We start from the raw sequence: 104,007 nt of genomic DNA, 5'->3' as shown, positions 1-104,007 counted from the left end.
TGAGATTTGTTATGAGTTCATTTTTTCTCAGACAAGGCGGGGTTTGCAGCAGATACTTGGAGAGTATCAGCAAAAACTCCAACGAAGGATGAGATAAAATGAGACATAACAAAGCCGAAGGATAAAATTTGGACAGCTTCTTAATGATCTATTTCAGATACTGTATCCACGCATCAGGATATTCCTCCCTCGCTTTCAATACAATTTCAATTGCCTCTTCTTTTGTTTCGGGATGCGCAATGGTTACATACATAAATCCGTTGCGCCTGTTGAGCACGCGCTGCACGCGCGGGTAATTGGGTTTTCCGGTTACTTTGGTTTCAAGACGCTTGGCAAAATCGCGGTTTTTAAACGAACCAATTACCACATAATAACCCGGCGAAACCGTTGTGCCCTGATCCATGTTAGTGAAAAACTGACTCGAATCACTGATGGCGAAGAGATTCTTGGTTTTATCAATCATCTCCTTCTGCCTGATATTTTCCATCACCTTCATTGAATCAGCCGTTGTCATTTGTCCGAATTTCTCGGGATGCGCCAGCCTGTATTCGTCAGAATAGAACTCTACGTTAATTTCATTCGAGGTAAATGTACGTATGCGTGTGGCATCATACACCTGCTCGTATTCGTCCTGTCCGCTTACGGTGAAAATCAGTTTGTAGTTTTCGCCGGGAGGAAGTGTAATTAAATAACGACCGTTCTCGGTATTCGACTGATAGTCGCCCTGTACTTCGGTTTTATTGGTGTAAGTAACCGTTACAACCGAATTGATCGGATTACCATCAAGTGTAACCAGTCCTTTAATCATAACCAGATCGCCTTCTTTGGCAGGTACTCCGGGCTCGGTAAAGTAAATATCCATACCGCCGTTGCCGTCTTTCCGGTTCGAAGAGAAGGCCGCACGCTGACCATCTTTGGTTACCACGTAATAAATATCTTCGGCAGTGCTGTTAATGGGATAGCCCATGTTTTTAGGCGCTCCGAACAGCTGGCCATCGGCACTTTTTTCGGCAATAAAAATATCAAAGCCCCCCATGCTGTTGTGTCCGCGCGAACTGAAGATCAGATTGCCCGAAGGATCAAACGAAGGCGCATCATCATCGAGCGGACTGTTTACAGCAGGGCCAAGATTTTCGACAAACGACCAGATACCCTGATTGTCTTTGCGGGCCCGGTACAAATCTTTTCCGCCGTAACCACCCGGACGTGTGCTTGAGAAATAGAGATACTCCCCGTCGGGCGAAATGGCAAGGCTTCCTTCCCAGTAAGGCGAGTTGATTGCACCCGGCATACGCTGCGGCACCGACCAGTCGAAACCAACTTTGTCTGACACATAAATATCGCCACCATCGCCATTTGAGCCTTGGAACACAAACATCCGTTTGCCGTCAGGTGTAATGGCTGCTGTGGCATTATGTCCGCCGGTATTGAGGTTGTTGCTAAGACTCTGCGGTGTAAACCACGAGCCTTTTGATTTCATGGAAAGGTAAATATCCTCGAAAAACACACCCGCCGAATCTTTGCGGCCAAACGTATAGTTTTTGCCACCCGTGCTGAGTACGCCTTTGTATGTGAAGATGATTACCGAATCGTTCTGGGTAATGATCGGCGCGTATTCATCGCCCGGCGAGTTGATGGGGCGGCCGGGATTGATCACGATGGTATTTACCGGCTTGCCAATAAGCTCTTTGGCAGTAACCGTATTGGTTACATACTGCTGCAGGCGCTGCTTATCAGCCTCGTTGGTTTCTTTGGCCAGCTGAAGATTAAACTGAAGCAGTGCATCGTCAAACTGTTCATTGAGCAGATAAGCCCGGCCAAGAAAAAAGTTGATATTCTCAAGCGAGGGATCTTTATCGTAAGCGCCTTTGAGTAATTCAAGTGCTTCTTTCGGGTCGCCTCTGTAAATGGCACAGATACCGGTACGGTACTGGTAAAGTACCACTTCGGGATGCAGCTCACGCAGCTTGTTGTAGTAGCCGTAAGCCTGCTCATACTCACGTTGCTGAAACAGCGTTTCGCCGTGCGCAATCATGAGTTTTTCCGAAGATGCCTGCGCTCCGAGCGATGTGACGGAGAGCAATGCAGGAAGCATAAAAAACGTAAACAGTAGTTGCCTCACAAACATTTCGGGTTAATGGATGGTACGTTTTGTTTGCGATTTGAATCTAGTCGTACTTGCCACGCAGCGGACCGGTGGTGGTTGACGAGGTTGATGAGGTAATTTTACCGAAGGTATAACCCAGCATAAACTCATGGCTGATACCCGCAGAGGTGCGCAACGGTGTGATGATAAAATCGTAGGCATAGCCCGCACTCAAACTGCCGAACAGTTTTACACGCAGGTTGGCGCCCACCGCATAGTTGCTGCGGTACGAAGCACCAAGCCAGATCATATCGCGCCAGCTTCCCATCACATTCACATCATACTGCACCGGTGTGTTGGGCAGCCAGCGAACCATTGCCAGCGGCTCAAGAGCAATTTTCTGGTCTTCGTTGATTACGTACTTATAACCTACACTGCCCAAAAAATGACGGTTCAGCTGGTAATAGGTGCGTGAATCAACAGATGCAAACTCAACCTTCTGCCCCACTACCTGCGGCACCGAAATGCCCACACGCAGGTCTTTCCAGCTGTACATAACGGCAGCTGTGGCATCAAGCGCCGCACGACGCTGAATTTGCGAAAGCATAAGCGGATCAGCCACATCTTTTACCACTGCACGCGAAAAATCAATGCGGTTATCCAGAAAACCAACAGACAAGCCAAAACGCACCTGCTGGTCGTCGTTTATTTTTAACCGATAGGCATACGAGGTGTAAATGCCTAAACGCTCGTTGATATCCTGCACATCGTTAAAGATGGCCAGACCAAGTCCTACATTCTTATCGTCCATAAAACCATCTACCGTAATGGCATTGGTTGTAGGGCTGCCCGTCATCTGTGTCCACTGCTGGCGGTGGGTCAGAAACGCATTGGTTTCGCCCGAAATGCCTGTCATGGCCGGATTGTAGATAAACGGATTGAATGCATACTGGCTGTAAAGCGGAAGCTGTTGAGCGGTTGACTGCAGTGCGAACGCACCTGTAAAAGCAGCCGTGATGAAAATCTTCTTCATGGTTTTTGAGTTCAGGTGGTTCAACTTATTTGCCTTCATGGAGTATGGTAATTGCACCTTTTACTTCCCGGTCTGTATCGGGGAAAGTAATGACGTAATAATAGGTTCCATCGGGCAGCTCGGCACCGTTGTAGGTTCCGCCCCAGGTGTTGTTGTAATTTTCGGTTTCGTACACCAGCATACCGTTGCGGTTGTAGATCGTTACACGGTTGCCCGGATACTGTTCAATACCCATTACATTCCACACATCGTTAAAGCCATCGCCGTTGGGTGTCATCAGGTTGGCTACTACAAGGTTGAAATCGCTCAGCAGCGTAATGGTTACCGCGTCGGTATCTGAACAGCCGTTCAGATCAGTTACGGTAAGCGTGTAGGTAATTGTGAACGGAGCTGTAACCGTGGGCGATGCAATGGTTGTGTTGTTTAAACCGTTTGACGGGGCCCAGCTGTAAATTGCTCCGCCAGTGCCGTTGAGCTGAATGGTTTCGCCTGCGCTCACCGACTGGTCGGAACCGGCGTTTGCCAGCGGGCTGGGAATAACGCTAACTGAAACCGAATCACTGCTCTGACAGCCAGTATTGGTATCGGCTACCAAAACAGAATAGGTTCCGGCCGAATTTACCACAATGCTGCTGGTTGTGGCAGCCGTATTCCATACATAACTATTGCTGGCTGCCGCGGGCACGCTAAGTGTAATGCTGTCGCCGGCACAAAGTGTGGTGCTTCCCGAAGCGGTAATGGCAGCCGAAGGCAGGGCATTTACCACCACAGTGGCAGTAGCCGTATCCGAACAACCCGCATTGGAAATGCTGATCAGTGTAACGTTGTAATTTCCGCCAGCGGCATACATGTGTGTGGGGTTAGCCGCTACACTGGCATCATTGTCGCCGAAATCCCAGCTTTGGAAAATGATGAAGCCCGAAGCTACAGTAGTGGTATTTACAAAAGTGGTTACGTTGCCTTCGCATACCGGAGCAGCTGTAAACGCGGCCACAGGCTGGGGCAATACGGCAATCATGGCAGGCAGTGAGGTATCGGGGGCACATGCGCCGTTGGCCACAATGGCACGATACCAGATTGTATCAGCCGGAGCCGACCAGTTTTGTGATGCTGTTGTATTGGCAATGTTTGTCCAGGTAAGTCCGCCATCGGTAGAACTTTGCCAGCCTGTTACATTGCCTACATAGTTTTGCAGGTTAAGCACACCACTACCCGTTCCTACACAAACTGAAGCCGCACCACTGATAGTACCTGCACTGGCTGGTGTAGTGACCACAATGGTATCTATGGCCGAGTACTGTGCCGGAGCGCATACGCCGCTTTGTACAAGTGCGCGGTAGTAGGTTGTCTGGTTCAGGTTGCTGTAAATAATCGAGTCGCTGGTATTGGCAAAGGCAATCCAGTTATTGCCGTCGAGCGATGTTTCCCAGCGGATAATGTTACCCACAAAACCGGTAACGCGGATTACTCCGCCATTGGCACCGGCACACACCGTATCAGAAGGCGTAGCCACACCGCCAACTGTGGCGGGATCAACAGTAACAACACCAATGGAAGAAGTATCGCCACCGCACACACCGCTTTGCACAATGGCGCGGTACCAGGTTGTATCGGTAAGGTTGGTGTAGGTTTCTGAAATAGTGGTATTGCCGTTGGGTACCCAGGTTAAACCACCGTCGGTTGATGATTCCCATGTAGTAATGTTGCCCGATGAGCCGGTAAGCGTAAGTGTACCGTTGTTGCCACTGATGCACACCGAAGTGCTGCCCGAAACCGAACCGCCGATTGACGGCACATCAACTGTAATAGTAGCTTCAATGGAGGTAATGGGCGGACAAACACCATTTTTCACACGTGCGCGGTAGCTGGTGGTTTGCGTAAGGTTGCTGTAACCCTGTGTGGTGGTAGAATTGGAAATATAAATCCAGGTTACACCGCCATCAATAGAGTACTCCCAGCCATCAACAATACCTACGTGGCCGCTGAGCGAAACTGTACCGCTGTTTGCACCGCTGCATACCGTATCGCTTACCGATACCACACCACCTATTGAAGGACTATCTACAAAAATGGTAACCAGAGTGGAAGTATCAGCCGGACAAATACCGTTAGTCACAAGCGCACGGTAAATTGTGGTATCCGTAAGGTTGAGGTAGTTGTAGTTGGCTGTGGTGTTGGCGATGTTGCTCCAGGTCAAACCACCGTCGGTTGATGCTTCCCAGTTTGTGATAGAGCCTTGCGAACCTACCAGTGTGAGCAAGCCGCTGTTTGAACCACTGCACACGGTATTTGAACCATAAAGCGTTCCGGCCACCGATGGCGAATTGAGCGTAAGCAGTGTGGTTGATGAATAAGCCAGTGCACAAACACCGCTTTGAACCACCGCACGGTAAAGTGTAGGTACACTTACATTGGTATAAGCCTGTATGTTGCTGGTGTTGCTGATGGTAATCCAGGTAAGGCCGTTGTCGGTTGAATATTCCCAGCGAAGCACATTGCCTACCTGTCCGGTGAGTGTAATGGTACCGCTGTTAATACCACTGCAAACCACAGCCGTAGCCGGTGCAAGTGTACCACCCACAGTTACCGAATCCACAAACAGTGTATCCACAACAGAAGTATCGGCCGGACACACACCGTTGGCCACAATGGCGCGGTAGTAGGTAGTATCAGTAAGGTTTAAATAAGACTGTGAAGCAGTGGTGTTCGAAATACTGTTCCAGGTTACGCCGTCGTTTGAAAATTCCCAGCTGGTTACATTTCCAAGCTGACCCGTAAGATTGAGCGTACCGGAATTAGAACCACTGCAAACCACCATGCCGCCGGTTACCGTACCGCCTACTGCAAACTCGTTTACATTTATGGTGGTGGGAGCTGAGTATGCGCCGACACAGCCACCACTTTGCGAAAATGCACGATACATGGTGGTTGTGGTAAGGTTAGTGTAAGCCTGTACGTTGGTTGTATTGGCAATGTTTGTCCAGGTTACGCCGCCATCAACAGACTGTTCCCAGAAAAGCACTGAACCGTTGCTGCCGGTAAGATTCACCACACCACTGTTGGTACCGGTACATACAGCAACCGAGGCCGGAGACACCGTACCACCCACTGTAGTGGACGTAACGTTAACTGCCGCCACCGCTGAATAGGTTACTCCGCAGGCTCCGCTTTGTACACGCACCCGATACAGGCGCGACTGGGTAAGGTTTGAGAAGTTTTGTGTGGCCGAAAAATTCGAAATATTGATCCAGGTCACACCACCGTCAATAGAAAATTCCCAACGTGCCACCGAACTAATGTGGCCCGAAAGTGTGAGTGTACCACTATTTGATCCGGCGCAAACCGTAGTTGTTGCCGGATTAATGGTTCCGCCTACCGGCAAAGGATTTACGGTTACCGTAGCATTGGCCGAATATGCCCCGTTGCAGGTGCCGTTTTGCACAAATGCCCGGTACAGGCGTGTAGAAGGAATATTGGTAAAGGTTTGTGTGGCCGCAGTATTGGCAATAATGTTCCAGGTCACACCACCGTCGGTGGAAAACTCCCAGCGTACTACGTTACCGGTTCGTCCACCCAATGTTAAGGTTCCGGAGTTAGCCGATACACATACACTGCTTGTGGCAGGCGTAATGGTTCCGCCCACAGAAGCATTATCAATATTAATGGTATGGATGGAAGAAGTAGCCGGTGTGCATGAACCGTTTTGCACCACTGCCCTGTAAAGCGTTTGTGTATTCAAATCAGTAAACGACTGGGTGGTGGTGGTATTGGAAAGTGTAAACCAGGTTACACCACCATCTGTTGAATATTCCCAACGTATTACATTGCCCGTATTTCCCGAAAGTGTAACCGCACCCGAGTTACCCGTAATACATACGCTGGCCGGCCCTGACACAGTTCCGCCAACTGATGCGGCAGTAGAAGTAACATTGTAACCCGTAAAGGTATTGTTGGTGGGGTTAATATCGCCGGCAATAGACACCGAACCATTAAACGTATAAAGTCCGGGCGTAGTTAAGTTAGCCTGACTTGTAAACGTATAGTTTAATGTGGAGTTGGTGAGCAACACCGATGACAAGGTAACCAGTTCGGTAACCGGCGCACCTGCGTTAATGACATACGATACATTAAAAGTAGTACCTGCCGGCAGGTTGGGGCCGAAGTTGAAGATACGGATGGTTACGTTCTCGTTTGCCGTGAGCGCACATCCACTCACCGGGCTGATGATGTTAATTACAGAAAGATCCTGCGCTAAAGCAGAAACAGACAACATCAAAGCCGCAAATAGCGTAGCAATTTGCTTCATAGGAAGAGAGGGTTCTGAAAATCAGAAAGGTTTACGGGGAAAGCGGGTTGAACGTGCACGCACACGGAGCATTACCGGGCGGAAGATATGTTCACCATGTACGATTACGGTGAGTAGGCGCGTAAAAAGTTCCAGCATGTTAACAGGTTTTGGCAGTCAGTTCCATTCCGTTTTACGCAAAGGGGTGCGCAATGTTACGCACTTTTCAACAAACTAGCGTTAAAAATACTGGAAAATACTGAAAAACAGCGATTTAACCTGTTGAAATCACAGCTAATTTAGTAAGCATGCTTATCTCTTCACGAAACATTCGGCCTTTGATGAGCCGTTTTCAGAATGAATACGCACAAGGTAAACGCCCGAATTAAGTGTTGCTACATTGAGTTTTCGGCTCTGAGCGCCCTGAGCCAGCGTACCTGCGTTTTCGGTCCAAACTACCCGTCCGTATAAATCACAGATTTCAATACGCGTCTGCATCTGGGAGGTTTGTGTCCAGAACAGATTCAGTTCATCCTGCGCCGGGTTAGGATACAGTGCGGTTACCACACCAGCCGCACCAGGCTCCACAATACCAACCTGAAATACATTGGCACGCAGACTGTCGCGGTAAATTACATTGGTTACGGTTTCAATATTATTAAACACCTGCGCTTCTACTTCAAGCAGGGCTATTTTACCATTTTGCGAAAGCCACTTGTATTCAACTACTTGCGGACGGGGAAATGTAAATCCGGTGCCGGTGGTATCAAATGAAATTGTATCAACCGCATCAATTACCGAGCGAACGCGGAGTGTTTGAAAGGTGCCAAAAGGTGTGATCAGTGTTCCCCAGCCATCCACACGGTTCACGCGGTGGCGTTCCTGTCCGAAATAAGCCAGCCCGGGCAACTGAAAGGAATAAGCTGCGTCTGAACTGTCGATATTATTATAATTCATGGGAAAACGATAGACGTAATCCGAACTGGTGTAAATAATGGGAATAGAAAAATTACCAAGAGGCGCATAATCGAAACTCGACCCTACCTGACGGTAACCGCTTGAACCGTTTTTGTAGTAATCCACAAAATTGGTGGGAATGGCGCCAATAAACGGAATCGAATCAGGCGATGGGTTGAGTACACCATACGTTGCGGTGAAATTAAATGGCAATGCTGTGGGGGTAGCAAACTCAAGAACCTGCTGCGCATTGGGTGTGAGCGCCGAAAAATTCCAGGTAAAATTGGGGCCGGTTGCTGTGTGATTTACGTTGGCTGTATTGGAGGCATAACTCACCCTGATCGTATCGCCCTGCGAAGGCATATCAGACTGAGTGATGGTAATTTGTCCGAACGCAGCGGAAGCAAGGAACGATGCAAACAGGGTAAAAATGGGTCTCATTGGGAAAAAGTTTGCCACAAGATAGTCATTGCCCGCAAACAGAATACAACCGGAAATCTCAAAAACTCAGTTAGGCAGAAATAAAGCTTATTAACCTAAATAAACAAACTCATATCGAACAGCGACCTTTCTTTTTTCGTAATTTTGAAGCAATGCGGGTATTTCAACTCTTCATGTATTTACTGCTTGCCGGTGCGCTGTCTTCGCTGCATGCCCAGCAGGTGGGTGCCAAAGCTCAAACCAAAGCCGATTCGGTGCGCACAATTATCCAGCTCAGCGGCATGATGGTTGATGCCGACAGTTTGCAGCCCTTACCGTTTGTGGCGGTAGTAATAAAAAACTCAACCCGCGGTGTGTACAGTACGCCTAATGGCTATTATTCATTAGTGGTACAGGAACGCGACACCATCGAATATTTTGCACTTGGCTACAAACGCGGCGTTTTTATTGTGCCCGATACATTTTCGCGCCCCGGCACCGTTACACATGTACAGGCTTTGCGTGCCGATACCATGCTGATGAAAGAGCAGGTTATTTATCCATGGCCCACAAAAGACCAGTTTAAAACGGCTTTTTTATCGCTCGAAGTGCCCGATGATGACCTGGAGCGCGCACGGCAAAACCTTGATGCCCGCACAATGGCTGCAGCAGCCGAAATTGTACGAAACGATGCTACCATGTCGTATAAATATCAGATGCAGCAGCAGGTGAACAAAAATTATTATGCCGGACAGGCAGTGCCCAATAACCTGCTGAACCCGGTAGCCTGGGCCAAATTTATTCAGGCTGCCCGCAACGGTGCATTCAGAAATAACCAATAATCGGGCGTTTTTTGCGTTATTGCCGCGTGAATTTAGTACTCCGTCTTTTCGTTTTCTTCCTTTTTTTGCTGTCTGGCCTTAGTGCCGCCGCACAAACAGCTGTAATTTCCGGTCAGGTCACCGACTCGGCCGGCGTGCCGGCTGAAATGGTGCAGGTATATTGCAAAAACAGTCGTCAGGGCGCCACCACCAGCGTAAAAGGCTATTACATGCTGGCTGTTCCTGCAGGGGTGGCGGATACAATTATTGTACGCGGTGTGGGCTACCGGCCATATACGTTTGTGATCACACCGCAAGACGGCGAAAACATTACACGCAATGTTTCCCTCAGCACCATCAGCCTCGGCACATTTACCAAAACCGAACGCGGTTCAGGCACGGGTATTTTCCTGCCTCCTCGTGTGCCACAGCTTCCCACACCGAATCCCGACATCAGCCAGTTGCTCCGCTTTACCGCCATTGGCGTAAGCTCAAACAACGAACTCAGCAACCAGTATTCGGTGCGCGGCGGCAGTTTCGATGAAAACCTTGTGTATGTAAACGATATTGAAATTTACCGCCCGTTTCTTACCCGTGCAGGCCAGCAGGAAGGCCTTAGCTTCCCGAATGTGGACATGGTGGAGTCTATTTTCTTCTCGGCCGGCGGCTTTGAAGCAAAATACGGCGATAAAATGTCATCGGTGCTGGATGTGAAATATAAACGCCCTTCGAAATTCCGTGGCACGGCCACAGCCAGCCTTCTTGGCGCCAACCTCACACTCGAAGGTTCAACAGCCGATAACCGGTTTACATGGATGTTTGGAGCGCGGCAGAAATCAAACCGCTACCTGCTCAATGCCCTTGATGTGGCCGGCGATTATACCGCCAACTTTACCGACGTGCAGGCCTACCTGACCTGGCAGATGAATGAGCGCTGGTACGTGGATTATCTGGGCAACTACGCCGTAAACCGCTATACCCTTGCACCACAAACGCGCGAAACGGCTTTCGGTACATTGAACAATGCGTTGAAATTTACCGTGTTTTTTGCCGGACAGGAAAACAACCGCTTTCAAACTGTTTTTAATGCCGCCGCATTAAATTACCAGCGCACAATGGGTGAAGACGGAGACCGCATCTTACGCTGGAAATTCATTTTCTCCACCTTCAATACCTACGAAACTGAATTCTTTGATGTGCTTGGTGCATACCGCATCGACCAGCTGGAAGCGGATTTTGGCAAACCCGAATTCGGACAGGTAGCGTTTAATCGAGGGGTAGGCGCATTTCTCAATCATGCACGTAATACGCTGGATGCCTATGTTCACACCGGCGAAGTGAAAGGCTGGTACACCTCACCCCGGCATAGCTTCACCTGGGGCGCAAAAGCAGGCTATGAAATAATTCGCGACGAAATCAGCGAATGGCTTTATGTTGACTCTGTAGATTATTCACTGCCCTACCTCCCCACAAACAGCCTCGATATGCTGGATGTGATTAAAGGTGGGGCCGAAATGATTTCGTGGCGCTTTCAGGGATACGGACAATACCGTTTTTCCGACACACTGGCTGATTCTTCTCTGCTCTCACTCACCCTGGGAGTGCGTAGTAATTACTGGACACAAAACGGCCAGCTGGTGGTGAGTCCGCGTGCGCAACTTTCGTGGACACCGCACTGGAAAGCGGATGTGGTGTTTAAGGCTGCGGGCGGAATTTATAATCAGCCGCCTTTTTACCGCGAAATGCGCAACTACAACGGCGCACTGAACCGCAAACTTAAAGCACAGCAGTCGGTGCATGCCGTAGTAGGCAGCGACCTGGTTTTTAAAGGCTGGGGGCGGCCGTTCCGTTTCATTGCAGAGGCCTATTACAAATATCTCGACAACCTTGTGCCTTACGACATGGTGGACGTGCGTTTGCGTTATTACGGCGAAAACCTTGCCTATGGCTATGCCTACGGTATCGACCTGAAACTGAACGGCGAATTTGTGCGCGGCACCGAATCGTGGGTAAACCTCTCGCTGCTGCGCACACGCGAAAACCTCTACAACGATTTCTATTACATCCTGCTCAACAGCGATGGCGACACGATAATACCCGGCTACACATTAAACAACATTCCCACCGACACCATTACCATTAATCCCGGCTTTATTCCCCGTCCAACCGATCAGACACTTACGTTCTCTCTCTATTTTCAGGACTACCTGCCCAAGCTGCCCGACTGTAAAATGAATATAGGTCTGATTCTTGGTACCGGCCTGCCTTTTGGTCCGCCCACACGCGAACGATACAAATCAGTGTTCCGCTACCCGCCTTACCGTCGTGTGGATATTGGTTTCTCGTATCAGATTATCAAGGAAGATAAACCGTTGAAAAATTCAAATCCTTTCCATCATATAAAATCGCTCTGGGCAGGACTTGAAGTGTATAACCTGCTGCAGGTAAACAACACGGTTTCTTATTTCTGGGTGAAAGATGTAACCGGCCGCAGTTATGCCGTACCCAACTATTTAACCGCAAGGCAGATCAGTTTGCGCATGATTATGCACTTTTAATTCGCAGATAATAACCTGGTGTATTGCGTTGAAACAGCTTCGCATTGAATAACCGGTAAATATCATTTAATACGATCAAAACGAATTAAACAAAAGGTATCCGCTCTCATATTTGCATGATGTAACAATACCTCGTACTTTCGCAACACGCAAAAAAAATTTTGGGAACACGCGCCATACTTCCTCCCGAACCTGTGCTGGTTGATCTGCTGAAAAAGCGGGACGAAAGCGGGCTGCGTTTACTTTACGATTATTATTCTCAGGCATTGTACGGCGTAATCTTCCGCATTGTGGCCGAACAGGAAATGGCCGAAGACCTGTTGCAGGATGCTTTTGTAAAAATCTGGAAGAATATTGATAGTTACGATGCCTCAAAAGGGCGTTTATACACCTGGCTGCTCAACATTGCCCGTAACACAGCCATAGATGCCACTCGCTCCAAAGCATTCCGAGACGGTAGCCAAATCCAATCCATCAACGATAACGTATATAGTGTTGACCGCAAACACAACAGTGTAACTGGTGTAGATCATATTGGATTAAGTAAAGTACTGGATCAGCTTAAACCGGAGCAACGACAGTTGATTGATCTGCTTTACTTTGGTGGCTACACCCAGTCGGAAGTGGCAGAAGAGCTTTCGATACCGCTTGGCACCGTGAAAACCCGTGTAAAAGCGGCAATGACACGTTTGCGTCAATTATTACAAGGAGGTTAATGCCGTGGATGCTCAGGAACTCATAGAATCAGGACTGCTGCACGTATATGTGCTTGGCGCAGCCACCGCGGAAGAAAGCCGTGAGGTGGAGCGTATGGCTGCGCAGTTTGAGGAAGTGCGTGCCGAACTCGACCGACTTCAGCTTGAAACGGAAGCTTATGCGGGCATGCACGGCGTGAGCCCGCGCCCCGAACTGCGCGAACAAATTATCAGTCATGTGCTTGGCCACGAAGCAGCGCCTGCACAAAGCAGCAATGTAATTCCCCTTCACGCCGCTCAAGCTCCCGCACGTATCTGGAAAGCCGTGGCAGCTTTGGCCGGAGTGCTGCTGGCCGGAAGCATTACCCTCAACATTATTCACCACAACAACCTGCAGCAGGCCGGGCGTCGTATTGCCGATCTGGAAAACCAGAACGCAACCGTTGCCCAGCAGGCCGTGAATAACAAACAGCGTGTCGATTCGCTGCAAAATATGTACACGGCCTATCACAATCAGCATCAGGCCACCATTACCGAACTTTCTACACTTTACCGCCCCTCTGTAATTTCCCTCCGTTCAAAAGACAACAGCCAGCAAGCCGTACTTTTCTGGTGCAGCCGCTCCAAAACCGTGTGCGTGGATCCGGGCACGCTGGCAAACACGCCATCCGACAAACAATATCAGCTCTGGGCCATTGTAAACGGCAAGCCGGTTGATGCAGGTGTGTTTAATGCTTCGCTCAACAACCAGCTTCAATTGTTAAAAATTATTCCCGAAGCCGATGCCTTTGCCATTACCCTCGAAAAACAAGGCGGGGCGACGGCTCCGGAAGGCCCCATGGTGGCCATTACCAACTTGTAACCATCCCGGTTATCAGCCAGAAACAGCCACCTGTGAACTGACTTTTCCACTTGCCACATAATCAGACTCAGGACTGACGAAAAAACTGTAAGTTTGCCCGTCACATCCCAAACTGTGGCTTTTCTGCTGATATGAAAAAGCTGTTTCTATTTATCCTTACCGTTCCTGCACTGTTCTGGACCTGCAGCACAGAGGTTGACCTGCTTGCCGATTACAAGGAAATTCCGGTTGTTTATTGCCTGCTCGACCAGACTCAGCCCAAACAGTATGTGCGGATTCAGAAAGCGTTTCTCGGGCCCGACAATGCGCTTTCCATGGCACAGGAAATGGATTCTATTTTCTATGCCACTCAGCTTAATGTGGTGATTGAAGAATGGAACAACAACACGCTCACTAACTCGTGGACGTTGCAAACCGATACCATTCCCTCACGCGATCCCGGTCTTTTTTACTCCGGCGCTTACGTTATTTATTCGCTCAACACCACCACAGGCATGCTTAACTCAAACCGCACCTACAAGCTGCGCGTCCGTTTTGCATCCGACCCCAACAAAGAGGCTTTCAGCACAACCGTACTTGTAAAAACATTCAACTTTGCCCCTGTTACCGCCAATGCCAATTCGGTGCAGATTGTGAAGTCAACACCATCTACCCGCGTTTCCGTGAGCTGGAATCCCTCCGCTACCGGCAGTTTTTATCAGGCCGCGCTGCGCTTCCACTACCGCGAACAGGATATCAACGGTAATGTGTCTTTTAAATCCACACCTGAGTGGATATTCGGTTCGCTCGAACAGGCTCCCGGCGCCGTAAATGCGCTCGCACTCACCTATGGTCCTGACGACTTTTACCGCTTTCTTGTACAAAGCATCCCCAATGATCCGAACGTGGTTTGGCGCGATGGCGATTCTATCTCCTACACCATTTATGCTGCCGGAGAGGATCTTTACACCTACATGCGTGTAAACAGCCCCTCCTCCTCTCTGGTACAGGAACGCCCCAGCTATTCAAACATCTTGATTCCCGGCGATGAAGCCGGCACTACCCAAATGGCGGTAGGCGTTTTTGGCTCACGCACAAAAATTACCAAACGCAACATTCAGATTACACAGCTTACTCAGGATACGCTTTCTCGCGGCTATATTTCCTGCGGACTGAAATTCAGAGACCGCAATGACGCCGTGCTCGGCTGTCAGTAAGGTAACCATATAACCTGCCAATTACTGCCCGGACAAACCCTTGTCCGGGCAGTTTTGCATTGATGATACGTCATTTTGGCAGTAAATGAGCGGATGAAGACGGCATTTTGGCAAAAAAAACGCTTCAAAAGGGCATGGCATAGGAATTGACTTTAGGCAGGCACATACATCACTAAGCACTAAACATTAACTTATTCCGTCATGGGCAAAATTATTGGTATTGACCTGGGCACCACGAACTCCTGTGTGGCTGTAATGGAAGGCAATGAACCTGTTGTAATAGCAAACAACGAAGGTCGCCGTACTACCCCGTCAATCGTAGCTTTTATTGATAACGGCGAGCGCAAGGTTGGCGATCCGGCTAAACGCCAGGCCATCACCAATCCACGCAAAACCATTTATTCCATTAAGCGTTTCATGGGGCATCTTTTTAACGAAGTTGCTACTGAAACGGGTCGCGTACCTTACTCTGTTGTAAAAGGAGAAAACAACACGCCCCGCGTTGAAATAGACGACCGCAAATATACCCCGCAGGAAATTTCGGCCATGATTCTTCAGAAAATGAAGAAAACAGCCGAAGATTACCTCGGTACCGAAGTAACCGAAGCGGTAATTACCGTGCCGGCCTACTTCAATGATGCCCAGCGTCAGGCCACCAAAGAAGCCGGTGAAATTGCCGGACTCAAAGTGCGCCGTATCATTAACGAACCTACTGCGGCTGCCCTGGCCTACGGCCTCGACAAGAAGAACAACGACATGAAAATTGTGGTGTTCGACTGCGGCGGTGGTACACACGACGTTTCCGTGCTTGAACTTGGCGACGGCGTATTTGAAGTAAAAGCAACTGATGGCGATACACACCTCGGTGGCGACGACTTCGACCAGAAAATTATCGACTGGCTGGTGGCCGAATTCAAATCCGAAAACGGCGGCCTCGACCTTACTAAAGATCCGATGGCGCTGCAGCGTTTGAAAGAAGCGGCAGAAAAAGCCAAAATCGAACTCTCCAGCTCGAATACCACCGAAATCAACCTGCCTTACATTATGCCGGTTGATGGTATTCCCAAACACCTTGTGCGCAGCCTTACACGCGCCAAGTTTGAGCAGCTGGTTGATGATCTCATCCGCCGCACCATTGAGCCCTGCAAATCGGCCCTCAGCAATGCCGGCCTCAGTGTAAACGACATTAACGAAGTAATTCTTGTGGGTGGTTCCACACGTATTCCCGCTATTCAGGAAGCCGTTACCAAATTCTTCGGTAAATCACCCTCAAAAGGTGTAAACCCCGACGAAGTGGTTGCCGTGGGTGCAGCCATTCAGGGCGGTGTGCTTACCGGAGAAGTAAAAGATGTGCTGCTGCTCGACGTTACTCCGCTTTCATTAGGTATCGAAACCTATGGCGGTGTAATGACCAAACTCATCGAGGCTAACACCACCATTCCCACCAAGAAGTCAGAAACCTTCTCTACCGCGTCTGATAATCAGCCTTCGGTAGAAATCCATATCCTTCAGGGCGAGCGCCCCATGGCCGCACAAAACCGCACCATTGGCCGCTTTGTACTCGACGGAATTCCGGCCGCGCCGCGTGGCGTGCCGCAAATTGAAGTGGCGTTTGATATTGATGCAAACGGCATTCTCAACGTGTCGGCCAAAGACAAAAACACAGGCAAACAACAGAACATCCGCATCGAAGCCAGCTCTGGTCTTTCTAAAGACGAAATTGAGCGTATGAAGAAAGAAGCCGAGATGAACGCCGAAGCCGACAAGAAGGCCCGCGAAGAAGTGGAAAAACTCAATCAGGCTGACTCGCTCATCTTCCAGGTAGAAAAGCAGCTGAAAGAGTTTGGCGATAAAATCCCGGCCGATAAAAAACAGCCCATTGAGGATGCACTTGCTGCACTTCGCACGGCACACACCAATAAAGATTTCCCTGCCATCGACACGGCAATGGCCAATCTCCAGCAGGTGGCTCAGGGTATGTACGAAGCCATGCAGCAGCAAGGCGGCGATACCGGAAATCCCGAGGGCGGAAACCCGCAGGGCGGCGATGCCGAAGTAACGGATGTGGATTTTGAAGAAGTGAAAGACACCAAGTAATCGTCTTGTATCAATAGCAAGCGCGGCAGTCGGTAATGATTGCCGCGCTTTTGTTTTCCGGTGGCTTCGATAAACTCAGCCACCGGAAAACAATAGGGTTAAGCTATTCAATCTGTCGAAATTATTTGACTCAATGCTTCCATTGCTGGTGATTGATTCACCGCAGGCATGCGAGGATCAAAATCACCGGCGGCAGTGCTTACACTGCGTTGATTGATTCACCGCAGGCATACAGGATCAAAATCACCCGCCTCAATGCTTACACTGCCGGTGATTGATTCACCGCAGGCATGCAGGATCAAAATCACCCGCCTCAATGCTTCCATTGCCGGTGATTGATTCACCGCAGGCATGCAGGATCAAAATTACCCGCCTCAATGCTTCCATTGCCGGTGATTGATTCACCGCAGGCATGCAGGATCAAAATCACCCGCCTCAATGCTTACAATTCCGGTGATTGAGTTCCCAGAGGCATACGAGGATCAAAATCACCGTCGGCGGTGCGTGATGGCTACTCCTCACTATCATCCTCAAAATCAAAATCCTCATCTTCATCATCACCCTCTTCTGCCACAGGCAGCGGTAATTCCTGCGGCCATTCGTGTTGAAGAATATACACGCCGGGCTGCGGACTCACGGCCGGTTTTGTATCACTCACAAACACAAAAAAGCGAATATCGCCGTTGGGGCGCTCTGACTTTTTGGTGTCTTTTACATATTTACGCGAAAAGGCAAACTGTGTAACTGAATCATCGGCATGATGACAATCAACCACCATCATACCCGGGATTTCGATGCAAAATTCACTGGTGCCACGCCAGCCACGAAGTTCGTAAGGCACATTGTTGCGAACCTTAAAGGCTGACACATCGGCTTTTACAGCAAATTCGTCTTCCCAGTTGTAGTGCATGTTATCCGCACTTTCTTTTCCGTCGTTGTATTTATCCGCAATATCCTGACGAAAACGGGCGTTTACTTCTTTAACAATTACAGTTACTTTCATCGTAATGCGAAGGTAAGAAGCTATACGGTTTATTCATTTAGCGCCTGTGTATAATTTGTTTTCGAGATTTTGAGCACATTTTTCCTCAGACAAGGCGTGTTTTGCAGGCGATCCTTGGAGAGGATCGACAAAAAACAGAACGCAGGATGAGGGAAAATGAGCCGAAACAAAGCCAAAGGATGAATTTTAAACAGGCTCTTAAAAGTATGCGAATGAAAAAAATCTCCTCTCCTCCCCTCTTTTTCACACTCATTTCGGGTAAACGCAATTAACCCGTTCAGTCATTCCTCGAATTATTACTGAATTTTGGCTGCTGTTTCTGGCGAAACAGCTGGCTACTATTAATTACATGTTGTTACATTTTTGCTAATTTCGGTTATCATGGCAAATATCCCATTTACACAGATTCCGTTAAACGAATTTCATCCCGGTGAAGAAGACCTCCCAGCATTCCGCTACTTTGAACTGGGCGAATACAATCAGGACTACGTTACTTCCGAGCCACACCGGCACGGTTATTACGAGATATTTTTGTTTGAAGAGGCAGAAGGCACACACATGATTGATTTTGAGCCCTACCCGATCAATTCGCACAGCCTGCATTTTGTATCGCCGGGGCAGGTGCATCTGCTTAATCGTACGGGAAGCACGCGGGGGAAAGTGCTGCTGTTTACCGAAGCCTTTTTTTACTTCGACAGCATGAGCCGTGATTTTCTGCGGGGTATGTCGTTTCTTGATATCGACAGCCGCGACCGGATGCTGAAGTTAGATGCGGGAATGAAGGAATGGGTAAAAAATATATTCATCCACATTAAAACTGAATATCAGTCTGACGATCCCAACCGCGAAGGAATTATCCGAAGTTATATCAATATACTGCTGCTGCGCTGCAAATCAAAATTCCCGGAACGGCTGAAACCTGCGCGCGAAGCAGGCGTACATCTGGTGGTACAGTTCCGCAATCTTATTGATGCACACTTCACCACCACACACCGTGTAAGCGATTATGCCGAAAAACTATCCGTATCGGCCAACCATCTGAATGATGTGGTGAAAAAAAGCACCGGTCGCACAGCGGGCGATCTGATACAGGAACGGGTAATACTGGAAGCCCGGCGGCTGATGCTCTATTCCCTTGCATCGGCCAAAGAAATAGCCTACACCATAGGCTTTCACGACCCGGCCTATTTCAGCCGCTTTTTCAAACTCCACACCGGCCTCTCACCCGACGAGTACCGTGCAACAGAACGCCTCAGACACGGCCTTGTGGCGAAGAACTGATTTTTTGCGGTACATTTGCAACACATGCAGGAACTGTTTTATACCCTACTTGTAGGCTGGATTTTGTGGCGGATACTTAGTCCCTCACGCAGTGGCAATGCGCCTAGCAGCGGTCAGTATTACTACCAGCAAAATACACATCACCACCATCACAATCAGGATAAAACACAAAAGCCGCAAAACGCATCGAAAAAAAGCAACGATGACGATGGCGACTATGTGGATTACGAAGAGGTAAAATAAGCCGCCTTAACACTAATTAACAGTGTTTGCAAGGCTTTCGGAGGTATCAGAAGCTCACTTTTTACCACTTATCCGGAATTCATCCCCACCTGTTAATTAAACCTGCCGCTTGTAAAAGGGCACTTGATCAAGGTAGTTTGCAGGTGTAAGTTTGTATCATTCTGGTTAAGGTGTTTGACTGATTTACGCCGCACCCCGGTTACACGGGCTTCCACGCGGGTTTATCAGCAAAAAAAATCGAAACTGCCACGGCTTCCCAGGCTTAGTGGCAGTTTCTCTTTTATGCCCGCTTCGTGTGCTAACAACCTTTTTTCCAATTATCACGAAATAAACAGCATCATTTCAACCTTGAAAGGTTACTCATTAAATTGCAACGCATAAACCACACCGCCATGAAAAAAATCAAACTTGCCTACTGGATTATTACCTCACTCTTTGCAGCCTTTATGCTCTTCAGTGCAATACCAGACATAATGCTTGACCCGGAAGCCGTTACATTTATTACCGCACTGGGATATCCCGAGTACTTTATTGTATTTATTGGTATTGCCAAAGCGGCAGGAGCTATTGCCATTCTTATTCCACAATTTAAACGAATCAAGGAATGGGCCTATGCCGGATTGTTCTTCGATCTTCTGGCGGCTGCTGTTTCGATTATTGCCACGCAGGAATTGAATGCAGGTATTGTGGTTATTCTGCTGCCGGTGGCATTTTTGTTTGCATCCTATTTCCTCTGGCATAAACTCCAAAAATCATAAATAGGCTTTCAAAACAAAAAGCAACGGCCGGAACTGATTCCGGCCGTTGCTTTTAAAGAAAAGAATAATGTCTTAGAGCCTGTTAGGGAATTTTCTTTTTAATGATTTCGCGTCTTTTTTGATTGCTTTTCGTTGCTTTTTCTCAGAGACCTTCCATGTATCTGTTCAAAAAGCGCCTCAATCAATCCAAAAATCCATCAAAATCAAAGCAGAACAAAATTATCTGACAGGCTCTTAATAATCGCCTTCTGTGAAGCTGATATAGCGGAAGGGCACATCGAGAATGAGCGACATTTCTTCGCCTTTATCAATAAGATCTTCGTCCTCCTCGTTGTAGTACCATTCAATATTGACTTCGGTGCCCTTTTCGCGGATGCGAAGCAGTTTTGAAAATATGGTAAGCAGCGAACGGATAGTACCCGTGTTGAGGTGTTCGAGTCTTATTTTCAAATTCACCGGTTTGGATGTACCCACGGCCACCAGATTTTCCACCCATTTATCGAGCGGATGAAAGTACGAGGAGGCATCGGGTGGAATTGAACGACCACGGATCAGGTAAATTCCGTTTGCCTCATCGAAATGAATTTCGGGCGTACTGCGGGTTTCTGGTATGTGCAGTTTGGGAATCATGGCTCAGGCTAATGAGATTTCTATTTCTAAAGCAAAGAAAGTGTATTGCTGATTAAGCGTTACAAACTTGTATTTGAGCGGCGTATCAGACGAACGGGCCATTTCAATAAGCCCGAGACCTGCACTTGTACGACTTTGATCGTGAAGTGTGGCTTCCATCTGGTGGATGTACATTTCTTTGAGTTGCGCGCTGTTGCTTTCTGAAATGCGGGCAAGGCGGCTTTGCAGTTTCTCCACATTGCTGTTGAGCATCACATTGCCGCAACGCAGCAGCCAGTTGGTGGTAGTTAATCGCTGCATGAGGACAACCGCTTCCGGGTAACCTGTAAGGTTGTGCGGCGTGTAGTTGCGAATATTCTGAAGGGCTTCTATTAACGTTTGCATGAAACGACGCCTTGCAGGCCTGCTCAGGCTCTGGAAAAAAGGACGAGCATCAAGCAATGCAATAAAGGAATCGATAAAGCCATCGTTTACCTGCCCCAGATAAAACCAATCGGTCATCGGGTCAGTTAACAGGGCTTTTACATCAGCTTCATTCAGCATAGGCGCTTGCAAGGGGCCAAATGGGGATCATTCAGCTAAAGGCCAAATATAAGGCTTTTTATACGGCAACAGGAGTTTGCCACTAGTCCTTACTGCGCGCTGAGCAGATCCACGTCGAAAATTAACGTGCTGTTGGCCGGAATCGATCCCATTGCGCGGTTGCCGTATGCCAGGCCGGGCGGAATGATAAACTGGGCCTTTTCACCCACACGCATCAGAGCCAGACCTTCGTCCCAGCCTTTTATCACCTGCCCCTTTCCAAGCATTACCTGAATCGGTGCGCCGTTCTCGAACGAAGAATCAAACATTTTGCCATCTGTAAGGTAACCGCTGTAATTTACTTTTACGCGCTGACCGGGCTTGGCAAGGGGATTTTCGGGATGTTTTTCGAAAAACACAATCTTGAGCCCCGAAGCCGTGGTTACGGTGTCCATACCTTTCGCATCACGCTTTACGGGAGGAGGCTGTACATCGAGCACTTCTATTTCGAAAACGAGTGTGCTGTTGGCCGGAATATTTGGCATTTGCTGCGCGCCATAGCCCAGTTCGGGCGGAATACGCAGTGTTACTTTATCACCTGCACGCAGCAGCGCACCGGCTTCGTCCCAGCCTTTAATTACACGGCCTGCGCCTACTTTGTAGGTGAAAGGTGTATTGCCATGACGCGAAGAAGCATCAAAAACGGTATCGTTGGTGAGCTTGCCTGTGTATAATACGGTAAGGCGGTAACCAGAACCAGCCTGCGGGCCATTGCCTTTGGCGGTAATGGTATATTCGAGCCCCGATGCGGTTTTAATGGTTTTAGGCTTGCGTACTTTCTTGCTTTTGTATTTACGCTCGGGTTCTTTGGCGGGCTCGCCGCCGTTAAATGCAAATGCTGCACCGGTTGCAGCACCGGCCACTAAAAGAAGGCTCACAAAGCCAATCAGAAATCGTTTCATAGGTTATCAGGTTAAATAGATTCGTTATCAGTTTCGGGTGCCGGAGTCGGTAATTTTGAGTTCTACTTCATACACCAGCGGTTTCCAGGGAGGGATGTTTCCTGCTCCTTTTTCGCCGTAGGCCTGCTCGGGCGGAAGAATAAACAGCGATTTACCACCGTCTTTCATACGCAGGATACACTCGGTAAAACCGGGAATCATCCCCCTTCCGGCCACAAATACCAGTGGTTTTGCACCGGGCTTTCCGATGTTTGTATCAAACACACGGCCGTCGGTAAATGTTCCTTTGTACATCACCGAAACTTTCATGCCGGGCATTACGCGCAATCCTTTGCCGGGAATAAGTTCCTTGTAGTAAATACCGTTACGGTCAGGCTGCAGGTCAGAAAGATTATTGTCGGTGAGATAGGTCTGAATATCGGCAAGGGCTTTGGCACGTAGGGCCGCAGGATCGTTACGCTGCGCTTTTTCCCTGCGCATCTGTTCCATGCGGGCGGGAGTGTACACACTGTCGATGCGGATGTAAAAGCCAATGTAGGGCAACGTATCAAATTCCGCCGCCAGCGGTACCGGATCAATAAGATGCCGGTTCAGGCTGTATTTTTTGAGTGTATCTGTACAGATGAAAAAGCAGGCACTGTCGCCGCTGTGCAGCTGTTTCATTACGTCGGCATAATCACCGGCAAAACGGGCAAAGTTAAATTTCAGCGGCATCGGGGCATTGTGATTTGCGGCGGAATAATCCACAATGGTTTTACCGTTAGGAGCCGCCACGCGGAGTTTTGCAAACACCATGCTGCCAGCCGGAATGCTGTCGGCTGTTTCGCCGGGGCGAATTACACGCAGCCATGTGTTTGGGCTAAGCGGTGAATAACCTTCGAGAAAAGCAGGCACCGTTTTTTCTGCAGGCACGGCAAAACGTAATCCGGCATAACAAACCACCGCAGCAAACAACACGGTTTGAAGAGACTGTTTCATGCCGCGCAGATGCTGTTTATTTCCCCGAACTCACTATTTTGAGTTCCACTACAAACACCAGCGCACTGTAGGGCGGAATAGCGCCGTTTTGCTGATCGCCGTAGGCCAGTTCGGGTGGAATAATGAATACCGATTTGCCGCCGTCTTTCATACGCAGAATGCAATCGGTAAATCCGGGAATCATTTGCTGACCGGCAATAAATTCCATAGGCATACGGTTGGGGCCGGCCAGATTGGTATCAAAAATCAGCCCGTTAGTAAGCATGCCTTTATACCACACAGATACTTTTGTGCCGGGTGTAACCTGTGCGCCGGTGCCGGGAATAAGCTCTTTATAATAAATTCCTTTGGTATCGGGCTTCAGATCGCTCATTTCGTTAACCGCAAGATACCAGAGTACATCATTGCGGCTTTTTTCCTTCATGGCTTTTTGTTGCTCCGTTTGCTGGCGCTGCATCACTGCCATTTTCTGGTCCATTGCAGCTTTTGTGTACACACTGTCAACTCTTACCCGGAAGCCCACAAATTCAAGTGAATCATCTTTGGGCGAAAGCGGAAAATCGTTGCCGGCCGGAGTACGGAAGTATTTCTTGATCGAATCAAGCACCATGTAAAACGTGGCGCTGTCGCCCGTGTTGAGGTGCATGAGCACATCGAGAAAATCGCCTTTGAAACGAGGTTTTTCAAACTGCACAGCCACCTGCTGCCCGCCACGTTGCGCATTGTAGTCGGCCAGTACTGAATCGCGGTGGTCGATTAGTTTGAGTTTCATAAACGCCACACCGCCCACACCGGCCGAATCGACTTTAGGCCCGGCTTTGTGCATTTTCAGCCAGGTAGCGGGAGCTATCTGCTGGTAGCCTTTCAGAAACTTCCGGCTCTGTTTGCCCTTGTCTTTACCGGCAAACGACCAGTTCAAAGCCGCAAGCAGCGCAAGTGTAACAATTACAAACAGAGCCGGAATACGTTTCATGTGAAAGTGATTTACTTAATTATTTACCGGCAGCCGGTTTTGCATTTTCAATTTTGATTTCCACTTCAAACACCAGCGGCTCGTAAGGCGGAATTCCCTGCGAACCCATATCGCCGTAAGCTTGAGACGAAGGAAGAATGAACAGCACGCGGCTGCCGTCTTTCATACGCAGAATGCAATCGGTAAAGCCCGGAATCATTTGCTGACCGGCAGTAAAACGCATCGGTTCGGGTGCTTCAAAGTTGCCGTCAAACATACGGCCGTCGGTGAAAGTACCTTTGTAACGGGCTGCTACCTGCATGCCTTCGGCAACCTGCTTACCTGTACCGGGCTTGATTACTTTAAAATAAATGCCTTTTTCATCGGGCTTAAGGTCGGTGAGTTTGTTGTTTGTAAGGTAACTCTGAATTTTACCGGCTTCCGCATTCTTCGCATCATCAATCATTTTCTGCTGCTTATCCTGCATCTCCTTAATCTTCTTCTCAGTATAAGCTTTGGTGTAAATGCTGTCCACCTTCACGCGGAAACCAATGTATTTCAACGAATCGTATTTCGGTTCAAGCGGGAATTCATTCTGCTCGCCTTTACGGAAATACTTTTTAATTGTATCAAGGTTTACAAAAAACGTGGCACTGTCGCCTTTGTGCAGGTGTGCAATAATATCCAGAAAATCGCCTTTAAAACGAGAGGGCTCCAGACGCATCGGTACCGACTGCTCGCCGCGTGCCGCATTGAAGTCCTGAATCACCGAATCGAGCGGGGTAATCAGTTTCAACTGAAGGAAAGCCACACCACCCTGTCCGGCCGTGTCTTTTCCATCGCCTTTTTTATGAAACTTGATGTAGGTAGAGGGCGTTTGTTTTTCGAAGCCCGGGAAAGGACCACCTTCGGTGCACGAAACGGCGGCTACTGAAACTGCTGCAAGTGCAGCAAACAGGACATTTTTCATTGATTGAATTAGGAAATATTTATTCTGCAGATAAAAATTCGAGTTCATACACCACGGGCGTATGTGGCGGAATGAGTCCGGTGCTTGAGCCACCATTCCCAAAAGCCAGCGCCGAAGGTAGGACTATTTTTGCTTTTCCGCCCGTTTTCATACCACGCAATGCACGGGTTAATCCGGGAATTAACTGTCCTTCGCTCCCCCAGCTGAAAGCCACACCCTTTTCGCCGCTGGCATTATTATCAAACACACGTCCGTTTAAAAAGCTGCCGGTATAGCGCACGGTAACGGTTTTAGCGCCTGAAGCGGTGCGCCCGCTGCCTGCACTTACCGGAATAAATACCATGCCCGTACTGTCGGGTTTTGCGGCAATTTTCTGACGGCTGAGGTAACGGGCAATGAGAATTTGTTCGTCGGCGTCGGTGTCGGTTTGGGTAATGCGTTTGTTGTACTCGGCTTCGGAGAGGATGCGCACCAGGCGTATATTCATTTGCATCATGCCGGTATCGGGCATGCCGGGCAGACGTAAATCGCCGCCGGGGAGCAAAATGGCGGCGCTGTCGCCTTCGTGCAGCATAGCCAGATGTTTGTTCCCTGCAAACGGCATGAGCACGGTGCCACGGGCACTTTGCAGCTCCGAATCGAAAAATACCGTGCCGTTGAAGCTGTTGCGCATGCGTACTTCAATGAAATCGTTTTCGCCGGGTTGCTTTTCAGCCTCGCCGGGTTCAATGAGTTTCCAGTACACTTCTTCGCCGGCTTCGCTGTAGCCGGGATATTTCGACGATTCGTTGCCACAGGCAGCAAGCAGCGTAACTACACAGAAAAAAAGCGGGAGAGAATAAAATCGCATTACTCGGGCTGGGAGATTTTTAAAAGTTCAAGTTCACACACCAGCGAGGCCAGCAGCGGTATTTTGGCATTGTCGCCCGTAAGTCCGTGTGCAAGATGCGAGGGCAGCACAAACCGCATTTTATCGCCGGTGTGCATCAGCTGCACGCCTTCGTGTATGCCGGGCTCCACATCATCGCGCCCAATTACAAAACTCCGCGAGCCGTCTTTGTCAGACGTGTAGCACACCGTGCCGTCCATGAGTTTAATGGTGTAATACACTTTGGCAATCTGGCCGGGTTGGGCGGTTTGCGTGCCGCTGCCTTTTTTGAGCAGCATCCAGCGCAGGCCCGATGCCGTGGTTTCCATTGTCCAGCCCTGACGGCGGATGTACTGGTCTATTTCGTCGGCCTGCCGCTGCCTGTCCCACGTGTGCATTTTCACTGATCCGTCGCGCATCTGCTTTTCAGTAAGCGGCCGGCGGCGCTGCACAGGCTTATCTTCCGAGCAGGCAGCAACCAGTGCGGAGAGCGCAAGCAGTAACACACCAATGCGTTTCATGGTTGTTTAGGCTTTGTTTAATGCTGCAAGATACTTCGGAAGCAGCTTTCTGAACTTAGAAACGGTATCGTTTAACGAAAGTTGTGAAGCCCCGCCGGCCGCATTCACATGGCCGCCGCCGCTGAAGTTCTCGCGCGCAAACACATTCACATCAAACTTCCCTTTCGAGCGGAACGAACATTTTATAATTCCGTCGCGCTCGGCAAAAAAGGCCGAAAACACAATGCCGCGCATGGTAAGGCCATAATTCACCAGCCCTTCCGTATCGCCTTTCTGGAAATGAAAACGCTCATGCTCTTCGTGGCTCAGCGCAAAAAACGCCGTGCGGAATTCGGGCAGCACCACCAGCTTTTCGCTCAACGCATAACCCAACAGACGGATCCGGTTTTCGGTATTATCGTCGTAAATGCGGTTGTGATTCAGTGCATTTTCTGCGCCAGCCTCCATAAGCCGCTGCACTACGGCATGCGTACGCGCGGTTGTGGCCGGAAAACGAAACGAGCCCGTATCGGTCATTATACCTACGTAAAGGCAGTTGGCTATGTGTTTATCCACCAGCTTTTCATCGCCCATGAGCGACATAAACTCGTAAATGAGTTCGGCGGTGGAGCTGGCTTTTACCTCGTGCAGGCTGAAGCGGGCAAAAGCATCAGGTTGGGGGTGATGGTCGATAAGCACTTTGGGCGCCTGACTTTCGGCCACCAGCTTGCCCAGTACGTTTATGCGTTTGAGATCATTAAAATCGAGACAGAAAATGAGCGAGGCTTTGGCTATGAGCCTGGCCGCCTTGGCCGGATTGCGCTGGGCATCGGTAACCTGTTTGTGGCCGGGCATCCAGTGCAGAAATTCGGGATAATCGTTGGGCGTTACCACGTTTACACTGTGCCCCTTTTTGCGCAGGTAATGCCAAAGCCCCAGCGAGGAACCAATAGCATCGCCATCAGGCGACCAATGTGTAACAATTACAATTTGCTGCGGCTGGGCAAGCAGGCGTTTAAGCGCGGTTTTTTCGGCAGGCTTCACAAGGTGGAATTAAGCCGTAAAAATAACAGTAAATGTGCATAAACACTCAAAAACCACTATCTTTGCACGCCTTTTTGAAAAGGCATCAACAAAAACTACTATGGCAGGCAACAAAACTTTCACCATGATCAAGCCCGATGCTACGGGCAACAACCACATTGGCCCCATTCTGGCGCAGATTAACGAAGCCGGTTTCCGCATTGTGGCCATGAAATACACCCGCCTCACTCCCGAAGCGGCTGGCAAATTTTACGAAATCCACAAAGAACGCCCCTTCTACGGCGAACTGGTTAGCTATATGTCGTCTGGCCCCATCGTGGCTGCTATTCTTGAAAAAGACAATGCCGTAGCCGATTTCCGTACACTCATCGGCGCTACCGATCCTGCCAAAGCCGAACCCGGAACAATCCGCGCACGCTTTGCCACTTCAATTGCGGCCAATGCCATTCACGGCTCAGACAGCGATGAAAACGCCGCTATCGAAGGCAATTTCTTCTTCTCGCAACTCGAGCGATTCTAAGCGTTTGTAACGCATTTTTTTCTGCCTCCTCCGGCTTTGGCTGAAGGAGGCAGTTTTTTAACTCACCAGCAAATAACTTGTACTTCTCCCCCCGGCCCCGTCTTTCTTCAACACATTCTTCCCGATCAGATCATTAATATCACGTATCGCCGTATCCTTCGAACATTTCACAAGTTTTGCCCATTTCATCGAAGTAAGTTTCCCGTCAAACCCTTCAAGCAGCTTTACCAATACTTTTTTCTGCCGCTCATTAAAGTTAACCTTCGAATATTTCTTCCAGAACTCGGCTTTCTTCAACACACGTGTAAGCACTGTTTCCGAGGCATGCAACGCATTAATCAGACAATTCAAAAACCACCTTACCCACTCGGTAATGAACAGGTGCCCCTTCTGCGTTTTCTCCAGTATGTGGTAATAAGCCTTTCTGTCAATCCGTATCTGGGCCGACATACTGTAAAACCGCTGCATACTTTTATCCGAACGCGCCAGCAGCATATCCGTTAATGCTCTTGCAATACGCCCGTTTCCATCCTGAAACGGGTGAATGGTAATAAACCATAAGTGCGCTATAGCGGCTTTAATTACCGGATCAAGTTTGTACTTCCCGTTAAACCAGTACAAAAATGCTTCCATCTCATCCTCAAGCAATTCGGCATCCGGAGCTACAAAATGCACCTTTTCTTTCCCCGCCACTCCCGATACAACCTGCATTTTCCCCTTCGTGTCTTTTCTCCAGTCGCCCACAACAATCGGAAACATCCCGCTTCTGCCTGTAGGGAATAAAGCCGAATGCCAGCCAAAAAGCCGTTCTTTGGTTAATGGTTCAAAACAATTCCGGGTAGCATCAATAAGCATATCCACCATTCCATCCACGTTCCTGTCTGATGCAACTGCCCCGGCAAATTCAATTCCCAGCCGCTCCGCTATCGACGACCGCACCTGCAACGGATTAAGCATCTCACCTTCAATTTCCGACGACTTTAGTACATCCAGCGTAAGGGTTTCAAATAAAGCCTCATCCTGTAGTTCAAACCCGAACATCTGCATTTTTCCAAGTAACCGGCCCTGCAGATTCCTGGCTTCGCTAAGCTCATCAATTACTTCATCACTCTCCCAAAGGAAAACCGGCCAGTTATACTTCTGATGTATGTAATCACTCATTCGCCTTACCTTTCGCCACAAATATACATCCCCCCTCCCTCCCTTCCAAACATTCGCCGCACTTTTTGCAACGATTAATACCGTTATTCGTTGCAAAATTACCTCAGCCGTGCCTGTCGGCCTGCAATTGCTTACTTTTAGCCTTAGAGGCTGTTAGGCCCCAAAACACAAATTACCAATAATCGCATGTCTTTTCGCGCCTCCTTCGCCGATCCGTTTAATCCCGAATTTGTTGACCTGGGGCCGCTCAGTGCCACCCAAATCCTGCACACATTCTCCTCCACGCCGTGGAAGGAACTTTTGACGAAAATGGACGCCACTCCTGCACAGGAAGTGTTTCATTCACCCTCGCTTGAAGTTGAACGCACTGAACAGAAACACGGCCTTTGCATTTCTGCCATTGATGGGCAGGTGTGGCTACTTTTTTACAAACGGCCTAAATTGATTACCAAACGAAGTCTCTTTGGCAAAAAGGAAATTATGGAGCCTGACTACCTGAACGAAAAAACAGTTCAGGACAGCAATGAAGTGCTACATTATTTGCAGGCCCTGCTTGATGGAGAGCTGGAAAAGCTGGAGCAGATGTTTGGATGATCAAAGCCATCCTGAAACTAATGGTGATAAATGAAAATGGGACAATTCGGCTGGATGTATTTACTGGCTCGTAAGCATAACATTGTTTCTGATTTTATTGCCTTGATTTATTTTATTGCTGCGGCAATTACTCTTCTTGATTTCAGGTATGCAATATGGCTGTTTTATTTTCCATTAACAGTGGCAATACTTATCCACCTTTTACTGGCCGCTACAGGTATTGGTTTATGTATTTATTCATTAATCAGAAAGCGCAATGCACATCTTATCGTTTTTCTCAATCTGATTTATGCAGCCGCTGCATTGGGGCTATTTTTGCTTACGGTAACAAGTTTTAGAGATTATTCCGGATGAATAGTAGCAAGACAAGCTTTATTTCAACGATTCCAACGAATTAAAGCCAAGTTATTTTGATTACAACATTTTATACGAAACACAACATAGAAACGAACCCACCTTTCTGAACACCCCCCCGTTTATAAGATTTCGCCCGGCTCCGGCGTTGTGCACTTGACGAATGTACTTTTGATCGTTTGCATCCCGAATACTGCCCAAATGGCCGAAGAACCAAAACAAAAGAAAAACACAGTGCGCAATACACTCCGGCAACCTGAGCCGGAGCAGGAAACGCCCCCCCCGCCCCCCGAGCGCAAAAAACGCCCGCAGCGTCCCGCACCCGAACCCCAAAGCCAATCCGAACAGCCCGCCAATACATCGCGCCCTAAATTCAGACTGTTTGGCGGCCTGCGCGACCGTTTCAATAACGACGAACGCCTGCGCAAACTCATCGGGGCTTTCCTGCTTTTCATTGTTACGCCCTACCTCGCGGTGGCTTTCCTCTCCTACTTCTTTACCTGGAAAGCCGACCAGAATATGGTAATGGGCCCGCTCAGCGAACTTTTTGCAGCCTCCTCACGCATAACCAATGTGCTCGGCAAATTCGGGGCGCTGGTGTCGCACGCATTTATTCACAGCGGCTTTGGTATTATGGCCTTTGTCGTTCCGCTGCTTTCGTTTATTGGCGGCATACGCATGCTTACCGGCGCCGAAATACTGCCCTTTGGCAAAACCTTCCGCTTTGGCGTGTTTGCCCTGCTCTTTGGCTCGGTGCTGCTGGGCTATGTGTTCAGTACAGCCGTATTTTACCCGGGCGGCGTGTTTGGCTACGAAGTCAGCAGCTGGCTCAACAGCGTGTTTGGCAAAATAGGCACAGGGCTTTTCCTGCTCTTTATTGCATCGGCGTTTTTAATTGTGGTGTTCAATTTCTCGTTTGTATTTGCTCGTAAACCCGCTGCCACCGAAACAGAAGAAGAACCCGCCCGGGAAGAAACAACTGCCGCCGGCATGCGCAACCAAATACGCCAGCAACCCGACGAAAATGAGGCACTGGATATTGAAGACGAAACAGAAGATGACGAAGAAATTCCCGAGCCCGTGCTGATGACGGTGGAAACACCTGCAGAAGAAGAAACAGCTGACGAAACAGAAAATGAAGAAGAAACCGCTGAGCCGGAACCGGAGCCCGAACCACTGCCTGTGGCCGAAATCCCACCCCTGTTGCCCGTTACCACAGACCTTACGGCCGACGACAACATTCAATTCACTGTAGAGAAGAAAGAAGAAGCAGAACTCAGCGCCGATGAAATTGAAAACAAAGCCGATGAACTGGTGCGCGAGTTTGGCGAGTTTGATCCCACACTCGAACTGGGCAGCTACCAGTTTCCCACTATCGACCTGCTCGAAAATTACAGTACCGGAAAAGATGGGGGCGTAAATACCGAGGAGCTTAATGCCAATAAAAACCGCATTGTGGAAACGCTGGGCAACTACGGCATTGCAATCGAAAAAATTAAAGCCACCATTGGCCCTACGGTTACGCTTTACGAAATAAATCCGGCGGCTGGTGTGCGCATTTCCAAAATCAAAAACCTGGAAGACGATATTGCACTGAGTCTTTCGGCGCTGGGCATTCGTATCATCGCACCGATTCCCGGTAAAGGCACCATTGGCATTGAAGTCCCCAACCAGCACCCCGAAATGGTGCCCATGCGTGCGCTGCTGGCTTCAGAACGTTTTCAGCACAGTGCCATGGATTTGCCGGTGGCGCTGGGCAAAACCATCTCAAACGAAATTTACATTGCCGATCTGGCCAAAATGCCTCACCTGCTTATGGCGGGTGCTACCGGTCAGGGTAAATCAGTTGGGTTGAATGCAATTCTTGTTTCGCTGCTTTACAAAAAGCATCCGGCGCAAATCAAATTCGTGCTGGTGGACCCGAAAAAAGTGGAACTTACATTGTTCAACAAAATTGAGCGCCACTTCCTCGCCAAACTGCCCGACAGCGCCGAAGCCATTATTACCGATACCAAGAAGGTAGTACACACGCTCAACTCGCTGTGCATTGAAATGGATACGCGCTACGACTTGCTGAAAGATGCACAGGTGCGCAACATCAAAGAATACAATGCCAAAATTGTACAGCGCCGCCTGCCGCCCTCCGGCGAGCATAAATTCCTGCCTTACATCGTGCTGGTGGTGGATGAATTTGCCGACCTGATTATGACTGCCGGCAAAGAAGTAGAAACGCCTATTGCCCGCCTTGCCCAGCTTGCCCGCGCTGTAGGCATTCACCTCATTATTGCCACACAGCGCCCGTCGGTTAATATCATTACCGGTACCATCAAAGCCAACTTCCCGGCGCGCATCGCATTCCGCGTAACCTCAAAAATCGATTCGCGCACCATTCTTGATGCCGGCGGAGCCGAACAGCTGATTGGCCGCGGCGATATGCTTTACTCAACCGGCAACGACCTCACCCGACTTCAATGCGCGTTTGTTGACACGCCCGAAGTAGAACGCATCTGCCAGTTCATCGGCGACCAGCGCGGCTACCCGAGTGCATTCCTGCTGCCTGAGTATGTGGACGAAAACAGCGATGCCAAACTTGAAATTGACGAAGGCGACCGCGATTCGCTGTTTGAAGAAGCGGCTCGCATTGTGGTTAATCACCAGCAGGGCTCAGCCTCACTGCTTCAGCGTAAACTCAAACTCGGCTACAACCGCGCCGGCCGCATTGTTGATCAGCTGGAAGCGGCCGGAATTATTGGACCGTTTGAAGGCAGCAAAGCCCGAGAAGTACTCGTGAAAGACATACTCTCGCTCGAACAGATGCTGGGCGGAAACAAAGGCGGAAGTGATCCGTTTTAACCCGAAATTCAAACAATGACATAACTGATTCAGCCGGGCTGTTAAACCCGGCTGTTTTTTCGGCGTCTAATCACAAATTACAAATCGTGTTAAAATTATTGTTGATTATCAATCATTTAACAACCAACACAACCATTTTGTAACTTTGGAACGCTTTTTGAAACCTGACCAGCATAATCGGATTTCTAAAATGAAACCTACCCTTAAAAAGGCGCTTGCCGCCACCGCACTTCTGATCGCTGTGAATGCCACCGCACAACAGGATCCTAAAGCCAAAGCCATCCTCGATGAGGTGAGCAAAACCGCAAAGGCCTACACCAGCATTACAGCTTCATTCAGCATTACCATTGAGAAACCAAACGGTACAAAAGATGTGCAGGATGGCACAGTTGTGCTCAAAGGCAAAAAATATAAGGTAATCCTCAACAAAAAAATAAAAGAGAAAATTTACAAGGAGGAGTACCGCAGCAATACAAAAGTAATTTGCAACTACAGTGAAAAAGACGGGGAGGTTACGGTTGACAATGCTCCGGATCCGAACAAGCCCAATGCGAAAAATGCAATTGTGCCCTCTGATATTTTCACAATTCACGAGAAAGGTTTCAAATATAAGTTTGAGAAAGAAGTAACCGAAGGCGGCCGCGCTATTCAGTATATCAACCTCTATCCTGAAAAACCCGATGGCAAGAGCTATCATACCGTGAAGGTGAAAATCGACAAACTGAAAAAACAGATTATCGGCGCCACGATGCTGAATACCGACGGATCGAAAATGATTTACGTGGTAAAAACATTTACACCCAATCTGGCGGTGAATGACACCGAATTTGAATACAGCCTTAAAAACTACCCGGCCGGAACCGAGGAAGTTGATCTCCGATAATTGAGATTACGAACCAAAGCCACAACGGCTGCCCGAAAAGGCAGCCGTTGTGCATTTATCCACCTGTACTTCCGAACCGGATAGAACCGGTGTTTGTTACATTTGCGCTGCTTATGATGTACGTTGCCTGGTCGCCTGTGTATGCGCATCCGCTTCCTGCGGGGCATCGGTTTCCGATGGCCAAGTACGAATTGCTGCCCGAACAGCTTGTGTACGAAGGCACACTTAAACCGGCTAATTTCTTCGAGCCGCAGCCCTTGCACGATGCCGATATTCTGCTTACACATGATGCAGACTATCTTAAACGCCTGCATGCGCAGCAACTTACACCGGCCGAGATACGCAAAACAGGCTTCCCCCTCTCGCCGGAACTCGTGCAGCGCGAAGTCACCATTTTACATGGCTCCGTTGAAGGTGCATTGCGGGCCTTAAAGCATGGCGTGGCTTTTAACGTGGCCGGCGGCACACACCACGCCTACACCAACCGCGGCGAAGGCTTCTGCCTGCTCAACGACATTGCCACCGCCGCCAACGTACTGCTCCACCGCAAACTCGCACGCCGCATCCTCGTGGTCGATCTCGACGTGCATCAGGGCAACGGCACAGCTGCCATTTTTGCCGGAAACAAAAATGTATTCACCTTCAGCATGCACGGCGAAAAAAACTACCCCATGCACAAGGAACAGTCCGACCTCGACATAGAGCTCCCCGACGGCACCGGCGATGCGCAGTACCTTAAACAGCTTACGCAACACCTGCCACGTCTCATCGATACTGTGGAGCCTGACTTTATTTTCTATCAGGCCGGCGTTGACATACTGGAAACCGACAAACTGGGGCGCCTTGCTGTTAGCCGCAACGGCTGCGTACAACGCGATAAATTTGTATTTGAAACCTGCCGCAAACACAAAATCCCCGTGGCCGTGAGCATGGGCGGCGGCTATTCCCCGCAAATCAGCGATATTGTAGATGCCCATGCAAATACATACCGCACAGCAATGGAAATCTATTTTTAGCACTAAATTCACACTTTACACCTCGGGGAGAACGTTATCTTTGTGTATCTCCCTGTAAAAAACATAGTGTATCAGTCTGTGAAATATTTCCTTCCTCTGCTTGCCTTCCTGCTCTTTATCTCAGGCAATAGTCTCCGTGCACAGGTTACTGCCAATGCGGGTCCGTCTTATACCATGATTTGCCCGGGCAATACGTTCACCCTCGGCGGATCACCCACGGCTACCGGCGGCAATGCGCCCTACACCTACAGCTGGATACCCGCCACAGGCCTGAACAATGCCACCTTCGCAAATCCGGTGGCTACACCCGCTGCCCCCACGCAATATGTAGTCACGGTTACAGATGCCGATGGGAACAGTGCCACGGATACCATTTTTGTGGATATTAATCCTATTGCCAATGCCGGTGCAGGAAACGATACGTTTGTGTGTGTGGGCGGACAGGTGCAAATCGGCTTGCCTGCAAACGATGCGGCATTGGCCTACAACTGGGCGCCGGCTGCAAGCCTGAGCAGCAGCTCTGCGCCACGTCCCATCGCTTCTCCAACCGTAACCACTACTTACACGGTTTCAATCAATTCGGCAGGATGCACGCAGGTTACTAATACAATTCTTGTAACCGTGCAACCGCTTCCTACAATTACGGTTTCTCCTACGGTAATTACCATACTCGAAGGCCAGACTGTAGTCTTAACCGCCAGCGGAGGCGCTTATTACTTCTGGTCACCCGACACCGCACTCTCCAGTGTAAACACACCTTCCGTTACAGCCGAACCAACTGATACAATTACCTACAACCTGGCTGGTTATACCCAGTTTGGATGTGCTAATTATACATCAGTAACCGTGAATGTAATTCCCAACAAAGAAATTTACCTCTACAATTCGTTCTCGCCAAATAACGACGGCATTAACGATTTGTTTTACATCGGCAACATCTACAAATACCCCAACTCACGCCTCGAGGTATTTGACCGCACAGGACAATTAGTTTATTCGAAAGGGAATTATGACAATAGCTGGGACGGCACAAATTACGGCGACCGGTTGCCCGATGCCACTTACTATTATGTGCTTGATCTTGGCGACGGATCACCCAAAATTTATGATTCAGTAACCATTGTACGCTAAACCAATGAAACGAATTTCCATTTTCACTGTGGGCGTACTTGCCGTATTTACTGCTTCGGCCCAGCAACTTTCTGATTTTACACAATACCCGTCGCTCAACCCGATTTTCAATGCGGCTTACACCGGCACGAAGGGCACCGTTGATGCACGCGTAAATTATCGTGCACAATGGATGGGCTTTAATGATGCGCCCGTACAGCAAACCGCACTTGTACACAGCCGCCTGCTTAAAGGCATGCTGGGGTTGGGTGCGCTGGTAAGCAACGATGTAACCGGGCCTTCTTCACGCTTTACCTATGGCTTCATGGCCGCATTTCACCTGCGTTTTCCGGATGTGGAATTTTCGGCTGGCATCGGACTCAATTTTACAAAGTATAATTTCAACGCAGCAAATCTCACCCAGCACTGGACAAATGATCCGGCCTTTGCTCCCGGACTTAATACATTCGATAAAAAGAGAAACCCCAATGCGGGCTTACTGCTTTACAACGACCGGTTTCATTTCGGATTCAGTCTGATGAACATGATCCAGTCGAAATACAACCTGGGCGAAACGGTGGTGCGCAATGAAAATCATTATTACTTCACCTTCGGTTATAATTTTCACGGCCATCCTGATTTTGTGTGGGAGAATAATTTGTTTGCCACCATTGTAAAAGGACTTCCGATTACCATTAACTACAACCTGCGTTTACACATACGCGAAAAAATTATTGCCGGTGTGGCCTGGCGCCTGCGCGATGCGGTAGCCTTGCAGGCCGGAATGGTTTTTCTGAACGATTACCAGTTTGTGTATTCCTACGATCTGGGTATTTCGCGCCTGCGTGGCGGACACAGCGGCTCACATGAGCTTACGCTCGGCTACCGGTTTGATATGAATAAACGCGGCGGTAAGTACAAGAATTTCGACTCGTTTCAGAAGCAGAAGTACAATTTGTTCTGAGAGGATAAATTTTATTTAGTGTGTTACAATTGTAATAGTTCTTCGCTCTGATTTTATATCAATGCAAAATAAGAACCTATATATCATTGCCGGATGTAACGGTGCAGGGAAAACCACAGCTTCATTTACTATTCTCCCAGAAATTATTAAATGCAGGGAGTTTGTCAATGCCGACGAAATTGCAAGAGGATTATCACCCTTTCAGCCCGAAAAGGCATCATTCGAATCCGGGCGAATAATGTTGAACAGAATTAATGACTTGCTGAATAGCGGTGAGAGTTTTGCCTTTGAAACCACATTAGCGACAAGGATTTACCAAAAAAAAATTCGGATTGCTAGAGATAAGGGATATGCTATAACATTACTCTTTTTCTGGTTGTCGGATATAGAATTGGCAAAAGAGCGAGTAAAAATCAGAGTATCAGAGGGAGGTCATAATATTGAACCTCACGTAATTGAAAGGCGTTATATTCATGGAATTAATAATCTTTTTGAATTATATTTGCCTATTGTTGATAGCGCACTTATCTTAGATAACTCAAACTGGGAAAGTGAGTTAATTGCTTGTAAATTAACAAGTCAGAAAATAATTGTTGTCAATCATAAAAAATTCTCAAAATTTAAATCTTATCATGGCCACTATTGAAGAGCAGATTGCATTTAAAGATAAAATTATGGCAGGCTTTGATCTAGTCTATCAAAGATTGATCGAATATAAAAAGCAAAAGAAGTCTGTACTAGTAGTTTTGGAAGATGATAAAATTGTGTACCTCACTCCGGAAGAAGTAGAAAGAAGAGAAGCATTAAAACGTGAGCAATCCTAAGCCCCTTTACCACAATAAAACATACTTTTCCTGCGCCACTGCACGTGTGCACGAATTAAAGTGCCACCATTCCGATGTAATTCCAAAAAATCCGGCACTGCGCATTACACGGCGCAGAAGTTTACGGTTTTCAATTTGTGCTTCGGTGAGTTTGCCGGCGGCCAGCAGCTCGGCCTCATGTGCAGGATGCGACTCAATGCCGAAAAAATCATACGGACTGCCCATGTCGAGCGGAAGGCCGAGGCTGTCGGCGATGGTAAGATCTACCGCTGCGCCGTAGTTGTGCAATGAGCCGCCATTGGCCGGATTGGATACATATTTTGAGCGGTCGAGCGGGCGGTGGCGCAGGGTATCCCACATTTTTTGCTGTATGCCAAGCGGTCGTGCCGCATCGTACACCAGCAGCCTGTAGCCGGGATGCAATTGAGCAAGTGCTTTTTGCGCGGCGGCCAGCTTGGCGGCCACATCGGGCTGAAGAAAGGCCGTGTTCAAATCGCCATATACATCGAAGCCGAGGAAATTGTCGGTGGTAGAATACTTCAATTCAACCAGAACTTCGGGCGCAATTTGCTGAATGTTAACCAGCCCGGCACTAAGCAAAGGCAACGATGCAAGACTGTCGCGCTCTGCCGAAATGCGGGAAATTATCAGGCTGCTGTCAGATACAACCGGTGTATCAATTTGCACAAGCGTATCGGGTGTAATGATGCGCCCGGAATTGACAGGCTGTTGTGGCGGCGCATTTTCGCTGCATGCAGCAGCAAATAAAAGAAAGCACCACGGGGCAAGCCTGAACATACCGCGAAGTTAGAAAAGCGGCATGAGTTTGCACGGTTTTACAGCAAAACCATTTTCTGCAACACCGGCGGCGCATTATCAACTGCAATTCGCACAAGGTAAGTGCCTGTAGCCAGCTGCGAAGTGTCTAACACCACTTTGCCTGTTAGAGCTGATTCTGTAAAAGTGGCTACGGTTTGTCCCGCCAGCGAAATAATTTCAGCCTTCACTTCCTGCGCCGGTCCCGATGTAACAATGGTATAACCGCTTTGCGCAGTAGCCGGATTGGGATAGGTTGTAAATACAGGTGAAGGAGCTTCCTGCTGTCCGGTGGTAAGCGGTGTGCCGCAAAATCCGCAAGGGCCGTTAGGGCCCATTACCATAAGCGAGCACGGCTGTGAGCAAAGTGCAAGATACATGGTATCAGCTACCTGCCCGGAAAAAGAGGCACACAATGTGGGTGTAAAAATATACGTCTGTCCGCATAATACCTGATTGGCATCAATTGCCCAAACCCCGTCGCAGCCCGAAACCGGCGGAATAATATAATAAGTAGTAATTGTTTGACTATGCAGGAAGCTGCAAATCGACAAGGCGAAGAGGAGTAAAAATTTTTTCATGTGTTTGATTTTTTGAATGTGTGTATTTGCCTTCACACACCGGGTTAGTTATTTAAAAGTAATGAAAGAAAACACTCAATTCACACGTTGCATTGGTTTGCTTCCTACTTTTGCGGCGTGGAAAGGGGAATTCCAACTTTATTCATGGTCCGGCCGGCAAGTTTTGGATTCAACACCGAAACCGCTGCCAGCAACCATTACCAGCAGGCAGCAGCAGCCACGGCAAATGTACAGCAACAGGCACTGGCAGAGTTTGATGCTTTTGTGGCCTTGCTGCAACAGCACGATATTCCGGTAAAGGTGTGGCATGATGATACCTCCGCAATCCGTCCTGACGCTATTTTCCCCAACAACTGGTTCTCCACGCACCCAAACGGCTCGCTGGCGCTTTATCCGATGGAAGCCCCCAACCGCCGCGCCGAACGTAGGCATGATATCATTAGCTGGTTGCAGACTGATTTTAAGTACCACACCGTTTACAACTTAACCACACACGAACGCGCAGGCCGTTATCTGGAAGGAACCGGAAGTGTGCTGTTTGATTTTGCCAACGGCCTGGCCTGGGCCTCGTTTTCGAGCCGCACACATGCCGATGTGCTGATTGAACTATGCGAGAAACTGTGCCTGCTTCCTGTGGTGTTTAAAGCCGTTGATGCAAACAATCGTCCGGTATATCATACCAATGTAATTATGGCATTGCACCCTGCACTGGCCATTATCTGCACCGATGCCACTGCCGATGCGGCCGATAAAACAACTGTGGAACGTATGCTTCAAAAAACCGGCAGGCAGCTTCTTCGCATTACCCATGAACAGGTGACCGCATTTGCCGGCAATGCACTTTTTGTGAAAAACCGTGCAGGTAAAGACTTTGTGGTAATTTCTAAAACCGGCTGGATGGCGCTTTCTCCTGCACAACAGGAACAACTTGCAAAAGTGGCCACACCCCTTACTCCCGATATCCGCACCATTGAACAAACCGGCGGAGGCAGCGCACGCTGCATGCTGGCCGAAATTTATCCCTGCTGAAACTGATCTGAGGAAACCGTTTACACCAGCCCACAACCGTTTACCCCACTTATAATTATCATACGAAGCGGTTTTTGTAGCTTCGTGCTTCTATTTTTAACCACTATGAGCAAAATTCTTTCTCGCAGTTTGATGCCGCTGGCAGGTGCCGGTATTCTGGCGCTGGCCATGACTGTGTCTGTAAACAAAGCTATTGATCCGCAATTGCTTGATAAACGGGTACGTCCGCAAGACGACTTTTTCGAGTATGTAAACGGTTTATGGATTCGCAGCAACCCGATTCCGGCCACTGAAGTACGCTGGGGCAATTTCAACGTACTGAATGAGCGCAGCCAGAAGGCACTGCGTGATATCTGCGAAGGAGCCGCCGCCAGTCAGCCCAAGCCCGGAACAGACATGCAGCGCATCGGCGATTTTTATGCTTCGGGCATGGACTCTGTGCAGGTGGAAAAAATGGGCTTTTCGCCGCTCAAGCCTGAATTGGCAATGATTGATGCGCTGAAAGATAAAAAAGGCATTACCGATCTCATGGCCGAAATGCACCTGCTGCAGGTGGGCGCCGGCTTTGGCTATTTTGTAATGGCCGATCAGAAAAACAGCAACCAGAATGCACCTTACCTCTCACAGTCTGGTCTTGGGCTGCCCGACCGTGATTATTATTCGGCTCCTGAAATGAAGGAACTGGCTGATGCTTACAAAGCACACATAAATGCCATGTTCGCACTCATGGGCGATGATAAAAAAATGGCGCAGGAAAACGCCGAAATGGTTTTCGCCCTCGAATCAAAACTGGCTGAAAAGTCGATGACAGCCGTGGAGCAGCGCGATCCTGATAAACTGTACAACAAAATGACACAGGCCGAGCTGAATGACCTTTGTCCGAATTTCAATTTTGCGCAATATTTCGAGAAAATGGGCACACCCTCGCCCGGCGATATGATTGTGATGCAGCCTGATTTTATGAAAGGTTTCAATGCCCTGATGGACAGCGAACCGATTGAAGCCTGGCGCGCCTATTTCCGTTGGCAGCTTGTGCACTCTGTAGCCGGTAAACTGCACAGCGATGTGGTAAACGAGCACTTCAAATTTTATGGCACCATGATGAGCGGCCAGCGTCGTTTACAGCCCCGCTGGAAACGTGTGCTTGCCTCTACCGAAGGGGCGCTGGGCGAAGCAATGGGTAAAATTTATGTCGAGAAAAACTTCAGCTCACAAGCCCGCGACCGTGTAAACGAAATGGTTGACAACCTCACCGAAGCCTACAAGGAACGTATCAAAACACGCCCGTGGATGAGCGAACAAACCAAAGGCGAGGCACTGAAAAAACTCAGTACCATTATGCGCAAGCTCGGCTACCCCGACAAATGGCGCGATTACAGCGGACTTGATGTAACCCGTGAATCGTATGTGCGCAACTACCTGAACTCAAATAAATTTGATGCAAAGTATCTCCTCTCGCGCATTAACCAGCCGGTTGACAAAACCGAGTGGGGCATGACACCTGCGACCATTAATGCCTACTACAATCCGGCATTTAACGAAATCGTATTCCCTGCGGCCATTATGCAGGCCCCGTTCTTCGATCCGGATGCGGATGATGCCGTGAACTACGGTGCAATGGGCGCTGTAATTGGTCACGAGCTTACACATGGTTTTGATGACGAAGGTTCGAAATATGACTCGGAAGGCAACCTGCGCGACTGGTGGACAGCCGACGACCGCAAGGCGTTTGAAATCCGCGCTAAAGTGCTGATCGATCAGTTCAACAGTTTTGTAGCTATCGACTCATTGAAGCTTACTGTAAACGGACAGCTTACACTTGGCGAAAACATTGCTGATTTGGGCGGTCTTACCATTTCGTATGCGGCCTATCAGCGTTCGCTGAAAGGTAAAACGCCGGCCAAGATCGACGGTTTTACCGGTGCGCAGCGTTTCTTTATTTCATGGGCACAGGCCTGGCGCGGAAGCATGCGCCCGAAAGCGTTGATGAACATGGTAAAAACCGATCCGCATGCACCGCAGCGTTTCCGCGTAATCGGGCCGCTTTCAAACATGAAGGAGTTTTACGATGCATTTGGTGTAAAAGCCGCCGATAAAATGTATCGCAAACCTGAGGAACGCGCCGAAATCTGGTAATTTCAGGACTTCTTAACATAAGCCCCGGCAAAATGGTTTTGCCGGGGCTTTTTTTGTCGCCGCACTGCCGATTTTCTGTATTTTTGCGGGCTGCAATAAGCGGCATACTTAATTCTATTCAATGGATCGTAAATCACTTATCGGCTTTGGCATTATTGCGGTAATTCTTACTGCGTGGATGACCTGGACCAGCTCCCAAAATCAGAAGGAAGCCGAATTAAAGAAAAAGTTCAACGACTCGGTAGCCCGCGTGGAAGCAGCCAAAAAGGCCGAAGCCGATAAAAAGGCCGCACGCGTAAACGACAGCCTCAAAAAACTGGTGGTTGCCGATACCACGCTAAATGCCGACTCGCTCAGGCAGGTGCAGGAAATGCAGCGCTGGGGCATGTTCAGCGGAGCTGCCAAAGGCGACAACAAACCGGTGGTAATTGAAAACGAGAAAATGCGCGTGTTCATTTATCCCAAAGGCGGACGCATCGGCTCGGTTGAACTGAAAGGCTACCAGACTTACAAACAGAAGCAAAACAAATCAGCAGATCACCTGCGTTTGTTTACGAACGATTCCACACGTTTCGGCCTGAACTTTTTCGATAACAACCGCCGCCGTGTAACCACCGATTCGCTTTACTTCACCGCCAGCGGAAGCAATTTCAGCGTGAGCGGCAAAGACTCAAAATCAGTATCCTTCCGCCTCACCGCCGATGGCAGCCCCGATACCTATATTGAATACAAATACTCGCTTGCAGGCAACAGTGATCTGGTTAACTGCACGGTTAACGTAATGAATGCGGGTAAAATGATGGGCAAAGACCAGAAAGATGTAATGCTTACCTGGGCCATGCACACACCTTCGCAGGAAAAGAACATTGATAACCAGAAGCAGGTTTCTTCACTCTACTATCAGATTGATGGCGATAAGGATGTGGAGAACCTGAGCATGGCCGAAAGCGAAATACAAACACCCACCGGCGATTTGAAATGGGTGGCTTTCAAACAGCAGTACTTCACCTCTGTCCTCATTGCCGATTCGCGTTTTTCAAGCGGTTCTACATTCGGCATCAGCGTACCGGCCGAAAATGCCGAAGGCTATGTAAAAGGTATGGCGGTGGAAACCCCCATTCCCATTGCCGAAAACGGCAGCACTTCATTCCCCATGAAGTTCTACTTCGGCACCACCAATTACAAAGCACTCAAGTCGTACAACCTCGGCCTCGAAAAACAGGTTGATCTTGGCTTCAGCCTGTTTGGCTGGCTCAACAAATACGCCATTATGCCCATTTTCGGCTGGCTTTCGGGGCTGAGCAGCAACTACGGAATCATTATTCTGCTGCTTACCATTATTGTAAAGCTGGTGCTTTTCCCGATTGCTTACAAATCGTTCCTCTCCTCAGCCAAAATGCGTGTGCTGAAGCCTGAGATTGACGAAATCAACGAGAAATTCAAAGACGGCGACCCGATGAAAAAGCAGCAGGAAACCATGGCACTCTACCGCAAGGCCGGAGTAAATCCCATGGCAGGCTGCATTCCGCTGCTGCTGCAACTGCCCATTCTCTTTGCACTGCTCCGTTTCTTTCCCACCGTATTTGAACTCCGCCAGTCGGAATTCCTCTGGGCCGAAGACCTTTCAACTTATGATTCGATTTTTGATTTCGGATTCAAAGTTCCGTTCTATGGCGATCACGTGAGCCTGTTTGCCATTTTAATGACCGCTTCTACCCTGCTCTATACCTGGATGAACCAGCAGATGCTGTCAACCGGCAATCAGCTTCCGGGCATGAAATGGCTTATGTACCTCATGCCGGTTATGTTCCTCGGCTTCCTCAACTCGGCCTCAGCGGCGCTCAGCTATTACTACTTCCTGAGCAACATGATTACCTTCCTGCAAATGTTCCTGATGCGCAGGTTTGTGGATGAAGGAGCTATACGGGCAAAAATTGAGGAGAACAAGAAAAAACCGGTCAAGAAATCGGGCCTCATGCAACGCCTTGAAGCAGCCCAGCGCGAACGGGCCAAGCAGATTCAGCAAGGCAACAACAATAAAAAGAAATAATTCAGCATCACACCCAAAACCGGCCGGCACACAACCGGCCGGTTTTTCGTTTACAGCCGGTATATCTGAATTGTTTAGTGGCTTTGTTTAGATAAAACAATTTATTTAGTTTTGAGCTTCCCTCTGGCACACGCCAACTTTATAAAAAACCACTATGAAAACTGCAATCAGACTCGCTGTCTGCCTTGCTGTAGTGTGCCTGTTTACCGAGGGAAAAGCACAAACCTACAGCGGAGCCCGTTTAGATTTTCACCGTCGGCTCGACAATCCGGTACTTACATTTTACGACGCGGCTAACGGTTCTGAAACCGGCACGTTTATCCGTCCGAAAATGTTTTCGAAACAACTAAACGTTGGTGTGAGTGAATTTACCACACTAAGATTCAGCAATGGATTCACACTATCCTCTGAACTGGGCGTTGCGTACAACAAAACAGCTTTCCAGTTCAATAGCTATGACGCTGATTTTTCACAGCTGATGTTTGACTTCCGTTTAGTTCCCGGAATTGCCGACAAACGTAATATTATCAGTGTGCAGGCTGGTCCAACCATGTGCATTATTAACCACACCGGATTATCAGGTTACAGTGAAAAAGACGGAACGCGCTGGCTTTGGTTTGGCGGTGTGGCCGGAGTGCATTTACGGGTAAATAAAGCCATGTTTGTAGCCCGGTATAATATGTATTTTACAAAAGGGGATATTGATTTTGTAAGCACTTCAGCCAGTTACTTCCGCTTGCAGAACAGGCGCAGTTCTTTTTCTCTTGGTGTGAGTGTAATTCTGAGCGATGGCTATAATTAACGGGGCCCGGGCACAGAGTCTTTTCGGGTAGAATCAGGTGCCGGAGGCTGAACAGGAAGTTTCGGATCTTCACGGCGCTTCTTGTCTTCAACAAGATAGTTTTTGTATCGCTGCATGAGTTCTGAAAAGCTGTTGAAGTCCTCGCGGTAAAACACACCCACTCCCTGTGTAAACGGAGCCGATGCGTTGAGCAATGTATTATCGTTTGAACGGTTGAATGCACGCAAACGCACCTTGCCGTCGTCGGTTACTTTATACTCTACGTTCAAATCACCCACCCATTGCACGTTGCTAACCGACGACTGCGTTTGTTCCTGCCGCCCGAAGTTCCCGTCGATGGTAACGCGGTTGTTGAGAATAGCGGTTTGCATATACAGCTTAAGTTCACCCGGACTTACATCGTCATTGGGCCGGTATTTAAACTGAAAGGAGAAATCATCGCTTATTTGTGCCAGCCAGTTGTTCAGCGTACCTGACACGAAGTTGGAAAGTACAGTTGTGCCGGTGCTGCCTGCCAGGTTGCTGCTTGATGCACCATCGCGGAATTCCTGCGGTGTAATGAAACTATTGAGCACCAGCAACGAAAGTACCTGCTTGTTTCGCTCAAGTTCAACCTGAGTAAAACTCTTCACTGTTTCGCGTATGTTCTGATCGGCTGTGGGCAGTTCAATATCAAATCCGATGAGCGGGTTCATCAGGTTACTGTCAAGGTGCATGACCACTTCTACCGGGTATGTTTTTTTATAGGCGGGGTTAATGGAATCGAGCGGGAAAAATGGTTCCACCGAAGCATTGGCTTTGTAAACAGCATCGGCATCAATAATGGCCTGTTCGGGATTACCACTCCAGCTTATGGTGCCGCCGGGCGATAAATTAAAGTGCGCATAGATAATATTTTTCAGGGTAAACAAATATTCACCGCTGCTCACCTGATACTGCCCCTGCATGGTAAAATCGCCCTGTTCGCTTACATGCATTTCAAGGTTACCGGTTCCGGTAGCATTAATTTTATCGCCTACCTTATCGTCAAAAATTACATTTACATCCGCATCTTCTGTGGCTTCGATATTCAGCAAAAGTTCGATGCCATTGCTTTTAAACTGGTTGGCCTGTGATTTTTGTACCGCAACCGTATCGTTGTTGAAATACACAAAATCGTTTTCACCTACTTCCGAAGCATAGTTCATCGGAATATTAAATACCGAGCGGATGCGTGATCCGTTGTTGTCGATGCTTTCGGTTTGTGCGGTAATACTGATCGTTATTTTCTCATCTACAAAACCAAAAATATTCATGTAGCCCGTCGCAAACACGGTCCCGTAGTACAGTTCATTATCTTTTTCAGTAGTGCGCATCACCAGAAATTTGTTGAGCGCAAAGTCCATGTCAAACTGAAACCGTGTAAAGTTATCGTGATAAAGGTGGCCGTATATCTTGGCTTTGTTGCCATACGGATCAGCTACCTGATAATCGTTGAAATAAAATGAATTTGATTCGATGAATATTTTCTGTTCGGCGGCTTTTACATCAATACCGAGATAATCAATGGTGGCTTTTTTAATCCACACATCGGCATCACCGTTAAATTCGGGATGATTGAGTGTGCCGCCCACGTGTATTTTTCCACCAATGGAGCCAATTAAACGGCTGCAGAAATCTTTGAGCAGGGGCTGCAATACAGCCAGTTCAATGCCATACAAACTAAGGTCCACATCGAGATTGCTGCCGGTGCGTTGCGGATAGTAATAACCTTCGAAAAGAATATTTTTTACCAGCGTATTGGTTTCAGGACTAACTATTCCGCGCGAAAACTCGCCGTGCATGTACACGGCATTCCGTGGTTTATCCCACACGGCATCCACCTCGCCCTGCCCTATTTTCTGGCCGTTTATGTATAAATCGGCAAACTCGGTGTTGCTGGTAAATATGGGAGTACCGTAGAGTTCGGCAAGGGTGGTTTGTCCGCTGATGAAACCTTTGAAAGTAACACCGGAGGTTTGCGTGAAGTAATTAATATGATGCAGGTTGAAGCGGTTGAGACTTACCTGCAGCTGATCAGTCGGATGTTCAGACACCGTGCCGTTCAGACCAATGAGCTGCTGCCCCGAACTGAAGCGGAGATTGGTAAAGCTGATGCGGCTCGAATCGATGCGCACTTGGTTACCCGTGGCTACCTGCCAGAGCGAGTCATTGAGCCAGAGTGCGGCATTGAGAAACTGCATACTGAGCGCACTGCCGCCAAAAAAGCGGGTAAGTAAAAGTACTTTTCCTTCGTTGCGCAATGCGCTTTGATTGTTCCAGTCGAGCCGCGAAAGCAGCGAATCGTTGGAGGCCGTGGTTTTGAGCACCACATTGCTAAGCCCTACCGAATCACTCAGTGCAACGCGGTTTATGCGGCCGTTTAATTCGCCCCGTCGGCCGGAGTTGGAAAACGAGATACTGTGCAGGCCTTCAAAACGTGTGCTTTTCCAGGCAATGCCGTCAGAATCAAGCAAGCCTTCCATTCTGCGTTTACGGGTATCAAAACTTCCTTTGAGAAATGTGCCGGGCTTAATTATCAGCCCCGGCGCAAGCACTTCTACCGGGCGTGTGTTCTGGTTAAAGGTGAGGTAATACGTAAACTGCTGGTCAGTCGCCTGCTTTTGCCTCTTCTTCGGATCGGGCGGCAGCGGTGGCGGGAAATAGGAAGGCAGATAATCCGACAAAAGATTTTTTACGGTAGCCTGCAGTTCGAGCAATTGAAATTTACCTTTGATGGTAGCTGTGGCAATATCTGACTCCAGCGCAATGGTGCGCGTGCTGTCTTCGAAATTCTGCGCATTGAGTGTGAGCTGATTAAACGAGTACTGCTCCCCATCGCGTATGTAGTCAAGCTGCTGAATGCCTATTGTGCCGGTAATGTTATCGATGTTATTACCCTTTAAACGCATTTCAAGACCGGTGGTAAGAATATGCTGACTGGTGGTATCCAGAAAGCCCAGCGCACCGAGGTTGGCCGAATCAATATCAGCCGTAAAATCCATTACAGGTACAACTCCCGAAAAATTCACCTTCCCCGAAAACGAAAGTCCGGCATTGGGATCCCTCATTTCGAGCTGCCCCACATCGTAAGTGCCGTGATAAAGATGGCCGTTTTCGATAGCAATATTCCGGTAATTGTATTTTTCAAACTGTACTGCTGCAAGCTGTCCGTTTACTTTGGCATCCACCTCATCGGTACTGAAACCTTTACCATCCACATCTACCACCCCTGTAACTGCACCCAAACCGGGCACATCGAGCAAAGTACCAAAGTCAAAACCCTCTGCTGCCACCCGTCCGTGATACACAAACAACGAAGCCGAATCAGACTGCGACATGGCTAAGTTTTCGAGATTGAGTTTGCCCAGCGAGGTATTGAAATTGCCATGCGCCACAAACTCAGTGAGAAAGCCTTCGTAAATGCCACTAAAGTAAATACTTCCCAAACGGGCCATTTCAGCAGGCAAATGAGGCAGCAGTGAATCACCTTGCGGGAAAGGCGGATACGGCAAACTCCCCAGATCGTAATAACTGGTGCGCAGTTCCCTGATGCGGAAGTTCATATCGGTTGTTTCAATATCGGGCAGACCGTTGAAACTGAAATTGCCGGCAATTACCGAGCTGCGCCCAAACTCAAGGCGGATGTTTTTGCAGCGCAAATGTTCAACCGTACCGCTTACATCGCCGCTTACTTTCACCCGCTCACGGATACCCAGCAAGTCGTGCCCGAAATAGGCCACATCCGCCATTTCAACCGTTGTGCTGTCGAGATGCCCCTGCATGCGTACAAGGTGAATGAAATCATCTTCAATGGCTTCAATACTGTCGTACACAAATTTCAGATCACCGTGTATGCCCGATTCGGGGGTGAGAATATGTAGTTTGCGGAAATGCGCATATTCTTCCGAAAGCGTAAGATCGGCATTGAATTCTTTCAGCACAAAACCGCTTCGTTCTTTTGCACGGAGATAATCGAGATGCAGCTGTACCGAATCGCCCTGCGGTTTTATATCGCCAAAATGTGCGCTCATTCCGGTAATGCGGATATTTTCAAAATCCATTCCCGGATCATCAATCGTATCACGCAGGTCGATATACTCCATGCGCACATTATCGAGTGTAATTCCGCCCAGCTGCACATCCCACGGCGATTTTGACTTTTGCTTTTTTGGCCCGGTTGATTTGAAATGCATCAGAATGAAGCGGTAGCTGAGGCCACGTTCATTGGGATATTTTTTGAGTTTGATATGCGCGTTTTTTAACGCGATATCACGCAATGCGAGCTGACGGTTTTCGTAGCTGAAGCGGCGTACATCGGCCACCAGTTCTTCGGCGTGCAGAATCGTATCACCATGCTGGTCTTCCACATAAATACCTTCGAGCACGGCTTTGGTGAAAAAGCGGATGTTTACGCCCTTTACCTCCACTTTTGTTTGAAGTTCGTCGGAAAGCCAGCCGGCTGCGCGCTGAGCCAGCCAGGTTTGTACCGCAGGAAGCTGAATGAGAAAATACGTGGCGGTAAGCAATACCAATAAGAAGATCACCAGCCTGAGCAGCCAGCGCCCCGTCTTTTTGATAATTTTGCTACCGATACGCTGTTCTTCAGCCATAGAGCAGTGGGTTGCGTGTGAAGGCAGTGCATTCTGCCCCTCACGCACAGCAATAAGAACGCCAGAAATGGCGATAATTACTGCAATCTGGGATTTTTTTTGCAAAAATAACATATTACTACCATGCCGCTTATTCTGGGAATCGAATCCTCGTGCGATGAAACCGCTGCCGCCGTGCTGCGCAATGGCTACCTGCTGGCAAATGTGGTGGCCGGACAGGAGGTACACAGGCAATGGGGCGGCGTAATTCCCGAACTGGCCTCGCGCGCACACCAGCAACAGGTGGTGCCCGTAGTACACGAAGCTCTGCGTTTGGCCGGTGTACTGCCACACGAGCTCGACGGTATTGCCTACACGCAGGGACCAGGCCTGCTGGGCGCTTTGCTGGTAGGTGGTTCGTTTGCCAAAGCATTTTCGCTGGCATTGCAAAAACCGCTGCTGGCCGTAAACCACATGCAGGGACATATTCTGGCGCATTTTGTGCGCGATGAACACGAGCGCCCCGTACCCGAATTTCCGTTCCTCTGCCTCACCGTGTCGGGCGGACATACACAGCTTGTGCGCGTGGACGATGCCCGCACCTTCGTGCTCATTGGCGAAACCATTGACGATGCGGCCGGCGAGGCTTTTGACAAATGCGCCAAAATTCTCGGGCTGCCCTATCCCGGCGGCCCCCTCATTGATAAATACGCCGCACAGGGCAATCCGAAAGCGTTTACTTTTCCGCAGGCGCAGGTGCCCGGACTGCGTTTCAGTTTCAGCGGACTCAAAACCGCCGTGCTTTACTTTGTGCGCGATCACAGCGCCGGCGATGCCGGTTTTGTGGAGCGTAACCTGCCCGACATTTGCGCCTCCATTCAATACACCATTGTGAGTACGCTGATGAAGCGGGTAAAAATGGCCGTAAAGGAAACCGGCATTACCCGTGTGGCGCTGGCCGGCGGCGTTTCGGCAAACAGCGGTTTGCGCAGCGCATTGCAGCAAACCGGCCTGCAGGAAGGCTGGCAAACCTACATTCCGCCCTTTGCCTACTGCACCGATAATGCGGCCATGATTGCCATGGCCGGCCATTTCCAGCTGCTGGCCGGCGAAACTGCCGGTCAGAATACACCTCCCTTACCCCGTTTCAGCCTGTGATCAAGTCTCTTTTCAGCAGCACCTTCCAGTCCGCCGAAGCCGATGCACTGGCCGAAAGGCTCAATCCAACCGCAGGCACACGCCGCCGGACATGGGTAGTAATGGTGTGGACAGCCACTGCGCTTACGCTCATCAACTACGCCGCAAGCACAACCGGCTTTGCCTCTTTTCTGGGCTTGTGCGGCTTTAAGGAATGGCAACGGCGCTTTACGGAATGGGCACTTTACCACGATGCGGCGCAGTTGCATCAGCTCATCTGGTGGGCATTGGTAAGCATTACCAACTACATGGTTGTTCCATTGCTGCTCATCCGCTTCGTGCTGCGCGAACCGATTGGCGACTACGGTCTTCACACCAAAGCCGCCTTTCAGGGCTGGCCGTTGTATGCGTTAATGCTGGTGGTAATGCTTCCGCTGGTGGCTTATTTCTCAGGAACTACCGCGTTTCAGCAGAAATATCCCTTTTACCAGCCCGATCCGGATGAGCCGCTTTGGCCGCGTTTCTGGATATGGGAAGCGTTTTACTTTGCGCAGTTTGTGGCGCTGGAGTTCTTTTTCCGCGGGTTTATGACGCTGGGACTGCGCAAACAGTTTGGCTACTTCAGCATACTGGTCATGATGGTGCCTTACTGCATGATTCATTTCCGCAAGCCCATGCCCGAAACCTTTGGCGCCATAGCGGCCGGCATTGTGCTGGGTACATTAAGCCTGAAAAGCCGGTCGATCTGGCTGGGCGTGCTTATTCATTACAGCGTAGCCATAAGCATGGATATGTTTGCGCTCTGGCGCAGGCCGTAAAGTGGTTTTCTGGCAATGCGGCACTGTTACATCTGCTCCGGCGCTTCAATGCCAAGCAAGGCAAGCGATGCTTTTACCGTGCGGGCTACAGTGCCTGAAAGCTGCAAACGGAATGCTTTTAATGCGTCCGAATCGGCTTTCATTACCGGGCAGGCATCGTAAAACTGGTTGTAGGTTTTGGCCAGGTCGTAGGCATATTGTGCCACTACTGCCGGACTGTATGCAGTGGCCGCTTCGTGCACCGTGGCAGGGAACTGATGCAGGTGCTTGATCAGGGCCTTTTCTTTTTCGTGAAGCTGCAACGGGGCTGTGGCCTGCGGTAAAGCACCGGCCACACCGGCTTTGCGCAGCATGGAACGGATACGGGCATAGGTATATTGAATAAAAGGCCCGGTGTTGCCCTGAAGGTCAATACTTTCCTGCGGATTGAAGAGCATTTTCTTCTTCGGATCCACTTTGAGAATGAAATATTTGAGCGCGGCCATGCCTACCTGATGGTACAGCGTTTCTTTGGCTTCACTGCTCATTTCGGCAATCAGGCCGCGTTCTTCGGCAAGCAGCTGCGCGCTTTTTTCCATGAACTGGATGAGGTCGTCGGCATCCACCACCGTGCCCTCGCGCGATTTCATTTTGCCATCGGGCAGCTCCACCATGCCGTAGGAAAGGTGGTAAAGGCCGTCGGCCCAGCTATAGCCGAGTTTGGAAAGTGCCAGTTTGAGCACTTTGAAATGATACTCCTGCTCGTTGCCTACTACGTAAACTAATTTTTCAAACGGAAATTCATTGTGGCGCTCGGCTGCGGTTCCTAAATCCTGTGTCATGTAAACCGAAGTACCATCGCTGCGCAACAGCACTTTCTGGTCGAGCCCGTCGGCTGTAAGGTCGATGATTACGGCGCCATCCGGGCGTTTCTGCAAAACACCTTTGTTCAGGCCGTCTTCCACTATGCTTTTGCCAAGCAGATAGGTGTTTGATTCGTAGTAAATCTTATCAAACGAAACGCCCAGCTTTTTATAGGTTGTACCAAAACCATCGTACACCCAGCCGTTCATCATTTTCCAAAGTGAAATCACTTCTTCATCGCCGGCTTCCCATTTGCGCAGCATTTCCTGAATATCGCGCATGGACTGCACGGTTTTCTCAGCTTCTTCCTGCGCTTGTCCGGCGGCTACGGCCTGTTTTACTTCTTCTTTAAACAGCCGGTCGAACTCCACGTAGTATTTACCAACAAGGTGATCGCCTTTCATGCCGCTGCTTTGGGGTGTTTCGCCGTTGCCTAATTTCTGCCAGGCATACATGCTTTTGCAAATGTGGATGCCCCGGTCGTTTACCAGATTAACCATTACCACCCGGTAGCCGGCGGCTTTCAGTATTTCACTTACCGAAAAGCCCAGCAGGTTGTTGCGCACGTGACCGAGGTGCAAAGGCTTGTTGGTGTTGGGCGAACTGTATTCGACCATCACCATCGGGCTGGACTCATTTACCGGCTTGCGGCCAAATTCAGATTCTTCAGCCAGGCTGACATACTCACGGCTCCAGAATTCATCGGCAATAACCAGATTGAGGAAGCCCTTTACCACATTGAAGCGGGTTACTTCGGGCAGTTTGGCCTGCAGGTGTTCGCCAATGAGCTGGGCAGTTTGCTCGGGACCTTTGCCGGCCAGCTTTACATAGGGAAATACCACAAGGGTTACATCGCCTTCAAAAGCCGGATTGGTGCGCTGAAAGGTAACCGACGCGGGTGTAATTTCGGCTGAAAACAGTTCGGCCACGGCGGCGGCTACAGGAGCCCGGAGCAAATCTTCGGTAGTTAACATAGGTATGTAATGGGTAATTCGGTAAATGCGGGTGCAAATGTAATCAGGTAAACTGACCAATTACCTTTTGCAGAATCTCAAATGTATTTTCTGCCATGAGATTCTCTTTATCAAGGGTGGGATTTACTTCGGTTACTTCAAGGCAAACTACTTTCTCGTTCTGTACAAGGCGCACAAGCAGTGACCCCGCTTCTTTCTCGGTGATGCCGTTGGGTACAGGTGTACCTGTTCCGCGTGAGATGCTGGAGTCCATACTATCCACATCAAAAGAGATATAGATATGTGTGCATGCCTTGAGATAAGCGAGTGTATCACGTGCAATGCGCTCAACGCCGTTCAGACGAATATCTTCCGTGGTAAAGTGTTTAATCTTCTTACTACGCATGAGAGCCGTTTCTTCCGGTTCCACATCACGCACGCCAATGTACACGAGATCCTCATAGCGGATATTGGGTCCGTTGCCGCCAATGCTTTTGAGTTTATTCCAGAGTTCTGTGGTTTCCTTATCCACTTTATTTATCTGGTTGCTCTTGTTGTCTTCCCCCAAAGCAACGGCAAGTGGCATACCGTGCATATTGCCCGAAGGCGTGGTGTAGGGCGAATGAAGATCGGCGTGCGCATCAATCCAGATAACACCGATGCGGGTGTTTTTGGGGGGAAGCGCCAAACGTACACCAGCAATTGTTCCGCCCGCCGTGCTGTGATCGCCGGCAAGTACAATAGGAAAGAAATTGCCTTTTATGGCTTTGGCCACTTCGCCCGAAAGACGTTCGTAAATAGCGATGAGTCCTTTGATACGACGGGCAAAGATGCTTCCCGGAGGGCTGAACAGCTGGTGATTCTCGTTTTTTACCTCAACCGATTCGTGCTCGTTGAAAATATTGCTCACCATATCCAGCGCAGCAATTTTAATTGCATCGGGGCCAAGACTGGCTCCCCGGGTTCCGGCACCAATTTCGGACTTAATCTCGATGAACTTAACTTTTTTAACTGATCTCATATTTTGATAATTAATTTGACATTGACTCATCCGGGTTACTTACATTTGCACCCGAACCAGTAATCCAACTCACTTACTTTACATTCAGTTTACCTGAAACAAATGGAAAACACCTATCAAAACCTGATTGAACAAACGTTCAACTTTCCGCAGGAAGGGTTTCATGTAACAGATAACGAGCTGTACTTCAACGACATTCCATTGATGGATATCATCAAGAAATACGGAACTCCGTTAAAGATTACCTACCTTCCCAAGATAGGGCAACAGATTCAAAAGGCCAAACGCCTCTTCAATGTAGCTATGGCGAAGGTAGATTACAAAGGTAACTATACCTATTGTTACTGCACCAAAAGCTCGCATTTTTCATTTGTACTCGACGAAGTGCTCAAAAACGATGTACACATCGAAACTTCGTCAACATACGATATTTATATCATCCGCCAGCTTATTAAAGAGGGCAAGATTGATAAAAACAAGTTCATTGTAAGTAACGGCTATAAGCGCGATGAGTATCTGCGCCTGATAACCGATCTTTCTAACGACGGCTACAATACCATTCCGATTCTCGATCATAAATCGGAAATTGACTATTACGCAAAGCATGTAAAAGCACCCAAACAAAAAGTGGGCATCCGCATTGCGTCGGAAGAAGAACCGAACTTTCAGTTCTACACCTCACGCCTGGGCATACGGCATGTGGATATTGTGGATTTCTATAAAGAGAAAATTGCCACCAACCCGAAGTTTGAACTGAAGATGCTGCACTTCTTCATCAACACCGGAATAAAAGATACCATCTATTACTGGACCGAACTGGCCAAATGCCTCAAGGTGTATCTTGATCTCAAGCGCATCTGCCCCACACTCGACTCGCTCAATATTGGCGGGGGCATGCCTATTAAAAACTCACTGAGTTTTGAATATGACTATGAATACATGATTGAAGAAATTATCAGTCAGATCAAAAACTACTGCGAGAACAATGAGATTGCCGAGCCCAATATTTTCACCGAATTTGGCTCGTTTACGGTGAGCGAAAGCGGTGCGGCGCTTTACTCGATAATTGACCAGAAGCTGCAAAACGACCGTGAGCTCTGGTACATGATTGACAGTTCGTTTATTACCACCCTGCCCGATACCTGGGGAATTAACCAGCGTTTCATTCTGCTGGCCATAAACAACTGGGAACGCGAATATCAGCCGGTGAACTTAGGCGGCATTACGTGCGACAGTATGGATTATTACAATACAGAAGCGCACGCCAACAATGTGTTTCTGCCCAAAGTAGATCCGAAGGAAAAAGGCACACAGTACATCGGCTTCTTCCACACGGGTGCTTATCAGGAGTCGCTGGGCGGCTATGGTGGTATTCAGCACTGCCTTATTCCTGCGCCCAAGCATGTACTCATTGACCGCGACGAAGATGGCGAAATTGTGACCCGCCTCTTTGCCAAAGAACAAAGCTACAAGTCGATGCTGAAGACTTTGGGCTATTAATTAGCGGTTTACCAATACGCTTACGCCTGCTTTTTCGCAAGAAAGGCAGGCGTTTTACTTACTTGCCAGTGCATTGAGTTGCGCCACTCGCCCGGCCGCATCCATTTCTGCCAGCTGAGTCACCAATTGCGCTATTTCCGGTGCTGGCCTGGAAAGATTGCTGATTGCAGCAAACAGATAATCGGTATCCGGATAAGCCATCAATCCGGTTTTCGAAATCATCCACTGCCGGCGTTTTTCAAGAAAACGGGTAGTGGCAATAGCCTGCATGGCTGTTTTCTCTACACGCAAAGCCAGTAGTTTTTGATTTTGAAATTGAATCACTTCAATTGCCCGTATCGTTTCCCAACCTATTTCTGAGGCGGAGGAAGTGGCGGAAGTGATACCTGTTTCGGTGAGGGTTAAAACGGGCTTTTTGCGGAGTAATTGAAAAATGCTGTACAGAAAAATAAGGCCAAATAAAACGGGCAGTATAAGGAGGTAGGGTGATAAATCGGGCTTAGTGAACTGTGTATAAAGTTGTATTGCAGTAATCAGCCCCGTAATAAGGGCAAGCCTGCCGAAAATTCGTGTGGAAAGATGATATATAATCTTAACTGAGGGCATAGTATATTTTACTGTCAGTTACCTGTAAAAGCTGGTCTGACGCAATTTGCGGGATATTGTGTATGCAGACTTGCAAGATAAAAATTAATCGTTACCTTGCTGCAACAAAACATACTGACCGACCCATCCGAATGTACGCCCGTTTCTCTTCACACCTGCTTTGCATTTTCGCACTGATGATGCTTGCTTTTATGTGGGGCTGTGAAGAAAAAACAACCACTTCGCAAATTGCAGAGGGAATAATTGAGTACAAAGCCACACCGGTAAACCCGAAATCATCCCTCTCAATGATGTTTCCGGATAAAATGACGGTGAAGTTCCGCAACGATTATACGCTTGCCGAACTGGATGCAGGTGTGGGCGCCATGCACATTGCATTTTTATCCGATCCGAATAAAAAAACCTTCACCAATATGGTGAGCTTTCTTGATAAAAAAGCAGCTGTGCTTGATTCTTCTGAAATACGTACCCGCAACTATTACCTGCCCGATTATTCGGTTTCCGAAACCAAAGAGACGAAAAAAATTGCCGGTTACAATTGCCAGAAAGCCATTCTGAAATTTGCCGACAAAAGCCCCGATATGGAAGTGTGGTACACCCGTGAACTTCAGGTAAACAAACCGAACTGGACAAATGCATTCTATAAAATTGACGGTGTTTTGATGGATTACCGCCTGCGCAAGTTTGGTCTTGAGCTGCATTTTACTGCAAACAGTGTGATGCCTGCCAAAATTGACTCAGCGGTATTTACCGTTCCTGCCGAATATAAAATGATTTCGGAAGATGAACTGGATCAGAGTCTGCAGGGATTTTTCTAGACCGGATATTCATCCCTCAGCGTGCTTTTTATAATTATTACACGATTAGAAAAATATCGAGAATGTATTTGAGCTATTACCAAACATAAACTGTATTGCCTTAATACATTATTTTCATGAATTTAATATTATAATTTTCAATTTATTGCTCAAGAAATAATCCCAATCAAATTTCAGGACTACAATTACAAACTTTTATTATTACCATCTATTTGTTTTGCTAGTTGGTATCTTTCATGGTATTTAATTACATATTTATGAAAATATTTATCAATAAACTCATTTAGATTATTTTTCCAATTTGACCATTCAATCCAGAAAAATATTCCAAACGCTAATAAGCTCAAAAGTATTTGTAAAAAAACAAAGACTTCACCATAAGCTAAATTCATAAATAATCCGATAATACATACAGATAACGCTCCGAAAACTATACTTGGAAATGGATTAAATTCTAGTAACAATTCAATAGTATTGGGAATATATGTTGGTACACGCGTATCATGATTAAAAAAACAAATGTACTTCCAAAATGTTTTTCCCTCGGAGGCTATCCAAAATGCAGAGATATTATTTCCGTGACGTAACCTGATACCCGTATTTTGTAAATCAACAGCATGCTCCAGACCTTCTGAATCAAGTATCATAAATCGTTCGCTTTCATTTATATTATTCGATACACTAACATAGTTATTACTTACAAATACTGTTTGTTCAGTGCTTACCATATTCGAAGATTGAGTGACAACCCCTGTGTAAGAAAAAATCCTGTATCGAGTCTTGCCTGATAAAATCAATTGAGGATCATTTGAATCCATTGTGATTTTTTTTCTCGATTGACGAAAAATGAGTATAAATGACGAAACACCTAATACACTCAGTAATAAATATATATTAAAAATTTTTTTTTGCTTTTTCTCTCTTCTAATTATTCTTTGTTCTTCAGTTTCAAAACCCCAGAAATTATCAAAATCCCACATTTGAGGAACAAAAATTTGTTTTGAATTAACTAAATACACTTGCCTGTACAATTCAAAATCTGACTTAATTTGAATATATTTATAATTGTTATTTATTTCTCTTGCTAAAAATTGGTTATTTATCTCAACATCAGACAAATAAATGAGAAAGTAAAGTATATGTATCAGCATCATAGTTCAGTTTTTTTACAAAATTAAGTCCCCTCTACTACATTAAATCATCAAATTCGATGATTCTTTGCTCAATAGTTCTATTGATAAACAACTTCATCAACGGTTAAATCTGCTGATGAACGTCATTGAAAATACCCTCTCTTTCTCCCCAAATCCCTTATCTTTACCGCATACCACTTCACGAAAAGAAACTGCGTATGCTTCAGCGAATTTTCGCCGCGTTGTTGTTGCTCATCACAACCACCGCCTCAGCTCAGTATGCTGATATCCCCTACCGTTCACGTTCCAATCCGAACTACTGGAAAAACCGTGCACCTTATCCGGGCTACTGGCAACAGGATGTGCACTACCGCATCAAAGCCGTAATTGATGATGCCACAGATATTATCAATGCTTCGCAGGAGCTGACCTACTGGAACAACTCGCCCGATACGCTCGCGTTTGTCTATTTTCATCTTTACCAAAACGCTTTTCAGCCCGGTTCGTACACAGACGATTTACACCGTAACAACGATTTTCCGGTGCGCTATGGCAACTATGAAAAGCAAGGACTTGGCACCACAGTAAACAATATTAAAGTGGATGGACAGGATGTGCGTGTGGAACTCGACAACACCATTCTGAAAGTATGGCTGCCCAAGCCGCTTCGCCCGGGCTTTGCCGTGCGCTTTACGATGGATTTCAAAACCTACTTCGACAATGGCGGCAACATCCGCCGGCGGATGAAAATGTATAAGGAATTTGGCTACAAGCATTACGACGGTGTGCACTGGTATCCGCGCATTTCGGTGTACGACCGCAAAGCCGGCTGGGATACTGATCAGCATTTAACGCGTGAGTTTTACGGCGATTTCGGTGTGTATGATGTGGAACTTACTTTCCCCAATCATTACGTGATGGATGCCACCGGCGAACTGGTGAACGAGCAGGAAGTGCTTCCGGCTGATCTGCGCCAGAAACTTGATATTTCAAACTTTGCCAGAAAGCCCTGGGGTACGCAGCCTTCAACCGTTATTGCCAGCGACGGCAGCAGCAAAACGTGGAAGTTCCATGCCGAAAATGTACACGATTTTGCATGGACGGCTGATCCCTCGTACCGCATTGGTGAAGTGAAGTGGAACGGCATACGCTGCATTGCACTGGCGCAGGAACAACATTGTTCGGGCTGGCAGGATGCGGCAGCTTTTACGGCCAAAGTAATTGAAACCTATTCGACCGACTTTGGCATGTATGCCTACCCGAAAATGATTGTGGCCGATGCGCGCGACGGCATGGAATATCCCATGCTTACGCTCGACGGTGGCCGCGCTCCTGATTACTACGACCTCATTGCACACGAAGTAGGCCACAACTGGTTTTTCGGCATGGTGGGCAGCAACGAAACTTACCGCGCCATGCTCGACGAAGGCTTTACGCAATTCCTCACGGCCTGGTCGTACCGAAAAATAAAAGGCGATGTGCGCCTGCAATATCCCTACCGCTCGAAATACGCCGAGCGTTTCCGCGAACCCGACATGGTAATGGAAAGCGAATGCATGCTGCCCTACACCATTGATGCCGTGCGCGGCGAAGAAGCTGTACTCGAAACACACTCCGATCATTTTGGCGGTGCGTTGCGTCATGGAGGCGGATACAGGCAGGTGTATATGAAAACAGCCACCATGCTCTACAACCTGCAGTATGTGCTGGGCGATGAACTTTTCCTCAAGTCGATACAGCATTACTTCAATCAGTGGAAGTTTGCGCACCCGTATGTGGAAGACTTCCGTAACTCGGTAATTCAATACACCCATGTGGATCTCAACTGGTTTTTCGATCAGTGGCTCAATACTTCGCAAACCATAGACTATGGGGTGGAAGGAATAAAACGCGGCGACTCGGCCAGTACTTACCTCATTACATTTAAACGCTATGGCATGCAAATGCCCATCGACTTTACGGTGCGCTCAAACGAAGGGCGGGAGTACAACTATCACATTCCGAACACCTGGTTTGTGAAACAAACAACCGCCACGGTGCTGCCGCGCTGGATTGGCTGGGACAATATCCAGAAAACCTATCAGGCCGAGGTGGTTATTCCTTCGGGCATTGCCGAAGTGATGATTGACACCACGCACCGCATGGCCGATGTGAATATGCTCAACAACAGTTCGAAACTGCCTGTTGATTTACGCTTCGATTCGAAGATTTACAACCAGCCCTCACGCATGGCCTATGCACTGCGCGCCAGGCCCGATTTCTGGTACAATGGTTTTGATGGTGTGAAAGCCGGATTCTATCTCGGCGGCGATTATCTGGCCACGAAACACATGTTCGATCTCTGGTTCCACTACAATACGGGTATTGGTCAGAGTCAGTTGCCCGAAGGTGCGGAGTTTAATCTGTATGATCAGTTCTCGGTACAGTTCAACTACCGGACACCTCTCCAAAAGCTGGTAAAGAATTCGTCGTTCTTCTTTAGTGGTCGTCATCTCGACGGGCTGAACTATGTAAACACCGGTCTCGAAGTACAGAGCCGCAACCTGAAGCACAAGTTTACCGTGGCCTTTAAAATGATGCAGCGGGCCGACTCGTCGGATCTCAACTACCTCATTTACCGGAATGAATGGACGCCCGACCGTTTCAATAATTCGGTAAACCTTGGCTACGAGCACCCTTACAATTACAAACGCGGCAACGGTGTAATTCAGCTTAACCTCCGCTCTACCGCGCTTGGCAGCGATTACGACTATCAGTATGCGCAACTCAATGTGGTGAATAAAAACGATCTCGGCAAGATCAACATCAATACCCGTTTGTTTGCACAGGCCGGAACCGGTTTAAAATGGGCGTCTGAATCCATGCTGTATCTGGCCGGCGCTAATCCCGAGCAGATGATGGACAGCAAATATACCCGCAGCATGGGCTTTTTCCCGGTTACCTGGGCCGAATACGGCGATGACATCAACCATTTCCATGCCGGCGGCGGGCTCGGACTTCGCGGCTATGCAGGTTACGTGGTGCCGCAGTTCGACTGGTACGGCGATTTGCGCCGTGTGTACAAAGGCACCACAGGTGCGGCGTTTAATATGGAACTTGAGTTTCAGGAACTCTTCGGCTTCATTGGCCGGGCCATGCCGCGTGTAAGAAGCGTGCTGGGCATGCAAAGCTATCTGTTCGGAGATATAGGCGCAATCAACTTCAACACCGGCGATGAGCCGCTGGCCATGTCTGATTTCCGTGCCGATGCAGGTGTGGGCTTTGCACTTACCATTAAGCGTTTCCCGCCGCTGCAAACCGTGAAACCACTTACACTCCGCGTTGATTTCCCGCTCTTCCTCAACCGCACACCGTTTGTAGCACCTGATTACCTCCAGCTTCGCTGGGTGGTGGGTGTGAGCCGCGCGTTTTAATATTCACAGACACACAAACAAAAGTGCCGCATCCCGAAAAAGATGCGGCACTTTTGTTTGTGCAATTGTTTACTGAATAATTATTTGCTGCGTACCCGAATATTTATCGTCCATTAAACGCAAGGTGTACATGCCCGAAGAAAGATCGCCGATGAAAATTTGTTTCCGGATATTTCCCGGCAATAGTTCCCACATTTCGGCTTTTACCAACTGCCCGGCGGCATTGAAAAGCTGCATTTGCATTTGAGAATTATGCTCCAGTACAAAATCAACCGTTACATGCTCGGCTGCAGGATTGGGAAACGCAAGAAACGAAAGTGAAAGTGTTTGCTGAGTTTCTTCCACACTCTTGGGATTGAGAAACATGGTGGCAATCCCTTCGGTAATTGTGGCTACCCAGATTCTGTTGTTGCTGTAATGCACACTCCACACAGAATCGCTTGGCAGGTTGGAATTGTTATCGTTCCAAATTGTAAATGTGTTGTTGCTTAAACGGGCAACTCCGCCCCAGCCGGTACCAAGCCAGCAAGCGCCGGCATCGTCAAACACAATGGCACGTATATAATTGGAAGGCAGAGCAGAGTTGGCAACTGTATAATTTGCCGTAAAATTGTTGCTAACCGGATCAAACACTGAAATTCCTCCAAAAGTTCCGCACCAGATTTTTCCATCGGAGGCTATACACAAAGCATATACATCATCATTTACAATCGGGGAGTTCCATGTTGCCCATTGTGTCATGGTTCCGTTTACCGGATTAAATCGTCCGAGTCCGCCACCGGCAAGCCCCATCCATATCATACCGGAAGCATCAATTACAATATTATGAACACGATCAAAGTTTACCTGCAACTGACTTTGTACGGAGTATGAATTAAATGTGCTTCCGTTATATTGTATCAATCCGCCAGAGCGCGAACCCATCCACAAATTACCTGCGGCATCTTTTTCAATATCATATACCGTGTTATCGCTTATCGTGGAGTTTGAGGTATTGAATGTTTGCCAGCTTGTACCATTAAACAGACCTGTGCCGCCGGTATTTGTGCCAATCCATACGTTGCTGCCATCTATAAATGATACAAGCACTGTATTGTAAGGAATTGCCGAGTTAGACTGGTCCCAGGCAATCCAGTTTGTGCCGTCGAATTTATTCAAGCCATTATACTGCCCCGAAACCCACACATCATTGTTGGCATCGGTATTTACAAACCAGCACGAATTATCGTTAAGTCCAGAATTTGCAATCGTGTAAGTTTGCCATTGAGCCGAAACGAGAGTGGGCAAAAGAAATGCTGAGGCGGCGAAAATGTTTTTCATTGGGGTTGTTTTGAGGTAAGTTACGATTATTATGGCAAGCCGATGTTCTTATCCGGCAAAAACAATAACCACTAAAGTGATTCCAGCAGCCGGGCCATTTTCCCGGTAAGTTCACGCCGTGAATACTGTTGCACTAACGGCGAAATTTGATGCGGTGTGTGGCCTGATTTGTATTGCTGAAAAAGCTGAAGAATATGTTGGGTAAGATTTTCGGTCTGGCCGAAGCCGGAAATAAAACCGCAACCTGTTTCCGCAATAATAGCTGCGGCATCACCATCTTCGGGTCCAATAGCAAGTACCGGATTTCCGGTTGCCATGTACTCGAAAAATTTACCGGTGATAATTCCTTTGGCGTTTTTGGTGCGGTTAATCAGCAGCAGCAACACCCGGCTTTCTTTTTGCACGCGCCCCACTTCGCTGAGCGGTACGTAATCTATTTTGCGAAGATATTTTGTGAGGCCGGCCTGCTCAATGGCTTCCATAACTTGAAAATCAACCTTGCCCACGAGTTTTATTTCGAGGTGGGTGGCAAAAGCTTCATTTTCTTTTACCAGCATCGAAAGCACATTCCAGAGTTCGTGCGGATTGCGCGAGCGGTTGAGTGTGCCGATGTGGGCAATGGAAAATTTTTCATCGGGCGTATAACCCGACGTGAAAACGGCATCAGGATCAAAACCGTTGGGAATTACTTCTAGCCGGTTGGATGTATGAGCCTGAGCCAGTATTTCGCCAAACTCATCGCTCATCGTTTTCCCCACACTCACCACCGCATTGGCTGTTTGGAGCACTTTACGTTCGAGGCGGTGATGTTTTGCATCGGCCCACGACGAGAGTTTGAGTTCTTCGTAGAAATCAATATTGGTCCACGGGTCGCGGAAATCGGCCACCCATTTCAGGTGCGGCATTTTCTTTTTCAGTCCGAGCGCAATGAGATGCATACTGTGCGGAGGCCCGGTAGAAACTATGGCATCCACCTTATTCTCGCTAAGCCATTGCGCAAGAAATTTCACCGAAGGCCTGATCCAGAACCGGCGCGCATCGGGAATAAAGAAATTGCCTCTCACCCACACGGCAAGGCTTTCGGCCTTACCGGGCTGCTTTTTGTCTGACACAAAACCTGCGCCTATGCCTTCTTCTTTTTTGCGGCCCACCAGTTTTTTATAGGCATCGTAAGGCTCCCAGATGGGCGTTTTAAGCATCTGAATATCTGCAGGCACATCAGCCAGCAGCGATTCGTCGCGGGCGGGCATTTCGGGGTTTTCGGGGGTATATACGATAGGTTCCCAGCCAAAATCGCGGAAGTACTTTACAAACTTCAGCCAGCGTTGTACGCCGGCGCCACCGGCGGGGGGCCAGTAGTAGGTGATTACGAGTACTTTTTTCCTTGGGGTGAGCACGAGGGCAAAGGTAAGAGAATTGAAGAATGTTATAATTTCATATCACCAAACTAACCTCATGAAACAAGCATATGTTTTCTTCGCCCTCTTTGCTTCGGCGGGTCTTTTCTCTCAGAACGATACATTGTGCCAGCAGCCGGATGCATCAACCGCACAGGATGCATCACTCGGCTATCACGATTTTTTTAATACCTCAGCAAACAATTATGGCTCGGATATATACCTCAAGGCCTTTTGCTTACCGGGAGCCAGCGGCGGGCAAAATACCAATCGCGGTTTGCTTTTCTTTGACCTCAGTACAATTCCTGCAAATGCACAGGTATTATCGGCCGGGCTATCACTATACGCTACAGGATTTATCAATACTTTACTTCCCGGCCACTTGGGCAATAACCTGGCTTACATCGAACAGGTTACATCGCCATGGAACGAATTTTCAGTAACCTGGAACAACCAGCCTGCAACCACAACTACAAACCGGGGCACGCTGCTGCCAAGCACAAGTTCTACACAGGACTATACTGTAAACCTCACGGTTATGGTGCAGGGCATGGTAAACAATCCTGCTACCAACATGGGTTTCATGCTCAGACTAGACACTGAAAACCCGAATACGCCAGCAGCACTTGCCTTTTATTCGAGCGATAATACCATTCCTTCCAAATTCCCTGCACTATGTGTAATATGGAAAGGCAGCGAACTTTCATCGGGCGAAACACATGAAACAGTTGTTTATGCCACCTCACCTGAACCTCAGTATGTATTGGCTTACCCAAACCCGGCAGTAAAGGGTGGCGAAATTGTGCTTGAACACGAATTGCTGAAAGGCGACGTGAGTTTAACCATTACCGATGCCCATGGCCGGATTGTAAGGCAGGAAAAAACAGCGCAGGCAAATGGAAAAATTATTTTACCGGTAAACAATCTTGCCTGCGGCTTTTACTTTGTACAATTGGTGGCCGATAACCGGCATTTGCGTTCAAAGTTTGTTGTGTAGTAATTTAATCAGTAGTTACAACTGTTCTGTCGGATTTACCTTCCCAGCATTTTTTTTACTATACGGATTTCTCCAATTTCTTTCCTGAAAAAGAAAACAAAAACCAGACTCAGCAGCACGCATTGCAGTAGTGTTTGCCCGTAACTGGTATAACCCATAGCATAAAACGCCAAACTAATTGCTGATGCAGTGAGCGGGAATAATAATTGATGAGAAACAGAGAAGCGCACATTGGTTAATCGCCGTCCGAAAATCCAAAACACAACGCTGGAAAATAACTTGGCTAAAACAAACGAAATTACGGTTCCGGTTAATCCCATTAAGGCTGTAAGTAAAACAGAAACGAATATCTGCAATAGCGATGCAATGGCAAGGTTAACAGGAAGCCAGTATGTTTTTTTGCTGAATACAATAGGAGCATAATAGAAATGAAATACAATACGCCACAAGAACGATACACCAAGCACAGGTAAAAACCAAAGCGAGTTAATGTAATTTACTTTATGAATAAATACCGGAGCGAGTATTGGCACAACCAACAGCGTAAAAATTATTGCCGCAAAAACCCCGCCTGTCATTCCATTAAAGTAGAGATTAACAAGACGATTAAGTTCTTTTTCAGGTGTAGTGTCAGACTTCTTAAACAGCTCAAAAATTTTCGGATAAACCACATTAACCAATCCCGCAAGAATAAATTCTATTCCCATTGTACACTTCACTGCAAAATCGAAGATGCCCACACTTTCCGTATCGAGGTAATGTTTTATGATAAACCTGTCGATATACGACGAAACCCATGAAAACGCAAAATAAAGCAGCAGTGGCCAAACAAAAAGCAAAACCGCTTTTGATTCACTAACCTTAAATCCTGCCCCAATATTTCGGGCAAAATAGATAAGCGCAAGCAGCAGAATAATTAATCCCGAATAAAAACGCCCCTGCATTGGCCCTTGAATACTGTCGCCATAAAGGTAAATTCCCAACAGTGAAATACTGATTGTGGCAATAAAGTTTATTGAATTTACAACTACATACTCCGAGGTCCGTCCACGGTAAATCAGGAAATTGGTGTATTGCTTAAACATTGCATTCCCGAAGGCCGTAACAATACACATACCGAGCCACGGTGTTAACTGCAAATCATTACGTGTCAAAAAGTCTTTACCAATACTCAGGCTCCAGCTATACGTTAATATTGTAAGCAAAACAGCAAAAGCTACGCCCCAGATAAGATTGGTTGAAAGAATAAGTTTTTGCAAAACTGGCTTATCGGTATAGAGGTAATAATCAACAGCGGTTTTATGCTCGGTGGCAAAAAGAATTATTCCCTGAAAAAACAGGGTAATGGCAATATAGAGCGTGAGTAAACCAAAATTAGCTTCGTTGAGTACGGCAATGTAGAAGGGGAGCAGTATTAACCCCGACACCAATGGCAGCGAGCCAACTATGGTATAGATAAGTGTTGAGGACAGGAACTTGCTGGAGATCATCTTTACTTACAAAGATCAGTATTTTTATTAACACAGTGTGCTTATTAGCAATTGATTATTATTTATTTTTGTATTTAGCAAATGCATTAACCCAATGCGAAAAACTGTCCTAACCTCACTATTCTCGTTTCTCATTTTACAGGTGTTTTGTCAAACATTTTACAGAACATACGGGAATACCTCAACAAATGAAAGCGGGCTTTGCACCATTAAATCACCTGATGGAAATTTCTTTATCGGTGGATATAAAGATGACAGTGCAATGATTGTTAAACTTGATCCTTTGGGAAATATCCTCTGGACAAAATGTGTTAAGCCTACAGTCGGAAATAATATTATTCATGACATTTCAATTAGCCCCGATGGTTTTTTAATTGGTGTAGGTAATGGCTTTAATTCTTTAACAAGTGTTCCCAGAGATGGATTTGTGTTTAAGATGGATCTTGCAGGAACTTCGTTATGGCTAAGTATTGTTAACGACAACCGCGATATCTTCTTCGATAACATTATCCCTGTAAGTTCGACCAATTATATAATTTATGGTTCAGTCTATGAAACGTCATCTTTTAGCTGGCCTGACGTAATTTCAGTCAATGTAGATGCCTCAAATGGAAGTATAATTTCCACATCTCCTCGTTATGATTATGTCCCGAGTAATTCATTTATAGATGATTGTTATTCATCAACGATGAATTCATCCGGCACAGCAATTTATTCTACAGGACGGATATACGTCAATGGCTCATCTCCAAGTTCAATGCGGCCATTCATCAGTCGGTTCGGAACAAATGGTCAACATCAATGGTCGAAATACTTATTGTTTAATTCCTCTCAAAGTGCCCGAATATATGGCATCGATATAATCTTCGAAAATAATTCTCTCACCATTGCATATTTCGGTGATGTGAGCGGAGCAAGTTCGAATTTTACAGTTGGACTTATTCATACAGATACATTGGGTAATGTATTATGGTCAAAAAACTATAATTTGCTTGCAACCAGTGCAGAGATAAGTTCAAACCTTTTAGTGACACCTAACGGTTATGTTATCACCGGCTATCAGCTTTCCGGGGGGAATGATTTATTCATGCTAAGCACGGATTTTCAAGGAAACATGCTTTGGACTAAATCTTATGGAACTCCTGCCAGTACTGAAAATCTTAGATATACACATTTGGCTTGCTCATACGTGGATGCTGGACTAATTTATTTCACCGCTCAATCTGTACAGGGTACAAATACAGACATGCTTTTTATGTGTACAGACTTATCGGGAAATATTCAGTGCATTAATCCGGGTAATTTAACACTAACAACCACAATTAATCCGACCTTATCATTAAGCACAACTGTTAGTTCAGTTCAAAACTCGCTCAGCTACCTGTACCCAAATTCACAATCCAGCTTACAGATATTAAACGACAATTGCAGTTCGATTAATGTAAATCTGGGAGCGGACACTTCCCTTTGCAACGGCAGTTTTACCTTGAATGCAACAACATCTGGTAATGCTCAGTACTTATGGCAAAATGGCAGTACAAATTCTACCTTTCAGGTAACACAACCTGGTCAATATTGGGTTCAGGTAACAGTGAATTGCTGTGTGGTTAGTGATACTATAAACATTTCCGGAGGAAATACTCCTTTGGCTGCTTTTGATTTCACATTTGACACATGCAGTTCTGAATACAGTTTCTTTAATAATTCATTGAATGCAACCAACTATTTATGGGATTTTGGCGACGGGAACACATCAACATCGGCGTCACCGGAAAATACATATAATTCAACAAACACATACACCATTACACTAACGGCCAGCAATTCTTGTGGCAGCGATTCCGTTCAACAAATCATTCAAACTACCGGGTATTCAATTAATGCGCTATTTTCCAGCTCATCAATACTTCTTCCAAATAATCAAACTCAATATACTTTTACCGACCAATCATCAGGGAATATATCCGGGTGGTTGTGGGATTTCGGAGATAACAATTACAGTACCCTGGGTTCGCCCCAACATACCTATCAACAACCCGGAACTTATACAGTTACTTTAGTGGTAACAAATGAAGCAGGGTGCAGCGATACTATAAGTACTCTGATTATAATTGAATCTGAAGTTTCATTTTATGTCCCAAATTCGTTTACTCCAAATGGTGATGGATTAAATGATACGTTCAATGGTGTTGGAGTGGGAATAGTAAATTACAAAATGTTGATTTTCGACCGTTGGGGCGAACTTATTTTTGAAACACATTCATTGACAAACTCATGGGATGGAACATACAAAGGTAAAATTGTTCAACAAGATGTATATACTTATAAGATAGAACTAACAGACAATAAATATAATAATAGAAACTTCTACGGTAGAATTACTGTTATTCGATAAACTTATTTGCTAAGCTTACTTACAGGAGTACCTATATAAGTACCTGCTTCCAATATATTCTTAACCACCGTTCCTCCCATACCCACAACAACGTCGGAACAAATGGTTATACCTTGTTTAATTGACGCATTGGTACCAATATAGATGTTGTCGCCAAACTTACAATTACCACTGATATTTACACCAGGAGCGGTAGTAAAATAATCGCCAATTATACAATCATGCCCCACTGTTGTATGCAGATTAAAATGGGCATGGTCTCCAACCTTAATATTGCATGTTAATATTACACCGGCAGTAACTACTGCTCCCTTTCCCAGCTCTACCCATTCAGAAATTACTGCTGAAGGGTGAATAACTGATCGGAATGTGGTTTGCGGCGGCAGACTATTAACTACTTTTTTTCTCACTTTAGGATCACCAACTCCAACAACAACATCATATACTGATGGATCAAAATCAGATTGATGAATTACGGGGAATCCCAATATGTGGGTTTCTGAATAATATTCATCACTTTCCATAAAACACACTAGCTCGTATCGCTTATCTGATTTAATAGAAATTGAATCAAGGTAACAGCAAAGAGTTTCGCGTGCAAATCCTCCGGTACCGGCAATACAAAGTTTTTTACTCATACTGTAAATATAACTAAAAACGAAATTGAATATTTTATTATACTCTATATAAAGAATGCCATTGCTTTGCCTTAATTGCCCAATTAGTCAAGTCCCATACCTTTTCTTTATTCACTACAGATAAAGATTTTTCAATCACAATATTAGTCAATATTTCATTTAGCTTTTCTCCAATATCATCAATATGTTCAATTTTAAAAAAATAAAAACCCTGTTTACTCAACATATCATATGGAAGCCAGGCCCCGGTAATAACAATAGCACCCGAATACATATACTCAAGCATAGAAGCCGATAATTGATCTGTCTTTTGCAACTGAATCATGACGTCAATACTCATTCTAATTACGGCCAATTCCTGATCGGATAAAAATTTGTCGAATATCAAATAATTTGAAACCGACTTAGAAATCTTATCTATTAGTTTTGACTTATACTCTAACGGCCCCGCACCATTTAATTGAAAAACAAAGCATAAATCAGTCCTTTGTGACAAACCACTTTTCTCGATAGATGCTAATATTGCTTCGTGTTGCTGGATTGGAAATCCATTATAACCAACAGCAATATTTATTTTATTATCATCAATACCCAATTTTTTTTGGGTATGCTCCAAAGTATCAGCCGAAATACTGTTTATTATATCAAGTGTTTTTACTCCAAACGGAATCACCTTAACAGGAATATCAACAAGTTTATAATATGCTAATACATCATTTAACGTACTTTCGTTGGCTGCTGTTATAAGCTGTGCTCGGCGGATAAATCTGAATACGAGCCACCGCAATACTTTTCCTGATCTGTAGAATTCGCTGCCAAAAATACTTACAATTAGTTTTTTTGATAAAGCCTGTACCTTGAATCTTAAAAATCCCAATACAGGTGTAACATAAAAAACATGAACTGCATCATAATGATGTGGTATGCGGCCAATCTGACTTCTCAAAATGTACCAGATTGCAAAAAATTTAATAATACGAATTTGAAGCCACCGGGATTGAGATTCTGGTGTAAATGTATTTGAATAAACAGTTTTAGTGGCACGATTTAAGAAGGGGGTTGCCGACAAAAAGTCAATTTGTAAAGTTGAATCTACCTTTCTTAACTCAATAGCAAGGTTTTTCAATAATTCATTATCAGGATTACCTATAAATAAAACCCTTTTCATGAAATGGATTTTTTCTCGAAATATGCTATTGTTTGTCGGTATTCTTCCCAATCGCCAATATCAAACCATGCCTTTTCGGATACAGGGAAAACCCCCACCTTAAACTCCTTTTTATTTTTAACAATCTCAATAAGTTCAGTAATATGCATAAAGGTATTGTCTGGAATAAATTCCAAAACCAAAGGATCTAACACATACATGCCTGAGTTTATCATATAAGTTATTTCAGGTTTTTCTTTCATTTCCTTCAAAATACCTCCCTCACCAATTTCTATTGTGCCATAAGGTATTCTGACATGTTTTAACGAGCCTACAAGGGTAATTGTGTTGGAATTTTCTATATGATAATTATATATCTCACGATAATCCTGCTCTATTAAAATATCACAATTTGAAACAAAGAAAGGCACTTTCAAAACTTTCTTTAAAAGATAAATACTGCCTGCTGTACCTAAAGGTTTGTCTTCGGTGAAATATTGAACTTGATATTTTTTTGACTGAATGTGATCAAAATAATATTCAATCATTTCTTTTTTGTAGTTCACAGAAAAATAAAAATCTTTAACTCCTAATCTATTAAACCGATTAACGATTATTTCGATTATCGGTTTATCACCAACTGGCACTAGGGGTTTAGGAATTACATTTGTTAAGGGTTTCAAACGACTTCCCAAGCCACCGGCCATAATTACAACAGGTACCCCTTCTAAACCACCATCCGGAACTAACTGATTTTCAGAAAATTCTTCTTCCCAAAAAAGCACATCATGAATGGAGCCGTCCTGATTAATAATTGGCATACACTCCGTTCGATATTCAAACATGTTTTTTCTAATTTCTTCGCGATCATCATCTATAGTTGCCACTCTAATATTTGAGCGCATTACGGACGAGATGGCTTGATCAAGCGGAATATTTTTAATGATAGCGCGTTGAATATCTCCAATGCTTAAGAGTCCTTTGAAAACATCATTATCAAAAACAAGCAATAATTTTCTGTCGATCGCATCCATTAACTTCAATGCATGAAGAAGGGATGTATCAACATTTAAAGAAATCATTTTTATTTTATCTGCCGATGTCATTGTCAGGTTCCTTTACTCATTTCAAAATCGGAGAACTAGGTAGATTAATCACCCGATCTTCAAGCCATAGTGCATTTTCGAGATTGGCTGACGGGCAACTATCGTACATGCGGAGTTTACTCATGAGTTTCCAGATGGGCCGTGTCATTACACCACTGCCATTTGTAGCTTCAAGAATTTCGTCTCTGCTGTTCCGGTCTTTGAGAATAATTACGTTAAGCCAGTAATTGGATTTACAAAAATCACGCTCACTGAAAAATGTTATTTCAGATTCTTTGAAAAATTCATTGTAGGCATTGGCAATTTTGCGTTTGCTTTCAATGTATCTGTCAAAGTTTTCCATTTGCGCTACGCCTATTGCAGCATTTACGTTTGTCATACGATAGTTGTAACCAACTTCATCATGATCAAACTCCCAGCGATGCGGAATTTTAGCAGTGGTAGTGATGTGGCGGGCACGTTTGGCAAGTTCTTCATCATTGGTAAGAATCATCCCACCTCCGCCAGTAGTAATTGTTTTGTTGCCATTGAAACTGAGAATACCCAGTTTGCCAAATGTGCCGGTGTGTTTTCCTTTGTAGAATGTGCCCATTGATTCGGCGGCATCTTCCACCACTGCAATGTTGTAGCGGTTACACACATTCATAAGTTCATCCATTCTTACCGCATGTCCGAATGTGTGCATCGGTACACAGATAGAAATACGACGTCCTGTTTTTATGTTGTAGCAGAATCCATCACTACGCATTTCGGTTTCGGCCGCCAGCATTTCTTCGAGTTTCTCCGGCGATACACCTAAGGTTTCGCGTTCGCTGTCGATAAAATGTGGAATGGCCCTGCAATAGGCAATAGCATTGGCGGAGGCAACAAATGTAAGAGCAGGTACAAGTATTTCGTCGTTTTCTCTTACACCGGCGAGAATGAATGAAATGTGCAATGCAGCAGTTCCGCTTACACAGGCTACAGCGTATTTTGCACCTGTGTATTCACGTACACCTTCTTCAAACAATCCAACAAAACGCCCTACGTATGATACAAACGTAGAATCAATACATTCAGCTAAATATTTTTTCTCGTTTCCAATAAACACCGGAGCATGAAGCGGAATGGGCTCCTCTGTGTTATATAGCGTACGAACAAATTTATTTATTTCGCTTGCGTTCATCTTAACTGAATTTTTCGCTATTTAACAGGTGTTAACTACAGTACTGACGGCTGAATTCATTGGAGTTTGTGTACTAATCACACATTGTAAATATCTGTTTTGTAGCGGGAAATATTTTGTGGCTGTCGAAACCATTCTATTGTTTCAGAAAGCCCTTGTTCGAGCGAATACCGGGGAGACCAGTCGGTTAAACGAAGAATTTCCTGGTTGCTTCCAAGCAGTCTTTCCACCTCACTCTTCTCCGGTCTTAAACGAATTTCATCGGTGACCACAGTTGCTGATGGATTAATAATCCGAATCAGGTTCTCGGCCAAATGACCAATGCTTATTTCATTTTGCGTGGCTATATTAATTTCCTTGCCGAGTACAGTGTCACTTTTTGCAATTGCCACAAAACCGGCCACGGTATCTTTCACAAAAAGCAGATCTCGTGTGGGAGTTACCGCCCCCAGTTTAATCTGATTTTTGCCCGCCAGCAACTGAGAAATGATAGTTGGGATAACGGCTCTGGCCGATTGACGCGGCCCGTATGTGTTAAACGGCCGTACAATGGTAACCGGAAGTTGAAAACTGCGATAAAAACTGTCAGCTAAATAATCTGCACCAATTTTAGTGGCCGAGTAAGGTGATTGTCCCTGCCGCGGATGCTTCTCATCAATAGGAGCATACAAAGCTGTGCCATATACTTCTGAGGTGGAAGTAACTAGAATTTTTTCGACGTTGTTGTCTCTTGCTGCCTGCAGAATATTGAGTGTACCTTTGATGTTAGTATCTACGTAGCTGTCTGGAGAATGGTAACTGTAAGGAATTGCAATTAACGCGGCAAGATGAAAAACTACATCTACATTTTTCATTGCCGTTTTAACACCATTCTGATCTCTTATATCTCCGGCGAAAATTTCAATCCGAGACAATTGCTCCGAAGATAAGGTATCAAGCCATCCCCAAGAGTTAAACGAGTTGTAAAAAACAAATGCCCTCACTTTACAGCCTTCTTCCAGCAGTCTTTCAACCAGATGGCTGCCAATGAATCCATCAGCACCGGTAACAAGCACCTGTTTGTTTTTTAGCTCCATATTGAACAATGAATTTATATAACTGAATAAAAAACAGTTTCATCAGTATTGCCCTATGTACAAGCCGGAAAGCAGTGTTTGGGGAGAATACTGATGAGTTTTTTTTGATTGTTAGACGGTTTTCGGTGATTGATTTTGTTCCTGCTTTTTATTTTTTCTGATTTCAAGAAACCCGACTCCCAACAGTAACACCAACAAAATCAAAGAAGAGATTTTTGAAATCATCTCCCCTTTCGAATAAAACTCAGGTTCAAAACGGAATTCAACAGTATGTTTTCCGGCCGGAACGCGCATGGCGCGAAGCACATAGTCGGCACGGAAATGCTCGGTTAATTTACCATCCACATAAGCATTCCAGCCATGCGGGTAATAAATCTCAGAGAATACTGCCAGTTGCTCTTTCGATGAATTACTCTCGTAAGTGAGCTTGTTGGGTGCGTAGCTAAGCAGTTTGATGCTGGCGGTAGAATCAGCTGCTGGAATTAATCCGGCAAGCTGTTTTTCGAAACGCTGATCAACCACTGCGGTGGTGCGGGGATTGAAATTCTGTACGGCCACCATTTCACTGTCGGCATTGGCTACCTTTTTGATGTTGCTCACAAACCAGGCATTTCCGCAGGCATTACTGTTTTTAATTACACCACCTTCATCATTTACAATCAGGTAGCGGGTATTCAGCATATTGAGTGTGGCTGCTGAAGCAAGTGCTGCCTGCACCGCGGAGTCTGACTGAGCCTTTGAAGCCTCGATGCGGAACTGCTTAATGTCGTTTTCCATGGCCCACTCATACAATTCCTGAATGCGCTTGAGTTTGGCACCGTGATAGCCTCCTACCGACTTATGGAAATAAGAGGTAGAAGCATCATTCCAGATATTGGCCGCCAGATTGAGTACACGGTAATCAGGATCTTTATCCTGTAAAATCAGCTCATCAGAGGCCGACATACTGAAGTTTATTTCTTTGGTGGTGCGTTTTTCGTAGTGGCCGCGTTTCTGGCTAAGGTAACGCGAAGCAACAGGCATTAAATCCACCATAAATAGCACCAGCATACCACCTGCAAGGAAAAAAACATTGAAGCGGAAACGTGAATACGCAAACAGCAATCCCGCAGCCATTACGATAAACAGCGTTGAACGCATGGCATCAGAAGATACCAGACCGAGACGCACTTCCTCAAGCGATGCAATGAGAGGATCGACTTCACTAAGAGGAACTCCCTGTTTTTCATAGGCTGAACGCACCTGACCAATTTCACTGTCTTTTACAGGTGTTACAAATGACGAAGGCGTGATACTTACAAGGAATGTTATCCCTCCGGTTATGCCCAATGCAATCCAGAATGATCTTTTGCCAGACTTAAATACATCCGGATTATCCATAATTTCCTTCACTGCCAGCATAGCAAGTATAGGAATGGTAATGCAGGCAATTACCAGTATCATGGAAACAGCGCGGAACTTATTATACCCGGGAAGATTGTGAAATAAAAACTCGGTGAGTCCTTCAGCATTGCTTCCCCAGGAAAACATGATGGAAACCACTGTAGCAGCAAGCAGCCACCATTTAATCTGATCTTTTACTATGAGCAATCCGAGCACAAAAAGGAAGCAGAAAATTGCTCCTACATAAACTGGTCCGCTTGTAAAAGGCTGATCACCGAAATAGGCTGTAAAACTCTGGCCGATAGATTCGCGTTGGTTTACGTCACTCGCTTTTTTCAGCGCCTCTTTGTCGTAATCGGCAATGTTATCCGAAGCACCGCCATTAAAGTCTGGGATCAGGAGTGTGAACGATTCGCCAACCCCGTAACTCCATTGAGTGGCATAGCCAATTCCAAGACCATCTTCCGTTTTGCTTTCGGTTTTCGAATCGAGTGTAAGTTCTGACCTGCCGCGTGTGGTTTCCTTTCCGTACTCGTTGGTGAGATAGAGGCTGGTAATGTTGGGAAGCACGGCAAGCACAACGGCAACGGCAAGTACAGCGCCGGACTTGGCCAGATATACAATTTTCCCTTCGCGAATAAGGCGAATCGCTTCGCCAAGGCCAAGAAGTAAAAGCAAAATGGCCAGATAATAGGTTATTTGCAAGTGGCCTGCTGCCAACTCGAATGCGAGAGCAAGCGCCGTAATTACGGCCCCCAACAGCAAACGCCCTCTGAGTGTGATGAATACACCGGCAATTACCGGAGCCATATAAGCCATTGCGAAAGCTTTGGAGTTGTGGCCGGCCTGCAGAATAATTACGGTATAACTGGCCAGCCCGAATGCCACGGCAGCACCTATACACAGCCAGGGATTTATGCGCAGTGTGACAAGCAGAAAATAAAAACCCACCATGCTCATAAACAGCGCGAAAAAGGGCACCGACATCATCCGGAGAAACCCGACATGGATACTGTTGATGATATTGCCCGGATAAAGTGTGGAAATCTGGTAAGCCGGCATACCTCCAAACATCGAATTTGTCCAGAGCGGCTCTTCACCCGGATGCGCTTTGCGGTAATCCACAATCTCTTTCGACATCCCTGCGTGATTGTAAATATCACCCTGCTTAATGCTTTTTCCGCCAAACACAATCGGGTTCAGGAAAAAAACAAGTACAACAAAGAAAATAAGCAGTGCAGCGATGTGTGGTAAATACCGTTTTGTATTCATAACCATTGATTTCTTGCGGGTTGGCCACAAAGTTATTAAAATCTGCGAGGGTTGGAATCAAACCCGCTATGCCAAAGTCTAAACTTTGTTAAGTAGGCTGCGATACCAGTTTACGGTGCGCTGAATTCCTTCTTCGAGCGAGATTGCAGGGGTATAATTGAGGTATTTCCCCGCAGCCGCCACAGAGGCAAAACTTTGCCGTATATCGCCTTTGCGTTCGGGCAGAAATACAGGTTGTGAAGTAAATCCTGTTGCACGTGCTACCATTGCATATAAATCAAGCAAACTGGTAGTGGCACCGCATGCAATATTAAATACGGGCTCTACGCCTGAAGGGATATGTTCAACTGAAAGTGCATGGAGATTGGCCTCTACCACATTATCGACATAGGTAAAATCGCGGGTGGTAAGACCATCGCCATAAATGACCGGTGTTTTACCGGTAAGCATTTGTGTAATAAACAATGGAATTACTGCGGCGTATGCCCCCTCAGGGTTCTGCCTCGGACCAAAGACGTTAAAGTATCGCAGGCCGATTATTTCCATGTCATACAAACCGGCATACAATCGGGCATATTGCTCATTCACCGATTTGGTGAGCGCATAAGGAGAAAGCGGAGCGCCAAGAACAGTTTCTGTCTTGGGACTTGAAGCATCATTACCGTAAACCGATGAGGAGGAAGCATAAATAAACCGCTTCACACCGGCCATACGTGCCGCTTCCAGCACATTCACAAAGCCATCAATATTGATTGAATGTGTATTAAGCGGCTGAGCAATGCTGCGCGGTACTGAACCTAAAGCAGCCTGGTGTAAAACAACATCGGCCCCCTTCATCACTGCTTCGCAGATACTGTAATCTCTGATATCCCCATTCACAAAGTGAATCAGCCCGCCTTCAGCTAATTCCCTGATATTATCATAATTCCCAGTCAACAGATTATCGAGCACAATAACATCATAATTCCGCTCAACCAATTGAAAGGCTAATGCGGAACCAATAAAACCGGCTCCTCCTGTTAACACAATTTTTTTACGGGAAATTTTTTCTGATGACATACCCTCTCTGCGTGGCAGGTAAAAGTATAAAAAATGAAGGCTGCTTTTCCGATAATTGTATTTAGAAAAGCTATTTCATCGGATTGGCCTGTTATAAAGATCAAACACACGTCCGCACCAATGCCTTTACATTTATCCCTTGCACAAACCTGATGTGAAATGATTCTGCAATCACATCCGGTAATTTCTCAGAAATGCATTTTTCAGGGAGGTAACTTACAACAAAGTTGCGCCACAAATAACTGAAATACAATTATTTACAAACTTGATCTTCCAAATTGGAATATCAAGTTTTATCGGTTTCCGAAGGTAGTTTATACCCTATTCTCGCTCTTCGTGGCGCACTGTCGGTTTTCTTTCTGAGTGCTTCGAGATAACCTATTATTGAGAAGATACGCTGATCTTGTTCCGATATTTTTTTCTTCAGTTCTTCGAGTTCAAAACCAAGCAATGTGTGATCTGTAATCATTTGCCGCACTTTACAGAATATTCTCATAATCTGAATATTTACAGATATGGCACGCTCACTGTTTAATATGCCAGAAAGCATAGCCACCCCTTGTTCTGTAAAAACAAAAGGCTGTTTTCTGGAGCCTCCCCATTTGCGTCCGGGTGAGTTGCGTTGCAACTCGGCAGCTTCTTCACGTGTAAGCTGAAACATAAAATCAGGCGGAAAACGCTTGATGTTTCGGGCTACTGCTTTGTTAAGAGCCTGTCAGGATTTTTTGTTGCGCTTTGATTTTTGCAGGATTTTTTGCAAGATCGAGGCGGTTTTTGAGTCGATACCCGGAGGGTCTCGGCGAAAAAACCAACGAAGAGATGGCAAAAAAGGCGCAAAATCATTAGTAAGAAAAAATCCTGACAGGCTCTAAAATTTCCGGTGGTTACCTTGTAAAGTTCGGCAAGGTCATTGTCCATCATCACTTTAGTATCACGGATGAGGTACATTTTACTGATGACAGCATCATCAGACAGTTTTACAACTCTCGTTTTTTTGTTCATGGTAAATAAGAAAATCAAATAATTAACAACAGAAAAAAACTAGTTCTATCTTGAAAAGCGGCGCAAACGTAAACCAATAATTTCAAACTTCCAAATCAGCGGGCAAGTACACCTACCATTTTAAGCAGGGCCTTATCCGGTTCGAGAATATGTTTTACGGCGTCTTTAAAGGGAGTAAATGCAATTTTGTTATTTATTATGCCCACCATCTCATGGCTATGTCCGTTTAATAAAGCATCAACAGCTGCGTAGCCCATGCGGCTGGCGTTTACACGTTCCATACACGTGGGTGCGCCTCCGCGCTGGATGTGACCGAGAATGGTTACGCGTACATCCAGCTCAGGAAAGTTTGCCTTTACGGCATCACCTACCTTAAATGCGCCACCGGCTTCATCGCCCTCAGCCACTACAATTATTTTCGATTGTTTGCCGCTGCGCGAATTAGCCAGACGATTAATCACCACCTGCAAATCGTTGGGCGATTCGGGAATGAGAATGCCTTCGGCTCCGGTACCAATGCCGCTGTACAATGCAATAAGCCCTGCATCGCGCCCCATTACTTCTACAATAAACACACGGTTGTGCGACTCGGCCGTGTCGCGTATTCGGTCAACCGCTTCCACTACGGTGTTTATGGCTGTATCAAAGCCAATGGTGTAATCGGTGCCCGCAAGGTCATTATCAATTGTACCCGGGCAACCGATGAAGGGGATGCTGCTTATTTCGGAAAACGCCACTGCGCCGCGGAAGGTTCCATCGCCGCCAATGGCTACCACGCCTTCAATTCCGCGCTTCTCCAATTCGGTTTTGGCCTGCTGCCTGCCTTCGGGCGTCATAAACCGCTTACTGCGGGCGGTTTTCAGAATGGTGCCGCCACGATGAATGATGTTGGCTACCGAAGCGGCATCCATCTCCACAATATCACCTTCTATCATTCCTTCGTACCCGTAACGGATGCCGAATACACGCAAATCCTTACTCAGGGCTGTACGAACCACTGCACGCACGCAGGCATTCATTCCCGGCGAATCACCACCGGAGGTAAACACGGCTATAGTTTTCATAGCCTCAAGATAGGAAGTAAAAATTGTGTGGCGCGTGCGTTGTTAACGAAGCTTATGAATTTTCTTGGTGCCTTCGTAAAGATCATAACGCACAAAGCGGCATTCGAGCGGACCGTTCCACAGTGCTATTTTGCGCGACGGGCGAAGCCCCACTGCCCTTAATCCATCAGGGTTTGATGTAATCATCCAGGCCTGATAGCCGGCATACTTCTTCTTCAGCGTATCGCCAATTTGCTTGTAAAGCTCAGTTACATCATCCTGTGCCATACGTTCGCCGTAGGGTGGATTGAGAATGAGCATGCCTGCTCCCTGTTCGGGCGGCTCGCTGTCGAAGAAATTCTGGCAGGCGGTTTTTACAATATCATCCACCTTAGCCAGCTTGATATTTTCGCGGGCTTTGCGCAGCACGTTGTAGGATACGTCGCTGCCCAGAATTTCAACGGTTTCGTTGTTGATGCGGCTTATTGCACCTTCGGTAATTTTTTCCCAAAGCTCAGGTTCAAAATCGCGCCAGCGCTGAAAGCCGAACGATTCGCGGAACCAGCCTGCCGGCACGTTGGTAGCCAGCAAGGCCGCTTCAATAACCAATGTACCTGAACCACACATCGGATCAATTAAACGCGAACGTTTGTTCCAGCCCGAAAGCGCAATCATACCCGCTGCCAGTACCTCGTTGAGCGGAGCACGTCCGGTATCTTCACGATAACCGCGCTTGTGCAGCGAATCGCCCGAACTGTCGAGCGAAACCGTTACCGAAGCATCATTCACATGAATATTTATGCGCAGCGTGGGCGAAAATTTTTCGACCGAAGGCCGGCGACCATGCTTATCACGAAACTGATCCACGATGGCATCTTTCGTTTTCTGCGCGAGGTAAAAGGTGTGATCGAAAAATTCAGAATTGGCCGTAGCATCAACGGCCAGCGTATCATCAGGCCCCATCCACTGCTCCCAGTCGATACGGCGAATCCCGTCGTACAGTTCCTGCTCGTTGCGTGCTTCAAATTGCTCAACCGGCATAAGCACACGCAGCGCTGTACGCAGCAGATAGTTCGCTTTGTACATCGTGCCCTTGTCGCCTACAAAGCTCACCGCACGGCGGTGTTCCTCGATATTGCGCGCACCAATTTTCAAAAGTTCGCGGGCAAGTTCGGTTTCGAGTCCGGGCATTGTTTTGGCCACCATGCGAAACTCGCCGGGCTGTATTTGATTTGTTTCCTCAGCCATGTGCAGCAGCAATAGTGACTAACCAGGCAGCCGCAGCCCCCAGCAGAATGATAAAAAACTTGATGGCGTTGAACCGGTGATTTTCTGACGATTCAAACAAAATTGTGGTGGAGATATGCAGAAAAATACCCACCACCACAGCCGTTATGGCATGGAAGTAGGGCGTTAGTCCGCCGGTAAGTTGTGTGCCAATGAAATAGCTCGCCAGCATACCGGCAGGTGTCATGGCTGCAAACAACAAAAGATTAAGCACGATGCGCCGGCGGCTTATGCCCAGATGCAGCATGAGTCCGGCAAAAGCAATGGCAATGGGAATGTTATGCAGCACGATGCCCAGCACAAACGGAGGAAACAACGCCTCCCCCACCGCTTCCGAACCCAGCGGCATACCTTCCAGAAAAGCATGAAGACACAACCCGATAAGCACACCTGCAGGCACAATATGCCGCACATGTGAATGATCGTGTGAATGATCGTGTGCGTGCGGGTGATCGTGCGAATGCGAATGACTGTGCGTAAGATCATGCCCGTGTTCTACACCAGCCGTAATGTATTCGAGCAACACCTGAATGAGAAAGCCGGAAAGTATCCAAATTCCCGTATTCGATCCGCCTTCATGATACAATTCGGGAATAAGGTGCAGCAAACTCAATGCAAGCAGAAACGCACCGCTAAACCCAAGCAGCAGCCTGAGCGGCTTTCGCGGCACACGAAAAACCAGCATGAGCAATCCGCTCACCAATGCCGAAAGCAATATGACTGCTGCGGTGAAAAACATAATCAGCGTTTACGGACAATGAGAATCAAACGGGGCGAAGCATTTTCATCAAATGCACTTAAATCATAATTCCCGTAAACCTGCGTAATTTCAAACAAACCTTCCATCAGCTTTTCAAAATCACGCAAACCAAGCAACTGCACCTTTTCACGGAAATTATATGATATTTTATTGTCCTGAAAATGAATTGTTTTATAAATAAACTTTCCATCTGTTTCCTTCTTAATGGAAAAGTCTATTCCTGATGCTGTTTCGGTATATTCGCTTTTCTGGGTTAAACAGCCCTTCACCCATTCCGCATTCAGAAAATCAATTACAAGCATGCCATCCGGCTTCAACCCTTTATAAACAGATTCCAGCACCTGACGGTTATCGCGCTCCGAATCGAAATAACCGAAACTGGTAAACAGGTTGAACACAATATCGTAATACCTGATACGGAACGGGCGGCGCATATCATGTACATAAAACGCCAGTTTATCTGTTTCTGATTCAGATGCGGTGGCTATGCTGGAAGGAGATAAATCAATTCCCGTTACATCTAATCCCAGACTATGCAGCACTAAAGAGTGACGCCCACGGCCACAGGCGAGGTCAAGCACTTTGCTGCCTGCTGCGGGATTGAGCAACTGATGAAGACGGGTAATAAACTGCGCGGCTTCCTCATCATTACGTTTATGATAGAGTATGTGGTAATACGGACTGTCGAACCAGTTTTTGTACCACGTATTTTCAGCCTCGGCGTTATTCATTGCGCCGCGAAATTACGCATTCCCGCGTAAAAAACACTCATTATTGCAACTAAATTGCATTAATATTCATTTGTGAAAATTTCCGCATACTTTTTTTGAAACACATAGATGCCCCAAACCCGCGCTGCAGCGTCGGCGGGAGCGGTTGAATGCAGCTGCCTGAAAAGTGCCTGAAGTACATCGTGGCTGAATATGCCCTGATTGCGGATCGTGTCTGGAGCGCATAAATCGAGAAGTTCTTCATGCAGATCAGTCCGGAGCCATTGCAGCACGGGCACTTCAAAACCTTGTTTGCGGCGTGTGAAAATGGTTTCGGGCAGCATGTGTGCAAATGCGGCTTTAAGCAGGCGTTTCTGGCCTTGCGCATCAATTTTGTAGTGCGCGGGCAGCGAATGGATCCAGCCGGCCACTTCGTGATCGAGGAATGGCGGACGCACTTCGAGGCTGTGGTGCATGCTCATGCGATCCACTTTCACCAGCATGTCGCCGGGAAGCACAAAAGCGGTATCCGCATGCAGCATGGCATTCATGGCATCGGCGCTGCTGAAATCAAGCTGAGGGAGATAATGACAGATTTGCAATGCTTCGGGGCGTTGCCAGTGCGACTGCAGGAGTTGCAGTGCTTCTGTATGCTTTGTGTAACCGGCCCAGCGCCAGTAGCGTTGTGCCTGACCAAGCTGCATGCCTTCGGCAAAGCGGCGGAGCTGGCGCACACGGTTGCCAAACGACGAATTGCGCGAAGCAGGCAACATATTCCATAACGGCGCACCGGCGGCCACCAGTTTGTGCTTGAGCTGCGGCAGCAGCAGCATGTGCCAGGCGCGGTGTTTGTGGTAGCCACCCAGCAATTCGTCGGCACCATCGCCCGAAAGGGCCACGGTTACCTGACTGCGCACATGGCGGCTGAGTATGTTTACCGCGAGCGCCGAAGTATCGGCAAAAGGCTCGTCCATGGCTGCAAGCGTATCGCCAAGCGCATGCGCAAGATCATTTTGTGTAACAGGAAAAACAGTATGCGCAGTGCCGATGTGTGCGGCCACCTGCTTTGCAAACGGTGTTTCATCGAAAAGCGGTGCATCGGGAAAACCGATAGAGAATGTGCGCAGTCCGGGCGAAAGCTTCGCACCAATCGCCGCCACCACGCTCGAATCGATGCCGCCGCTGAGGAATGCGCCCAGCGGCACATCGGCTTCAAGCCTTCGGGCTACAGCAACAGTAAGTTTTTCCTCCAGCATGCTGGCCGCTTCCATAAATGAAGGCGGCATAGCGGTGGTCTGAGGCAAGGTGTACCATTGCTGCGCTGTTATTTTGCCGGTGTGAGCGGCAATGCGCATCCAGCTTCCGGGCGGCAAAGGCTGCACATGTTCCACAATACTCAGCTGCGGCGGTACGTAATTGAGATGCAGATAAGCCTGCAAGGCATCGGCATTGAGCGTGCGCGGAATGCCAAATTGCAGCAAAGCAGTGAGCGTGGATGCAAAACAAACCCCATGCGCCCCGCGATACACCAGCAGCGGCTTTTCACCGAAACGGTCGCGGGCAATGAAAATTTCGTGTTGCATCAGATCGGCAATGGCAAATGCAAAAAAGCCATTGAGCATGTGCAGGCACTCATGGCCATAGTGTTTGAAGCATTCGAGCAACACTTCCGAATCGCCGCTGCTGCGGAAAGAAACACCTTTGCTTTGCAGATTTTCGCGCAGGTTGCGGAAATTGAAAATTTCGCCGTTAAACACCAGCACATAACGTCCGCATGAGGAGTGAAACGGCTGCGCGGAGGCATTGCTGGTATCAAAAATTGCCAGCCGCGCGTGACCAAGCGCAAAGCCGCTGCTTTCGAAAACACCCTCCGCATCAGGCCCGCGCCGGTGCATGGCCGCTACGGCACGCGCAATGCGCCCGGGAAAATGCCGGGTACTTTCGTGCCAGCTGATACTGCCTGCAATGCCGCACATAAAAGCTTAGCCTTTTATGGCAATCATCGAAATTTCCACGTTCACATCAAGCGGCAAACGCGATACCTGCACGGTTTCGCGGGCCGGATAGGCGGCGCCTTCGGGGAAATAGCTGCCATACACGGCATTTACTTTTGCAAAATTGTTAAGGTCGGTGAGAAAAATTGTGGTTTTTACCACATGTGTGAAGTCCATACCCGCATCCGTAAGAATGCTTTTGAGGTTTTCCATTACACGTGTGGTTTCGGCCTCAATGCTGCTGTTGTGTATTTCGCCGGTAACAGGATCTTTACCTACCTGTCCGGAAATAAAAAGCATATTATTGATGAGAATACCATGGCTGTATGGCCCGATGGGTGCGGGAGCACCGGCTGATGTAATAACCTGTTTCATGGTGTAAAGGTACATTCCTGCGCGGGGCGAAAAAATTTTCTTCCTGTTTCGTGATTTTTCCACAACGACGGCGCTTTTAACCGAAAATTCCTATTTTGGGGACAGTTTTACCCCGAATTACAATTTCCAAACAACATCATTCACTCACATTTCTGTTATGGCTATCAATCTGCAAAAAGGCCAAAAAGTTGACATTTCCCTTTCGAATCTCAGTGTAGGTCTGGGCTGGAATCCCAATGAAGGAACAGGACATGATTTCGATCTTGATGCGTCGGCTTTCATGCTTAACGGTAACCGGATGATTCCATCCGAAGGACATTTCATTTTCTACAACCAGCCTGATTCGCCCGATACGGCGCTGCATCACACCGGCGATGACCCGACAGGCGGCAACAGTGCCGAGGGCGACGACGAAACCATTATGGTAAACCTGCAAAAAGTATCGAACGATATTCAGGAGATTCTCTTTGTGGTTACCATTCATGATGCAGATACGCGGCGCCAGAATTTCGGTCAGGTACGCAACTCATACATCCGTATTGTGGACAACAACAACGGTAGTGAGATTTGTAAATACGAGCTTGGAGAAGATTTCTCAATTGAAACAGCGGTTGAATTCGGTCGTCTCTATCGTCGTGATGCCGGCTGGAAGTTTGAGGCTTCAGGTATAGGCTACCAGAAAGACCTTTCTTTCTTTGTAGAGAAGTATTACACCGGACAGGTGATTAAGTAAGTTCATTCACTCAACTAAATACAAGATTTAAAATGGCGATTAACCTACAGAAAGGTCAAACGATTGACCTTCGCAAAAACGACAAGGGCGAGAGTTTCGACCTTTCTACCGTAACGATTGGTTTGGGCTGGGACATGCGCAAGCAGAGTGGCGGTGGTTTTCTGGGTAAACTTTTTGGCGGTAACAAAGGCGAAGATTATGATCTCGACGCGCAGGCTTTTCTGCTCGATTCGAACGATAAAGTGGCCAATCTGGGCCGTACCGTGCAGAATGCAAACGGCATGAAAATTCCGCTGTATGAAAGTGATGTAATTTACTTCAACTCCATGCGTCATCCTACCGGCCATATCTGGCTTACGGGCGATAACCGCACCGGAGCAGGCGATGGCGATGATGAGCAGATTATTGTAAAGCTCGATTCGCTCGATCAGCGTTATTCAAAAGTGCTGTTTATGGTAACCATTTATCAGGGCCGCCAGAAAAACCAGAACTTCTCGATGATTGAAAACGCCTTTATCCGTGCGGTGGACGCACGTGGTAAAGAAATTGCGCGTTTCAATCTCTCTGGCGATCCTTCGATGGCCGGTTCTGCCGCCATGATTTTTGCAGAGGTTTACCGTAAAGACGGCACCTGGAAATTCCGCGCGCTGGGCAATCCGCAACCCACCGACAACTTCCTCGAAATCCTGCGCAACTACGTGTATCAATGATCGAAAGCAACGGCATAGTCCATATTTCGTTTGATTTATGGATGACACTCATTGCTTCCGACCCGCAATTTAAGCCGAAACGGGATGCTTTACTGGCATCCCGTTTTGGCATTAAGGCTGCACCGGAAGAAGTATCGGCCACGCTGCGCCGCATGGACAAATTGTTTGACCATGTGAGTGTGGTGTGCGGACAAACAGCCCATTACGAAAGTTTGCTTCTGCTTGCCCTTGATGCGTTGGGCGCCGAAGCAACCGCTATTGAACCGGAAGCATTAGACGCCTTTTACGACGAGATGGAGGTGCTGTTTTTTATGCATCCGCCACAGCTGCTGAATGCCGATACGCTGGACACATTTGAAACATTGCGGCAACGAAACATCAGCCTCAGTTTGCTCAGCAACACCGGATTCATAAAAGGCCGCACGTTACGCAAACGACTTGAGCAGCTGGGAGTTTCGCCGCATTTCAGTTTCATGCTTTTTTCCGATGAGCACGGTGCGGCCAAACCGGCGCCCGCTTTTTTTGCCAGCGCATTCGATGCCGTAAACGCCTTTCGAAATGCCGAAAAACACGAAATATTGCATGTCGGCGATAATCCCGTGGCAGATGTAAAAGGCGCGTTAAACTTTGGCTTCCGGTCGCTGTTGTATGATAAAGAAGTACCTTCGTTGCGCAGATTGACCGGTATATGAATTTTTCATCTTTCTCATTACATAAAATTGATTCGGCTTCAGCACTTTCTTTTTCTGCAGGGGCTTACAGCCGTTTTAAGTTTGGCGACGAAACAGAAGCAGAACATTTTGGCACCGCACTGGCTGAACAATTTATTCTTGCTCATCGTAAATTGTTACTGACCGGCGGGCCCACTGTGGCGGTGCCCAGTCCGTATGATTTCATACCCACTGCCTCGTGCGCCATGACCCGCTATTTTGTGCGCGAAGTAAACCGCTTTCTTGCTGAGCACGAAAAACCTTCGTTACTGGAATCCCGCATACATCGTTACAAAACCTACAGTGTAGATTATGGCAACCTGAGCTTTGATGAGCGTTACAAACTCATCACGCAGGGTACGTATCACATTGATAAAACGTTTCTGAGCAACCGTAATGTGCTGCTGCTCGACGATATACGCATTACCGGAAGCCACGAACTTGTATTGCGCAAACAAATTGAAGAATTGCAGATTCCAGGCAATTTCATGTTTCTCTATTTTGCCGAACTCACCAACAAGGAAATTGCCCCCGAATTTGAAAATGTACTGAATTACAGCGAAATCAAAGATGTAAACGGTTTACTTAAACTCATTCGGGAGAAAATATTTACTTTTAATACCCGTGTCATCAAATTCGTTCTTTCGCTTCCCGATGCCGATTTACAGGTGTTTGTGAAAAATGCGGAACCCGCGTTGCTCAGCAAACTCTGCGACCTTGCATTTGGAAATAATTATCATCTGATGCACGAGTATAAAACTAACCTCCATTCAATTTACAATCACATATACCACACACATGGCCATTAATCTTCAAAAAGGACAGCGCGAAACGCTGAACGCGCAGAAATTTACAATTGGGCTCGGCTGGGACACCAACGCCTCTGCTTCCGGCGGTGATTTTGATCTTGACGCTTCTGTGTTTATGCTCACCGAAGCAGGTAAAATTCCTGCCGATGAATTTTTCATTTTTTACAACAATGCCACTTCTCCTGACGGCGCCGTTTCACACTCGGGCGATAACCGCACCGGCGACGGCGATGGCGACGACGAGCAGATTGTGGTAGATCTTTCGAAAATAGATTCACGCGTGACACAAATATGTGTGGTTGTAACCATTCATGATGCTGACGACCGCCGCCAGAATTTCGGTCAGGTGCGCAATTCGTTTATCCGCATTTGTGATGCAAGCGGTGCTGAAATGGTGAAATACGAACTCGACGAAGACTTTTCGATTGAAACGGCGGTGGAATTTGGCCGCATTTACAAGCGCGGTGCCGAGTGGAAGTTTGAAGCCGTTGGTGTAGGAATGAAAGGTGGCCTGAACGACTATCTGAACCGTTATAACTAAGCGAAACTGCAGATGAACAGATCTGCAGTAAGCGATAAATAAATATCCATGATTGCGTGGTAATCATACCCGCATCATCAATCAAAAACGCTATGCGCAAATTACCCGTTTACCTTCTGCTCGACACCTCCGGCTCGATGACAGGCGAACCGATTGAAGCCGTGAAAAATGGCGTACAGGTGCTTATCTCCACACTTCGCCAGGATCCGCATGCGCTGGAAACTGCTTACATCAGTGTAATCACGTTCGATTCAACGGCGCGGCAGCTTATTCCGCTCACTGATCTGGCTTCATTTCAGATGCAGGAAATCCGTGCCACAGGCACTACAGCTTTCGGCGAAGCGTTGAACGTGCTTGCACAATGTATTGACCGGGAAGTGGCACGCGGAAGCGCCGAAATGAAAGGCGACTGGAAACCGCTTGTATTTATCATGACAGACGGAAGCCCCACAGATCAGTGGCAGAACGGACTTGCCGAACTCAAGAAGCGTAAAACCGGCGTTATTGTGGCCTGTGCAGCTGGTTCGGGTGCCGATACCAATGTGCTCAAACAAATTACCGACGTGGTGGTTGGTTTGGATACTGCTGACTCCTCAACCATCAAGGCATTCTTCAAATGGGTTTCGGCTTCCATCAGCACAGGCAGCCAGAAAGTAGAAAACTCAGGCATCGAAGTAGGTGGCCTGAATGAACTGCCGCCGCCGCCGCCCGAAGTAAACATTGTGGTGTAATTGCGTTTTGTAAATGGCTTCACGACGACTTCCCGTTTATCTCCTGCTCGACACCTCGGGCTCCATGAAAGGCGAACCCATTCATGCCGTGAACAATGGCCTGCAGGTGCTGCTTTCAAAACTCAGACAAGATCCGTATGCACTGGAAACAGTGTGGATCAGTCTGATTACGTTTGACCGCGAGGTGAAACAGATTGTACCGCTCACCGATCTCGAATCGCTGCTGCTGCCAGAAGTAACCACACCTGATTCAGGCCCTACCAATATGGGTGCCGCGCTTGAACTGCTGCTCAATGTAATGCGCCGCGAAGTAAAAACCGGCGCAGGTGAGGATAAAGGCGACTGGCGTCCGCTGTTGTTTCTGATGACAGATGGCAAACCGTCTGATCTTGCGCTCTTCCGCGACATGGTGCCTAAAATCAGAAGCTACAATTTTGCAATGGTGGTGGCCTGCGCAGCAGGTGCTTCGGCGCAGGACAGTTTCCTGAAAGAAATTACCGACACGGTTGTACATCTTGATACGGCCGACAGTAATACGCTTACCTCGTTCTTTAAATGGGTTTCGGCCTCTATCGGCACAGGCAACCAAAGTGTTACTTCTACCGAACAACTTGTGCTGCCGCCACCACCCGATGAAATTAATATGGTGATTTGATGAAGTTGCTTGGATTCATTATTACGCTTGCTGCACAGTTTCTGATTATTGGTTTATTCCTTTATTCAAAACTGTATCCCTACAAAAACCGCATGGCGCCGCAAATGCTCAAACGGTTTCAGTTTCTCGAAAAAGTGCTGGAACCGATACTGAAACTGCTGCGCAAGGCATTTAAACCGGCTCAGGTCGGACAGGGCCTGGCAATAGATACTGCACAGTTTGTGCTGCTTATCATTTTGCTTTTCCTGCTCACGCTGTTCAGGTAGTTACATCAACACATTAACAACATGAGACGACTTCCGATTTATTTCCTGATCGACATTTCAGAGTCGATGATCGGTGAACCGATTCAGATGGTGGAAGAAGGGCTGGCCATGATTATCAAGGCGCTGAAAGAAGATCCGTATGCGCTGGAAACCGTGCATATTTCCATTGTAGTGTTTGCCGGACAGGCGCGCACACTGGTGCCGCTGCAGGAAATCATTACATTTTATCCGCCACGTTTTCCTATTGGCGGAGGCACTTCACTGGGCAATGGCCTGGGGCATCTCATGTATGAACTTCGCAAAAACACCATACAAACCACCGCCGAACAAAAGGGCGACTGGAAACCGATTGTGTTTTTGTTTACTGACGGAGTGCCTACCGACGATACGCAGGTGGCCATTGCCGAATGGAAGAAAAACTGGGCTTCGAAATCGAGCATGGTAGCCGTTTCGTTTGGCGAGGAAGCCGATCTGGAAGTATTGCAAAAACTTACCGAAAACGTGTTTATGTTTAAAAACACTTCGGTAAATCAATACAAATCGTTTTTCAAATGGGTTACGGCTTCCATAAAAAGCAGCAGTATGAGTGTGGAAACCGGCGGCACCGGCTTTGAATTAACCAAGCCCGACGAGTCGGTAATTTCAAAACTTGACCCGCGCGAAATGCCGCCCAAGCCGCGCTTCGATCACAACTTTACCGTGTTCACCGGCAAATGCCAGCATTCGCAAAAGCCCTATCTCATTAAATACCGGCGTACCACGCAACCTACCATGGTGGGCGGTATGGAAATGAACAGCCTGGTGTATCGCCTTGTGGGTGCTTATCTGGTTGATTCTTCCTATTTCGATTACTGCGATGAAACCGGCGGAGCAAACAAAGTAGGTACCGATGAACTTCAGGGAGCACCCACCTGCCCTTCGTGCGGCAATCAGTACGGACTCAGCATTTGCCAGTGCGGAAAAATTCATTGCTGCGGCAATGAAGAAATAAGTACATGCCCGTGGTGCGGAAACAAAGGCCGCTATGGTTTTGGCGAAGGCCGCATGGACATTAATTCGGCTCAAGGCTAAAGCTTGATGGAACGACAGCAACGCCGTTTATACATTACACAACTGCTTAAACAACGCAGTGTGGACATTACCGAAAAACAGTCGGCTCTTCTCGATGCGTATATCGACAGCGAAGAAGTGATTGAACAATGCCGCCTGATTTCGGTCACTACAGAAAATCTGATCATGAATCTTCAGGAAAATATAGCACTGAACAACATCCGCGAAAAACTGCTGCAACTGCCCAATGGCACTGTTGACAAGCCTTATGCACAGGTGTTTTCGCTGTCTCAGTACGGACTTGAGAAAATTGCGAGCTTTACACTGCAGTTTCCCGAAAGTCTGGGAATTACTTACGATCAGCAAACCGGACAGATTTCGGGCACACCACTTGACCAGGGTGAATTCAGGGTGAAATTGATTTTTAAACTCACCAACCAAAGCGATCCGGAGAAAACACACGAGAAAGAAATTTCGTTTGTGGTGAATCCTGATCCGAAAAAGCTCTGGAAAAATATTCCTTCGCCGGCTGATGGTATTTTCTGGAAGCCCGATGAGGTGAAGGATGCAGCTGAGATGCTGGGACATAAACTGGCTGTAGCCTCAAAGCGCGGTCGCAGTCATGCACACGAAGGTATTTACCGCGATGATGATTTTGAGCACTACTTCGATGCACAAACAGGCTATGCCGTAATTGCAGTAGCCGATGGTGCGGGAAGTGCGAAGTATTCGCGCAAGGGCTCGCAACTGGCGTGCGAAGGCGTGGTGAATTTTTTCAAAAACATTCCGGCTGATGAATACAAGCAGCTTGACGATGTTATTACCGCCTACCACGCACACAAAGACGAAGCCAGCAAAAATGCGTTGAATGAGTTCCTCACGCAGCGTTTCAGTAAAGCGCCGTTCGAAGTGCATCAGCAGTTGGTAAACTATACGGCCGAACTTGCCGCAAATGGCGATGAGGTAAAGTTGAAAGACTTTTCAACCACACTGTTGTTTGTGCTGCTGCGCCGCTTTGAATTTGGCTACAGTGTAATGTCGTTTTCCGTAGGCGACGGTGGCATGGGCATTTATCGCCGTAATGAAGATGTTACTTTGCTGGGAACTCCCGACGGTGGTGAGTTTGCCGGGCAGACACGCTTTCTGACCATGCCCGAAATTTTTGCCGATACTTCATTTTACAAGCGCATCGGTTTCCGCATTGTACAGGACTTTACAGCCATTGTGCTGATGAGCGACGGGATTACCGATCCGAAATTTCAAACCGATGCAAACCTGACGAGGATTGAAAAATGGGATGAACTATGGGATGATCTCTGCGGCAAAAATAATGATGGCGTGACTGTAAATTTTTCAACGGAAAACGAAAACACCGCCACTGAACTGCTCAACTGGATGGACTTCTGGTCGCCGGGCAATCACGACGACCGCACCATTGCCATACTTTACTGAACTTCTGCCCCGAACTGAACATGGCACAAACCATAACCATAAAAGCGCACGACGGCACACAGGTGCAGTATGTGGATACCGGCGACCCGATGCAGGGCGGACTGAAGGATGTTTACTTCAGCCCCGACCGCTCGTATGTGGTGGCGTTCTTCCGCGATAAAATGAGCACGGCCGATTACAGCGCCACGAAGGAACGGCTTACCACCATTGTAACCACCTACCGCGAACGTATTTTTAATCAGGCTGGCGGCGATTACTGGAAAGATCTTTTCTGCTGGCCCACAAAAGTAGTTGAGTACAATGGCAAAATCGGCATTGTGGCGCCGGTGTATCAGAAGCACTTTTTCTTCAGCTACGGTTACAATGCGGCGGCGGCGCAAATTGCAAGCATTGTAGGCAAAGAAAAGGAAGGAAAATGGTTTGCTGCGGCGCAGTTCCGCAATCCCGCATTTAAACTCCACCTCGATAAACGCGAGCTCAGCGACTGGTTTAAATATGTACTCATTTGCCTGCGCATTGCCCGCGCTGTAAGGCGTATGCATGCGGCAGGACTTGCGCACTCCGATCTTTCGTACAAAAACGTACTCATTGATCCGATGAGCGGCAATGCAGCCATTATTGATATCGACGGGCTTGTGGTGCCGGGCAAATTTCCGCCCGATGTAATTGGTACACCCGATTTTATTGCGCCCGAAGTAATGGCCACCAAGCATTTGCCCAAAACAGATGCCGGCCGCAAACTCCCCTCAATAAACACCGACCGCCACGCACTGGCGGTGATGATTTATATGTATCTGCTTTACCGCCACCCGCTGCGCGGCGGCAAGGTAAACGACCTCGACCCGCAGAAAGACGAAGAGCTTTCAATGGGGCAGAAAGCACTGTTTGTGGAACATCCTACCGATGCCACCAACCGGCCTAAACTCAATCAGGTAAAACCCACACAGCTGCCCTGGGCCGATGTATCGAAAATACCCTATTCTGTTGCAGGCCCATATCTGAAAGATCTTTTCGACCGGGCTTTCATTACCGGCCTGCACAATCCAATGCAACGCCCTACAGCCGATGAGTGGGAAAATGCACTCATCAAAACGGTTGATCTCATGCAACCGTGCCAGAACGTGAAATGCGACCAGAAATGGTTTGTGTTTGATAACAGCACCCGCCCAAAATGCCCGTTCTGCGGCACACTGTATCAGGGACAACTGCCCATACTGAATCTTTACGCCCAACGCTCGCCCGGAAAATGGACCGAAGAGAAACACCGGGTAATGGTGTATCACAATCAGTATCTTTACCCCTGGCACATTAACCGCAACATAGCACCAAACGAAAAGCTCACACCCGAACAACGCAAACCCGTGGGCTATTTCGTGCAGCATGGCGGTAAATGGGTTCTCATCAATCAAACCATGAGCAGCCTCAAAGACGTGGACGAAAACAAAATTATCGGCCCCAATGAAATGGTGGAGCTTACCGACGGCAAGAAGATCCTGCTCTCGGCCGATGAAGGCGGACGACTCGTTATTGTTCAGTTAGTTACCAATTAATTCAACACGAAATACCTCGCAACACATGCATCATTACATTCAGGAAATTCTTGATAACCCACTCCCCGCGCTTGCCGTAATTGGCAACCTTGTGATTATCGAAAGTTTACTTTCGGTTGACAATGCCGCTGTACTGGCCACCATGGTAATGGATTTGCCCAAAGAACAGCGTAACAAAGCCTTGAAATATGGTATCATCGGCGCGTATGTGTTTCGCGGGCTTTGTCTTTTGTTTGCGGCATGGCTCATCAAAATCTGGTGGCTGAAACCGCTGGGCGGACTTTACCTGCTTTACCTTGTATTTGATTATTTTAAAGGTAAAATGACGCCCGACAAAGAGGATGATACACTGGATAAAAAATCGAACTGGCTTTACAGGAGCACGGTTGGCTGGATGGGCCAGTTCTGGGCCACTGTGGCACTTGTGGAATTGATGGACCTTGCCTTTTCTATAGACAACGTATTTGCTGCGGTGGCATTCAGCAAAAATCTGGTGCTTATCTGGCTTGGCGTATTCATCGGAATTCTGGCCATGCGTTTTGTAGCACAGGCTTTTGTAAAACTTATGGAGCGTTACACCTTCCTCGAAACATCGGCTTTTGTGGTAATTGGCATTCTTGGCTTTAAACTGCTTTTGTCGCTGTTTGAGCATTTCTACCCTGAACACGGAGTAAGTCATTTCCTTGCACACGATGCCGATGTGTATATTTCTATTCTCACTGTTGTAATATTTGGCTTGCCGATTTTAACCAGCGTGCTGTTCAATTTCCCCCAAAAGTCGGAAGTGCAGGCAGAAGAGAGCGACAAAGAATAAGAGTATTTTAGCTGAAACAAGTTAAAACGTGTTTCTATGAAGCGTCCGGTTTGCTCCTTCTTCGACGGAGTAAACCGGACGCAGCCGTTTTATCTAACGCCTCCGGCCTTAGCTGCCGAAAGTTTTTCGGCAAAGCCGATAAAACTTTCAGCCCCATTGCGAAAAGTTTGCACCTTTTCGCAATGGGGCGAAGTACTTCATTTATCGGTAAATGTTTTACTTCTGCAATTCAAGCGCCTCCGATACGGGAACGGGCTGATCCTGGAAAAATGCTATCACAAACGCATCGTCAAAGCCTTTTGCCTTGAGTTCATTGCGCAGGGCGATAATTTGCTCGTAGCTGGCCGTGCGGCCAATGGTATAGCGCACAAAACCGTTGGGAGTGGTGCTTGTTTCCACACCGGTAAGCGTGCTCAGCTTCTCTTTAATTTCAGCGGGAGGTTCATTGCGGAAAACACCAAGCTGTACTTTGTACGTCACAAGCTGTTTCATATCCGGACTGGGCGCTGTGCTCTCGCTGAGATTTTCGGGCTGTGCGGGGGTGTTTGATTTTACCACGGTAGCGCCTGCCTGGGTAAGCGGCACACGTTTTCCGTCTTTGTAAGCCGCAATGAAAGCGCCTTTGTACCCTTTCACCAGCATCTGCGCCTTGCGTTCGGCGGCCTGCTCAAAAGTGGAAAACGAGCCGGTCATGTATTTATACAAACCATCGCTTGTGCGCACCATTACCAGATCAGGCACATCGTTAAACACACCGGGCGAAAGCGGTTGCTTGAATGCACCCAGCTGAACGCGGAACACAAGCTGACCGGTAACCGGATCGGTTTCGGCCATACGCATTGAGTCGATTGGCAACTGCGGATTGGTTACGGGATTCGTTACCGGATTGCTTACCGTATTTTGCACTGTGAGAAGTGAATCGGCCGGTTTGCTGGTTTGCTGCTGGTTATATACGAACACATTATCCACCACCTGAAACGAGCCATCGGGTTTGCGATACACCACTTTGGCATCGGTGTAGCCCTGTTGCACCAGAGCGCGGCGACGTTTTTCGGCCGATAGCACATCGTTGTATTTTCCGGCGGTGTACGTGGTTGTTGAATCGGGCTGAAGGTTGCTGCCGATGTCGGTTATGCTAAGGTATTTCACAAGTAATTCGTTGGGTACACCACTGGTGTAATTGCCCAGCATAACCTGATATACTTTTTTATCAGAGGCTGTAGCCTTGTACTGGTCGCTGGATCGGATTACTTCTGTAACCGCAAACATACCGGTCGAATCCATATACATCTGATAACGACGTAAAATGAGCGAATCGGTAAGTGTGATACCGTATTCATCAGTCACCACGCCCCGGGCCGATTCAAGTTCCTTATCGCGGTAATCAGCCGTGTAGTCGCCGTCGCCGTCGAGCGGACAGCCTTTTTCGTTTACAGCCACACCGGGCGGAGTCCCTTCGCACGAGTCTTTGAGGTCAATTACGCCGTCGCCGTCGTAGTCGCTGTTGTCCAGCGCATAATAATCCACATCGCTGAACGCATCGTTTCCGTTTTCATCCACCGTTTCGGCCGGGCCGGTGAGGTTGTAACGAAGCGAGAAAGCGGTCATTACATAATGATCGTTGCGGGCATTACCGGTGCGCGGCGTCTGACTTTGTGGCGTTACACCGTCGATATAATCCGTGCGTGTGAAGTGAAACGTAACGCCGAGCCGTGCATCCCATTTTTCATCAAGGTGCATCAGAAAACCGGCGCCCACCGGTACAGCGAAGGAACGCTCGGGGTATTTTCCAAAACCATCCAGATTGAGTTCACGCACGTCAGTTTCATACACATAATCGCGTTGCAGAAACAACGCATTGGCGGCGTTCGGATCGGTCTGATCGAGACTGCGTATAGAGCCATCGTTCCAGTAAAAGTAACGCCGGCCCTGCGCATCGTACAAGTCGGTTTTGGATAAAAACTCAAACGACTCAAACCCTATATTGACCCAGGGGTGAATCATTTTATTGGGTTTGATGAAATGACCAAAATTGTATTCGAAGTGCATCCCCCCCACCCTGATTTCAGATTCGAAATTAAGATTGCGGGTAATGAGGCGTTCATTTGCGCCCAGTTTTCCGAAAAGGGTGTAGAAACCCAGGCGAAGCCAGGGCGTGAGCGGTTGCGAAAGACTGAGCTCATAACCGATACGGCTTACCTGCGGGTTTACCAGGTTACGTTTGTACAAATCGCCGTAGAAGGAAAACATGCCCACCCCAAGCCCGAGCGTAGGCTTAAATACAAAGGGAGCCGGTTCGGGGCGTTTGGCTTTGGCAGTGGTATCAGTCTGAACAGGAGCCGTTTGCGCACGTACATGCAGCAAACCAGCCAGGCAAACCAGAACCAGAACAAAAAGCGAACACCGCAGGTTTTTGCACATCGTGCGAAGGTAAGGATTAAGGTTTTTTTAAACGTATTTTCCGTTATACGTATGCTGGCGGAAAAAAGGTGCGCCCGGCTGTTCAGTAAAAGCCGGGCGCATTATTCAAACAAAACCAAACCAAACAAAAGCTATCTCACCCATTTCTGGCTGGTAATCATAAGTGCTTCCTGCACTGTAATCCGGCGGCCGTTGCTGTATGCAGTCACAAAAGGACCTTCCACACCTTTGCCACGCAGCTGTTCGCGGCTGTTACGGGCAGCATCATAGCTGCTGAAATTGCCTGTGCTATATTTGTTCAGTCCGTCAACCTGTTCGCGGTTAATGGGTGAAGTAATGGCATAGATTCCTGCATAATAGCTTACGGGCACATTACGCTGCATGGCGGCAATCTGCACGCTGTAGCTCACTCCCACAGCCGATGTGCTGGCTGTTTGTGCAGGCGGCTGCTGGGATTCGGGGGCTTTCTGGTTATTGCCGGAAGTGACTACAGCTGTAGTTTTGATGCCGCCTTCCTGTTGTTTTTGTGCATCTTCACCGGCGTTGGCATTGGACTGGAAGGCCGGTTTTTCGGGTTCGGTATTGGTGGTGCCCGCTTCGCGCTGGTTGTTTCCGGCAAGCGCGGCCGAGGGTTTAAAGGTTATTTCTGATGGCGGAATGGGAATGAGTTTGCCTGTTTCGTTTTCTACATATGATATCATGCCTTTAATGGGATAGGTCCCTTCCATATCGGGCGAGGCAATGACTTTGTAGCGGATATTGAGTGAAGGACGCTCGGTGAGTGAGTACCAGCGAATGGTCACTGCGCCGTCCTTGCATTCAAAATCACTGCTTCCGTCGCCGTTCACCAGCACAGCGCTGCAGCCGGGCGGAATGGTATCCACAAGTTTGAGGAAAGTGCGGAGATCGCCTTTCTGTATGGCCATATCCACAAAAAACTCGCCGGTAACAGCCGTGTTGGGCACAGTGCGCAACACACTCACCTGCACGGGCGGGCGCTGCATGGTATCGGGTTTAGCCGGCTGCACGGCAACAGGAGCTGACGATTCGCCAACAGAAATTTTAAGCGGATTAAGCAACACACTTGAAGGAAGATTGTCAACCGGATGCGTAATGTTGGCTTGAAATGCATACGGCCCGGAAGCAGTAGCCGGTACTTTTACAGTGAAGGAAATATTCATTTCCTCTTTCGAAAGCTGCGCCCAGATGAATTTCACCTTCTGTTCTTCAAACAGAAATTTTGCTCCGTCGGTTTGACCAGCCGTAGCAGTAAAGCCTGCAGGCAGAATCATGGTAAAACGCATAAAGTCTTTCGCATCGTTCACCATTACCTTCACATTTACTGTAAATGATTCGCCCGGTTTTACCGCTTCAGGAGCAGTAATATCCGCCGCCGGATCGCCGGAAAGCAGCCGGGCCATCCAGAAGAAGAAAACATTTACCATAATGAGCAGTACTCGAATCATAGTGCAGCAGTTGTGTTATTGTTCGAAGAAGTAATCAATGAGTCGGTTTATTTTGTCGGCCGTCCAGTTCCCGGTACCATCAAAAAATTCATCAATGGCTTTGTTAATTTCATCAGCCGTGATGAGGTCGTCGTTGTTTTTATCTGCCGGCTGAAACTCGGCCGGAATGCGGCGATTGCCCGACTGGGCATTGCCTGAAGGAGTAGTATTGTTTTGCGGACTTGCCTGCTGGAGCACATCCGCAGAAGGTGCATTTTCGAAACGGGCCTTGAATGCCTGCTTGATTGAATCCTGAGCGGCAGCAATGGAATCAAGGCGGGCCTGCTCTTCTATTTTTTTCCAGTCGATACCCACCCCGTTTGCGTCGGTGGGCATGCCTTTGGGTGTGTCGGGCTCTTTATCCAGATAATCGGCATAACCATCGTTATCGCGGTCTTTGGGGCAACCTTTGCTGTCGGTTTCCACACCGGCGGGCGTTCCGGCGCACTGGTCGTTCATATCCTTTACACCGTCGCCATCGCTGTCGGCATCCAGCATGCTGCTGAAATCAACTTCCGCAAAACGCGAGTCTTCGATTGCTTTCTCAGGTGGTTTTCCAAAATGATAATACACAGCAACACCAGCCCACCAGTAGCTGTCGTTACCACCAGCCTTTACATTGTCAATGTAATCGGTAAACGCCATGTTCCAGCACACATTCATATCAATACCCATCCGGTAGCTGTAACGCAGGCGCACACCGGCCGAAAGCGGCAACAGCAGTGTATTCCGGTTGTAGTTTGCGGTGCTGTCGGTGAGCTTGGTTTCATATACATAGTCGCGCTGCAAGACCACCGCAGGCAGTGCAATCATGGACTGTTCAGGGTAATTGCGTATGGAACCGTCGCTCCAGTAATTGTAGCTTACCCCATTCGCATCGCGCAAATCGCCGTAAGGATCAAACAGCATAAAACCCAGCCCGGCACTCAGGTAAGGCGAAAACAAGCGGACACGGTCGCCTTTATCAAAAAAAAGCATCCCGCTGAGCTGCCCCTGCATCAGTGTTGATTCGAAATTGCGGTTCACAGCAAGCGAGCGGTCGCTACTGGAAAGCATGCCGTAAAAACCACCGAGCTGCACACCGGCCCATTTGCCGAAACGCTGCTCAATGCTAAGTTTCCAGCAGGTACGCATCGCCGTATTGAGCGAAGCAGCGCCGGAAGCACCTACATCACCCGTAAAGTAAGTTCCTCCCACTCCAACCGACACCAATGGCAACTGCCGCACGGGCTTTTCGGCCTGTGCGTGAAGCCCGCCCGCTAAAGGCATCAGAAACAATGGCAGGGTAGCAATGTATTTCATGAGCACCGGTGCTTTGTGAGGAATATCCGTTACGAACTCAATCGTACCTGTCTTCCGAACAAATCTATTCAAGTGCCTCCGGCGCTTTGTTAATAACCAGTCCTACTTATACACAGCAAAATGTTAATCGGGGTATTTTAAAATCTATTCAATAGTAATAAAATCAATACTTTGAGGCAAAGTCCATCGTTTTCCACAAACTGTTAAAAACCCCGGCAGTTATTAACAATGCAATGTGAAAAGTACAACCCGGCAATCTGGAAAGAAAGCCGGGTTGTGCTGCTGGTAAGTATTAAATTAAAAGTTGGGTTTGAGCAGGTAACGCTCATAGAAACTATTAATGATGTGTACCGCCTCATCGGCAGTATCTACCACATGAAATAAATTCAGGTCGGCCGCACTGATGTTGTGCTCGCGCTCAAGCAGCGTTTCACGAATCCAGTCCACCAGCCCGCTCCAGTAAGCCGAACCAACCAGCACCACGGGAAAATTGGCAATTTTGGATGTCTGCACAAGCGTTAACGCCTCAAACAATTCATCGAGCGTGCCAAAACCTCCCGGCATACCGATGAATCCCTGCGAATATTTCAGGAATATGGTTTTACGTACAAAGAAGTAATCGAAATTGATACTCTTGTCGGGATCCACGTAAATATTGCCCGATTGCTCAAACGGCAAACGGATATTGAGTCCTACCGATTTTCCGCCACCTGTTTTGGCGCCTTTATTGGCTGCTTCCATAATACCCGGGCCACCGCCGGTAATAACGCCATAGCCTTCGCGGCAGAGTTTTTCGGCAATTTCTTCGGCCAGTTTGTAATACGGATTATCAGGTTTGGTGCGGGCTGATCCGAAAATAGACACACAAGGACCAATGCGTGCCATTTTTTCAAATCCCTCTACAAATTCCGACATGATTTTGAAAATGAGCCACGAATCGCCTGATTTGATTTCGTGCCAGTCTTTTTCTGCAAAAGCGCGTCTTATTCTTTCTTCGTTGGTCATACTGACAAATTCTTAATAAGTTAATCGTTCAGATTCTCCTCTGATGCTGCAATATACGTACCGTTTCGGGAAACGGGGTCAAATGAGGGTCTGCTTATTCAACGATTTATGGTGCGAAAGGTTGCAGAGGCTGTGTAAGGCAGTTTGTTTGTTTATCTGTTTAACGGCATTATATTTGTTTAGATTCCCACAAATTCAAATTCATCTCCAATGAAAAATCTGATCTTCCTTTTTATTCTGATGCTTGGGCTTGGCACAGCCACCACCGTTCAGGCCCAGAACGATAAAAACAAAGCTGCCGAAAAGAAAAAATCGCAGAATGCTTCTACGCAGCGTGGCAACAGTGGCGGCAGCGGCAAGGCTGATATTTCAGTGGATGAACCGGGATCGCCGGGAAATAAAAATAAAAATGCGTCGGACACCACAACCACCAAGCCTCGCAAAAAGCAGCGTGGAAATGCCACTGCAGGTTCCGCTAAAAAAAGCCAGGCTCCTAAAATGAGTGCTCCGCCGGCAGAGGCGTCACCCGCCCCTTCATCTCCTGCACCGGCGCCCCCCGCCCCCGGCGCCGGATCAATTTCGGTTGACGAACCCGGAATGCCATCCGGCAACGGAAGCGCAAACAAACAAAGCGGAACTGCTCCCGCCCCCCCGGCAGCACCAACGCCTCCGGCCACTACTCCAAAGATCTTCTGATTCATTCGGCCACATCAAAAAATGTGGCTTTTTTTTCGCAACGCTTATGCACCGTAAAGAAGCCCTCACACGAATCGCCCTCGGCATTCCGGCGGCTCTGCTTTTTCCTCATCTCTTCGCAGCCTGCAAAGAAAAAGACCTTCTCGACGGACAAACCTACAATGGCCGCGTAATTGTAGTGGGCGCAGGTGCAGCCGGACTTTACGCAGCCTGCCTTTTGCAGCAGCGCGGCGCCGAGGTAACACTGCTTGAAGCCGCTGGTGTGTATGGCGGACGTGTGCGGCCGCTTGATGGGTTCAGTGATTTCACCATCGAACTGGGCGCCGAAATCATTCACGGCGAACGCTCAGTCTGGCACAACCTTGTGCAGCATGCAGGCGCCGGTTTGGTTACGGGCGGGTTTGAAGATTATATCCGGCTCGACGGACAAACACGCGCATTCAGCCAGGTGGAAAATGATGCCGACCTGAAACGTGTGGAAGAAATAACTGACGATCTGCAAAACTATAACGGCGCGGATATTACGGTTGAACAATACCTTCAGCAACTTGGGCTGCCGCAGCGGGTTATGCCTTACGCCAACGCTATAATCGGCAACGATTATGCCACAAGCAACAGCCGGCTTGGCCTGCGTGGTGTAGCACAGGGCGACCGCAACTGGGCGGCCGGCGATAAAGACATTATGCTGAAAGACCGTTCGTTTCTCTCCATACTCGAAGATGCAGTGCAACCCATACTTGATAAAGTACGGCTAAACACCCGCGTGGTAACTATCAATTATTCGGCTTCGGTAATTACGCTTACCGACCAGAACGGAGTCAGCTATACCGCTGACAAAGTAGTGGTGGCTGTGCCGCTAACCATTCTGCGCGATGGCGATATTGTATTTAATCCGCCGCTCGGACAGGAGAAAACCGCTGCGTTTTCGCGCATTGGCATGGGTGCGGGCATGAAAGTAATTATGAAGTTTGCCACGCGTTTCTGGCCCTCAGATACCGGCTACATTTACAGCGATGGTGTGGTGCCCGTGTACTGGAATACCGGTCTTGGCGGGCGCAGTACGGCAAACAATGTACTTACCGCATTTGTACACGGCGAAAAAGCCGAGTTTCTGATTGCACAGGGCAACAACTTAGTGAATACAATTTTACAGGATCTCGATAATTTGTTTGGTG

Annotated in this window: 88 protein-coding genes (1 of these 88 running past the window's edge); 44 read left to right on the top strand and 44 right to left on the bottom strand. The window is 47.6% G+C overall.

The window, feature by feature from the left end:
- Window positions 1–148: 148 nt before the first annotated feature.
- From IM638_12410 to IM638_12395, 4 genes are all read right to left on the bottom strand, one after another.
- On the bottom strand, window positions 149–2,122 hold the full coding sequence (locus IM638_12410; GenBank protein ID MCA6363834.1) for a PD40 domain-containing protein: 1,974 nt from the start codon (window positions 2,120–2,122) through the stop codon (window positions 149–151).
- A gap of 46 nt (window positions 2,123–2,168) precedes the next feature.
- Entirely contained in the window at window positions 2,169–3,119 is a 951-nt protein-coding gene (locus IM638_12405) for a type IX secretion system membrane protein PorP/SprF (GenBank protein MCA6363833.1), read from the bottom strand.
- Window positions 3,120–3,144: 25 nt separating this feature from the next.
- Window positions 3,145–7,425, bottom strand: a complete 4,281-nt coding sequence (locus tag IM638_12400; protein MCA6363832.1) for a gliding motility-associated C-terminal domain-containing protein — start codon at window positions 7,423–7,425, stop codon at window positions 3,145–3,147.
- Between the two features lie 291 nt (window positions 7,426–7,716).
- Window positions 7,717–8,802 (bottom strand): T9SS type A sorting domain-containing protein, encoded by a 1,086-nt coding sequence (locus IM638_12395; protein MCA6363831.1) that lies wholly within the window; start codon window positions 8,800–8,802, stop codon window positions 7,717–7,719.
- A 173-nt stretch (window positions 8,803–8,975) separates the two neighbouring features.
- On the opposite strand from IM638_12395, the gene IM638_12390 reads away from it, so the two are divergent.
- The 6 genes from IM638_12390 (at window position 8,976) to dnaK (ending at window position 17,010) form a co-directional block, all read left to right on the top strand.
- Window positions 8,976–9,623, top strand: coding sequence for a carboxypeptidase-like regulatory domain-containing protein (locus IM638_12390; protein ID MCA6363830.1), 648 nt, complete (start codon window positions 8,976–8,978; stop codon window positions 9,621–9,623).
- A gap of 26 nt (window positions 9,624–9,649) precedes the next feature.
- On the top strand, window positions 9,650–12,160 hold the full coding sequence (locus IM638_12385) for a carboxypeptidase-like regulatory domain-containing protein (protein ID MCA6363829.1): 2,511 nt from the start codon (window positions 9,650–9,652) through the stop codon (window positions 12,158–12,160).
- 161 nt (window positions 12,161–12,321) lie between these two features.
- The gene (locus IM638_12380) at window positions 12,322–12,876 is read left to right on the top strand and encodes a sigma-70 family RNA polymerase sigma factor (protein MCA6363828.1); all 555 of its coding nucleotides are present in this window, start codon (window positions 12,322–12,324) and stop codon (window positions 12,874–12,876) included.
- A gap of 4 nt (window positions 12,877–12,880) precedes the next feature.
- Window positions 12,881–13,717: an anti-sigma factor gene (locus IM638_12375; GenBank protein ID MCA6363827.1), complete on the top strand. Its 837-nt coding sequence runs from the start codon at window positions 12,881–12,883 to the stop codon at window positions 13,715–13,717.
- 131 nt (window positions 13,718–13,848) lie between these two features.
- Window positions 13,849–14,913 (top strand): hypothetical protein, encoded by a 1,065-nt coding sequence (locus IM638_12370; GenBank protein MCA6363826.1) that lies wholly within the window; start codon window positions 13,849–13,851, stop codon window positions 14,911–14,913.
- 201 nt (window positions 14,914–15,114) lie between these two features.
- Window positions 15,115–17,010, top strand: a complete 1,896-nt coding sequence (dnaK, locus tag IM638_12365; protein ID MCA6363825.1) for a molecular chaperone DnaK — start codon at window positions 15,115–15,117, stop codon at window positions 17,008–17,010.
- Between the two features lie 511 nt (window positions 17,011–17,521).
- Here the strand turns inward: dnaK and IM638_12360 are convergent.
- Window positions 17,522–18,013, bottom strand: coding sequence for a hypothetical protein (locus IM638_12360; protein MCA6363824.1), 492 nt, complete (start codon window positions 18,011–18,013; stop codon window positions 17,522–17,524).
- 381 nt (window positions 18,014–18,394) lie between these two features.
- Between IM638_12360 and IM638_12355 the strand changes: the two genes are divergently transcribed.
- From IM638_12355 to IM638_12345, 3 genes are all read left to right on the top strand, one after another.
- Window positions 18,395–19,294, top strand: coding sequence for a helix-turn-helix domain-containing protein (locus IM638_12355; protein ID MCA6363823.1), 900 nt, complete (start codon window positions 18,395–18,397; stop codon window positions 19,292–19,294).
- Between the two features lie 24 nt (window positions 19,295–19,318).
- Complete coding sequence (locus IM638_12350) at window positions 19,319–19,537, top strand: DUF4834 family protein (protein MCA6363822.1); 219 nt, start codon at window positions 19,319–19,321, stop codon at window positions 19,535–19,537.
- 392 nt (window positions 19,538–19,929) lie between these two features.
- Window positions 19,930–20,295 (top strand): DoxX family protein, encoded by a 366-nt coding sequence (locus IM638_12345; protein ID MCA6363821.1) that lies wholly within the window; start codon window positions 19,930–19,932, stop codon window positions 20,293–20,295.
- A gap of 234 nt (window positions 20,296–20,529) precedes the next feature.
- On the opposite strand, the gene IM638_12340 is transcribed toward IM638_12345, so the two are convergent.
- The 9 genes from IM638_12340 to IM638_12300 form a co-directional block, all read right to left on the bottom strand.
- On the bottom strand, window positions 20,530–20,925 hold the full coding sequence (locus IM638_12340; protein ID MCA6363820.1) for a DUF1987 domain-containing protein: 396 nt from the start codon (window positions 20,923–20,925) through the stop codon (window positions 20,530–20,532).
- A gap of 3 nt (window positions 20,926–20,928) precedes the next feature.
- The gene (locus IM638_12335; GenBank protein ID MCA6363819.1) at window positions 20,929–21,468 is read right to left on the bottom strand and encodes a hypothetical protein; all 540 of its coding nucleotides are present in this window, start codon (window positions 21,466–21,468) and stop codon (window positions 20,929–20,931) included.
- 89 nt (window positions 21,469–21,557) lie between these two features.
- Window positions 21,558–22,409 carry an FKBP-type peptidyl-prolyl cis-trans isomerase gene (locus IM638_12330; protein MCA6363818.1) on the bottom strand — a complete coding sequence of 284 codons (852 nt, stop codon included), beginning with the start codon at window positions 22,407–22,409 and terminating at the stop codon, window positions 21,558–21,560.
- Between the two features lie 27 nt (window positions 22,410–22,436).
- Window positions 22,437–23,387: an FKBP-type peptidyl-prolyl cis-trans isomerase gene (locus IM638_12325; protein MCA6363817.1), complete on the bottom strand. Its 951-nt coding sequence runs from the start codon at window positions 23,385–23,387 to the stop codon at window positions 22,437–22,439.
- Window positions 23,388–23,403: 16 nt separating this feature from the next.
- Complete coding sequence (locus IM638_12320) at window positions 23,404–24,360, bottom strand: FKBP-type peptidyl-prolyl cis-trans isomerase (GenBank protein MCA6363816.1); 957 nt, start codon at window positions 24,358–24,360, stop codon at window positions 23,404–23,406.
- 19 nt (window positions 24,361–24,379) lie between these two features.
- The gene (locus tag IM638_12315; GenBank protein ID MCA6363815.1) at window positions 24,380–25,309 is read right to left on the bottom strand and encodes an FKBP-type peptidyl-prolyl cis-trans isomerase; all 930 of its coding nucleotides are present in this window, start codon (window positions 25,307–25,309) and stop codon (window positions 24,380–24,382) included.
- A 19-nt stretch (window positions 25,310–25,328) separates the two neighbouring features.
- Window positions 25,329–26,159, bottom strand: a complete 831-nt coding sequence (locus IM638_12310; protein MCA6363814.1) for an FKBP-type peptidyl-prolyl cis-trans isomerase — start codon at window positions 26,157–26,159, stop codon at window positions 25,329–25,331.
- Complete coding sequence (locus IM638_12305) at window positions 26,159–26,698, bottom strand: FKBP-type peptidyl-prolyl cis-trans isomerase (protein MCA6363813.1); 540 nt, start codon at window positions 26,696–26,698, stop codon at window positions 26,159–26,161. The genes IM638_12310 and IM638_12305 overlap by 1 nt, the downstream gene beginning before the upstream one ends.
- Before the next feature lie 6 nt (window positions 26,699–26,704).
- Window positions 26,705–27,721: a bifunctional oligoribonuclease/PAP phosphatase NrnA gene (locus IM638_12300; protein MCA6363812.1), complete on the bottom strand. Its 1,017-nt coding sequence runs from the start codon at window positions 27,719–27,721 to the stop codon at window positions 26,705–26,707.
- A 100-nt stretch (window positions 27,722–27,821) separates the two neighbouring features.
- On the opposite strand from IM638_12300, the gene IM638_12295 reads away from it, so the two are divergent.
- On the top strand, window positions 27,822–28,241 hold the full coding sequence (locus IM638_12295; protein MCA6363811.1) for a nucleoside-diphosphate kinase: 420 nt from the start codon (window positions 27,822–27,824) through the stop codon (window positions 28,239–28,241).
- A gap of 57 nt (window positions 28,242–28,298) precedes the next feature.
- On the opposite strand, the gene IM638_12290 is transcribed toward IM638_12295, so the two are convergent.
- Window positions 28,299–29,402, bottom strand: coding sequence for a Fic family protein (locus IM638_12290; protein MCA6363810.1), 1,104 nt, complete (start codon window positions 29,400–29,402; stop codon window positions 28,299–28,301).
- Between the two features lie 186 nt (window positions 29,403–29,588).
- On the opposite strand from IM638_12290, the gene IM638_12285 reads away from it, so the two are divergent.
- The 9 genes from IM638_12285 to IM638_12245 all read left to right on the top strand — a co-directional run bounded on the left by IM638_12285 (window position 29,589) and on the right by IM638_12245 (window position 38,000).
- Window positions 29,589–29,996, top strand: coding sequence for a hypothetical protein (locus IM638_12285; GenBank protein ID MCA6363809.1), 408 nt, complete (start codon window positions 29,589–29,591; stop codon window positions 29,994–29,996).
- 30 nt (window positions 29,997–30,026) lie between these two features.
- Entirely contained in the window at window positions 30,027–30,350 is a 324-nt protein-coding gene (locus IM638_12280) for a hypothetical protein (protein MCA6363808.1), read from the top strand.
- Window positions 30,351–30,551: 201 nt separating this feature from the next.
- Window positions 30,552–33,203, top strand: a complete 2,652-nt coding sequence (locus IM638_12275) for a DNA translocase FtsK (protein MCA6363807.1) — start codon at window positions 30,552–30,554, stop codon at window positions 33,201–33,203.
- A 190-nt stretch (window positions 33,204–33,393) separates the two neighbouring features.
- Window positions 33,394–34,086, top strand: coding sequence for an outer membrane lipoprotein carrier protein LolA (locus tag IM638_12270; GenBank protein ID MCA6363806.1), 693 nt, complete (start codon window positions 33,394–33,396; stop codon window positions 34,084–34,086).
- 113 nt (window positions 34,087–34,199) lie between these two features.
- Complete coding sequence (locus IM638_12265; GenBank protein ID MCA6363805.1) at window positions 34,200–35,102, top strand: histone deacetylase; 903 nt, start codon at window positions 34,200–34,202, stop codon at window positions 35,100–35,102.
- 78 nt (window positions 35,103–35,180) lie between these two features.
- Window positions 35,181–36,233 (top strand): gliding motility-associated C-terminal domain-containing protein, encoded by a 1,053-nt coding sequence (locus tag IM638_12260; protein ID MCA6363804.1) that lies wholly within the window; start codon window positions 35,181–35,183, stop codon window positions 36,231–36,233.
- Between the two features lie 4 nt (window positions 36,234–36,237).
- On the top strand, window positions 36,238–37,176 hold the full coding sequence (locus IM638_12255) for a PorP/SprF family type IX secretion system membrane protein (protein MCA6363803.1): 939 nt from the start codon (window positions 36,238–36,240) through the stop codon (window positions 37,174–37,176).
- A 61-nt stretch (window positions 37,177–37,237) separates the two neighbouring features.
- On the top strand, window positions 37,238–37,822 hold the full coding sequence (locus IM638_12250) for an AAA family ATPase (GenBank protein ID MCA6363802.1): 585 nt from the start codon (window positions 37,238–37,240) through the stop codon (window positions 37,820–37,822).
- On the top strand, window positions 37,809–38,000 hold the full coding sequence (locus IM638_12245; GenBank protein MCA6363801.1) for a hypothetical protein: 192 nt from the start codon (window positions 37,809–37,811) through the stop codon (window positions 37,998–38,000). Before IM638_12250 ends, IM638_12245 begins: the two co-directional genes overlap by 14 nt.
- Window positions 38,001–38,006: 6 nt before the next feature.
- Here IM638_12245 and IM638_12240 read toward each other — a convergent pair whose 3' ends face one another.
- The gene (locus IM638_12240) at window positions 38,007–38,798 is read right to left on the bottom strand and encodes a M15 family metallopeptidase (GenBank protein MCA6363800.1); all 792 of its coding nucleotides are present in this window, start codon (window positions 38,796–38,798) and stop codon (window positions 38,007–38,009) included.
- A 38-nt stretch (window positions 38,799–38,836) separates the two neighbouring features.
- Window positions 38,837–39,397, bottom strand: a complete 561-nt coding sequence (locus IM638_12235; protein MCA6363799.1) for a T9SS type A sorting domain-containing protein — start codon at window positions 39,395–39,397, stop codon at window positions 38,837–38,839.
- Window positions 39,398–39,541: 144 nt separating this feature from the next.
- On the opposite strand from IM638_12235, the gene IM638_12230 reads away from it, so the two are divergent.
- The 4 genes from IM638_12230 to IM638_12215 all read left to right on the top strand — a co-directional run bounded on the left by IM638_12230 (window position 39,542) and on the right by IM638_12215 (window position 45,414).
- Complete coding sequence (locus IM638_12230; GenBank protein MCA6363798.1) at window positions 39,542–40,426, top strand: amidinotransferase; 885 nt, start codon at window positions 39,542–39,544, stop codon at window positions 40,424–40,426.
- A gap of 105 nt (window positions 40,427–40,531) precedes the next feature.
- The gene (locus IM638_12225; protein ID MCA6363797.1) at window positions 40,532–42,562 is read left to right on the top strand and encodes a M13 family metallopeptidase; all 2,031 of its coding nucleotides are present in this window, start codon (window positions 40,532–40,534) and stop codon (window positions 42,560–42,562) included.
- A 121-nt stretch (window positions 42,563–42,683) separates the two neighbouring features.
- Window positions 42,684–44,612 carry a membrane protein insertase YidC gene (gene yidC / locus IM638_12220; GenBank protein MCA6363796.1) on the top strand — a complete coding sequence of 643 codons (1,929 nt, stop codon included), beginning with the start codon at window positions 42,684–42,686 and terminating at the stop codon, window positions 44,610–44,612.
- Between the two features lie 154 nt (window positions 44,613–44,766).
- The gene (locus IM638_12215; protein MCA6363795.1) at window positions 44,767–45,414 is read left to right on the top strand and encodes a hypothetical protein; all 648 of its coding nucleotides are present in this window, start codon (window positions 44,767–44,769) and stop codon (window positions 45,412–45,414) included.
- Here the strand turns inward: IM638_12215 and IM638_12210 are convergent.
- A complete protein-coding gene (locus tag IM638_12210; protein MCA6363794.1) occupies window positions 45,411–50,045 on the bottom strand; it encodes a translocation/assembly module TamB domain-containing protein in 4,635 nt (1,544 codons plus the stop codon). The two genes, IM638_12215 and IM638_12210, sit on opposite strands and share 4 nt — an antisense overlap.
- A gap of 123 nt (window positions 50,046–50,168) precedes the next feature.
- Between IM638_12210 and tsaD the strand changes: the two genes are divergently transcribed.
- Window positions 50,169–51,182: a tRNA (adenosine(37)-N6)-threonylcarbamoyltransferase complex transferase subunit TsaD gene (tsaD, locus tag IM638_12205; protein MCA6363793.1), complete on the top strand. Its 1,014-nt coding sequence runs from the start codon at window positions 50,169–50,171 to the stop codon at window positions 51,180–51,182.
- Window positions 51,179–51,979, top strand: coding sequence for a CPBP family intramembrane metalloprotease (locus IM638_12200; protein MCA6363792.1), 801 nt, complete (start codon window positions 51,179–51,181; stop codon window positions 51,977–51,979). Before tsaD ends, IM638_12200 begins: the two co-directional genes overlap by 4 nt.
- Before the next feature lie 26 nt (window positions 51,980–52,005).
- Here IM638_12200 and IM638_12195 read toward each other — a convergent pair whose 3' ends face one another.
- Together IM638_12195 and rocF are read right to left on the bottom strand one after the other, a co-directional pair.
- Entirely contained in the window at window positions 52,006–53,796 is a 1,791-nt protein-coding gene (locus IM638_12195) for an arginine--tRNA ligase (GenBank protein ID MCA6363791.1), read from the bottom strand.
- Window positions 53,797–53,839: 43 nt separating this feature from the next.
- The gene (gene rocF / locus IM638_12190; protein MCA6363790.1) at window positions 53,840–54,796 is read right to left on the bottom strand and encodes an arginase; all 957 of its coding nucleotides are present in this window, start codon (window positions 54,794–54,796) and stop codon (window positions 53,840–53,842) included.
- A gap of 102 nt (window positions 54,797–54,898) precedes the next feature.
- Between rocF and IM638_12185 the strand changes: the two genes are divergently transcribed.
- The gene (locus IM638_12185; GenBank protein MCA6363789.1) at window positions 54,899–56,296 is read left to right on the top strand and encodes an arginine decarboxylase; all 1,398 of its coding nucleotides are present in this window, start codon (window positions 54,899–54,901) and stop codon (window positions 56,294–56,296) included.
- A gap of 54 nt (window positions 56,297–56,350) precedes the next feature.
- Here the strand turns inward: IM638_12185 and IM638_12180 are convergent, their stop codons facing one another.
- A complete protein-coding gene (locus IM638_12180) occupies window positions 56,351–56,902 on the bottom strand; it encodes a hypothetical protein (GenBank protein ID MCA6363788.1) in 552 nt (183 codons plus the stop codon).
- A 131-nt stretch (window positions 56,903–57,033) separates the two neighbouring features.
- Between IM638_12180 and IM638_12175 the strand changes: the two genes are divergently transcribed.
- Window positions 57,034–57,720: a DUF4412 domain-containing protein gene (locus tag IM638_12175; GenBank protein ID MCA6363787.1), complete on the top strand. Its 687-nt coding sequence runs from the start codon at window positions 57,034–57,036 to the stop codon at window positions 57,718–57,720.
- 185 nt (window positions 57,721–57,905) lie between these two features.
- On the opposite strand, the gene IM638_12170 is transcribed toward IM638_12175, so the two are convergent.
- Complete coding sequence (locus IM638_12170; GenBank protein ID MCA6363786.1) at window positions 57,906–58,874, bottom strand: hypothetical protein; 969 nt, start codon at window positions 58,872–58,874, stop codon at window positions 57,906–57,908.
- 197 nt (window positions 58,875–59,071) lie between these two features.
- Here IM638_12170 and IM638_12165 point away from each other — a divergent pair, with 197 nt between their 5' ends.
- On the top strand, window positions 59,072–62,266 hold the full coding sequence (locus tag IM638_12165) for a M1 family metallopeptidase (protein ID MCA6363785.1): 3,195 nt from the start codon (window positions 59,072–59,074) through the stop codon (window positions 62,264–62,266).
- 69 nt (window positions 62,267–62,335) lie between these two features.
- Here the strand turns inward: IM638_12165 and IM638_12160 are convergent, their stop codons facing one another.
- Both IM638_12160 and IM638_12155 read right to left on the bottom strand, forming a co-directional pair.
- Complete coding sequence (locus tag IM638_12160; protein MCA6363784.1) at window positions 62,336–63,586, bottom strand: T9SS type A sorting domain-containing protein; 1,251 nt, start codon at window positions 63,584–63,586, stop codon at window positions 62,336–62,338.
- A 71-nt stretch (window positions 63,587–63,657) separates the two neighbouring features.
- Window positions 63,658–64,983 (bottom strand): glycosyltransferase family 4 protein, encoded by a 1,326-nt coding sequence (locus IM638_12155; GenBank protein ID MCA6363783.1) that lies wholly within the window; start codon window positions 64,981–64,983, stop codon window positions 63,658–63,660.
- A gap of 58 nt (window positions 64,984–65,041) precedes the next feature.
- Between IM638_12155 and IM638_12150 the strand changes: the two genes are divergently transcribed.
- Window positions 65,042–65,980 carry a DNRLRE domain-containing protein gene (locus tag IM638_12150; protein MCA6363782.1) on the top strand — a complete coding sequence of 313 codons (939 nt, stop codon included), beginning with the start codon at window positions 65,042–65,044 and terminating at the stop codon, window positions 65,978–65,980.
- Between the two features lie 35 nt (window positions 65,981–66,015).
- Here the strand turns inward: IM638_12150 and IM638_12145 are convergent, their stop codons facing one another.
- Window positions 66,016–67,470 (bottom strand): lipopolysaccharide biosynthesis protein, encoded by a 1,455-nt coding sequence (locus tag IM638_12145; protein MCA6363781.1) that lies wholly within the window; start codon window positions 67,468–67,470, stop codon window positions 66,016–66,018.
- A 94-nt stretch (window positions 67,471–67,564) separates the two neighbouring features.
- Here IM638_12145 and IM638_12140 point away from each other — a divergent pair, with 94 nt between their 5' ends.
- The gene (locus IM638_12140) at window positions 67,565–69,865 is read left to right on the top strand and encodes a PKD domain-containing protein (protein MCA6363780.1); all 2,301 of its coding nucleotides are present in this window, start codon (window positions 67,565–67,567) and stop codon (window positions 69,863–69,865) included.
- 2 nt (window positions 69,866–69,867) lie between these two features.
- Here the strand turns inward: IM638_12140 and IM638_12135 are convergent, their stop codons facing one another.
- From IM638_12135 to IM638_12065, 15 genes are all read right to left on the bottom strand, one after another.
- Entirely contained in the window at window positions 69,868–70,503 is a 636-nt protein-coding gene (locus IM638_12135; protein ID MCA6363779.1) for a NeuD/PglB/VioB family sugar acetyltransferase, read from the bottom strand.
- A gap of 37 nt (window positions 70,504–70,540) precedes the next feature.
- On the bottom strand, window positions 70,541–71,671 hold the full coding sequence (locus tag IM638_12130) for a hypothetical protein (protein ID MCA6363778.1): 1,131 nt from the start codon (window positions 71,669–71,671) through the stop codon (window positions 70,541–70,543).
- Complete coding sequence (locus tag IM638_12125) at window positions 71,668–72,684, bottom strand: nucleotidyltransferase family protein (protein ID MCA6363777.1); 1,017 nt, start codon at window positions 72,682–72,684, stop codon at window positions 71,668–71,670. The genes IM638_12130 and IM638_12125 overlap by 4 nt, the downstream gene beginning before the upstream one ends.
- An 88-nt stretch (window positions 72,685–72,772) precedes the next feature.
- A complete protein-coding gene (locus IM638_12120; protein ID MCA6363776.1) occupies window positions 72,773–73,921 on the bottom strand; it encodes a LegC family aminotransferase in 1,149 nt (382 codons plus the stop codon).
- 77 nt (window positions 73,922–73,998) lie between these two features.
- A complete protein-coding gene (locus IM638_12115; GenBank protein MCA6363775.1) occupies window positions 73,999–74,997 on the bottom strand; it encodes an SDR family NAD(P)-dependent oxidoreductase in 999 nt (332 codons plus the stop codon).
- A gap of 111 nt (window positions 74,998–75,108) precedes the next feature.
- Window positions 75,109–77,652 (bottom strand): YfhO family protein, encoded by a 2,544-nt coding sequence (locus tag IM638_12110; protein MCA6363774.1) that lies wholly within the window; start codon window positions 77,650–77,652, stop codon window positions 75,109–75,111.
- Between the two features lie 78 nt (window positions 77,653–77,730).
- Complete coding sequence (locus tag IM638_12105; GenBank protein MCA6363773.1) at window positions 77,731–78,711, bottom strand: SDR family oxidoreductase; 981 nt, start codon at window positions 78,709–78,711, stop codon at window positions 77,731–77,733.
- A gap of 286 nt (window positions 78,712–78,997) precedes the next feature.
- On the bottom strand, window positions 78,998–79,396 hold the full coding sequence (locus tag IM638_12100; protein MCA6363772.1) for an ORF6N domain-containing protein: 399 nt from the start codon (window positions 79,394–79,396) through the stop codon (window positions 78,998–79,000).
- Window positions 79,397–79,404: 8 nt separating this feature from the next.
- Window positions 79,405–79,713 (bottom strand): hypothetical protein, encoded by a 309-nt coding sequence (locus IM638_12095; protein MCA6363771.1) that lies wholly within the window; start codon window positions 79,711–79,713, stop codon window positions 79,405–79,407.
- Between the two features lie 95 nt (window positions 79,714–79,808).
- On the bottom strand, window positions 79,809–80,777 hold the full coding sequence (pfkA, locus tag IM638_12090; protein MCA6363770.1) for a 6-phosphofructokinase: 969 nt from the start codon (window positions 80,775–80,777) through the stop codon (window positions 79,809–79,811).
- Window positions 80,778–80,819: 42 nt separating this feature from the next.
- Window positions 80,820–81,962 carry a class I SAM-dependent RNA methyltransferase gene (locus IM638_12085; GenBank protein ID MCA6363769.1) on the bottom strand — a complete coding sequence of 381 codons (1,143 nt, stop codon included), beginning with the start codon at window positions 81,960–81,962 and terminating at the stop codon, window positions 80,820–80,822.
- 34 nt (window positions 81,963–81,996) lie between these two features.
- Window positions 81,997–82,782, bottom strand: coding sequence for a ZIP family metal transporter (locus IM638_12080; GenBank protein ID MCA6363768.1), 786 nt, complete (start codon window positions 82,780–82,782; stop codon window positions 81,997–81,999).
- A 2-nt stretch (window positions 82,783–82,784) separates the two neighbouring features.
- Window positions 82,785–83,534 carry a class I SAM-dependent methyltransferase gene (locus IM638_12075; GenBank protein MCA6363767.1) on the bottom strand — a complete coding sequence of 250 codons (750 nt, stop codon included), beginning with the start codon at window positions 83,532–83,534 and terminating at the stop codon, window positions 82,785–82,787.
- Between the two features lie 59 nt (window positions 83,535–83,593).
- Window positions 83,594–85,489, bottom strand: a complete 1,896-nt coding sequence (gene asnB, locus IM638_12070) for an asparagine synthase (glutamine-hydrolyzing) (GenBank protein MCA6363766.1) — start codon at window positions 85,487–85,489, stop codon at window positions 83,594–83,596.
- 6 nt (window positions 85,490–85,495) lie between these two features.
- Window positions 85,496–85,882 carry a RidA family protein gene (locus tag IM638_12065; protein ID MCA6363765.1) on the bottom strand — a complete coding sequence of 129 codons (387 nt, stop codon included), beginning with the start codon at window positions 85,880–85,882 and terminating at the stop codon, window positions 85,496–85,498.
- 157 nt (window positions 85,883–86,039) lie between these two features.
- Between IM638_12065 and IM638_12060 the strand changes: the two genes are divergently transcribed.
- The 12 genes from IM638_12060 to IM638_12005 all read left to right on the top strand — a co-directional run bounded on the left by IM638_12060 (window position 86,040) and on the right by IM638_12005 (window position 95,903).
- Entirely contained in the window at window positions 86,040–86,615 is a 576-nt protein-coding gene (locus tag IM638_12060) for a TerD family protein (GenBank protein ID MCA6363764.1), read from the top strand.
- A 32-nt stretch (window positions 86,616–86,647) separates the two neighbouring features.
- Complete coding sequence (locus IM638_12055) at window positions 86,648–87,325, top strand: TerD family protein (protein MCA6363763.1); 678 nt, start codon at window positions 86,648–86,650, stop codon at window positions 87,323–87,325.
- Window positions 87,322–88,017 (top strand): HAD family hydrolase, encoded by a 696-nt coding sequence (locus IM638_12050; protein ID MCA6363762.1) that lies wholly within the window; start codon window positions 87,322–87,324, stop codon window positions 88,015–88,017. The genes IM638_12055 and IM638_12050 overlap by 4 nt, the downstream gene beginning before the upstream one ends.
- The gene (locus IM638_12045) at window positions 88,014–88,844 is read left to right on the top strand and encodes a hypothetical protein (protein MCA6363761.1); all 831 of its coding nucleotides are present in this window, start codon (window positions 88,014–88,016) and stop codon (window positions 88,842–88,844) included. Before IM638_12050 ends, IM638_12045 begins: the two co-directional genes overlap by 4 nt.
- Window positions 88,834–89,385: a TerD family protein gene (locus IM638_12040; GenBank protein MCA6363760.1), complete on the top strand. Its 552-nt coding sequence runs from the start codon at window positions 88,834–88,836 to the stop codon at window positions 89,383–89,385. Before IM638_12045 ends, IM638_12040 begins: the two co-directional genes overlap by 11 nt.
- Before the next feature lie 92 nt (window positions 89,386–89,477).
- Entirely contained in the window at window positions 89,478–90,116 is a 639-nt protein-coding gene (locus tag IM638_12035; protein MCA6363759.1) for a VWA domain-containing protein, read from the top strand.
- 13 nt (window positions 90,117–90,129) lie between these two features.
- A complete protein-coding gene (locus IM638_12030; protein MCA6363758.1) occupies window positions 90,130–90,771 on the top strand; it encodes a VWA domain-containing protein in 642 nt (213 codons plus the stop codon).
- Window positions 90,771–91,037 carry a YggT family protein gene (locus IM638_12025; protein MCA6363757.1) on the top strand — a complete coding sequence of 89 codons (267 nt, stop codon included), beginning with the start codon at window positions 90,771–90,773 and terminating at the stop codon, window positions 91,035–91,037. The genes IM638_12030 and IM638_12025 overlap by 1 nt, the downstream gene beginning before the upstream one ends.
- A 21-nt stretch (window positions 91,038–91,058) precedes the next feature.
- Window positions 91,059–92,108 (top strand): VWA domain-containing protein, encoded by a 1,050-nt coding sequence (locus IM638_12020; protein ID MCA6363756.1) that lies wholly within the window; start codon window positions 91,059–91,061, stop codon window positions 92,106–92,108.
- A gap of 6 nt (window positions 92,109–92,114) precedes the next feature.
- Window positions 92,115–93,539, top strand: a complete 1,425-nt coding sequence (locus tag IM638_12015) for a protein phosphatase 2C domain-containing protein (protein MCA6363755.1) — start codon at window positions 92,115–92,117, stop codon at window positions 93,537–93,539.
- Between the two features lie 20 nt (window positions 93,540–93,559).
- Complete coding sequence (locus IM638_12010; GenBank protein ID MCA6363754.1) at window positions 93,560–95,089, top strand: kinase; 1,530 nt, start codon at window positions 93,560–93,562, stop codon at window positions 95,087–95,089.
- 25 nt (window positions 95,090–95,114) lie between these two features.
- On the top strand, window positions 95,115–95,903 hold the full coding sequence (locus IM638_12005) for a TerC family protein (protein ID MCA6363753.1): 789 nt from the start codon (window positions 95,115–95,117) through the stop codon (window positions 95,901–95,903).
- A 216-nt stretch (window positions 95,904–96,119) separates the two neighbouring features.
- Here the strand turns inward: IM638_12005 and IM638_12000 are convergent, their stop codons facing one another.
- From IM638_12000 to IM638_11985, 4 genes are all read right to left on the bottom strand, one after another.
- Entirely contained in the window at window positions 96,120–98,324 is a 2,205-nt protein-coding gene (locus IM638_12000; GenBank protein ID MCA6363752.1) for an SPOR domain-containing protein, read from the bottom strand.
- A 131-nt stretch (window positions 98,325–98,455) separates the two neighbouring features.
- Entirely contained in the window at window positions 98,456–99,790 is a 1,335-nt protein-coding gene (locus tag IM638_11995) for a hypothetical protein (protein MCA6363751.1), read from the bottom strand.
- Window positions 99,791–99,805: 15 nt separating this feature from the next.
- Complete coding sequence (locus IM638_11990) at window positions 99,806–101,131, bottom strand: hypothetical protein (protein ID MCA6363750.1); 1,326 nt, start codon at window positions 101,129–101,131, stop codon at window positions 99,806–99,808.
- A 297-nt stretch (window positions 101,132–101,428) separates the two neighbouring features.
- Complete coding sequence (locus IM638_11985; GenBank protein ID MCA6363749.1) at window positions 101,429–102,136, bottom strand: TIGR00730 family Rossman fold protein; 708 nt, start codon at window positions 102,134–102,136, stop codon at window positions 101,429–101,431.
- A 210-nt stretch (window positions 102,137–102,346) separates the two neighbouring features.
- On the opposite strand from IM638_11985, the gene IM638_11980 reads away from it, so the two are divergent.
- Both IM638_11980 and IM638_11975 read left to right on the top strand, forming a co-directional pair.
- Window positions 102,347–102,832, top strand: a complete 486-nt coding sequence (locus tag IM638_11980) for a hypothetical protein (GenBank protein MCA6363748.1) — start codon at window positions 102,347–102,349, stop codon at window positions 102,830–102,832.
- Window positions 102,833–102,878: 46 nt separating this feature from the next.
- Window positions 102,879–104,007, top strand: partial view of an FAD-dependent oxidoreductase gene (locus tag IM638_11975; GenBank protein MCA6363747.1) — the 5' portion only. It continues 251 nt past the right edge of the window; only the first 1,129 of its 1,380 coding nucleotides appear in the window; its start codon is at window positions 102,879–102,881; its stop codon lies off the right edge, out of view.

This window comes from Bacteroidota bacterium, assembly GCA_020402865.1.
Lineage (GTDB): Bacteria > Bacteroidota > Bacteroidia > Palsa-965 > Palsa-965.
Note: the sequence above shows the minus strand (reverse complement) of the source record. Positions and strands in the feature narration are given on the sequence as shown.

What these genes read in the sequence shown, in the direction of transcription:
- IM638_12235 (MCA6363799.1), bottom strand. Translation starts at nt 39,397, where the DNA reads ATGAAAAAATTTTTACTCCTCTTCGCCTTGTCGATTTGCAGCTTCCTG.
- IM638_12290 (MCA6363810.1), bottom strand. Translation starts at nt 29,402, where the DNA reads ATGAGTGATTACATACATCAGAAGTATAACTGGCCGGTTTTCCTTTGG.
- IM638_12345 (MCA6363821.1), top strand. Translation starts at nt 19,930, where the DNA reads ATGAAAAAAATCAAACTTGCCTACTGGATTATTACCTCACTCTTTGCA.
- IM638_12130 (MCA6363778.1), bottom strand. Translation starts at nt 71,671, where the DNA reads ATGAAAAGGGTTTTATTTATAGGTAATCCTGATAATGAATTATTGAAA.
- IM638_12170 (MCA6363786.1), bottom strand. Translation starts at nt 58,874, where the DNA reads ATGATGCTGATACATATACTTTACTTTCTCATTTATTTGTCTGATGTT.
- IM638_12010 (MCA6363754.1), top strand. Translation starts at nt 93,560, where the DNA reads ATGGCACAAACCATAACCATAAAAGCGCACGACGGCACACAGGTGCAG.
- tsaD (MCA6363793.1), top strand. Translation starts at nt 50,169, where the DNA reads ATGCCGCTTATTCTGGGAATCGAATCCTCGTGCGATGAAACCGCTGCC.
- IM638_12355 (MCA6363823.1), top strand. Translation starts at nt 18,395, where the DNA reads ATGGCAAATATCCCATTTACACAGATTCCGTTAAACGAATTTCATCCC.
- IM638_12230 (MCA6363798.1), top strand. Translation starts at nt 39,542, where the DNA reads ATGGTCCGGCCGGCAAGTTTTGGATTCAACACCGAAACCGCTGCCAGC.
- IM638_12120 (MCA6363776.1), bottom strand. Translation starts at nt 73,921, where the DNA reads ATGAACGCAAGCGAAATAAATAAATTTGTTCGTACGCTATATAACACA.
- IM638_12105 (MCA6363773.1), bottom strand. Translation starts at nt 78,711, where the DNA reads ATGTCATCAGAAAAAATTTCCCGTAAAAAAATTGTGTTAACAGGAGGA.
- IM638_12015 (MCA6363755.1), top strand. Translation starts at nt 92,115, where the DNA reads ATGGAACGACAGCAACGCCGTTTATACATTACACAACTGCTTAAACAA.
- IM638_12295 (MCA6363811.1), top strand. Translation starts at nt 27,822, where the DNA reads ATGGCAGGCAACAAAACTTTCACCATGATCAAGCCCGATGCTACGGGC.
- IM638_12080 (MCA6363768.1), bottom strand. Translation starts at nt 82,782, where the DNA reads ATGTTTTTCACCGCAGCAGTCATATTGCTTTCGGCATTGGTGAGCGGA.
- yidC (MCA6363796.1), top strand. Translation starts at nt 42,684, where the DNA reads ATGGATCGTAAATCACTTATCGGCTTTGGCATTATTGCGGTAATTCTT.
- IM638_12265 (MCA6363805.1), top strand. Translation starts at nt 34,200, where the DNA reads ATGATGTACGTTGCCTGGTCGCCTGTGTATGCGCATCCGCTTCCTGCG.
- IM638_12175 (MCA6363787.1), top strand. Translation starts at nt 57,034, where the DNA reads ATGTACGCCCGTTTCTCTTCACACCTGCTTTGCATTTTCGCACTGATG.
- IM638_12245 (MCA6363801.1), top strand. Translation starts at nt 37,809, where the DNA reads ATGGCCACTATTGAAGAGCAGATTGCATTTAAAGATAAAATTATGGCA.
- IM638_12335 (MCA6363819.1), bottom strand. Translation starts at nt 21,468, where the DNA reads ATGCTGAATGAAGCTGATGTAAAAGCCCTGTTAACTGACCCGATGACC.
- IM638_12180 (MCA6363788.1), bottom strand. Translation starts at nt 56,902, where the DNA reads ATGCCCTCAGTTAAGATTATATATCATCTTTCCACACGAATTTTCGGC.
- IM638_12115 (MCA6363775.1), bottom strand. Translation starts at nt 74,997, where the DNA reads ATGGAGCTAAAAAACAAACAGGTGCTTGTTACCGGTGCTGATGGATTC.
- IM638_12060 (MCA6363764.1), top strand. Translation starts at nt 86,040, where the DNA reads ATGGCTATCAATCTGCAAAAAGGCCAAAAAGTTGACATTTCCCTTTCG.
- dnaK (MCA6363825.1), top strand. Translation starts at nt 15,115, where the DNA reads ATGGGCAAAATTATTGGTATTGACCTGGGCACCACGAACTCCTGTGTG.
- IM638_12025 (MCA6363757.1), top strand. Translation starts at nt 90,771, where the DNA reads ATGAAGTTGCTTGGATTCATTATTACGCTTGCTGCACAGTTTCTGATT.
- IM638_12140 (MCA6363780.1), top strand. Translation starts at nt 67,565, where the DNA reads ATGCGAAAAACTGTCCTAACCTCACTATTCTCGTTTCTCATTTTACAG.
- IM638_12280 (MCA6363808.1), top strand. Translation starts at nt 30,027, where the DNA reads ATGAAAATGGGACAATTCGGCTGGATGTATTTACTGGCTCGTAAGCAT.
- IM638_12325 (MCA6363817.1), bottom strand. Translation starts at nt 23,387, where the DNA reads ATGAAACAGTCTCTTCAAACCGTGTTGTTTGCTGCGGTGGTTTGTTAT.
- IM638_11980 (MCA6363748.1), top strand. Translation starts at nt 102,347, where the DNA reads ATGAAAAATCTGATCTTCCTTTTTATTCTGATGCTTGGGCTTGGCACA.
- asnB (MCA6363766.1), bottom strand. Translation starts at nt 85,489, where the DNA reads ATGTGCGGCATTGCAGGCAGTATCAGCTGGCACGAAAGTACCCGGCAT.
- IM638_12095 (MCA6363771.1), bottom strand. Translation starts at nt 79,713, where the DNA reads ATGAACAAAAAAACGAGAGTTGTAAAACTGTCTGATGATGCTGTCATC.
- IM638_12185 (MCA6363789.1), top strand. Translation starts at nt 54,899, where the DNA reads ATGGAAAACACCTATCAAAACCTGATTGAACAAACGTTCAACTTTCCG.
- IM638_12210 (MCA6363794.1), bottom strand. Translation starts at nt 50,045, where the DNA reads ATGGCTGAAGAACAGCGTATCGGTAGCAAAATTATCAAAAAGACGGGG.
- IM638_12320 (MCA6363816.1), bottom strand. Translation starts at nt 24,360, where the DNA reads ATGAAACGTATTCCGGCTCTGTTTGTAATTGTTACACTTGCGCTGCTT.
- IM638_12340 (MCA6363820.1), bottom strand. Translation starts at nt 20,925, where the DNA reads ATGATTCCCAAACTGCACATACCAGAAACCCGCAGTACGCCCGAAATT.
- IM638_12195 (MCA6363791.1), bottom strand. Translation starts at nt 53,796, where the DNA reads ATGTTAACTACCGAAGATTTGCTCCGGGCTCCTGTAGCCGCCGCCGTG.
- IM638_12225 (MCA6363797.1), top strand. Translation starts at nt 40,532, where the DNA reads ATGAGCAAAATTCTTTCTCGCAGTTTGATGCCGCTGGCAGGTGCCGGT.
- IM638_12285 (MCA6363809.1), top strand. Translation starts at nt 29,589, where the DNA reads ATGTCTTTTCGCGCCTCCTTCGCCGATCCGTTTAATCCCGAATTTGTT.
- IM638_12150 (MCA6363782.1), top strand. Translation starts at nt 65,042, where the DNA reads ATGAAACAAGCATATGTTTTCTTCGCCCTCTTTGCTTCGGCGGGTCTT.
- IM638_12310 (MCA6363814.1), bottom strand. Translation starts at nt 26,159, where the DNA reads ATGCGATTTTATTCTCTCCCGCTTTTTTTCTGTGTAGTTACGCTGCTT.
- IM638_12390 (MCA6363830.1), top strand. Translation starts at nt 8,976, where the DNA reads ATGTATTTACTGCTTGCCGGTGCGCTGTCTTCGCTGCATGCCCAGCAG.
- IM638_12045 (MCA6363761.1), top strand. Translation starts at nt 88,014, where the DNA reads ATGAATTTTTCATCTTTCTCATTACATAAAATTGATTCGGCTTCAGCA.
- IM638_12370 (MCA6363826.1), top strand. Translation starts at nt 13,849, where the DNA reads ATGAAAAAGCTGTTTCTATTTATCCTTACCGTTCCTGCACTGTTCTGG.
- IM638_12020 (MCA6363756.1), top strand. Translation starts at nt 91,059, where the DNA reads ATGAGACGACTTCCGATTTATTTCCTGATCGACATTTCAGAGTCGATG.
- IM638_12085 (MCA6363769.1), bottom strand. Translation starts at nt 81,962, where the DNA reads ATGGTGGCCAAAACAATGCCCGGACTCGAAACCGAACTTGCCCGCGAA.
- IM638_12350 (MCA6363822.1), top strand. Translation starts at nt 19,319, where the DNA reads ATGCAGGAACTGTTTTATACCCTACTTGTAGGCTGGATTTTGTGGCGG.
- rocF (MCA6363790.1), bottom strand. Translation starts at nt 54,796, where the DNA reads ATGAGATCAGTTAAAAAAGTTAAGTTCATCGAGATTAAGTCCGAAATT.
- IM638_12315 (MCA6363815.1), bottom strand. Translation starts at nt 25,309, where the DNA reads ATGAAAAATGTCCTGTTTGCTGCACTTGCAGCAGTTTCAGTAGCCGCC.
- IM638_12400 (MCA6363832.1), bottom strand. Translation starts at nt 7,425, where the DNA reads ATGAAGCAAATTGCTACGCTATTTGCGGCTTTGATGTTGTCTGTTTCT.
- IM638_12040 (MCA6363760.1), top strand. Translation starts at nt 88,834, where the DNA reads ATGGCCATTAATCTTCAAAAAGGACAGCGCGAAACGCTGAACGCGCAG.
- IM638_11995 (MCA6363751.1), bottom strand. Translation starts at nt 99,790, where the DNA reads ATGATTCGAGTACTGCTCATTATGGTAAATGTTTTCTTCTTCTGGATG.
- IM638_12075 (MCA6363767.1), bottom strand. Translation starts at nt 83,534, where the DNA reads ATGAATAACGCCGAGGCTGAAAATACGTGGTACAAAAACTGGTTCGAC.
- IM638_12145 (MCA6363781.1), bottom strand. Translation starts at nt 67,470, where the DNA reads ATGATCTCCAGCAAGTTCCTGTCCTCAACACTTATCTATACCATAGTT.
- IM638_12275 (MCA6363807.1), top strand. Translation starts at nt 30,552, where the DNA reads ATGGCCGAAGAACCAAAACAAAAGAAAAACACAGTGCGCAATACACTC.
- IM638_11985 (MCA6363749.1), bottom strand. Translation starts at nt 102,136, where the DNA reads ATGACCAACGAAGAAAGAATAAGACGCGCTTTTGCAGAAAAAGACTGG.
- IM638_12330 (MCA6363818.1), bottom strand. Translation starts at nt 22,409, where the DNA reads ATGAAACGATTTCTGATTGGCTTTGTGAGCCTTCTTTTAGTGGCCGGT.
- IM638_12395 (MCA6363831.1), bottom strand. Translation starts at nt 8,802, where the DNA reads ATGAGACCCATTTTTACCCTGTTTGCATCGTTCCTTGCTTCCGCTGCG.
- IM638_12030 (MCA6363758.1), top strand. Translation starts at nt 90,130, where the DNA reads ATGGCTTCACGACGACTTCCCGTTTATCTCCTGCTCGACACCTCGGGC.
- IM638_12160 (MCA6363784.1), bottom strand. Translation starts at nt 63,586, where the DNA reads ATGAAAAACATTTTCGCCGCCTCAGCATTTCTTTTGCCCACTCTCGTT.
- IM638_12270 (MCA6363806.1), top strand. Translation starts at nt 33,394, where the DNA reads ATGAAACCTACCCTTAAAAAGGCGCTTGCCGCCACCGCACTTCTGATC.
- pfkA (MCA6363770.1), bottom strand. Translation starts at nt 80,777, where the DNA reads ATGAAAACTATAGCCGTGTTTACCTCCGGTGGTGATTCGCCGGGAATG.
- IM638_12250 (MCA6363802.1), top strand. Translation starts at nt 37,238, where the DNA reads ATGCAAAATAAGAACCTATATATCATTGCCGGATGTAACGGTGCAGGG.
- IM638_12035 (MCA6363759.1), top strand. Translation starts at nt 89,478, where the DNA reads ATGCGCAAATTACCCGTTTACCTTCTGCTCGACACCTCCGGCTCGATG.
- IM638_12110 (MCA6363774.1), bottom strand. Translation starts at nt 77,652, where the DNA reads ATGAATACAAAACGGTATTTACCACACATCGCTGCACTGCTTATTTTC.
- IM638_12240 (MCA6363800.1), bottom strand. Translation starts at nt 38,798, where the DNA reads ATGTTCAGGCTTGCCCCGTGGTGCTTTCTTTTATTTGCTGCTGCATGC.
- IM638_12005 (MCA6363753.1), top strand. Translation starts at nt 95,115, where the DNA reads ATGCATCATTACATTCAGGAAATTCTTGATAACCCACTCCCCGCGCTT.
- IM638_12055 (MCA6363763.1), top strand. Translation starts at nt 86,648, where the DNA reads ATGGCGATTAACCTACAGAAAGGTCAAACGATTGACCTTCGCAAAAAC.
- IM638_12135 (MCA6363779.1), bottom strand. Translation starts at nt 70,503, where the DNA reads ATGAGTAAAAAACTTTGTATTGCCGGTACCGGAGGATTTGCACGCGAA.
- IM638_12065 (MCA6363765.1), bottom strand. Translation starts at nt 85,882, where the DNA reads ATGAAACAGGTTATTACATCAGCCGGTGCTCCCGCACCCATCGGGCCA.
- IM638_12050 (MCA6363762.1), top strand. Translation starts at nt 87,322, where the DNA reads ATGATCGAAAGCAACGGCATAGTCCATATTTCGTTTGATTTATGGATG.
- IM638_12405 (MCA6363833.1), bottom strand. Translation starts at nt 3,119, where the DNA reads ATGAAGAAGATTTTCATCACGGCTGCTTTTACAGGTGCGTTCGCACTG.
- IM638_12255 (MCA6363803.1), top strand. Translation starts at nt 36,238, where the DNA reads ATGAAACGAATTTCCATTTTCACTGTGGGCGTACTTGCCGTATTTACT.
- IM638_12165 (MCA6363785.1), top strand. Translation starts at nt 59,072, where the DNA reads ATGCTTCAGCGAATTTTCGCCGCGTTGTTGTTGCTCATCACAACCACC.
- IM638_12360 (MCA6363824.1), bottom strand. Translation starts at nt 18,013, where the DNA reads ATGAAAGTAACTGTAATTGTTAAAGAAGTAAACGCCCGTTTTCGTCAG.
- IM638_12000 (MCA6363752.1), bottom strand. Translation starts at nt 98,324, where the DNA reads ATGTGCAAAAACCTGCGGTGTTCGCTTTTTGTTCTGGTTCTGGTTTGC.
- IM638_12125 (MCA6363777.1), bottom strand. Translation starts at nt 72,684, where the DNA reads ATGGATGCGATCGACAGAAAATTATTGCTTGTTTTTGATAATGATGTT.
- IM638_12305 (MCA6363813.1), bottom strand. Translation starts at nt 26,698, where the DNA reads ATGAAACGCATTGGTGTGTTACTGCTTGCGCTCTCCGCACTGGTTGCT.
- IM638_12215 (MCA6363795.1), top strand. Translation starts at nt 44,767, where the DNA reads ATGAAAACTGCAATCAGACTCGCTGTCTGCCTTGCTGTAGTGTGCCTG.
- IM638_11990 (MCA6363750.1), bottom strand. Translation starts at nt 101,131, where the DNA reads ATGAAATACATTGCTACCCTGCCATTGTTTCTGATGCCTTTAGCGGGC.